The sequence below is a fragment of the Streptomyces cinerochromogenes genome, from assembly GCF_014648635.1.
Lineage (GTDB): Bacteria > Actinomycetota > Actinomycetes > Streptomycetales > Streptomycetaceae > Streptomyces > Streptomyces cinerochromogenes.
The window spans coordinates 1-114829 of record NZ_BMRM01000014.1 but is presented as its reverse complement, the minus strand read 5'-3'; the positions used below and the strand labels follow the sequence as shown (position 1 = coordinate 114829).

Sequence of the window (114829 nt, the reverse complement as noted above, 5' to 3'; positions counted from 1 at the left end):
ACCTCCGAGAACCGGGAACTGGCCCGTACCGTGGCGGAGGAAGCGGTCGTCCTGCTGGCCAACGACGGCACCCTGCCGTTGGCCCGGCCACGCAGCATCGCCCTGATCGGCCCCAACGCGACCGCTCCGACGGCCGTGCTGGGCTGCTACTCGTTCCCCCAGCACGTCGGCGTGCACCACCCGCAGACACCGCCCGGCATCGACCTGCCCACACTGGAGGACGCCCTCCGGCGGGAGTTCCCCGACGCGGAGGTCACCGTCGTCACGGGCACCGGTGTCGACGACGGCGACGTCTTCGGCATCGCCGAAGCCGTCGGCACCGCGCGCCAGGCCGACGTCGTCGTCGCGGCCCTCGGCGACCGCGCCGGCCTCTTCGGCCGGGGGACCAGCGGCGAGGGCTGCGACGCGGAGTCCCTGGCGCTGCCCGGCGCCCAGCAGCGACTGCTCGACGCGCTGCTCGACACGGGTACGCCCGTGGTGACGGTCCTGCTCGCCGGCCGGCCCTACGCCCTCGGCCGCGCCGCCGACGAGGCCGCCGCGATCGTGCAGTCCTTCTTCCCCGGAGCGGAGGGCACCACCGCCATCGCGGGCGTGCTGAGCGGCCGGATCAACCCGTCCGGACGGCTGCCCGTCAGCGTGCCCCGCGACGGCGGCGGCCAGCCCGCCACCTACCTCGGGGCGCGTCTCGCCCAGGCCAGCGACGTGTCCAGCATCGATCCCACGGCGGCCTTCCCGTTCGGGCACGGCCTGGCCTACACGTCCTTCGCCTGGGACGGCCTGACGGTCGACCGGCCGGAGGCGGACACCGGCGGCGAGTTCTCCCTCGCCTTCACCGTGCGCAACACGGGGGAGCGGGCCGGCACCGAAGTCGTCCAGCTCTACCTGCACGACCCGGTCGCCTCCGTCGTCCAGCCGGTGCAGCGTCTCGTCGGCTACGCCCGGGTCGCGCTCGCCGCGGGCGAGGCCCACCGGCTGCGGGTGACCGTGCCGGCCGACCTGGCCGCCTTCACCGGCCGCGACGGACGGCGGGTGGTCGAACCGGGCGAGCTGCACCTGCGTCTGGCGGCGTCCAGCACCGACACCCGCCTGACGGCGACGGTGACCCTGACCGGCCCCGAACGCCATGTGGACCACAACCGCCGGTTCCACGCGCGCTTCGAGCAGGAGACGCAGCCGGGGACACACTGACCCGCACCGCGCCGTGGCCCGCTCCTTCGCCGACGGGGACGGGCCACGGCGCGCGGCCGGCACCACCCGTGGTCAGCCGCGCCGCACGGTGACGCTCACCAGCCTGCCCGGGCCGGCCAGGACCCGGACCCGGCCTTCCGTGTCGCGTACGACGGTCGCGCCGCCGTCGCCCGTGATCCGCCACGTGCCGGCCGGAAGGGACACCGTGGTCACCCGGGGCCCGGCGGAAGCCGCGCGGTAGGACAGCCGGTACACGCCCGCCCCGGAGTCGTACCCGGCGAAGCGGACCGTGCCCGCCACGGCCTCCGCGTACGGTTCGGCGGTCAGCTCCTTGTGGGGGCGGAAGGCACCCGTGTCGTCCACCGCGCAGTACCCGCCGCCGTAGCACCACACGTAGCCCGCCCAGCCGGAGGCGTAGCGGCCCAGGGAGGCCATCGCGTCGCGGTAGAAGCGGTTCATGCGGGGCAGGGCGCTGTCCGGCGGCCCCCATTCGCCCACCACCACCGGGACCCCGTACCGCTTCGGGTACTCGGTGACGGCCCGCTCGTACGCCTCGATCCAGCCGGCCCCGGGATCGTAGTCGGCGCCCGCCTCCATGGCGGTGTCGTAGAAGTGCGGCGCGTACACGACCCGGGGATCCTCCACGCGCCCCAGGCCGGTGGGCACGCCCTCGCCCACGATCGGGGTCGGTTCGACGAACAGCCAGGCGTCCCGGTCGACCGGACGGACCGCGTCCGCGAGGCGGTTGTACATCGGCGTGAGCTGGTCGCGTTCGATGCGGCGCGCGGCCGTCGCCAGGTCCTCTCCGGGTCTTTGCTCACCCATCGGCTCGTTGACGAGGTCGTAGCCGAGCACGGCGGGATGGCGGGCGAAGCGGGCGGCCAGCGTCCGCCACATCGCGGCCTGGGCGCTCTGCAGGTCCGCGTCCTCGTAGAGATGGGTGAAGGCCCGCTGTACGGCGGGTTCGAAGTACTCGGCGAACCAGTCGTCCGGATGCGGGGTGAACGGCAGCCCGTCGGTCCTCGTCGCCCACTCGGGTATGCCGCGGTGGCCGAAGGCGGGGCCGAAGACGTCCTGGTGGGCGTCGATCACCACCTTCAGGTGGTACTTCCCGGCCCAGTCCAGGACGCGCTCGATCCTGCGGAGGTAGCCCCGGCTGTACTGCCCGGGTGCCGGCTCCAGGTCGTCCCAGAAGACCAGCAGCCGGGCGAAGTCGAAGCCCTGCGCCCGCATGTCGCGCAGGTGGCGTTCGGTGATGGCGGTCAGGGCCGCCTCGCCCCGGTGTGTCTTGTCCTCGATGTTCCAGCCGTGCAGGGTGAGCACCCGCCCCTGCCGGTCGGTGAGCGGCGGGATGTTCTGCCCGGCCTCCTCGGCGTGGGTGGTGGCGGGGGCCAGCAGGGCGGCGACGGCCGCCCCCGCCGTCAGGATCGCTCGCAGCACGGAAAACCTCCCGGACCGGTGGGGCAGGTGTTGCCGCGCATCCCACCAGCCACGGGGTGAACCTTCAAGAGCCTTGCCCGTAAAGGGACTTCACCGGTGTTCTCTTTCGGGTGCGGGCGCCTCAGCCCTTGTTGGAGCCCAGGGTCAGGCCGCTGACGAACTGGCGCTGGAGCGCGAAGTAGACGACCAGGGTCGGGATCGCCGTCAGCAGGGAGCCGGCGGCGACCAGGTTGGGGTCGGTGAAGTACTGGCCGGAGAGGTTGTTCAGCGCCGAGGTGATCGGCATGTTCTCGCCCGTCGAGATCAGCACGAGGGCCCAGAAGAAGTCGTTGTAGATCCAGATGGACAGCAGCGTCGCCAGGGCGGCCATCGCCGGCTTGCACAGCGGCAGCGTGATCTGCCAGTACAGCCGCCACACCGAGGCGCCGTCGACCAGCGCGGCCTCGGTCAGCTCGTGCGGCAGTGAGCGCATGTAGTTGCTCAGCACGAACGCGCAGAACCCGGACTGGAACGCCACATGGATGAGCACCAGGCCCAGCGCGGAGTCGTACAGCTTGCCGCTCGCGGTGATGCCCGGCAGGTTGGTGAGCAGGTACAGCCGGTACAGCGGGGTGATGATGACCTGCTGCGGGAGCAGGTTGCCGGCCGTGAACACCAGCAGCAGCGCGAGGTTGAGGCGGAAGTCGAACCGGCTGACGTAGAAGGCGACGCAGGAGGACAGGAACAGCGTCAGCAGCACCGCCGGGACCGCGATCACCAGCGTGTTGCCGAAGTAGTGCAGCATGTCCGACTGCTGGAAGGCGTGCGTGAAGTTGTCCAGGCTCAGCGTGTCCGGCCAGGACACATAGCCCTTGGCGCTGGTCTCGCTGTACGGGCGCAGGGCCGAGAAGACCGCCCAGAGCAGGGGTGCCAGCCAGGCCAGGGCGGTGCCGGCGAGGAAGACGTGCAGCAGGACCCGGGCCGGCCGGATCGGGGCACGCCGCTTCCCCGGCGCGCTCATCGTGCTCATGCGCGCCGCTCCTTCCGGAAGGTGGCGATCAGGTACGGGATGATCACGGCGAGGGAGATCACCAGCAGGACGACGGCGATGGCGGAGCCGTATCCGATGCGGCTGGACTCGCCGATGATGTTGTTGGTGACCAGGATCGACAGCAACTCGGTGCCCTGGGCGCCCTTGTTGAAGACGAAGACCAGGTCGAAGGCGCGCAGGGCCTCGATGATGGTGACGACCAGGACGACCGTGTTGGTCGGGCGCAGGGTCGGGAAGATGACGTTCCTGAACGTCTGCCACTCGTTCGCGCCGTCGAGGGCGGAGGCCTCGCGCAGCGAGGGGTCGACGCTCTTCAGACCGGCCAGGTAGAGGATCATCATGTAGCCGGTGTGCCGCCAGGACGCGGCGATCAGGACGGCCCACAGGTTGAGGTCGGGATCGCCGATCCAGTCGATGTAGTGGCCGGGCTCGTTGGCGCCGAGGATGCTGTTGATCAGGCCCGTGTCCGGGTTGTAGACCAGCTGCCAGACGAACCCGATGCACGCCATCGAGATGACGACGGGCAGGAAGAACGCGGTCTGGTAGACCCGGCTGAACCGGATCCGCTTGTCCAGCTGGACGGCGAGGAACAGGCCGAACGGCGTCGGGACCAGGATCAGTACGACGAACCAGACGACGTTGTGCTGGACGGCCGGCCAGAACTGCGGGTTGTCGGAGAAGAGCTGGTCGAAGTTGTCCAGCCCGACCCACTTGATCGAGTCGAACCCGATGCCGTCCCACGTGGTGAAGGCGAGGAGGATCGAGGCGAGGGCGGTGACCCAGACGAGGATCACGTGCAGGACCGTGGGCACGCCCGCCATCACGGCGAGGGTGAACCGGTCGCGGCGGGTCAGCAGGCGCCGGTGGCCCCCTGCGGCCCGCTTCTTCCCGGGCGCGGCCCCCGGAGCCGGCAGGGCCGCCGGCTCCGGGGTCTTCGTCGTCGTGTCGGTGGTCATCGGGCCGCTCACGAGGACGCGAAGATCTGCTTCTTCTGGCGTTCGACGGACGACAGCAGGCTGTCCACGCCCTTGGGGTTCTGGAGGAACTTCTGCAGGCCGGGCTGCATCACCGTGGAGGTGAAGTCGGGGCGGCTGTCGCGGTCCATGAACTGGGTGAGGCTCTTGGCGCCGCCGATCATGTCGAACGCCTTCTTCTGCAGCGGTGAGTAGGCGGAGGTGTCGGCCTTGCCGGAGGCGGCCACCACGCTCGGGTCGGTCTTCAGGTACAGCTCCTCGGCCGCCGGGCTCCCCAGGTACTCCAGCAGCTTGACGACGCCCGCGTGGTTCTTCGGGGACTTGCTCACCATGAAGCCGTCGGTGGGCGCCTCGACCGTGTCCTGGCCGTACGCGGGGTTGATCTCCGGGAAGGGGAAGAAGTCGAGGTCGTCGAGGTCCGCCTTGTCGGTGAACTGCTGGGCCACGAAGGAGCCGAGGAGGTACATGCCGGCCTTCTTCGCCACCAGGGTCTGCGCGGCGTCCTGCCAGGTACGGCCCATGAAGCCGTCCTGGTGGTAGGGGAGGATCTCGGCCCAGTGGTCGAAGACGTCCTTCACCTTGGCGTCGGTCCAGGACGCCTTGCCCGCCATCAACCGGACGTGGAAGTCGTAGCCGTTGAGACGGAAGTTGATCTGGTCGAAGGTGCCCATCGCCGGCCAGGCGTCCTTGTCGCCGAAGGCGATGGGGACCAGACCGTCCTTCTTCATCTGCTTGCACAGGGCGACGAAGTCGTCCCACGTGGCGGGGATCTCGTATCCGTGCTGCCGGAAGACGCTCTTGCGGTAGAAGACCGCCCAGGGGTACGTCGTCATCGGCACGAAGTAGTACCTGCCGTCCTCGCCCTTGCTGAGCTTCTTCATCGCCTCGGGGAAGTTGTCCCCGATCTTCGCCCACACGTCGTCGATGGGTGTGGCCAGCTTCTTCGCCGCGAAGAACTGCATGCGGTAACCGGCGAACCAGTTGAACACGTCGTCCGGGGTGCCCTGCAGATACGAGTTGATCTGCTCCTGGAACGTGTTGTGGTCCTTGGTGTTCACATCGACGGTGAGGCCCGACTGCTTCTTGAAGGCCGCGTAGACACTCTCGAACGCCTTCTTGGGCACCGCGTCCGAGGCGTTCGAACCGACGGTGACGGTCTTCGGGTCGGAGCCGGAGCCGCTGCCTCCGCAGGCGGACAGCAAGGGTGTGCCGACCCCGGCGAGGAGGGCCGCACCGCCCGCTCCGCGAAGCAGGGAGCGTCGGCTGGGACCGGGGACGGAAAGACCGGAAGGGGAGAGGCGCATGGCGGCTCCTGAGGAATACAGGGTTCGGCCAAGGGGGTGAGTTGATCACCGAAAGGTCTTCGAAACCGCTCAGAAACCAACTCGACCGAACATCGTGGGCGTAATAACAGCCCCAGTCCGCTCATGCGTCAATAGCTCCGGTCGCAACGGAGGGTCTCTTGCCTGAAACGTAATCGTCACCGCCGCCGGGCCGTTCCGGCGGGGACGGCGTCCACGGCGCCGCCGTGCGCGCTCGCCCGGTGCCGTTCGCCCCGGGGTGCGGTGTACTGGGCTCATGCCTCTCGGGTGAGGTCGGGCGTACACCTCTCGGGTGGCGGCCGGGCGTGAAGGGGGTGTCCCTGCTTTGTACTTACATTCTGACCATCGCGTGCAATGATGTCTTAACAAAGTATTGACAGTGGGCCCGACAGAGGCTTGTATCCCGTCCCAACGCACTCAGCGTCTCCCTTGCCCCGTCGCACGCACAGTGAGGTGCAGGAAAGATGGACCGCTCTTCTCGACCCCGCTCCCGCAGAACGGCCCCCCTCGTGGCCGTGGCCGCTGCGGCAGCCCTCACCCTGGCCGGCTGTTCCAGCAGTTCCGGCGGCAAGAAGGCCGAGGAGGAAGCGGCGAACGCCTCCGCGGGCAAGGCCGACACCCCGCGCATGACCGTCGCGCTCGTCACCCACCAGGCGCCCGGCGACACCTTCTGGGACACCGTCCGCAAGGGCGCGGAGGCCGCCGCCGCCAAGGACAACGTCAAGCTCGTCTACTCCGCCGACCCCAACGCGGGCAACCAGGCCAACTACGTGCAGAACGCGATCGACCAGAAGGTCGACGGCATCGCGGTCACCCTGGCCAAGCCCGACGCGATGAAGGGCGTGCTCGGCAAGGCCCGGCAGGCCGGCATACCCGTGGTCGGCCTCAACTCGGGACTGAGCGACTGGAAGAAGCTCGGCCTGCTGGAGTTCTTCGGACAGGACGAGAGCGTGGCGGGCGAGGCGTTCGGCAAGAAGCTGAACACCACCGGCGCCAAGAAGATCGTCTGCGTGATCCAGGAACAGGGCAACGTGGGCCTCACCCAGCGCTGCGACGGTGTGAAGAAGACCTTCACCGGCACCACCGAGACCCTGTACGTGAACGGCACCGACATGCCGTCCGTGAAGTCGACCATCACGGCCAAGCTGAAGCAGGACAAGGACGTCGACACGGTCGTCACGCTCGGCGCCCCCTTCGCCCTGACCGCCGTGCAGTCGCTGGGCGACGCGGGCAGCAAGGCCAAGGTGGCCACCTTCGACCTCAACAAAGAACTGGTCAAGGCGGTGCAGAACGGCACCATCGAGTTCGCCGTCGACCAGCAGCCCTACCTCCAGGGCTACCTGGCGGTCGACTCGCTGTGGCTCTACAAGAACAACGGCAACTACAGCGGCGGCGGGGAGGAGCCGGTGCTGACCGGCCCGGCCTTCGTCGACAAGTCCAACGTCGACAAGGTCGCCGAGTTCGCCGCGAAGGGCACCCGGTGATGAGCATGGCCCAGCAGGCTGAGCCGGCGGTGGGCAGGCCGCCGGCGTCAGGTCCGCAGCAGACCGACGGCCGCACCGCCCGGCGCTCGCCGGCCCTCAGGCTGCTGGCCCGGCCGGAGGTGGGGGTCTTCCTCGGTGCCGTCGCCGTCCTGGTCTTCTTCCTGATCACGGCTCCGCCGGTGCGCGACGGCAGCTCGATGGCGAACATCCTCTACCAGTCCTCGACCATCGGCATCATGGCCCTCCCGGTGGCCCTGCTGATGATCGGCGGCGAGTTCGACCTCTCGTCGGGCGTCGCCGTGATCTCCTCGGCGCTCACCGCGAGCATGCTCAGCTACCAGCTGACCCTGAACGTGTGGACCGGGGTGATCGTGGCCCTGGTCGTGTCCCTCGCGATCGGCGCCTTCAACGGCTGGATGGTGGTGAAGACCGGACTGCCCAGCTTCCTCGTCACCCTCGGCACCTTCCTGATCCTCCAGGGCGCCAACCTCGCCGTGACCAAGATGGTCACCGGCAACGTCGCCACCGACGACATCAGCGACATGGACGGCTTCGACCAGGCCAAGGCGATCTTCGCCTCCACCTTCGACGTCGGCGGGGTCCAGGTGAAGATCACCATCGTCTGGTGGCTGGTCTTCGCGGCCCTCGCCACCTGGGTGCTGCTGCGCACCAGGTACGGCAACTGGATCTTCGCCGTCGGCGGCAACAAGGACAGCGCCCGCGCGGTCGGCGTCCCGGTGAGGTTCACCAAGATCTCGCTGTTCATGCTGGTCGGCCTCGGCGCCTGGTTCGTCGGCATGCACAACCTGTTCTCGTTCAACACCGTGCAGTCCGGCGAGGGCGTCGGCCAGGAGCTGATCTACATCGCCGCGGCCGTCATCGGCGGCTGCCTGCTCACCGGCGGCTACGGCTCCGCGATCGGCCCGGTCTTCGGCGCCTTCATGTTCGGCATGGTGCAGCAGGGCATCGTCTACGCCGGCTGGAACCCCGACTGGTTCAAGGCATTCCTCGGCGTGATGCTCCTCGGCGCCGTCCTGATCAATCTGTGGGTCCAGCGCACGGCGACCCGGAGGTGAAGCGATGACCGACCCCACCACCCACGGCGCCGTCCTGAAGGACACCCCGCCCGCCGGCGACGGCCCCCTCGTCGAACTGCGCGGCGCCGGCAAGTCCTACGGCAACATCCGCGCCCTGCACGGCGTCGACCTGGAGGTCCACGCCGGCCAGGTCACCTGCGTGCTCGGCGACAACGGTGCCGGCAAGTCCACCCTCATCAAGATCATCTCGGGGCTGCACCAGCACACCGAGGGCGAGTTCCTCGTGGACGGCACCCCGGTGCGCTTCTCCACCCCGCGCGAGGCCCTCGACCGGGGCATCGCCACGGTCTACCAGGACCTCGCCACCGTCCCGCTGATGCCGGTGTGGCGGAACTTCTTCCTCGGCTCCGAGATGACCAGGGGCCCCTGGCCGCTGCGCCGCCTCGACATCGCCCGCATGAAGGAGACCGCCGACCAGGAACTGCGCAACATGGGCATCGTCCTGGACGACCTGGAGCAGCCCATCGGCACCCTCTCCGGCGGCCAGCGCCAGTGCGTGGCCATCGCCCGCGCCGTCTACTTCGGCGCCCGCGTCCTCATCCTGGACGAGCCGACCGCCGCCCTCGGCGTCAAGCAGTCCGGCGTGGTCCTGAAGTACATCGCCGCCGCCCGCGACCGCGGCCTCGGCGTCATCTTCATCACCCACAACCCCCACCACGCCTACATGGTCGGCGACCACTTCAGCGTCCTGCGCCTCGGCACCCTCGAACTGAGCGCCGGACGCAGCGAGATCGGCCTCGAAGAACTCACCAACCACATGGCCGGCGGCGCCGAACTCGCGGCCCTCAAGCACGAGCTGGCCCAGGTGCGCGGCGTCGACACCGAGGAACTGCCCGAGGAGGGCGACCTCACCGCACCCGTGGCGACCACCCCCGAAGGGACCTCCTGACCATGCCCCACGCCCTCGACCGCATCCGGGTCGGCTCCGCCCCCGACTCCTGGGGCGTCTGGTTCCCCGACGACCCGCAGCAGGTGCCCTGGGAACGCTTCCTGGACGAGGTCGCCGAGGCCGGCTACGACTGGATCGAACTGGGCCCGTACGGCTACCTGCCCACCGACCCCGCCCGGCTCACCGACGAGGTGGCCCGGCGGAACCTGAAGGTCTCGGCGGGCACGGTCTTCACCGGCCTGCACCGCGGCCCCGCCGTCTGGGAGGAGACCTGGGCGCACGTCAGCCAGGTCGCCGCGCTCACCCAGGCGATGGGCGCGAGGCACCTGGTGGTGATCCCGTCCTTCTGGCGGGACGACAAGACCGCCGAGATCCTGGAACCGCCCGAGCTGACCGCCGAGCAGTGGGCCCACCTGACCAAGGGCATGGAACGGCTCGGCCACGAGGTGAGGGAGAGCTACGGCCTGGACATCGTGGTGCACCCGCACGCCGACACCCACATCGACACCGAGGCGCACGTCGAGCGCTTCCTGGACTCGACCGACTCCGGGCTGGTCAACCTGTGCCTGGACACCGGGCACTACGCCTACTGCGGCGGGGACAGCGTCAAGCTGATCGAGACCTACGGCGAGCGCATCGGATACCTGCACCTCAAGCAGGTCGACCCGGACATCCTCGCCGACGTCGTCGCGGGCGGGGTGCCGTTCGGTCCCGCGGTGCGGCGAGGGGTGATGTGCGAACCGCCCTCCGGAGTCCCGGAACTCGGGCCGGTGCTCCAGGCGGCGCAGCGGCTGGGCGTGGAGCTGTTCGCGATCGTCGAGCAGGACATGTACCCCTGCGAGCCGGACAAGCCGCTGCCGATCGCCGTACGCACCCGGCGCTTCCTGCGGTCCTGCGGGGCCTGAGGGGCCGGCCGGCCGGACGGAACCGGGCCGCGGTGAGGACCGCGGCCCGGTTCCTGCGCTGTTGCTGGGGATTCGGTCACCGGGTGGCCGGGAACCAACGGGGGCACGCGGGCGTTCTGACAGACAACGGGGAACGCCCGCGCAGACGGGAGGACGAGATGACACACCGTACGGAAGCTCGCAGCACACCCCAGGAACCGACCGACGCCGCGGCCCTGCGCCGCGACCGCTTCGGCGCGCTGCCCGAGCGGATACGCCCCGAGGAGACGGTGGAGACGAGGCCCGCGACGGTGCCGGACCCGGCGCGGGACACCTACAACCCGGACGAGTGGCTGATCCGGTACTGCGGCTGACCGGCACACCGACCCGCGGCCGGCCGGCAAGCGGGCCTCGGCCGACCGGTGAGCGGGCCTCGGCCGGCCGGCCGGTACGCGTTCGGCGCCGGGCAGGTGCCCGGCGCCGTCCGGCCGGCTCAGCCCTGCCGGACCTCCGCCGGCGTCACCGGCCGGTGCTCGTGCAGGGACAGCGTGCAGGCCTCGGCGATCCAGCCGGCCTCCAGGGCGTCCTCGACGGTGCACGGGGAGGGCCGGGTGCCGGCCACGACCTCGGTGAACGCGGTCAGTTCGGCACGGTAGGCGTCGGTGAAGCGGTCCATGAAGAAGTCGTGCGGTGTGCCGGACGGGAAGCTCGCACCGGGCTCGACCGAGCGCAGCGGCAGTTTGTCGTCCAGACCGACGGCGATGGAGTCGGCGAAACCGTGCAGTTCCATGCGGACGTCGTAACCGCGCTTGTTGTGCCGTGAGTTGGACACCACCGCGATGGTGCCGTCGTCCAGGGTCAGGATCGCCCCGGTGGTGTCCGCGTCGCCCGCCGCCCTGATGTAGTCGGCGCCCCGGTTGCCGCCCACCGCGTACACCTCGGCGACCTCACGGCCCGTCACCCAGCGGATGATGTCGAAGTCGTGCACCGAGCAGTCGCGGAAGATACCGCCGGACGCGGCGATGTACGCGGCCGACGGCGGCGCCGGGTCCAGGGTCGTGCACCGGACGGTGTGCAGCGTGCCCAGCTCCCCGGCCTGTACGGCGGCCCGCGCGGCGGCGAAGCCCGCGTCGAAGCGCCGGTTGTAGCCGATCTGGATGGGCACGTCACTGCCCTGGACGGCCTTGAGGACCTCGACGCCCTCGCTCATCGTCCGGGCGACGGGCTTCTCGCAGAAGACCGGAACGCCGGCCTCGACGCCGGCCAGGATCAGGGCGGGGTGGGCGTCGGTGGCCGCCGCGACGACGAGGCCGTCCACACCGGCCGCGAGCAGGGCCTCCGGCGAGTCCGCGACCTCGGCCCCGAACCGCTCGGCGGCGGCCTTGGCCGCGTCCGCGAACGGGTCGGCGACGACGAGCGACTCGACGGCGTCGAGGCCGGAGAGGGTCTCGGCGTGGAAGGCGCCGATACGGCCGAGGCCGAGGATTCCGATACGCATTGCGGTGCTGCTCCTAGGGTGGGTGCGGAGTTCTGGTCGAGGCCGCCGAGCACGTTCTGGTCCCAGTCGATCACCGACCCCGTGACCACCCCGGACCGCTCGGACAGCAGGAAGACCACGAAGTCGGCGATTTCGTCCGGCTGGCCGAGCCTGCCCATCGGCAGCCGGGCCGCGGCCTGTTCCCGTCAGTCGTCGCCGGCGCCGTGGAAGGCGCGCCGGGTGGCGTCCTCGCCCTCCGTCGCGGTCCAGCCGATTCCGTGTGAGGCCCGCCAGGCCCGCCTCGGCGGCGATCGTGCCGGGCGCCTTGCGGGCCGTCATGTCGGCGACCGCCGCCTGCATCGCGAAGAACGGCCCCTTGAGGTTGACCGCGATGTGCGAGGACGATCTTGTCGTCGAGAAGTCCCATGATCCGCCTCAGCTCTCCCGGCGTTCCGTCGCCGTCCGCGGTTCCCACCGGAGGTTTCGGCCGGGGAAGCGGCGCGGCCCTGTCATTCTTGTCAGAACAAACCCCTCGAACAACCAGCAGCCAGCCATCAAAAACCCCTCACGCAGCGAGGAGCCGCTCCATGGGCCACCCGTTCCCGATCCGGGAGATCGCACGTCAGGCCGGTCTCAGCGAGGCCACCGTGGACCGGGTGCTGAACGGCAGGGGAGGGGTGCGCGAGAGCACCGCGCGGGAGGTGCACCGGGCCATCGCCGACCTCGACCGCCAGCGCACCCAGGTCCGGCTGGTCGGCCGTACCTTCATGGTCGACGTCGTGGCGCAGGCGCCCGAGCGGTTCACCACCGCCGTACGCGCCGCCCTGGAGGCCGAACTGCCCGCCCTGCACCCGGCCGTCGTCCGCTGCCGCTTCCACTTCCGCGAGACCGGCCCGGTGCGGGAACTGGTCGCCACGCTGGACCGGATCGCCCGGCGCGGCTCGCAGGGCGTGATCCTCAAGGCGCCGGACGTCCCGGAGGTCACCGCGGCCGTGGGCCGGCTCGCCGCCGCCGGCGTCCCGGTCGTCACCCTCGTCACCGACCTGCCCGCGAGCGGACGCGTCGGCTACGTCGGCATCGACAACCGGGCGGCCGGCGCGACCGCCGCCTACCTGATGGGCCAGTGGCTCGGCGACCGGCCCGGCAACGTCCTCACCAGCCTCAGCAGCGGCTTCTTCCGCAACGAGGAGGAGCGCGAGATGGGCTTCCGCAGCGTGATGCGCGCACGGCACCCGCAGCGCACGCTGGTGGAGATCGCCGAGGGCCAGGGCCTGGACGCCACGCAGTACGACCTGGTCCGCACCGCCCTGGAACGCGACCCGGAGATCCGCGCGGTGTACTCCATCGGCGGCGGCAACAACGCCACCCTGCGTGCCTTCGCCGACCTCGGCCGCGACTGCGCCGTGTTCGTCGCGCACGACCTGGACCACGACAACACCCGCCTGCTGCGCGAACACCGCCTGTCCGCCGTGCTCCACCACGACCTGCGGCACGATCTGCGCGAGGCCTGCCACGGGGTGATGCGCTTCCACGGGGCGCTGCCGCCCGCCGGGCCGCTGCTGCCGTCCGCGATCCAGGTGGTCACCCCGTACAACATGCCTCCAGGCTGACCCACCTGCCGGTCTCCGCCGACCGCGCCATCGCGTCGAGCACGGTCGCACTGTGGACGGCGTCCGCGAGCGTGGTGCCGTACGGCGTGCCCTCGGCGATGGAGCGGACGAAACGGTAGGCCTCGATCACCTTCAGGTCGTCGTAGCCCATCGCGTTGGCGGCGCCCGGCTGGAACGCGGCGAACTCGCCGGCGCCGGGGCCGACGTACACCGTGCTCACCGGCTGGTCCTGGTACGTCGTACCCCGGCTCACCTTCAGTTCGTTCATCCGGCGGAAGTCCCAGAACACCGCGCCCCGGGTGCCGTGCACCTCGAAGCCGTAGTTGTTCTGTTCGCCGACCGAGACCCGGCAGGCCTCCAGGACGCCGCGGGCGCCGGAGGCGAAGCGGAGCAGGCAGCTGACGTAGTCCTCGTTCTCGACCGGTCCCGGCTCGCCGCCACAGGCCAGGGCGTGACCGGCCGTGGCCCCGCTCGGACGGGCGCGTTCCGGGACGAAGACCGCCGTGTCGGCGGTGAGCGAGGCGATCTCGCCGAGCAGGAAGCGGGCCAGGTCGGTGCCGTGCGAGGCGAGGTCGCCGAGCACCCCGCTGCCGCCGCGCTCGCGCTCGTAACGCCAGGTCAGGGCGCCCTCCGGGTGGGCGGCGTAGTCGCTGAAGAGGCGGATGCGCACGTGCGTGACGGTGCCGATCCCACCGGAGGAGATCAGCTCGCGGGCGGCCTCCACGGCGGGCGCGTTGCGGTAGTTGAAGCCGACCGTGCCCTGGACGCCGGCCTTGGCGACCGCGTCGGCGACCGCGCGGGCGTCCCCGGCGGTCAGGCCCACCGGCTTCTCGATCCACAGGTGCTTGCCGGCCTCGGCCATCGCCACGCCGATCTCCCGGTGCAGGAAGTTCGGCGCGGTGACGCTCACGGCGTGGACGCGCGGGTCGGCGGCCACCTCGTGCCAGTCACGGGTCGCCGAGGCGAACCCGAACCGCTCGGCGGCCTCCTCGGCCCGCCCCGGCACCTCCTCGGCGACCGTGACCAGCCGGGGCCGCAGCGCGAGCTGCGGATAGTGGTGCGGGAGGCGGGCGTAGGCCTGGGTGTGGACCCGGCCCATCCAGCCGAAACCGATGACGGCGACACCGAGCGCATCCACCATGACAGCCCTCTCTCTGGCCTGCTTGGACCGGTCCATCTCCCTCGCGGGCCACCTTTGTTCGGACATGGCCTGGGTGTCAACCCTTTGACAGCGCGGCACGCCGCATGGAACGGTCCATGCCATGAGGTCCTGCTGTGAGGTCCTGCGGTGAGGTCCTGCCATGAGGCCGCTGCCGTGAGAGCGCCGACCATCCGTGACGTGGCCGAACGCGCCGGCGTGTCGAAGTCGCTCGTGTCCCTGGTGCTGCGCGGGTCCGGCCCGGTGCGGCCCGAGAAGCGGGAGGCGGTCCTGCGGGCCGTGCGCGAGCTGGGCTACCGGCCGAACGCGGCGGCCCGCAGCCTCAGCGAGCAGCGCACCCGCACGGTCGGCGTCCTCCTGGACGACCTGCGCAACCCCTGGTTCGTGGAACTGCTCGACGGGCTCAACGCCCCGCTGCACGCGGCCGGTCTGCACATGCTCCTCGCCGACGCCCGGCTGAACCGCCGGATGGGCCACGACCTCGCCGAACCCTTCCTGGACCTCGGCGTCGACGGCCTGGTGGTCGTCGGCACGGTCCCGGACGCGGGTGCGCTCGGCGTGCTCGCCCGGCGGATGCCGGTGGTGGTGGCGGGCGCACGCGAGGAGCAGCCGCCGGAGGTGGACGTCGTCGCCGGCGACGACGAACGGGGCGCCCGGCTCGCCACCGAGCACCTCCTCGGGCTCGGCCACCGCCGCATCGCGCACCTCGCCGGGCACGGCGCCGTCGGCGCACTGCGCCGGCGGGGCTACGAGGCGGCGATGCGGGCGCACGGCGCGCAACCGCTGGTCGAGCCCGGGGATCTGACCGAGGAGGGCGGCTACCGCGGAACCGTACGCCTGCTCAGCCGCCCCGAGCGGCCCACCGCGCTGCTCGCCGTCAACGACATGGCCGCGGTGGGCGCGCTGTCGGCCGCCGCGGAGCTGGGGCTGCGGGTGCCCCGGGACCTGTCGGTGACCGGGTACGACAACACCGGCATCTCCCGGCTCCGGCACGTCTGGCTGACCACCGTCGACACCTCGCCGCACGAGATGGGCCGGCGCGCCGCCCGCTGCCTGCTGGACCGCTTCGACACGCCGGCGGGCGAGGGGCGGGTGCGACTGGCCGTGCCGACGCTGGAGATCCGGGGGACGACGGGACCGCCCGGGGACGGCCTCACAGGTTGATCGCGTAGGCCTTGCGCAGGGTCTCGTGCACGGTCCACGTCGTACGGTCGCCCGCGCGCAGCACGGCCATGTCGCCGGGTCCCACCGTCAGCGTCGGCCCGTCCGCCACCTCGATCGTCGCCGACCCGCTGATCACCACGAACAGCTCGTCCGCCTCCGTGTCGGTGACCACGCCCGGGGTGATCTGCCAGATCCCGCGGATCTGCCGGCCGTCCGCCGACTCCCAGACCACCTTCCCGGTCACCTCCGGGTTCCCGGAGACGATCTGCTCCGGTTCCAGGGGCTCGGGTTCGAGGTCGGCGTCGGGGATGTGGAGCGCGAAGCTGTGCGTCATGCGGCCGACCCTAGTGGGCGTGCGAGCCGTCCCGCCGTGGACAGTGTGTGGGGCGTCGGGCCCGGTGGGAGGACACTCCGTCGGGCGCGGCGAGACGGACAGCCCCGAGGGGCGCGGGTGCACGGGGGGTGCGGGCGGAGTGGCGGGGGTGCGGGGCGCGGGTGATCGTGGGGAGATGGCTGACTCCACGGCGGCCGGTACGGCGCCGCCCCGGCAGCACGACGCCCGCGAGGCCGTCCTCTTCGGCGGGGTGTACGGCGCCGTCCTCGCCAGCTCGTTGGTCGCGGCGCTCACGCAGTACGGGCACACCTCCGCCGAGGTCCGCGGCTACGACGCCGCCTGGGTGCTGGTGACCGCGGGCGCCTCCGCCCTCGCCCACGGCTACGCCCACTACATCGCCGAGCGCACCCCGCACCGCCGCGGGGACGCCCTGCTCGCGATGCGCAACGAGTGGCCGCTCGTCACGGCCGTACTGCCCACGGTCTTCCTTCTCGCGGGCGCGCGCTGGGGATGGTGGCCCGCGAAGGGCGTCGAGTACGCCGCGTTCGTCCTCAACATCGTGATCCTCTTCGTGCTCGGCCTCGTCACCGCCCGGTGGTCGGCGCGGCGCTGGCCGGTCGCCGTCCTCGTGGGGCTCGGGGACGCGCTGCTCGGGTTGGTCGTGGTGGTGGCGAACGCGTTGATCAAGTAGCCGGGCGTGCTCAGCGGGCGGTGCGGACCCCGTCCAGGGCGATCGACAGGACCCGGTCGCGCTGGGCGTCGCTCTCGAACGCCGTCGCCGTGATCCCGGCGACCATCCGCAGCAGGTCGCCGAAGTCCATGTCGGCCCGGGCGGCGCCGGCCTGCTGGGCACGCTCCAGCAGCGGGCCGCCGGCCTCGTACATGGAGTCGCGGCAGGACTGGAAGATGTCCGACTCGCCGTCGAGGGCCTCGCGTACGGCGCGCTTGGTGACCATGTACCCGGCGAACCGGTTCAGCCAGGCCGTCAGCGCCTCCCACGGCTCCCGCCCGGTCAGCTCGACGGCGGCCTGGCACAGGGCGTTGACCTCGTCGGCGTAGACGCTCTCGAACAGGTCGCGGCGGGTCGGGAAGTTGCGGTACAGGGTGCCGATGCCGACGCCGGCACGGCGGGCGATGTCCTCCAGGGAGGCGTCCGAGCCGTGCTCCGCGAACGCCTCGCGGGCCGCGGTGAGCAGGGCGTCGTAGTTGCGGGCGGCGTCCTTACGGTGCGGCCGGCGAGCCGCCACGATCTCGCTGACGGGGAACGGCGTGGCCGTCACTGCTGCCTCCCTGGAGGGGAATCGACTGGAACCGGAGGTGCACCTCCGCTACAGTGGAGGGGTACCTCCACTTTAACAGTGCGGGGTCGGCTCCGCCGTGGCCGGACGCGGCCCGCCCAGCCGGCTCCCCACCGTCGCGGCACGGCCCGTACGACCGTGCCCCCCGGCTTTCCGATGCTCCGCATCCACGATCCGTCCTGACTCCGGAGAGGCTTCTCCATGCCCCGCGCGTCAACCCGCGTCACCTTCACGGTCCTCGCGACCGGTGCCGGCGTGTTCTCCATGCTGCAGTCGCTGATCGCACCGGCCCTGCCGACCGTCCAGCACGCCCTGCACACCTCCCAGTCCACCGCGACCTGGGTGATGACGGCCTATCTGCTGTCCGCCTCGGTCTTCACCCCGATCCTCGGCCGGGTCGGCGACCTCGTCGGCAAGAAGCGCACCCTCGTCGCCGTCCTGCTGGCCGTCCTCGCGGGCTGCCTCATCGCCGCGCTCGCCCCGGACATCGGCGTGCTCATCGTCGCCCGGGTCGTCCAGGGCGTCGGTGGCGCCCTGTTCCCGCTCTCCTTCGGCATCATCCGGGACGAGTTCGCCCCGGGCGAGGTCAGCGGGAGCATCAGCAACCTCTCCGCCGTGATCGCCGCCGGCGGCGGGGTCGGCATGGTGGCCGCCGGGCCGATCGTGTCCGCGCTCGACTACCGCTGGCTGTTCTGGATCCCGGTGGCCATCGTCGCCGCGACGGTGCTGATCGCCCTGCGCTACGTCCCCGAGTCGCCCAGGAGGGCCGACGGCAAGGTCGGTTGGGGCGGCGCGCTGCTGCTGTCCGGCTGGCTGGTGGCCCTGCTGCTGCCGCTGAGCCAGGCCGGGCAGTGGGGCTGGGGCTCGGCGAGGGTGCTCGGCCTGTTCGCCGCAGCCGTCGTCCTGTTCGCGGTGTGGCTGACGGCCGAGGCCCGCTCGCGCACCCCGCTCATCGACCTGCGCGTGCTGCGGCTGCCCGCGGTGTGGACGACCAACGCGGCGGCCCTGCTGTTCGGCGCCGGCATGTACTCGATCTGGTCCTTCCTGCCCGGTTTCGTCCAGACGCCGTCCGCGGCCGGCTACGGCTTCGGCGCCAGCGTCACCGCCTCCGGCCTGCTCATGCTGCCGATGCTGGTCGCGATGTTCCTCTCCGGCGTGCTGTCGGGCCGCTTGGAGCCGCGCGTCGGCGCCAAGGCGCTGCTCACCACGGGTGCAGCCCTCGGCGCGCTGGCCTGCGGCTTCCTCACGCTGTGGCATGACGCGCAGTGGCAGATAGCGGTCGTGGCCGGTCTCTTCGGCCTCGGTATCGGACTCGCCTTCGCCTCGATGGCCAACCTCATCGTGGGCAGCGTCCCGGTGGAGCAGACGGGCGCGGCGACCGGCATGAACGCCAACATCCGCACCATCGGCGGCTCGATCGGCGCCGCGCTCACCAGCGTCCTCGTCACCGGCCGGCTCCAGCCCTCGGGCCTGCCGTACGGCTCCGGCTACACGCACGGCTGGGCCCTGCTCGCCCTCCTCTGCCTCGCCGCGGCCGGCGCCGCCCTCCTGGTCCCCGTCCGCCGCACCCCCCACCCCGCCACCACGGCCCCCGCACCGGCCCCGACACGGGCACCCGCCCAGGTGCGGTAGTGTTGACCTGCGCGATCACGCGGAACACCCCGCGTGAGACCGCAACGGGACGTGGCGCAGCTTGGTAGCGCACTTGACTGGGGGTCAAGGGGTCGCAGGTTCAAATCCTGTCGTCCCGACGGGAGCTTGCTCCATCGTCGCAGGTGAGGGCCCTGCTTCACACTAGTGAGGCAGGGCCCTTGATCATTTCCAGGAGACCTGTGTCACATCTAGTCACAAACCCACCAAATGTCGCTCTGGGTAGCTAGATTTGCACTCGGCGTGCGGGCCCCCTAGAGTGCTTGCTCTAGCGGGCCACGCGAAACGCGCGGTAGCAGCTCTTCTGGTCCACGTCTACGTGGACGGGCCGTCTAAGCCGCTGATGATGGAGATGGAGAAGGAGACAGAAAGCATGACCGCCAGTCATATTCCCGGCTGGGCGGCCAGGTTCCTGTGTTCCTGACCGCTCCAGCCTTGATCACAAAAAGGTTGGAGTAGTAGCTGTGTCGGAACACAACAAAGGGCTGTGGCTTCTCGCGGCGGCACTTGCATCTCTGGCGATCGCCGTCGTGGCCGCGGTGATTTTCAGCGCCACGGGCAAGACGGCCCTTGAATCCTTGTTGTACGGAGGTGGGGCTTTTGCCGCTTCCATGCTGGTCTGTATCGGGGTGATCGGGGTGCTCTAGAGCATAAAAGGCGGCAAGCGCATGAGCGAGTTGGTCAATGTCACCCCAGCAACTCGCTCAGCTTGTCGGAGCCGACCTTGAGGCTCTGCGGGTCGGGATGGACGTACACACGCTTGGTGAAGGACAGGTCGCTGTGCCCGGCCCAGGCCGAGACCACCGTGTCGGGCACGCCGTTGTTCGCCATCCACGACAGGCACGCGTGGCGAGCGTCGTACAGGCGGACGCGACGGACGCTGGCCTCCTCCATCAGCCGGTGGGCAACGCGGCGGAGCTTGTCCGTCTTGAACGGGCGGCCCAGTTCATCAACCACGACATAGCCGCTGTGCTCGTAGGCATCACCTGCTGCGAGACGCTCCTTTTCCTGGAGCGCTCGAAACTCCACCAGCGCTCCGCGCACCGGACTCGGCAGCGGGAGGACCCGCCGACCGTTGTGTGTCTTCGGGTCCTTCTCAACAACGGTGTTACGCGTTCCTCGCGGCCTTTGTCGGTCATAGACGATGGTGCGGGTATTGCCAACCGCGATGGTGCCCGTGCCGGTCAGATCAACGTCCTCAGTCCACCGGGCACCACAGACCTCGGCAGGACGCTCGGCGATAAGCGTGAGGAGCATGACGCCGAAGAGGCGGTCGTGCTTGGTGGCCTCGATGAAGGCCTTGACCTCGGACTCGTTCCACGGGCGACGATCAACCTTTGCCTTTGTCTCTCTGCGCACAGCATCGCGAGGAATCCGCACGTACTCGGCGACATTGCGGGTCACCCACCCGCGGCGAACAGCAAGCGTGAGCGCGGAGCGCAACCGGCCCAGTGTCAGTCGGACCGAGCGGACAGAAAGCCCCGTACCCGGCTTTCCCCCGCGTTGGCGTCCCCGGGTCAGCATCCAATCGACAAACGCTTCAACATCCTCCTCGGTGAGCTGCTGCACTCCCTTGTCTCCAAGGAACAGCCGGACCGGACGGATGACATTGTCATAGTTGGAGGCCGTTGCCTGCTCGACGCCTCGTGTCGCAGTGGCGAGCCAAATATCCAACAGCTCATCAACCGTGAGCTTGCTCGGCACAACGAATGAACCAGTCGCCGTCTGATGACGGATGCGGGCGAGTTCGTTCAGCGCCTCTTTCTTCGTGTCGAACGTCCGGCGGATCTGCCGGCGACTGCCGTCAGGCTTCCGGGGACCATCAACGATGAAGCGGTACCGAATAGCACCTGACTTGAGTATCACCTTGGTAATCGCACTACTCATGGAGCAGCACCTTGATCTTTAGCAAATCCCCCCTCAGACTGAGATCTGCTTTGCCTCCCTTCGATTCACCGAAAACCGCTGACGTGGCATATATGGACGGGCTGTCCGAACAAACACCCTGCTGTGAGCTATATGAGGGTTGGTATCTACCGCCAGGACTGGCCTACGCCTGTTCTAGATACGCAATGAGTGAAGCGGTGATGACCCGGTACCGCTTCCCAAAAGCGACGACCCGAAAAGGGGCATTGCCCCGCTTGATCAACTCGTAAAGGTGGGACTTAGAGATACCCACAGCGGCGGCTGCATCGGCAACAGCAACGGTTGCGGCCCAGGAACGAATTTCAGAAAGCGTCGGATGGTGATCAGCGTCCAAGCGCTCATCCTCCTCGGCGAGAGAACCTCCGGGAGCGGAAGCGAGTGGAAGACGATGCTCCGCTCCCTACAAGGATATGCGCTCACCCCCTCGCCGCAGAAGAAGCCGAGCGAGGAAAGTCAAACCCCTCCTCACGCTCCCCTCGCCTACCGGCCGAGAAGCTGCTGGCGAATCAACGCCCACCATGAGCGAGTCGCATCACCTTGAGCCGGCCCAGTCTGATGCGCTGACTCCTTCGTGTAGTCACGGACGTGGAAGTCTCGTTCAACACCCGCCTCCACGGCCTCTATGAAACGCTCCTGCGCTTCTTGCGCACTCACGCCTGGTACGCGGTAGACCCGAATGATCGTGTACTGCATGGTCGATCACACCTCCTTTCTGCCGCGAGAGCTTCCTCGCGACCCGCACACCGCACACATGGGGCACTGGCGCGTCAACGACCGAAGCCACCGCAGTGGGGCCCGCAAAGCGGGAAGTCTTGACGCGGCTGTGGAAGCCATGTGCCACCCTGCGGAATCAGCGAGGAAGCAGAAGAACCGGAAATCCTCCCAGCACCATCGGTGCTCGTTCTGTATCCGGCGATACCGGATCAGTCAATCCGCGTGAGCGGTCTCCTGCTGGCCGGCGGAAGGAAGGTCTGGAAGGAATGCCGCCGCGCCAGCCACTGTGTCCCCCTTTGGGGGTGGCCTCGGAGCCTGCACACCCGAAGGGCTCATGGGTATCCATGTGTGCAGGTGGAGAGGACGGGGGGAGTCAGCCACGCGACCGACCGCAGGAAGGCCCCGATTCCATCCTCGCCGCGTGGCTGACTCCCCCCGTCTCGGAACCCTTCGATCCCGGCTCCAAGCTGGGCCTTTCCTTCCAGCTTCCTCGCCCGGCGGGCGTACCGCATGTACCGGATCAAGACGTACCGGCTGTTGTACCGGCCTGAACCGGTACGACACCCGGCCGGGTACAAAACGTACTCGTTCATGATTCGCCCACACTATCGAGCACCATCGGTACTCGAAATCTGGCCCCGAACCGTCGCATCGCACCCCGGTGCTCAGGACACCAGCGAGTACAAGTTGTATTCACAAACTAGCCTCGCGCCGTTTTTGGTACGACAAAGAAACCCCCTTAGATCCCCCTCGAAGGCTCCCTATTCCCCGTTCGCTTCGTTCTCTCGTTTCTCTTCGCATCCCTATCGACGCTGACGCGTCGCTTTTCAAAAAGGACATGCGTCAGCAACTCGTCGATGAGGTAACTCAGATCACCTGGGGTTGATCCCCAGCGTCCTAGTTCGATCCAGTATTTAATGGATCGACCACGTTGCTTCAGTCACTCGGTCACTCGCTCACGGCCAGCTAGTCCATCTTTAATCGCAAACCCCGGTTGAGCGGGGGAGACGGCGGCTGCTGTGTCTGCTCCAGTTATGAGTCTGGCAAATAGAAAGACGTCTGAATAGTCCCGCCGCTACGATGCCACGTGCCAACGATCGATACATCGATGCGTCGACGCATCGTTCGGGCGAACGACCGTTCGGGCGTTCGGGTGTAAGGAAGACTGCTACTTATTCACCGGGTGGTCCTTGAGGTAGTGGTCAATGGCGTCTCGAACCATGGCGGACATACTGCCAATCTTGCCAGCCATCTTTTCTGCATAAGCCAATCGGCGAAGATCATCCATCTGATCTTCGTAGACCTCGAAGGAGTTGCGGGTAACAATCCGGCGTGTAAATGACCGTTCGGGCGAACGACCGTTCGGGCGTTCGTGCGCATCGGAGGTTACAACAGGGACTGAATTCTTATCGGAGGACGCGGGCTTCTGGGAAAAGAAGACAGAGCCTTCGAGTTCGTTAGTGATCGTACTGGTGTCAAGCTTCTTGGTCATAGATTGAACAACTCGGCAATCAACTTGTTGTAGGCAAACGCCGCCGGCGACTTAGGGCTGAACGAAAAGATGTCACGCTTCTGGAAATGGGCATCTCGCAGGTCGGTGTTGCGTGGAATGACCGTATTGAGCACCGAGCTGGTATAGGTCTGGCGCAATATCTGCAGGGACGTCTTGCTGTTGACGGTCGGGTCGCTCATCGTGAAAAGAAAGCCCGCGAGCTCCAAAAACGGGTTGAAAAGCTCACGTACTTCCTTGATGGTCTTGCTGATCTGAACGATCGAGTCGAGTTCAAAATAGCCAGGGGCTACAACAACGAGGACCTTATCGGCCGCGGTAAACGCGTTGATTGTCAACCAAGAGAGAGTCGGCGGGCAATCGATAAAAACGTAATCGTAGCTGCCCTTGAGGGCATCGAGCTCGCGTTTGAGACGTTCCTCGCGATGATCGATCGCTGTAGTCAGTTCGACATCGGTAGTAGACAGGAGGATGTGCGAGGGTACGATCGCTAGATTCAAGACGTTGGTTTGATGAACCGGCAGGGGACTGCGGTTAAGGATTGTCGCGATGACTGTTTGGTTCTTCTCGATCCTGGGGTAATCGGGCAGCAGTACCTTGCTGCTATTGGCTTGTGAGTCAATGTCGATGAGGAGCACGCGCTTGCCCTTGTATGCAAGGCCTGCGGCGAGCGAGATGGCTGATGATGTTTTTCCGACCCCTCCTTTCTGAGAGGCAATTGCGATGACCATAGACAAGTTAAACCCACCAAAGTCCTGGACAGGTTCGCTTCGGTGGCATTTCTTAAACCTATTGACAGAATAGCGAAAAAACGAACATTCTGTCAATAAGGAATAATAGACATAGAAAAGAGGCCGGGTCCCCTCTATGGGGAGCACCAGCCTCTTTGCCAGCCTCAGTGTGGGATCAACACGGTCGGACGGCAGTCCCGAACAGGGTGCCGATGTGTCCTTGAGTGGGAGCATCGATCACCTTCACGCCCGCTCGCTGAAAGCCGGACTGCAACAGCAGGTTCCTCCACTTCCGCGGGGTGTAGCTGTACCGGTACGTGTAGACAGGCCGTCCAGCGAACCCGCCCTTGTACATCCCCTGCGGGCCGTAGGCGCCCGGGATGGCCGGCGGCTGGGAGAAGGCGAAGACGCCTCCCGGGTTCAGTCGGGACAGGACTCGGGGGAAGAGCTGCGTCGGATCGGCGAACCAGGCACAGCCGAAGATCGAGTAGATGGCGTCGTACGTCTCGTTGCTGGTTGTGAGGAACGTCAGCACCTCGCCCTGGTTGAAGACCGCCCCTGTGTCGGACCACCTATCGGTGATCTTCTTGACCATGACGGGGGAGAGGTCAAGCCCATGGGCTACCACGCCCCGCTGTGCCAGGAAAGCAACGGCCCGGCCGGTGCCGCAGCCGAGCTCCAGCGTTTTCTTCGGCTCGCCGAGGACCTCGGGTCCAGGGCCGTGGCCCTTGTACTGGGTCCAGTTGAACACCGGCTCGGCGGCGGGCTCAAAGGCCGATTCCGCGTAGGTGTCCCAGACCTCGGTCTCGATGGCGTAGTCATGGTGAGCAGACACAGGGCGTTCCTTGTCCTGGGTAACGGGGGAGCCCCCGCCCTCGGGGAGCTTCTCTGAGGGCAGGGGCGATGGTGCCAGGGGTCGGTGCGGTCAGTGGGAGTCGGGGACCTTGTCGTCGCACGGACCGCAGTCGGAGGCGTCGACCTCCCACAGTTCACGGTCGATGGCGAAGCCGTTCTGTCGGATGATCTCGGCCGTTCGCATCACGATGCCGTCGCGCCGGCGCTGGATCAGCGGTGCGTGGTGCTTGTACCGACCGCCGTTGTACCGCTCACAGATGGCGAAGTACACCGGGGTGTCGAGGATGATCTGGTGGACGCCCTGATCGACCTCGAAGCCCGGCCCCATGTCGTTGCCCGGCTTCTCCATGGCGGTGATCAGATAGGCGACGCCCTGGCCCAGAATGCGCTCCGCCAGGCTTCGCACGCGCACGGTGTCACGCATGAGGAGCTGCACCTCGCGCTCCCACAGGCCGATGCCAGGGTCGGGGATCAGGTGAGGATTGGCCTCTCCGATCTCGTCGAGGATCATCTTGGGATCCCGGACCTTCGTGGTCTGGGGAGCCTCAAGCAGTACGGTCATGGTGTGCCCTCTCTTCGTCGTGTCGTGAGGGTGCGGAACCCACCCGGCTGGCCGACTGCCTAGGAAGTACAGCCGGGTGGGAACTAACCCCGTTCGTCTCCGTCGGGGGAGGCAGAGACGAGACGGGAGCTTGTACGGGATGTGCATCCCGTTGTCGGTTGTAGTCGCGTACGAAGCTGCGCATATAGGTGCAGCAGCTGACGCAGGCATGGACGGGGGCTGCCATGCCATCTGCTTCAACCGGGCCTATGAAGACGACCATGTCGTAGTGGCGGCCGAGGGCGCACCAGCCCCAACTCAAAGGCCTTCGTGGTCGACTGGTCATGTCGGCTTCACGATCGCGTAGTCCTCGACGGGAAGTGCAGCTCTCACGGCGCGGCGATCCCGTGTCTGTTCGTGTAGGCGCAGAGCAGGGCCCTGGCGAACACCGCGGCATCGTGCATGTAGTTGAACGCCTCATGGGCCTGCGAACGGCTCGTCGGCCGGCTGCTCAAGGCCACGTGCCGGTCCACCATGCCAAGGAGCTGCAACACGTCCTGGTCCTCGTCCTCACCGAGGTACTGACCCCTGAGCAGGTTCAAGAACCCGGTCAGCTGGCCCACTCTCGTGTCGATGTCCGCGCGCTTGGAGGTGCCCAGGCTCATCCCAAGAGCGAGGTCAACGGTTGCGGAGATCGTCTTCACGTCGATGGGCAAGCACGAGGCTTCGGCCTCCGACATCGCCCGTTCGTCAGTCACGCTGCCCACCACGTATCTCCCCTCGGTGCCGCCTGGGCGGGTTGGGTTCGATGACGAACGTAGGGCGGCCGACTGCCAAGTCCCAAGCAGATTGCGCGAGTTTGCAGCAAGCCGATTGACGGGCCCGAACAGCCTCGCGACGATCGTGTCGTCGCGCAATCCGGCGCAAGGCAGCGGACGGGAGAGCAACCATGAAGCTACGGTTCCTTGGGAAGAACTCCACCCCGGGAGACAGTCCCACCCTGTACGCCAGCGACCAGGGCACCTACGTCATTCAAGGCTGGAAGGTGTATGCGAACGAACTCCTCATGCAGCTCGATGTGCCGGAAGAACAGACCGTCATCGAGGTACCGCCCGAGCTGTTCGAACACCTGACGAAGGATGGCCACCCGTCCGGTCACATCCGCACGTTCGCCGATCCGATCAAGCTCGTCACCGAGCAGGGAACATGCGTCCTGCAAGGCCCGCAGATGCACGACCTAGAAGCCCTGGGCCAGATGCGCATGCCCGAATATGAGACCTGCATCGAGGTCCCCAAGTCCTCGATCACGGCCCTCCTGGAGGAAGACAGCAGTGGATCTGATCACTCCGGCGCAGCGTGACGAGCTGTTCAACCAGTTCGAACGGGATGCCTTCCACCTAGAGTTGCGAGACGACTACGGCTCCCCCATCGAGGACACCCCGTACGTCCGATGGAAGCGGGGCGAGCCTGACGACTACGCCTGGCTCAACGACTGGACGACGCTGATGAAGCGCGTCACGAGAGAAGACAAGACAGTACGTCGCGTTCGTGTCGTCACCCAGCCGCACAGCCAATACGTCACGTGGGAACACTCGCTCACACACCTCAACATTGAGATGGGCGAGGACATCCGGTGGCTTCCGCGGCCCCTGCTGCCCGAGGGCATCACCTTCCCCCTGAACGGGAACGACTGGTGGCTCTACGACGACCGGCTCCTCGCTGTGGGGCACTTCGATCCCGAGGGACGAGTGCTGGGGTCAGAGATCGTGGAAGACCCCGACATCGTGGCCGAGTGCATCTATCTGCGCGACCTGCTCTGGAGTCTCGCCATCCCTCACGCCGAGTACAAGCCCTGACCCATCAGTGAGCAACCAAGCACAAGAAGCACGAGAGGCGCTGGGTGCCCGGCTCCGCGGGTTCCGCAAGGATGCGGGATTCACAAGCGGCCGGGCATTCGCGCTGGCCACCGGATGGCAGGAGTCCAAGGTTTCCCGGATCGAGAACGGGAAGCAGAACGCTTCCGAGGACGACATCCGGGTCTGGTGCACCAAGACCAACAGGCCTGAGCAGATCGACGACCTGATCGCCACAGTGCGCCACATCGACGAGCTGTGGCTTGAGTGGCGCCGGCAGCTGGCGACGGGGGCGGAGAAGCGGCAGCAGGCCGCGATGCCGATCTACGCCAAGACCAAGGTCTTTCGTATCTGGCACCCGACGCTCGTGTGGGGGACGCTGCAGACTGCGGAGTACGCCGCGGAGACCTTCAATCAGGTTCGCGATTACTACCAGATCCCCGATGACACTGAGGCCGCCACGGCCAAGCGGCTGGAACGGCAGCAGTACCTGTACCAAGGCGATCGCATCTTCAACGTGTTGCTTGCTGAACAGGCGCTGTACAGCAACTTCGGCGGCCCAGAGGTGATGAAGGGACAGCTCGACCGACTGCTGGCCGTCATGCGGCTCGCCCGACTAAGCCTGGGCATCGTGCCAAGATCTGCGCCCCTGCGCATCTGGCCCGGAAACTCGTTCTCCATGTTTGATGACAAGCTCGTCCTCGTTGAGACGTACTCAGCCGAGTTCTCGGTGACACAGCCCCGAGAGATCGAGCTGTACATGAAGGCCTTCGCCCTGTTGCAGCAGTCAGCGGTCTATGGGACCGCTGTCCGAGACCTCATCTTCACCGCGATCCATCACTTCGACCGCATGGCAACCGACTAGGAGGCGATCAGCTTGACCGAGCCCAACTGGCGAACGAGCAGCTACACGAAGTCTGACAGCTGTGTGGAAGTGGCCGACAGCAACCCGCAGCGGGTTATGATCAGGGACACGAAAGACCGGGGCAGGGGAGTCCTGGGCGTGCGGCCGGCTACCTGGACACACTTCGTTACGTTCACCAAAGACTTGCCACCTAACTGAGTGGAACACCCTTTTCTTGCATCGTGATACGAAAAAGGGCACCCAGTGGTATGTGTAAGGCCGCCGGCCTCGTTCTAACGAGTCGCTAGAACACATACATAGGTGCCCGAAAGGAAAGAAGAGAATCATCTGGTTCCATAATGAGGGCCGCACGGCGCTCACCAGATATACCCTCCTCAACTCTCAATCAAAACGGTGGCTCCGTCCACTCGTCCGCCGCGGTACGTAGTAGCAGAACCACCGTCTCGGCGGTCGTGTCTGGATCGTCGTTCCACGAACCTAGATCCGTGATTCCGCGATTCCAGGCCAGCCAGTCACAAAAATAGTTCCTGGTCTCGACGAGCTCCCCAAGCCCCACCGAGTCAACACGGAATGTTTCGAAGCGCTGCACCTTGCCCCAGATGGCACGCTCCATCGCGCCCTCAATAGAGACAGGCGCACACGTTACTGCATCATCAATGAGCTGCTCCCAGGTCACACCCTGCGACCGACGGAGCCGTGGGTAGGCAAAGGCCGAACCCTTATTGTGTCCATCGCGCTCGATGATGTCTGCTGACTTGCGCAAAATCTCGGCAGGTGTCATCACAAACCCCATTCCTGATTGAGTACAAAAGGACAGGGTTTGCTTATACACCAGGGCTATAAGCCGATTCAGTAAGGTAGATGACAAAAGACGATCCAGAACGCGTTCACCGCCGGCGCTGAGGCTAGAACAACGGGAACAGCTCAACTACAGGACTACCGAGGGTCGTTGAGCGCTTTGTCAGCCTCGACGACCCGTCGAGGAACTTCTATTGTGCGACATGGCACGGCAGAGGCCTTGAGCTCTATGGGCTATTCCCTTCCTTCCTTTGCCGTCATGCTGCCGCGGTCTCCCTGCGCGTCAAGGGCTTCGCAAGCCGCCTCCGTACCTCCGCCGGCCCTTGACCCGAGAGGAGAGCCCGCACGAGACCGTCAATTAAGGGAGGAAAGGAAAGTTTTGGTACATAAGGTACTTTGTGGATGATCGTTGATCTCTGGTCCTACGTAGCGCCACGAACAGGGCGCGCTGGGTAGCATCATGGGGTTGGGTCAGCGATGGAGCTGACAGGGGTAGATGAGGGGCGGGCAACGTGACGTCCATGCGAGCGCAGCGGATTCATCCAGCGGCGTACGGCGCTCTGACCGAGGCTCTGGCGACGGTCTACTGGTACAAGCAGGACTTGGCCAAGTTCCTGCGCCTTCGGTCGACTGGACACCCCGAGCTCATCGCCGGGCTTGACTTCGATGCCTACAAGCGGGTCTTCGCCGATGAGTTCGTTGATCGGCTCATGGCGGATGAGGACCGCTACCGCGACCTGACGCTCGCGATCATGCTTGAGATCGCGCAGATGACCGCGTTCCCGAGCCTGAAGCGACAGTCCGACGCTGAGAAGCTACTCGCTCAGGCCACCGAGGCGGTGGCAGACCTTAAGGTGTGGACCGAGCGCCTACAGGGGCTGTTGGCTGAAAAGGCGAAGGTTGAGGCCGAACAGGCACAACAAGAAGAGCGAGAGGCGCATAGGCGAGGGTTCTCTGAGAAGCTGTCAGAGCTGAAGGCGGAGTTTCTACGCCTGGAAACCGAGCCAAACAGGCAGCGAGCTGGTCGCGAGTTCGAAACCTTCCTCAATGGCCTCTTCAGGTTGTTCGACATGCAGCCGCGCCTAGGTTACGAGCTTGACTACGAGCAGATCGATGGCTCCTTCGCCTTCGACACTGATGATTACGTGCTTGAAGCCAAGTGGTGGAAGAAACCTGCCGAGGCCGGCCAGCTGCGAGAGTTTAATGACAAGGTGCGTCGCAAGGGGAAAAACGCTCTCGGGCTGTTTATTAGTGTGAAGGGCTTCACATCGGGGGCACGCGCCGCTTTTCGTGAGGGCACGTCGTTTCTCACCATGGATGGAACGGATCTCTTTTGCGTCCTGGACGATCGTGTGCGGCTGGATGACCTTCTCAGCCGAAAGAAGCGCCACGCGAACGAGACGGGAAACTGCTACTTTCCAGCGCATCTGATGCTCGATGAATAGACTCCTCGCGGCTACTCACCCAGTGAGATGTAGCGCCCCCTGAAGTAGCCCGGTCTGTGTCTCATAAGGAGCGCCGTAAGCTGGCTATCGACTTGCTTCGGCTGCCAGTGCGGGGGAACTCCGATGACGCCAGCGTCGGACTTTCCGCCAGCCAGCGGCTTGAAGTGCTTCACGTTCTGAGTGACGATGATTCTGCTGGCTGTGCGCGCCAGCTCATAAACCGAAGCATCTTTGATTCCGCCTTGACTCAGGTCGTGATCTACGTGCTTGACGTCGAAGTGTTCGTTGAGGCGAGGAAATACACCTCGGGGCGGCATGTTCTCGTCGAGCAGCAGCTTGTGTTTAAAGAATCTTCTGACCATGGAGTGTAGGCGTAATGAGATCGAGCGCCTCGCCGACCGCGCCCTTGAGTGTTGGGATGCTTGGAGTTGGGTACAGCTCGTGGATCTCCTCCAGCGAGTAGCCGTCTCTCAAGCGGTAGAGGATGACCTCAACGGGAATCCGTGTTCCCCGAATGACGAGGTCTCCGCCCATAATATCTGGATCAGAGTGCAAGTACTTCATATAGCTCCCTGTTTATACCAAATATGGACATAGCAAGTCAATCACCGCTATTGGTCGTTGGTGAGAAGCAGCCTTCAATGCCACGTTCAGCGGCGTAAGTTTGAGAGGTGGTCCCATCGGTCAAGGACGGCTCACGCCAGATGCGCCCAACGACCCCTGGCCTGCGCTTTCTGACTGGTTGTCAGTCCCGTGCCCTACTCTGTGGCTTAGTGATCGCAGACACCAGGCTGTGTGGATGCTTGGGCTGCGCAAGGCCACGGGGAGGGACCTTGACGAACGATCAGTTCGAGCTTGCCGTTCGTGCGTTCTGGGAGAAGCGCGCAGAGCAGGCTGCGAAGCAGGTTGCCGAGGGCAGGGAGGACGCTGGCACGAGGGGATCTGTCACCGGAGGCGCCCACCTTGATGCGCTGACGATGCTCTTCGTCAAGTACTTTACGGATGTCTTGAACTACCCCAAGGATTCGATCTACTTGGGCAAGCGCGCCGAACTGCCGGGGTACTACCGACCGACGAAGCAGTGGGACTTGGTGGTCAAGGTCGGTGAACAGCTCGTGGCGGCTATCGAGTTCAAGTCCCAGTCCGGTTCCTTCGGCAACAACTTCAACAACCGGACGGAAGAGGCCATCGGCAGTGCCGTCGATACGCGGCGTGCCATCGAGCAGGGGCTGATGGGCCCGGCCCGGCCGTGGCTGGGGTATGTCTTCGTACTGGAGGACATCGACGGATCCACCAAGCAGGCAAGTAGGGACTTCAAGCCGGCCTTCAAGGGGGACCCTGCCTTTGGGGGCCGGCCCTCGTATGCAGAGCGGTACCGGCTCCTCTGCAAGCGGCTTCTTGAGGACGAGCTGTATGACGCAGCGTGCTTCGTTCTGGCGCCCAAGGATGCAGAGCGCCCCATCAGCCAGCCCGACGATGCTCTGACCTTCTCCAGGTTCATCGAGTCGCTTACGGATCACGTGAAGCGCGAATCGGGGCTGTAGGGCCGTTTACAGATGGCGGAGGGTCGGCAGCCAGGGCTGGGCCTTCCGCCATCTGCGTCTGGTGTCAGGCAGGCAGGTGGTCGAGCCCGTAGACCCGAAGTGCCGCCGTGGTTGCTGCATCGATGTCACGGCGGTCGAAGGCCCGGATGAGCGCCTGTGCGTCAGTCTCGCTGATCGCCTCAGGCCGCGGAACCCGGATGCGTCGGAGGTACTGTGCCTGAAAGCGCAGGGTGCCGCCCCGCATCCTGACGGCGTATGCCTCGACGAAGGCCTGCGCGACGCGTGACAGCAGCAAGCCGCCAAGGACTCGAAGGTCCCAGGCGTCGGCTACCACGTAGTAGAGGTTGTGGTGGGGGTAGTGCCCGCCCTCATCCAGCACCGGATGAATCGTGAGCTTCATGTCTGGCAGCAGGAGCTTCGGCTTGGCCGTGAGTGAACTGTCGACCTTATCGATGGTCTTGTACCACTGAACGGGATTCTTCTTGGCGATGTACCGCCCCGCCAGGGCCTCGCGATGCCGCTCGAAGTAAGCCTTGAGCTTTGGGTACCTATCGAGATCGACGAGTTTGCCGTCCTCTTCCCACGGGTTCACGAGATACGTGCCATCCCACTTGAGTGTGCCAGTGCGGGCATCCCGCACCATGCTCATGGGAAGGGCCCGGCTCTGCTCGACCTGGTCTGGGTCCTGGGTCAGGAAGACGGCGTCCGCTCCGGTAGCCAGGCCGATCCCCACGCGGGCACCAGTGTCCTCCAGAGCTGGAAACCGCTCGTTGAGGTCTTCGAGCATCTCTAGACGGGCGGGGCTCCCCGCCGGCCACGACTCGCCTCCAGAGAACCAACTGGGCAGCCGCGAGACCTCATAACCTGCCGTGGTCTCAGCATGGTTATCGCTCGCCGCCCAAGTGACGAGCCTTTGCGCCTGTGTCGCGTCGAAGTGCTTGGTGGTTTGGGCCACCACGGCAGGGGTCTGTGGCCGCTTGCGGATGACCGTGATTGCCGGATACGCCGCCACGGACTCCTCGAACGCATCAACGTCGTGCATGATTGCCACGAACTCCACGCTGAACTGGTGCCCTACCAGACGACGAAGCTCGCGGCCATACTGGTTACGCATCCAGCGGTCAGCACAAATGAACCCAAGTGCCCCGCTCTGCGTCAGGGCCCCGAGCGCTCGCTCGTAGAACCCGACGTAGATGTCTGCTCGCCCCACCATCGTGGGGTGGTTCTGTCGGTACAACTTCATGCGTTGGTCGGGAACATCTTCGAGCCGAATGTACGGGGGATTACCTACCACGAAGTCCGCTGCCGCGGGCTCCTGCAGGAGATAGTCGCCTTGCCGAATCCAACCCTCGACTAGGGGTTCGACGTGGTCACGAGCCCAACCGTCGTTGACAAGTAGCTCGACGACCGCCTCACGGCTTGCCCGAACGTTGCGGCTGAGAAGATCAAGAGCACGAACCCCGTCGATGGGCAGCTCGACCTCGTGCTTCCGGCAGGCCGCACTCAGACGCCGGACGATGCCAAGAAGGAAGGCTCCCGAGCCGCAGGCCGGATCGCTTATCACCAGCTCTGCAAGGTCGCGGTCCGGTGTGTAGCCCACAAGATCAAGGATCATCTCGACAACCCAGTCCCTCGTGTAGACCTCGCCATGCTCAACGGCGGTGTCCGGGATCGAGGGGAGAGCGTCTGGGATGAATGCGGTGCTGTGGGTCACCGGGGGAGCCTATCGACAACGAGCCGCCCGAGATCCTATGGGGTAGCAAGATGGCCGGGGTTCGAGGCGAGACGGAGTGGTCAGCCAGCACTGCGTCAGATTCTCCGCTTTCGTGATGATGGCGTATATATAAGGCCTTTCTGTTGGTTTTGCCGTGAGATCGCTGGTCGCCGGCGGATGGCCGTGTGTGGGAGCTCGGTGATACCTGGCGCCCGCGCGGCTGCGCCCTCCGTGCGCGGTCGCTCGAAGTAGCGATGCAGGTAATGACTCTCCACCTCGGCCAGGTCGTGGGGGAACGCGTCGAGATCTGGCAGACGGGGAGTCTGCACCTTGTACACCTCGTCATCGGGGAGGCGGATGTACGCCTCTCCCACTCGGAGCTGCTGGATGGACTGGACGTGTCGCTCCCACTGCTCCTGGAGCGGGTAGTACGCAGGATGCGTCCGCTCCTCGGCGGCCTCGTCCGAGACGACGTGTTTGATGGCGTCGGGGTCAACGACCCCGAAGAGGCGGGCGGAATGCTCAGCGTCGGGTCGGCCAGCTTTGAGAATGACCTCCATGCCGACGTTCTGCAGGGCTCCTTTGAGGCGGTCTGATGCCTGGCTCCAGTTCTGGTGCGCCATGACGCAGAACAGCTTGTACTTGCGAGTCTCCGAGAGCATGCGGGTCAGGCTCTCCTCGCTCTGTGCCATGAACTGGGAGAACTCGTCCAGCATCAGGACGTGCGGCGTCCTGGCCGCTGTCGCTGCTCGGAGGTTGGCGCGGCTGAGTGCCGCGGTCTCCATCCCCACGGTGAATAGACACCCAAAGAGTCGGCGAGCGTCTGGGGAGGCGATGGCCAGGTTGACGATGAGGGAGGTGCCCGAGTCGATGAGCCGGCGGAAGTCTAGGACGTTGCGCTTGTGGCCCAAGGCATAGCGGAGGACAGGGGAGAGGGTGAGCAGGTCCGCGCGGTTGAGGGTGGACTCCTTCATCAGCGGGGCTTCCCGTCCCCACTGGTCCATGCGAAGCCTGAAGAAGCGGATCACCTGGGGATCACGGATGTAGGTATCAAGCAAATGGTGGCGGTAGGCCGTGTCGGTTAGAAGATCTGAAAGCCGAGTGAGGGGGAGGCCTGCCTCCCGGAGGGCCACCACCGAGTGCTTGAGGATGTTCTCAAAGGTCGGTGCTCCCTGCGCCAGCTCGGGCCAGGCACGACGTGCGGCCTCGGCGACGTGCTCGGCCATCGCATGGTCGTCGTACGGCTGGGCCAGGAAGTTGAAGGGGAGGTAGCGCTTCTCGGCAGTCGCCGCTGGCAGATCCAGGTAGATGAGGCGTTCTCGCTGCTCTTCGGTTCGCAGCTGCCCACGGTCCACCAGGTGGGCGAGCACCAGCTGGGCCAGGTCGCCATGCGGATCGATGAGAGTGACCGGTTGGCCGGCGAGATAGAGGGCGAGGAAGAGTGAGGCGAGGAAGTAGCTCTTACCGGAGCCTGTCTTGCCCAGAACGTGCATGTGGACGCGGGCGGCGTTGAGCGGCAGGTGGAGCGTCCGTCGGATGAACCACGTCCAGTAGGTGCCAAGGGGGATCTTGGGCTCACGGGCAGAGGCGCTCATACGATCTAATGGCCCACCCCCTCTTCGTCGTCCATCAACGCCCACGCGAACTCCTCGTCCTCAGCATGGGCAGCGGTGTTGTCATCTACCGGGCCAGCTGCGTCCTCGGGGACGACCTCCACAGGAGCGGGTACATCGAGCAAACCCACCGGCGACGCACTGCCGGCCGGGTACCAGAGATGGTCGAAGAACAGCTGGGAAGGCTCCGTCTCGACGGAGGAAGCGTCGGTGAAGACGAAGATATCTGCGAGTTCAGATCGGCCTACGTCCGACAGCTCCTCGTGGGTCCACTCAGACAGCTGGATGCGTCGCGCCACTGTGGGGACGGTAACGGCAACGGTCAGGTTGTCGGCCTGGAACGCCCCGCGATATGGACCCTCTGCCCAGGCAGACAGCGCAGCGACCTTGCGGCGCCAATGCTTCTGGCCCTCGGTGCTTCGGTCTACCTCCAGGGCGATGTAGAAGGACTCGTCCTGCACTGTCAGCTCGAACCACGCATCAGGGATGACAGCCACGCGTGGTGCCTCGGGACGTCCGAGCGGTCGGACGCGTACAGGACTGCGCTTGATCTGTCGCTCGGTGATCAGGCGAGGCATGGTGACGAGGTAGTCCCGGCACAACGCCTCGGCGGCCACAAGAACGTCGACCGCGGCAAGGGAGTGCTCCATGAACGGATTGTCCCGGGCCTTCTGCCGCTCCTCGGAAGGGCGGTAGTACGGGCTCGTCAGCGGGATGCCGCGTGAGGTGAGATACCGGCGGCCCTGATCGGCGAGCGTAAAGACGTGCGGGGCTGACCCGATACGAGGTGTCGGCAACTCGCGAAGCCGCAGGAGGTAATCGGCCTCGGCAAGCCGGCGGAGACGGCGCTGGACGTACCGGTTCTCATCGCGAGCGTCCGGATACAGCAGCCGGCCGACCTGGGCCGCCGTCATGTACACCATGCGGTTGACGGCTCGCAGGATCGCATCGTCGGCTTCGCCGATCACAATTGTTGCCATGGTGGGCTCGGGGAATAATCGATCCATCGGGCTATTGTGCCAAATGGGCGTTAGAAATCTTACGGGCCCTTGTATGGCTCCCGTAAGAGAACCGGCTACTGGTTCTTCTTCGGCGACCTCCGGCCGATCGTGGGCGGCTTGGGTGGTTGCTGGTGAGGCGCCTCTTTCCGCGCTGCCTCCTGGCGCTGGTTCGCTTTCCGAGCCTTTGCCTGAGCCAGATCGATGCTGGAAAAAGAAGACTTGACATGACCAGGCGGAGGTAGCGGAGGGTCAGAAACAAGAGAGAGCCGCTGTCTCTCATCAGTCGCGCGGCTTACTTGATCGCGTGGGGTTCCATAGCGCTCGCGGCTGCGCCTGCGCACTTCATCGACGTGAGCCTCGTCCACAACATCGCTGCTGCTCCCGCTGGCCTTCACGTCTTTCATGAACGCTGCCATATCCTTCTGAAATTCCTTGATCTTGAAGTAAGCCCCGATCTCAGGAGCCCAGCCCCCATATTGAGCAAGATTCAACCCTTCGGCCGCGTTAATCTTCTTGTTGAGTCGCAACGCCCAGGCGGACATGGTGTCCTCTTGTGATCCCGCAGGAGATAGCGTCGCAACTCTGAATTCATGCGGGACGCCTGACGGGTCTGGAACCTTACAGTGGGCAACGTGGCGTGGAAGTGCCACGAGCGTCGCTGCAATTTCCTCACGTCGGTCTGCCTGAGACTGACTAGGTTCCTCCACAAGGTCATACCAGGGATTCCCATAACGATCACGTTCAGGGCTTTCTCCCAAATAATCCCTATGGTGGTGGATAGTGCAGTGCTTGTTGTAAAACTCGTTTCTCCTGTCTCTCGCCTCCCACCATTGAGGATCAAGATCGTCACTGGCGAGACACGCACTGTAGGCGTTGTGTTCTTGGCGTGTGAGCTCATCGTAACGACGCTTATTCTCTTGCGTATCCCAAACTTCTTCATCCCACTCGGAGTATTTGGACTCTGTACGCTGACGCAGTCTCTGCTTGACGCGAGCTGGTGTTGTGCCGAGCTCATGCACAATCAATCGTGCATCACTACCGCCAACCTGAAAGACTATGAGTGTCTCGGCCTTCAAAGCCTCCTGATCTGGCGTCTGAGAAAGATCCTGCTGGGCTATGGTCATCCCCAGGCCATACTTGCGACTCTCGCGCAAGAGCCACTGGGTTGTAGGCGTGGCAAACCGGCCGTACTCATCGAGGTAGAGGTGAACTCTGGAGCGCTGGTTCTGTGGGACGCGACTACGTCGAAATAGCTCATTGGTCAGCACGGAGAGCAACACCATGCCGAGAAAAGAGATGCTGTCGCGACTCATCTCGGACAGGTTGAAGATGAGGGTCCCGCCCTCATTCATGACCTGACGGAGGGGGATGGTTGTCTTGGCCTGGCGGACCATCGGTCCTATGAGTCCGTCATCGAGAAACCGGGCGACCTTGTTGAGTACTGGCTCGCGCTTCTCTTGTTGTCTGCGGGGATCACTACGCTCGTACTCGTCCCAATAGTCAGGTAGTTCAGCTAGCACTCGAAGTGCAGCCTGGCGGAAAACTGGCTGCTTGTACAAAAGCGGTATCTCCGCCATGGTGTACCCGTTCGCGATCAGCACGCGCGCTGTATTCTCAAGTCCCTGGTAAATATACGGCCGGTATGGCGAGCCGGCGTCGTATCCCATGAGCTTGTTGAAAATGTCAACGACATGTCCAACCGCTACGTCTACAGCTGCTGAGTCGGCAGGATCCCAGCACTCATAGAGGTTGAGACCAAAGGGGCGCTGAGCGTTGGGTTCTATGAGAACGATCTTGTCTCTCGCAGCAGTTGATGTGAGGGCGATCAAGCGCTTAGACAGGTCACCGTGAGCATCGATCACGATTGTTGCGGTGCCATCCTTCATGTCGGCGAGCGCAAGATGCTCAATCAGTGTGGTCTTGCCATAGCCGGACTTCCCGAGGATGGCGACGTGAGAGGTGCGGTATGCGTACGGCAGGTAGACCGGAACGCGATCTTCGCCGGCATACCCCAGTAGCGCATCGGAGCCCATACAGCCGCTCCTTGCTGTGACGCCAAGCTGTCTTCACCCTCAGGCTACGCTGCCTAGATGATGAGAGTCACCTGGTCTCAGACTCGCCTTGATCGAGGGTCTCAGGAGGCTGCATACGCTGGCGTGCCTTGTCAGCCAGCGATGACGTCCGAGGGCTATCTGGTTCGACGAATTCGACCTGCCACCCATAGGGCTTGGTCGCAAGGGTGACCTCGTTTGCGAGATCCTCGCGGGAAAGCGTATTGGCTCCCAAGCCATCCTCAAGCACCATGACTACGGCTCGTGTCAGGTGGCTCGCTGCAAGGACGCGCTCACGTGCTGAAGGAATCAATCCCTTTGGTTCTGAAGATATTTCGCGGCATTTCTCCTGTTCGGCAAGAAGGCGCCTCGCTTCACTGAGTTGGGCGAGGAAGTGAATGACCTGTGGGTTCTTGAGGTCCTCAGCCGACACCCCTAAACGTGTTGCCTCCTGTTGGCAACGCTGGAGCCATTCCTGTTTCTCCTCTGGAAGGATCGGGAGGCCGATAAAGTCTGGGTGTTCGTAGAGATCATCAGGATCAAGACGAGAACTCCACCAGCGATGGTCACCAGTTGGAGGCGCCAAGAAATCCGCTGTTTGCGGATCATGCCAAGCACCGTCAGGTGGAGGGAAGACCTCGTCGGGAGGATTATGAATCCTACTGGGTTCGGCCATCTTTTTGATAGTGAGCCCATATGGACTGACTGCGTCATGAAGGGGATAGCCAAGCGAATATACAGAATGCTCCCACATCTGCTTTGGGAAACCCTCGTCGAGAATGGCTTGGCTAGTACGTAAGAGCGCTCTTGCAGTGCCATAACGCTCGCGAAGTGAGTGTTCCCCCATGTCTTGCTCAACGTAGGTAGATGAAGGATTCTCGAAGTTGAGCCTAAGGTCTTGCGTGTCTTTGATGACGGTAGCTAGGCTCTGCACGGCGGGCTCTGCACTGTAAGACTCAAGGGAAATGCCACGATCATGCGCGACTTTGCGGATCTGGTAATCCCGACGCAGCTCGTGATTACCGGGAGCGTAGCGCTCCGCTGGTTTAGCTTGTTCTGCGTGAACCGGTAATCCTTCTCCTTCTTCTGTCATAGCTTCCTGTTTTTCTCATACTAGACACTTGCTGTCAATATGGAAAATGGGGAGTGAGGGCGAAAAGCCAGCTGCGCAGGAAATCAGACCACCAGATGAAAAAGGAAAACTTAGCGGCGCTTAACGGCGGCGAGGTAGATCTCCTGCGCCGTCTTGGGGGTGCCGTCCCGGCCTGTGTACTCACGGGTGTGCGGGTAGCCCACCACTTCGATCTCGTTGCCCTTGTTGAGCTGACCGGAGTCGACGCGTTTCTGCAGCGCCGTCGCTCGATCACCGAAAGCCAGGACGTCGTGCCACTTGGTCTCACCATCCTCGGTATGGACGGCCAGGGAGAACTTGCCGACGAACTTGCCGCCGGCTGTCGTTCGAAAGGTGGGCGTTCGCCCCAGGCGGCCGGTGAGCTTCACGCGTTCCCGCTCTGCCTCGCTGCTGGCTTCCTGCTGCTCCTGGACCCGGATGCGCCGGGCCGTGGCAAGCGGATCGTCTCCATCGGCGGGAGCAGGCTGCGTCTGCGGAGTGGCCTCGGTCGAGGGATCTCCGGCGGGATCTCCCACGCGTTGGATCATCGGGCGCTCGTCTGGGAACGCGCCGGGCATGCGGATGGGTTTCTCAGGTGGCTTCGAGCTGCTGACCGCGGGCGCAGATTCCGGCTCCTCGGCCGGCGCCTTCACGGCCTCGGCACGCGTGATGATCTGCTCAGTGTCCTCAATGTCATCCGGCAGGCCGTCGATACTCGTCGGGCCGGCGTCCACCTGGTACCCCAGGGTCACACCGCCATCGGGATGCAGAGCGACCGTTGAGTGCTCGTGGTCTGAGTCCTTCTGCAGAAAGACGATGCCCTCGTCCTCAACCTTCGGCAGCATGCCGCCGAATAGCTCGATGCGAGCGCTCTTGGTCGTGATCCGGGAGACGCCGCTCTCGGGGAAGGTGTCGAGACTCAAAAAGTTCTTGTCTGTCTGCACCTGGAAGTGCTGTCCCTGCCCGTAGGCGGGGTCTGTTACCTCTTGGGCCTTTGTCCCTAACGCCTTCGCGACTGCTTCCCCGTCGAATGTTGGTCGTGCTCGTTCTGTCATGTGAGGACGGATTATACGAGGCAAGACAGAAGAAAGATGTAAGGCAACTTACGTTTATCCAATCTTGATCCTCTCTAGACAGTACAACGTAAAAGCCAACGCCCACAATGACAGCAAAGACAGCAACAGAAGAAAATGCTTCCCGCGGCGGATGAACATTCCCAATGAAGTCGTCTCCCGTACGAGGAGCGATGATGCGGCGAAAGTCACTGGTAGCAAGATGACAACCGCATCGCCAGAAGTCAGTTGGGCGGTGTAGTTCGCCCAACCGAAGATAACCAGCAGAGCTATGGCTGACCAGGTAATGAGGATCAATCCCCAACTCACAAACAAGTGGGGAAGGGCTTGGCAGAGTTGAATCTCAACCCAGAGCCTAGCGGGCCGAGGGGTGCTGCCGTAGCGTGAATAATACTCATGATCCTTATGCTGATCATCAGGAGGCCTCCGACCGAAGCGTGGTTGTGTGGGCAACCGTTTCCACGCATCATCCCTGGCGCATGAGCCCCATTTTACGATGCGCACGCTGCTATCTGGGACCCTGATCCGCAAGTGATTGGTGCGAGCATCCGCAAAAGCGACATGATGCCGAGCCCGAGGGAAGAAACGATCACGAACCCACCTTGGCCACCTCGCCCAATCCTTCATGGGCGAGCTGAAGTAAATAACTCGCTTCTCGGATACTTCCATGGTTAGCGGATCCCGCAGAGGAACCCGATGTATCACTATGACCTCTCGGCGCCTGCCATAAGTTGCGTAGGTGGAAAGAAGAGCAGTATTTGTATCTACGACTTGCGAGGTTGATGCAGGATCATGAACGCGATCGTTGGCCGTTTTCAACAGGTTCAGCAACTTGTTCAACGCGGGCAAAACGCGACCGCGATCGCCACTCACTTCGTTAACGAAGCGAGGAACGGCCAGCAACGGGTTCTGGGTCGGGCTGTCTGGGTAAGGAACTGCCCACCTATGTTTCGTAATGATCTTTCCTATGCCGCTCGCCCGATCTTGCCAAGCCTTAAAGTCATCATCGGGCACCCAGTTAATGATGTTTTCAATGTAAAGTCTTTCGGTGGGTATGTCGGAAAGCTTGCCAAATATTCGGTCGGATCTCCGAACTGCACGCCAGGGGCTCGAAATGAACTGGAACATGCTCGTGAGTAGCGTTTCTACATCTTTATCTATGTCGACGCCATAGGTAAACCCTGCGCGCTGCGCCAAGTGGATGATATATCGAGCTTGCAGCAGACTGTTGCGCTCCCGTGAAATCCGACTCACTGACTGTTTGCCAATCTGCAGTTTTAGATCGAAGGATGGGTCTCTAGAGAGATTCGCAACGGGGAGCAACAGCTCAGGGGTGTGAGGCTCGAACGAAAGTATCAGGCGCAAAGCGCGTCTTAGATCCTCGTCCGTCTTTGGGTCAATAGCAACCTCAATAAGAGGTCTCGTTTCTACGGTGCGCTCTCTGATGGACCATCGAGCGCTGTGCAGCTCGATCTGTTCTACTGCGCGGGTCCTCCAAGAGGCGGGGTGGTCCAAAAGGGCGAAGAGTAGAGATTCGATACAAGAAGAATAGTAAATCATGACTGTGCTCCGCTCGCGCCTTACGGAAACCACCTATTGACATCAAGATCGACTTCGTCTATAAATAGCCAAATGAGAGAGATTCTAGAAGCGACGAAAATGCGTTATGAATCGGTCAAGTATCACCGAAAGGAAAGAAGGGAGCTGGCCAAATCCGGAGTGGTTTTTGAAAAAGAGTCAATCTTGAAAAGGTGGAAAAAATGGCGCAGATGGAAGAAGACAGCAGGGGCTGGCCGTGATGGGCCGGCTGCACCTTAGTAAAACCCTCCGCGCATCCCTCATCGAGTACCTCCTCGCGCTCACGTGAAGAAGACTCTTATTCCAGTTGACCCCTGAGTTGGACGCGTGTCAAAGCGAGACCAATCCTTGCCGCGAGGCTTTGGTCGGTGGCCTGTATCGTGCTGGGAGCCAGGTCGGCCGCAGGCTTACCCGCCGTTCGGGCAGCAGCAGCTGTCCGACAAAGCCCGAACACGGGCGGCCTGGCGTAGGGCCCCAGCACGGGACAGGTGGGTAAAGCCTCGGGGCCAACCCACCAGGCGGTCTGCCGCTCCTACGCAACCACCAGCTCCGACCAGATGACCTTGCCGCCATCGTCCCGACGGGTTCCCCACCGCTCACTCATCGAGGCCACGAGGAAGAACCCGTACCCACGGGGGTCCGCAAGGCTTGGCCGACGCAGTATGGGCAGGGCCTCCACCTGATCCCCAACCTCGATGACCACCCTGCCCGGTTCCCTACGCAGACGGACCGTGATGTCCGTGCCTCCCGGCGCGCTGGCCGCGACAGCATTGGTGACGAGCTCGGACACAACCGTCTGCGCATCATCGACCAGGTTGAGCATTGACCAGCAGTCCAATACGTCGGTGACAAACCTGCGGGAAGCCGGGACGGCACTCGGTACAGACGGAAACACAACGTCAACAACGTGCAAGTGCTCATCTGCCATGACGACCCTCCTACGAGTCGAGCATGCGTGTGCCTCAAGCGTCACGCGAGTTACCGGGAAACGTCAACGACCGGTCTCCACGACGCCTCTTCGGAAACCTCGTAGCGGCGGCGATCGTCGGTTCGCGATGATGACGTGATGGCTGAACCTGACCCAAGCGACGGCTTGATCCGTCTCGAAAAGCTGATCACGAAGGACCTGCACACGTACCTTGACCCTACCAATCGCGCCTCTGTGATCGGCTGGGGACTCTTCTTCCAGGTAGAGCGCCAGATCCACGCGGTCCTGACGCTTCACGCTGCCGGCGCTTGCTCCGCCGCGATCCCGAACCAACGAACGGCGCTGGAGCACGCCGTCACGCTCCGGTGGTGTGTCGACCAAGGGGATCGAATCGGCGACATCTACAACCGCAAGCTCGGTAACGATCAGATCCAGCTCGCCAAAGCCCTGAAGGCGGACGGTACGAAGGATCGGTATGGGGATGCCTACAAGATCATGGCCGACACGGTACAGACGGTGAAGGAAACGATCTCCCCTGACCCCAACGAGCGGCTAGCGAAGATCGAACATCTCATGAAGGGGTACGGGCTCGCCAAGGAGTGGTCGTTCTACCAGGTCGAGTCCCGCTACGTGCACCCCACGCTTACGGGTGCACAGCTGTTCTTCAAGGACGACGGCGAAGCTTTCCACGTCAGCCAGGCTCCCATCCACCAGGAACCTGTGCCGTGCCTGCTGTTCAGTCTCTGGATCTTGCACGTCGCGATGCTGTCCTTCAACCAGATGCTGCGCGACAAGCCGTGGAGAGCCGAGCTTGAGCAGATCGCCAAGGAATACGACCTCACGATGACGCTGCCAAAGTGGCAAGGACCCGACGACTTGCACGCGAAGGGAGTCAGGTTGCCCAACTAGCGCCGTGTAGATCCACTAGGCGGGCGCTGCGCGCCTTCTTGATCAGACCTTCACCCACGCGAGACGCGCACCTCCTGGACCCTCTGGTGACGTTTGGGGAGCCCTCCTGTCACACGGCACGTGTCACCGATGTGTCACACACCTAGTCACAGCTCCCGGAGCACACTGCCCTGACCTGGACGTTTGCCAGACTGTGTGGACTGGACGGACGGTGCGGACTGCGCGTCGGTTTCTGGGGGTCAAGGGGTCGCAGGTTCAAATCCTGTCGTCCCGACGGGAGCAACGCTCCGAGGTCGCAGACAAGGGCCCTGCCTCACCGTGGTGAGGCAGGGCCCTTGTCCATTCTCCCTAGGGTCCGGGAACCGGCCGGGAACTGTTGCTTTGGTATCGGGGTGCGTACACTCCACTGCGACGTGTGATCATCGCGGTCGGAGGACGCGGCATGGGTGCACCTGGGACTCCCCGGCGTGAAGTGGTCACGGGGGTCCCGCGTGGCGGCCGTGCGGTCCGGGGAGGGCGTGCGGGGTCCGGACCCGGTCCCGTTGTCGACTCTCTCGGCCTGCGTCTCCTGATGCGGCGTCAACTCCGGCTCGGCCTGGTGGCCTTCGGTGTGCTCGTCGCCCTGCTCGGGCTGCTGCCCCTCGCCTTCGCGGCGTTGCCGGATCCGGCGGACTCGCCGGGCAGCGCACTGATCGTCTGGGCCGTGCTCGGTGTCGCCGCCTACCCGGCCCTCGTCGTCATCGGCCGGTGGTACGTCGTACGCGCCGAACGCAACGAACGGGACGCCGCGGACCGTACCGAAGGAGGCTGACGGTGGCCGGCGTTCGGCTGGACCGGTCGGGCCGCGCATCCGGGGCGGCCGGGTGAACCAGGCGTACGGCATCGTGGCCGTCTCCGCGGCGGTCGTCGCGACCCTGGTGATCGGCTCGACGGGACTGCGCATCTCCCGCACCACCTCCGACTTCTACGTCGCCTCCCGTACCGTCCCGCCGTACCTGAACGCCATGGCCATCAGCGGCGAGTACCTCTCCGCGGCCTCGTTCCTCGGCATCGCGGGGCTCGTCGCCGCCCAGGGCGTCGAGATGCTCTGGTTCCCCGTCGGCTACGCCGCCGGCTACCTCGTCCTGCTGGTGTTCGTCGCCGCCCCGCTGCGCCGCTCCGGGGCCTACACGCTGCCCGACTTCGCCGACTCACGGCTGGAGTCCCGGGCCGCCCGGCGTGTGGCCAGCGTGCTCGTCGTCGGTGTCGGCTGGCTGTACCTGCTGCCCCAGCTCCAGGGCGCGGGCCTCACCCTCGGGCTGGTCACCGGCGCGCCGCGCTGGCTCGGTGGGGTGCTCGTCGCCGTCGTCGTCACCCTGGCCGTGGCCGCCGGCGGCATGCGCAGCATCACCTTCGTCCAGGCCTTCCAGTACTGCCTGAAACTGACCGCGCTCCTGGTGCCCGCCGTCTTCCTGGTGCTCGCCTGGCACGGCGACCCGCGGCCCGCGGGCGCCCTCGACGAACCGCCCGCCTTCCGCCGGCACACCCGGGTCACCGTCGAGACCACCGTCCTGATCCGGATCGAGGCGCCGCTGCGGACGGTGGTGAGCGGTGCCGTGGACGGACGGGGGTACGACGACGGCCGGCTGGTGCTGGAGCCCGGTGTGCACGAGGTGCGCGGCGGGACGACGCTCCGGTTCGCGCCCGGCACCCCCGTGCCCGAGCGCGAGAGCGGGGACGGCCGGCGGGACGGGGCCTCCAGCTGGGCGGCGCCGCTGTCGGGCGGCCGGGACGATCACCCGCTGTACACGACGTACGGGCTGATCTTCGCCACCTTCCTCGGCACCATGGGGCTGCCCCACGTCCTCGTCCGCTTCTACACCAACCCCGACGGCCGCGCCGCCCGGCGCACCACCGTGATCGTGCTCGCCCTGGTCGGCGGCTTCTACCTGCTGCCGCCCCTGTACGGCCTGCTCGGCCGGATCTACGCCCCCGACCTGCTGCTCACCGGCACCACGGACGCCGCCGTGCTCGTCCTGCCCGAACGTCTGGTCGGCGGCCTCGGCGGCGATCTGCTCGGCGCCCTCGTCGCCGCCGGCGCCTGTGCCGCCTTCCTGTCCACCGCCTCCGGGCTCACCCTGTCCGTCGCGGGCGTCCTCAGCCAGGACGTGCTGCCCTCGCTCGGCGTCCGCCACTTCCGGCTGGCGACGCTCCTGGCGGTCGCCGTGCCCGTCACGGTGAGCGTGGCCGCCAGTAAACTCCCCGTCGCCAACGCCGTGGGACTCGCCTTCGCGGTGGCCGCCTCCTCCTTCTGCCCGCTGCTGCTCCTCGGCATCTGGTGGCGCGGCCTCACCGCGCCCGGCGCGATCGCGGGGCTGCTCACCGGTGGCGGCAGCGCCCTCGCCGCGGTCGCCCTGACCATCGCCGGACCCCTGACCGGGCCCCTCTCCGACGGCTGGGCGCACACCCTGCTCGCCTGGCCGGCCGTGTGGTCGGTACCGCTCGGCTTCCTGACCATGATCCTGGTCTCGCTCGCCACCCGGGACCGGATCCCGGCCGGCACCGAGGCCGTCATGGCCCGCCTCCACCTGCCCGAACGCCCCACCGGCCAGGACGCGCCCCCCACCCGCCGAGGAGTGACCACCCCATGACGATCCGCATGACGACCCGCCGCCGGCCCGCCGACACCGGGGGCCCCGCATGAACGGGCTCGCTCTTCCCGCGCCCGGAGCCCCCGCGTGAACGGGCTCGCCCTCCTCGCCGCCGGAGCCCCCGTGCTGTTCGCCGCCGGCCTCGGCGCCGGCCGTCTCCTGGCCCGCCGGACCCACCCGGACGGCACGGACCACGGCACCCCCGTGGAACGCGCCACCTTCCACACCCTGCACACCGCCTCCATGGCCGCGCCCCCGCTGCGCGCCGGACTCACCGAGGACGCGGCCCGCAAGGCGGTACGACGGCTCCGGCCGCTGTTCGCCACGGCCGCGCTCGGCCTCACCGCCGAGGACCGGCTGCTGGCCTGGGACGGACCGGGCCGGCACCACACGGACACCGCCCTGGACCGGGTCCGCCAGGTGCTGGCCACCGGCCGCCCCCAGACCTTCACCGTCGGCTGCCCGGACCCGGACTGCCCCGTACGCCGGGGCGCCGTCGCCCCGCTCACCGTCGACGGACGGGTGCTCGGCGCGCTCGTCGTGCTGGGCTCCGGGGGGTCGCAGTCCGTGGTCCGGGCCACCGAGGAGGTGGCGCGCTGGGTCTCCGTGCAGCTCGAACTCGCCGAACTCGACCGGACCCGCACGGGGCTGATCGAGGCGGAGATCCGGGCGCTGCGCGCGCAGATATCACCGCACTTCATCTACAACTCGCTGGCGGCGATCGCCTCGTTCGTGCGGACCGACCCCGAGCGGGCCCGGGAGCTCCTGCTGGAGTTCGCCGACTTCACCCGCTACTCCTTCCGCCGGCACGGTGAGTTCACCACGCTGGCCGAGGAGCTGCGCTCCGTGGAGCAGTTCCTGGAGCTGGTCCGTGCCCGGTTCGGGCAGCGGCTGCAGGTCACCCTGCAGATCGCCCCCGAGGTGCTGCCCGTGGCGGTGCCCTTCCTGTGCCTCCAGCCCCTGGTGGAGAACGCGGTCAAGCACGGGCTGGAGGAGAGCGTCGAGCGCAGCCGCATCGCGATCACCGCGCAGGACGAGGGGGCGACGGCCCGCATCGTCATCGAGGACAACGGGGTCGGCATGGAACCGGACCGGCTCCGCCGCATCCTGCGCGGCGAGGGCAGCCCCTCGGCCGGCATCGGGCTGCGCAACGTGGACGAGCGGCTGCGCCAGGTCTACGGCGACGAGCACGGGCTGGTCATCGAGACCGGTGTCGGCGCCGGCATGAAGATCACCATGCGCATCCCCAAGTACCGAGGGGGAGCGCAGCGGTCCTCACGTCACCGAGCCGCCCGCGGGTGACCCGCCTCCCCGTCCGCGGGGGCGCCGGCCGCGGTGTCCGGAACCTGCTTGCGCTGCCGCCGTGCCGCCATCACCGCGTAGACGATGACGCCCACGAACAGGAACAGCACGCCCTGGTAGACCGCCGCGTAGCCCGCGCCCGCCATCAGCCAGACGGAGAAGGCGGCGGCCACCGCGGTGATCACCGAGTCCCGTACCAGCCGCGCCCGGTCCACCGCCTCACCGCGGCCGGAGACCAGGTGGAAGATCTGGGCGGCGGTGGCCAGCAGGTACGGGACGGTCGCGGTGAACGTGGTGACCAGGACCAGGACCTCGAAGACCTTGCCCGAGCCGGAGGCGTAGTTGTAGACGGTGAGCAGCGAGGCGAGCACGACCGTCACGCCGACGCCGACCGTGGGCACGCCCCGCCGCCGGCGCGTGAAGGCGCTCGGGAACAGACCGTCGTGGGCCGCCGCGTACGGTGTCTGGGCGCTCAGCAGGGTCCAGCCGTTGAGGCAGCCGGTCATCGACACCAGGGCGGCGAGCGCCACCGCCGTACCGCCCCAGCTGCCCCCGAACATCGCGTTCACGGCGTCCGAGAACGGTGCGGTGGAGGTCACCAGACGGTCGTGCGCGACCGTGCCGAACACGGACAGCGTGCCCAGCAGGTAGACCAGCGCGGCGCCCGCGGTGCCGATCACGGTGGCGCGCCCCACGTTGCGGCGGGCGTTCTTCACCTCGCCCGCGCTGACGGCGGCGGACTCCACCCCCAGGTAGGAGAAGAGCAGCAGGGCGGCGGAGGCGGACACCGCGCCGACCGCGCCCTGACCGCTCGTGTTGAACGGCCCCAGCCGGTCCGGGTCGAAGAAGAACAGCCCGCCGACCGCGACGAGCAGCAGCGGCACGAACTTCAGCACCGTCGACACCAGCTGGACGGCGCCGACGTACCGGGTGCCCGCGAAGTTGGCGAGCGCGGGCAGCCACTGCAGGGCCAGCGCGGCCAGGCACGCCGTCCAGCGGTGTCCGTTCACCGGGACCAGCACGTCGAGGTAGCCGACGGCGGCCACGGCGAGCGCGGCGTTCGACACCCACGTGGTGATCCAGTACGACCAGGCCGCGAGGAATCCCGCGAAGTCGCCGAAGGCCTCGCGGGCGTAGACGTAGGGCCCGCCGGTGCGCGGGTCGCGCGCCGCGAGCCGGCCGAAGACCAGGGCGAGCGCGATGGCACCGACGGTCAGCACGCCGAAGGCGACCAGGCTGACCGTGCCGTACGGGGCGATGGAGGCGGGGAGCAGGAAGATGCCGCCGCCGATGATGTTGCCCATGACCAGCGCGGTGGCGACCGGCAGGCCGAACCGGCGGGCATGTCTGCCGGTGTCGCCGTGCGGGTCCTCGGCGGGGCTCGCGGAGGACGGGGCGGGGACCCCCGCGGGGGCCGGAGCCGACTGCGGGACGGTTCCGGTGCTGTGCATCGGTGGTGCGCCTCTCATGGAACTGGTTCCCGGGATCGCCGGGACCAGCCCATGGTCGGGGATGCGCCGATGTGGCTCAAAATCGCCGTTTTTTGTTCTGTAGGGGTCGCCTGATCACGGAAAATGCGTCGTGGCGCGGCCCTCGCGCCGCCAGATGTCCGGCGCCTGCCGCGGTCAGTCCGGTGCCGCCCAGAGGCTGCGCACATGCCCCAGGTGCCGGGTCATGACCGCGTGCACGGCCTTCTCGTCGCGCTCCAGCAGCGCGTCCAGCAGCTCCAGGTGCTCCTCGGCGGAGGCGAGCAGCCGGCCCGCCTCCACCAGCGCGGTCAGGCCGTAGAGACGGGAGCGTTTGCGCAGGTCGGCGACGACCTCGACCAGGTGGGCGTTGCCGGCCAGGGCGAGCAGCCCGAGGTGGAAGCGGGTGTCGGCCTCGACGTAGCCGATCAGGTCGCCGGCCGCGGCGGCGGCGACGATCTCCCGGGCCGCCGGGCGCAGCGCCTCCAGGGAGACGCGGTCGGCGGTGCGGGCCAGCTCCACCACGGTGGGGATCTCGATCAGCGCCCGGACGTGCGTGTACTCGTCCAGCTGCCGGTCGGAGACGACGGTGACCCGGAAGCCCTTGTTGGGCACGGTGTCGACCAGCCCCTCCTTGGCCAGGTCGAGCATGGCCTCCCGCACCGGCGTCGCCGAGACACCGAACCGGGTGGCCAGCGAGGGTGCCGAGTACACCTCGCCCGGCCGCAGCTCGCCCGCGATCAGCGCGGCGCGCAGGGCGTCCGCGACCCGCTCGCGGTAGCTGCTCCGCCGGCCGCCCAGCCGGGGGAGCGCGGGCAGCTCCGCGCCTCGCGCGCCCTGAGCCGTGTTCTGTGCCATGTCACGCATCACCGGGTGAGTGTAGAGGACCCTTAGAGCACGAAGCCCTCCGGGAACGGGTCGGTCGGGTCCAGCAGGTACTGTGCGGTGCCCGTGATCCACGCGCGCCCGGTGAAGCTGGGCAGCACGGCCGGCGCCCCGGCGACCTCGGCGGTCCCCAGTAGCCGGCCGGTGAACCGGGTGCCGATGAACGACTCGTTCACGAACTCGGTGTGCAGCGGCAGTTCACCGCGCGCGTGCAGCTGTGCCATCCGCGCGCTGGTGCCGGTGCCGCACGGGGAGCGGTCGAACCAGCCCGGGTGGATGACCATGGCGTGCCGGGAGTGCCGGGCCGTGGCACCGGGCGCGTACAGGTGGACGTGGTGGCAGCCGCGGATGGTCGGGTCCTCCGGGTGCACCGGCTCCGCCTGCTCGTTGATCGCCTCCATCAGGGACAGCCCGGCCGCCAGGATGTCGTCCTTGCGGGCCCGGTCGAAGGGCAGTCCGAAGGTGTCGAGCGGCAGGATCGCGTAGAAGTTGCCGCCGTAGGCCAGGTCGTAGGTGACGGTACGGCCGTCGGGCAGGGTGACCTCGCGGTCCAGGCCGGCCGCGAACGAGGGGACGTTCCGCAGGGTCACGCCGCGTGCGGCGCCGTTCTCCACCGCCACCTCGGCGACCACGAGCCCCGCGGGGGTGTCGAGCCGGATGACGGTCACCGGCTCGGTGACCTCCACCATGCCGGTCTCGACCAGCACGGTGGCCACCCCGATCGTGCCGTGCCCGCACATCGGCAGATAACCGGAGACCTCGATGTAGACCACGCCCCAGTCGCAGTCGGGGCGGGTGGGCGGCTGCAGGATCGCGCCGCTCATGGCGGAGTGGCCGCGCGGCTCGTTCATCAGCAACCGCTTGACGTCGTCGCGGTGTTCACGGAACCACAGCCGCCGTTCGTTCATGGTCGCCCCCGGGATGGCGCCGATCCCGCCGGTGATCACCCGGGTCGGCATGCCCTCGGTGTGCGAGTCGACGGCGTGCAGGACGAGCTTGCTGCGCATGGTCCGGCTCCCTTACGCGAGGCCCGCGGCGACGGCCTTCTCGGTGGCCGCGCGGACCGCGGCCTCCTGCTCGGGCAGCAGCGGCACCCGCGGCGGCCGCACCGGGCCGCCGTACCGCCCGACGACGTCCATGGACAGCTTGATCGCCTGCACGAACTCCACCTTCGAGTCCCAGCGCAGCAGTGGGTGCAGCTGCCGGTACAGGGGGAGCGCGGTGGTGAGGTCACCGGCCAGCGCGGCGCGGTACAGCTCCGCCGAGGCCCGCGGGAGCGCGTTCGGATAGCCGGCCACCCAGCCCTTGGCGCCGGCCACCGCCAGCTCCAGCAGTACGTCGTCGGCGCCGATCAACAGGTCCAGCTCCGGGGCGAGTTCGGCGATGCGGTAGGCGCGGCGGACGTCACCGGAGAACTCCTTGACGGCCTGCACGAGTCCCTCGCCGTGCAGCCGGGCGAGGAGTTCGGGCACCAGGTCGACCTTGGTGTCGATCGGGTTGTTGTACGCCACCACGGGCAGGCCCGCCTCCGCGACCTCCGCGTAGTGCGCGAGCACCGACCGCTCGTCGGCACGGTAGGCGTTGGGCGGCAGCAGCATCACCGCCGCACAGCCGGCCTCGCCCGCCTGCTCCGCCCAGCGGCGGGCCTCGGCCGAGCCGTAGGCGGCGACCCCCGGCATCACCCGCTCACCGCCGATCGCGGCCACGGCCGTCTCCACCACCCGGGCCCGCTCCTCAGGGGTGAGCACCTGGTACTCGCCGAGCGAGCCGTTCGGCACGACACCGTCGCAGCCGTTCGCGACGAGCCAGGCGCAGTGCTCGGCGTAGCGGTCGTGATCGACCGAGAGGTCGGAGCGCAGGGGGAGGGCGGTGGCGACGAGGATGCCGCGCCAGGGACGGTGCTGTGCCTCGGACATGGGTGATCCCTCATTCAGTAGCGTGTGACATATTACTGAGCGGTCAAGGGTGCCGGTCTCACTCCTTCTCCGGCAGGGCGGCCAGGACGCCCAGCGGTACCGGCCGGGCGAACGGCCGGCGTCCGGCGGTGAGCGGGCAGCCGGCCAGGCCCGCCACCGCGGGCCCGCACATCCGGCCCTGGCACCAGCCCATCCCGGCCCGGGTGAGCAGCTTCACCGTGCGCAGGTCCCCGGCGCCCAGCGTGCCGGCGGCATCCCGCACCTGTCCGGCGGTGACCTCCTCGCAGCGGCACACCACCGTGCCGTCCGGGACCCGGTCCGCCCAGCCCGCCGGCGGGGCGTACACGTCGTCCAGGGCCGTGGCGAACTCCCGCAGCCGGGTCCTGGCCCGGTCGGCGGCGGCCCAGCGGCCCGGGTCGGGGGTGGTGCCGTGCAGCCGGGCGGCGGCCGAGCGGCCGGCGATGTGGCCCTCGGCCAGCGCCAGCGCCGCGCCGCCGACACCGGTGGCCTCCCCGGCGGCCCAGACACCGGGGACGTCGGTGCGCTGCTCGGCGTCGACCCGTACGGCGGTGCCGGACAGGGTGCAGCCGAGGGTCTCGGCGAGGTCGGTGTGCGGCAGCATGCCGTGGCCGACGGCGAGGGTGTCGCAGGGGATGCGCCGGGCGCTGCCGGGCCGGAGCCGGCCGTCCCGGTCGAGCGCGGCCACCGTGACCGCCTCCAGCCGGCCGGTGCCGTGCGCCGCGACGACGGTGTGCCGGGCCAGGGTGCGCACACCGTGCCGGAGCAGCCGGGCCGCGTATCCGGCGCCCTCGGCGAGCTTTCCGGGCTGCGCGGCCAGGGCGGGCGCCCGGCGCAACAGCGCGGCCGGATCGGCGGACTCGACCAGCGCGGCGACCCGGGCGCCGGCCGCGGCGAGCCCGGTGGCCACCGGCAGCAGCAGCGGCCCGGTCCCGGCCACCACCACCGTCCGGCCGGGCAGCACCAGGCCGCCCTTGAGCATGGCCTGCGCGCCGCCCGCCGTGACGACCCCCGGCAGCGTCCAGCCCGGGAAGGGCAGCACCCGCTCGTACCCGCCGGTGGCGAGCAGCACGGCGTCGGCCCGGACGGTGACGCCCACCTCCTGCGCGGGGCCGCGCAGGGCGTGCACGGTGACCGGTCCGGCATCCGACTCCCGCTCCAGGCACCAGACGTGATGATCGGTCAGGTGGGTGATCCGGCCGGCCGCGCGGTGCCGGGCCAGCGCGTCCCGCAGCCGCTCCCAGGTGCGCCACTGGTGGTGCAGGGCCTGCGGCCGGCGTGCGCCGAGGGCCGGGGCGGGCTGCCGGTAGAACTGCCCGCCGGCCTGCTCGGCCGCGTCGACCAGGGTCACCCGGACGCCTCGTGCCGCTGCCGCCAGCGCCCCGGCGAGGCCCGCGGGGCCCGCGCCGACGACGGTGAGTCGCGGTGGTTCAGTCATCGCCGTGGCCCGTCCCTTCCTGTGTGCGGATCACGTCTCCCGGGCGCACCGGCACGAGGCAGGCCCGTTGGTTCGGGCGGCCGTTGACGGTCACCAGGCAGTCGAAGCAGACCCCGATCCCGCAGAACACCCCGCGCGGCTCGCCGGTGCCGCGCGTGCTGCGCCAGGCCGTCACGCCCGCCGCCCACAGCGCCGCCGCGACCGTCTGGCCCGGCAGCGCCGGCAGGGGCCGGCCGTCGAAGCTGACGGTGCAGGTCTCGCCCGGGCGGGCGCGGGCCGACTTCAGCGGATTCACCGGGCGTCGCCTCCATCGGTGTCGAACCGCTCCGGGCGGAACGGCGTGAGATCCAGCTCGGGTGCCTTCCCGGTGAGCGCCTGCGCGATCAACCGCCCGGTGCCGGGGGCGAGTCCGATGCCGGCGCCCTCGTGCCCGCAGGCGTGGAACAGGCCGGGCGCCCGCGGGTCGGGGCCGATCGCCGGCAGGTGGTCGGGCAGGTACGGCCGGAAGCCCGCGTACGTCCGCAGCGCGCGGACCCGCTCCAGGAACGGGAACAGGCCGACCGCCCCGGCCGCGAGCGCCCGTACCGCGTCCAGCGACAGCGAGCGGTCGAAGCCCACCCGTTCCCGCGTGGCACCGATCAGCACCGGGCCGGCGGCCGTGCCCTCCACCACCGGCGAACTGCGCAGGGCGGCCGAGTCGCTGGCCACGTCGGCCACGTAGTCCGCGGCGTACACCTTGTGCCGGACCATCCGCGGCAGCGGCTCGGTGACCAGCACGAACCCGCGCCGCGGCAGGACCGGCAGCCGGACGCCGGCGAGCGCGGCGAGGTCGCCGCCCCAGGTGCCGGCCGCGTTCACCACCGCCGGTGCGTGGATCTCGCCCCGGTCGGTGCGGACGCCGTACACCGTGCCGTCCGCCGTCCGCAGCACCCCGGTCACGGCCTGCCCGGGGTGCAGGGCGGCACCGGAGGCGCGGGCCAGGTGTGCGGCGGCCAGCGCGGGCATGACCTGGGCGTCCTGCGGGTAGTGCACACCGCCCGCCATCCCCGGCGCCAAACGCGGTTCCAGCTCGGCGAGTCGGCCGCCGTCGACGGGTACGGCCGTGACGCCGGCGTCGCGCTGGCCCGCCGCGAAGTCCCGCAGGGCGTCCAGGGCCGGGGCAGTGGAGGCGACCACGAGGCCGCCCTTGGGTTCGTACTCGATCGCGGCGCCGTGCTCCCGCGCCAGCTCGGCCCACAACCGGGCGGACAGCAGGGCCAGTTCGAGTTCCGGGCCCGGTTCCTTGTCGGAGACGAGCAGGTTTCCCTCGCCGGCGCCGGTGGTGCCGCCCGACACCGGGCCCCGGTCCACGAGGCGCACGTCGAGCCCGGCGCGCACGGCGTACCACGCACAGGCGGCGCCCACCATCCCGGCCCCGACGACCACGACATCGCAGGTCAGTCGCTTCGTCACGGCAGTACTATGTCACATGTTCCTCCAGGTGAGGAGTCCCCCGCGCCGACCCCGCGTCCCGGTCGGGTCCGCGTCCTGGTCGGCGCCGCGTCCCGGCCGGCCCCGCCCCCCCCGGTCGGCCCGGATCCCGGTCGGCTCGTGCTCCGGTCAAGCTTCCGGCGCGCACACCCTCTTGACGTCGTACCACCCCGGATCGACACTCCAGGGAGGGAATCCTAGTGAACAGGTAGGGAATCATGACGCGCCTCGCGACGGGCACCGGCCGTACGGGCCGGACGCCGTTGCGCGCCCCCCTGTTGACCTCCCGCCGCCACATCGACCTGCAGCGCGTCTGCAGCGCGATCAGCCGCCACCGCTGACCCGGGCCCCCACCCCCGCCGACCGGCCCAGTACGCGCCGGCGCGTCCGTCCGCACGCCCACCATCCGGGGAGACGCATGTCCATCACTCCGCTCGCCGCCGTCCCGTCCGCCCGCCGTACCGCCCCCGTCTTCCGGGGCCGGATCGGCCGGGACGCGCGCAGCGGCCACTACGCCGTGCCGCACCGCTACCGGCTCCATCTCTCCACCGCCTGCCCCGACGGGCTGCGCCTCGCCGTCGGCCACAGCCTGCTCGGCCTGGACGCCGACTGTCCGGTCACCCTCCTGCCCGCCGTCCCGGACTGTCCCGACGGCGGCCATTCGGCCCTGCGCCCGCTGTACGAGGCCGGCGCCCACCACTACACCGGACCGGCGCTCGGACCCGTGCTCAGCGACGACTGGTCCGGACGCATCGTCAGCACCCACACGCCCGACATCCTGCGCGACCTGGACCGGTTCCGGCCGGGCGGCGGCGCCCGCCTGTACCCCTCCGGGCTGGAGTCCGTGATCGAGGCCGTCGAGCGCATGTGCGCCGAGGGCATCGAGGAGGCCGCACAGCGCGCGGGACAGGCCGGTGCCGGCCCGGCCGAGCGGGCCGCCGCCCTCGACGTGCTGCTCGACACCCTCGGCCGGCTGGAGCGACGGCTGGACGGGGAGTCGTACCTCGCCGACGACCGGCTCACCGCCGCCGACATCGAGCTGTGGGTGACCCTCGTGCAGCTCGACACCGTCCACCGCTGCCACCTCGACGCCTCCGCGGTGCACCGCATCGCCGGCCACCGCGCCCTGTGGGCCTACGCCCGACGGCTGGCCGCGCACCCCGCGTTCGGCCGCCACCTCGACCTCGACGGCATCGCCCGCCGCCACCACGGCCGCTGCCAGGGCCTGGAGGCCGCCGGAGCCGCTGTCCAGATCCTGGACTGGATGGGCCACGCCGCGGAAACCCCGGACGCTTCCCGCAGGTGAGAGCGGGTCGCCGGTGTCCAGTGGGCGGACGGCCGTTGACAATCGCACGGGCAACTGCCTTACTTACGGCTCAAGAACGGTCATGAGCGTCAGCGCCAAGCCCTGGCTCGCTGACCGGCAACCCTCGCACCGCGGTGGGGTGCCCCAGGTGACGACCGGACCGGATGACGTTTCGGTAAGCGCGAGGCCCCCCGGGGCCCGGAACAGTGACAGGTGACGCCATGTACGCAGCTCCCAGGACGGCCGAGAGCCGCCCCCAGGGCTGCGTACCGTCGTACGCCGGTCTCCTCGTCGCCGACCGTGCCGTCGACCTGCTCCGCGTGAACAGCGCACTGTGTACCGCACCGGGCTCTGCCCGCTGTCAGGGCTGACGTCTCCTCCCAGCCCCCGCGTTCCCGCCGCACACCGTTCCCGGGTGTGCCGTTGTCCGCCCCAGCCCCCGGTCCCGTGCCCGTCCGTGCGCCGCCCCGTGCCGTAGTGCCGCCGTGGCCCACGCCCGCCCGTGCGCGGCTCCCGGGGGTGTCCGACTCCGCCGGAGCCTGCCATGAGTGAACCGCCGGGCGCCGCCGTCTCGCTGGCCGAGGCGCCGCCGACACCGACCGACATACCGTCAAAACCCGCGGCCGCACAGCGCGTTCAGCCGCTGCGCCGGCCCGGCCGGTGGATCGTCACCGCCGTCGTCCTCGTACTCGTCGCGCAGATCCTGCACGGACTGGTCACCAACCCCTTCTACCAGTGGGACCGCTTCCGCTACTGGTTCCTGCGCCCCACCGTCCTCGACGGCCTCCTCGTCACCCTCGAAGTCGCCGCGCTCAGCGCCGTCCTGGGACTCCTCGGCGGGATCCTGCTGGCCCTCGGCCGGCTCTCCGGCAGCCCGGTGCTGCGCGCGGTCAGCTGGACGTACACCTGGCTGTTCCGTTCCGTACCGCTGATCGTGGTGCTGATCTTCCTCTACAACTTCAGTGCCCTGTACAAGACCTTGAGCCTCGGCGTGCCCTTCGGTCCCGCCTTCGTCACCTTCGACGAGTCGAAGCTGGCCACCGACATGACGATCGCCGTCATCGGCCTCACCCTCAACGAGGCGGCGTACGCGGCCGAGGTGGTGCGCGGCGGCATCCTCTCCGTCGACCAGGGACAGCACGAGGCGGCCGCCGCGCTCGGCCTGCCCAAGGGCTACCAGTTCCGCCGGATCGTCTTCCCGCAGGCGCTGAGGTCCATCACCCCGAACTACGTCAACCAGCTGATCGGCCTCATCAAGAGCACGTCCCTGGTCTTCTACGTGTCCCTGCTCGACATCTTCGGCACCGTCCAGTCGATGAGCAGCACCTACCCCGGTGACGTCGTGCCGCTGCTGATGGTCGCCACCGTCTGGTACCTGATCCTCACCAGCGCCGTGTCCGTCGTCCAGTTCTACGTCGAGCGGTACCACGCCCGGGGCGCCACCCGCACCCTGCCGCCGACGCCCTTGCAGAAGGCGCGGGCCGGCCTCGCCTCACTGCGTGACCGGCTGCGCAGGGAGGCCGCCGTATGACCACCGCACCGACCCTCCCGGAGACCGCCCCCGCCGCGCTCGAAGTGCACGGCGTCCACAAGTGGTACGGCGCCCACCGCGTCCTCGACGGCATCGACCTGACCGTCCGCCCCGGCGAGGTCACGGTGATCCTCGGGCCGTCCGGCTCCGGCAAGTCGACGCTGCTCAGGATGATCAACCACCTGGAGAAGCCCGAGATCGGTCACGTCAGCGTCGGCGGCGAGCTGATCGGGGTGAAGCGGCACGGGGACCGGCTCAAGGAACTCAGTGAGCGTGCCATCCTCGCCCAGCGCGGCCGGATCGGCTTCGTCTTCCAGAACTTCAACCTCTTCCCGCACCTGACCGTCCTCGACAACGTCGCCGCCGCCCCCGTCGCCACGGGCCGGCTGACCAGGGCGGCGGCCGTGGCGCTGGCCCGCGAACTGCTCGACCGCGTGGGCCTCGGCGACAAGACCGGCGCCTATCCCCGGCAGTTGTCCGGCGGCCAGCAGCAGCGCGTCGCCATCGCCCGCGCCCTCGCCCTGCGGCCCGGGATCATCCTCTTCGACGAACCGACCTCGGCACTCGACCCGGAACTCGTCGGCGAGGTGCTGGCCGTCATCAAGGACCTGGCGACCAGCGGCACCACCCTGGTCATCGTCACCCACGAGATCGGCTTCGCCCGCGAGGTCGCCGACCGGGTCGTCTTCATCGACGGCGGCCGGATCGTCGAACAGGGCCCGCCCGGCGAGGTGCTGGACCACCCGCGGCACCAGCGGACCCGGGACTTCCTCGGCAAGGTGCTCTGACCGGCTCCGGCTCCGGGACCAGCACCGGCTCCGGCACCAGCACCGGCTCCGGAACTTGCCCTCACTCGAGGGCCCTCCACTACGCACCCCGCAACGACTCTCCGTCAACACCTCTGCGAACGACAAGGACAGCCATGCCCAGCCACCTCTCCCGACGCGGCCTCCTGCGCGGCCTCACCGCGGCCACCGCTGCCTTCTCCCTCGCCGGCGGCCTCACCGCCTGCGGTGGTGACAGCGAGGCCGCCGCCACGACCGACACCACGGGCACGGTGACCGTGGGGAGGCTGTCCAACGGAGCCGCCACCCAGACCGCACTGAAGGTCTCCGAAGTGAAGTCCATCAGAGCCCACCTGCCCGCCTCCGTCCGCAGCAGGGGCAAGCTCGTCATCGGCATCGGCGCCCTGCCCTCGGGATCCGCGCCGCTGACCTTCCTGGGCAGCGACCAGAAGACCCTCACCGGCTCCGAGCCCGACCTCGGCCGCCTGGTGGCCGCGGTGCTCGGCCTCGAACCCGAGATCAGGAACTCGACCTGGGAGAACCTCTTCGTCGGCATCGACAGCGGGAAGGTCGACGTCGCCTTCTCCAACGTCACCGTCACCGAGGAGCGCAAGAAGAAGTACGAGTTCGCCTCCTACCGCAAGGACAACCTGGCCTTCGAGGTGCTGAAGAAGAACCCCTGGAACTTCGACGGCCGCTACCAGAACCTCGCCGGCAAGACGGTCAGCGTGGGCGCCGGCACCAACCAGGAGAAGATCCTGCTGGAGTGGAAGGCGAGACTCGCCAAGGAGGGCAAGAAGCTCACCGTCAAGTACTTCCCGGACCAGAACTCCATCAACCTGGCCCTGAAGAGCGGCAAGATCGACGCCTACTTCGGCCCCAACCCCACGATCTCCTACCGTGTCCGGCAGACCGCCAGGACCCCCCAGCCGACCCGCAACGCGGGCACCTACTCCGGCGCCGGCGCCACGCTCCAGGGCCTGATCGCCGCCACCGCCAAGAAGGACAGCCACCTCGCCGAGCCGGTCGCCGAAGCCATCAACTACCTGATCGAGCACGGGCAGTACGGCAAGCTGCTGGCCGCCTACAACCTCTCCAACGAGTCCCTGGCGAAGTCGGAGGTCAACCCTCCCGGGCTGCCGCTGGACAACTCCTGATGCACCGTCACGTGCCCGGCGGCGGAGCAGGCCCGTTCCCGCCCGACGCCCCCGCCCTCGACAACGCCGTCTGGGCCGCCCTCGACGGGCCGCACGCCCACCTCGCGCAGCGGTTCGGGCGCGCGGCCCGCTACCGGCCGGAGATCTACGCCTTCGCGGCTGTCGCCGACCCGGCGGACCCCTCGGCCTGGGACGACCTGCACACGCTCGTCGGCCCGGGAACCACCGTACGGGTCAAGCCGGTCGAGCGGGTCCCCGACGGATGGGAGGCGCTCGGCGACGGCGAGGGTGTCCAGCTCGTCGACACCGCGCTGCGCGCCGAACCGGCCCCGGAGGCGGTGCGCCTGGGACCCGGGGACGTCCCCGAGATCCTCGACCTGGTCGCCCGCACCCGGCCCGGGCCGTTCCTCCGACGGACCGTCGAGATGGGCACCTACCTCGGCATCAGGCACCACGGCAGGCTCGTCGCCATGGCGGGGGAGAGACTGCGGCTGCCCGGCTGGACCGAGATCAGCGCGGTGTGCACCGACCCCGCGTACCGCGGCCGGGGGCTGGCGACCCGGCTGGTGCGCGCGGTCGCGGCGGGGATCCGGGAGCGCGGGGACACCCCGTTCCTGCACGCCGCCGCCGACAACACGTCCGCCATCCGGCTGTACGAGTCGATCGGGTTCACCCTGCGCCGCCGCTCCCGCATCGTGCAGGTGCGCAGTCCGGGAACAACCGGCGCCGGCCGGGCGTTGAGTGTCATGACGAGAACCGACAGGCGGTCGCAGGCAAGGCCCGCCGCGTCCGACGCAGGGAGGTGACGGCCGTGACCCGAGTGCCCCCGCAGGCACGCCCGCCGCGCCCCGTGCCCGCGTACCGCTCCGTCCGTCTGCACTCCCGGCCGCACATAGACCTCCAGCGCGTGTCCGCCGCGCTCTGTCGCCCCTGACGTCTCCCCGGTCCCTCTTCCTCCGGCCCGGGTCTCCTCCTGCCGCGCTCGCCCGTGGCCGACGCCGCCCGCCCCGGCCGCCGTCGGCACCGCGAGCCGGTGTTCACGTACGGACATCAAGGAAGGCACCGACGTGTCCTCGACCTCCCCCGCACCTCTGCACCTCGCCGTCGCCCTGGACGGCACCGGCTGGCACCCCGCGTCCTGGCGCGAGCCGGTCGCCCGCCCCCGCGACCTGTTCACCGCCGGCTACTGGACCGACCTGATCACCGAGGCCGAACGGGGCCTGCTCGACTTCGTCACCATCGAGGACGGCCTCGGCCCGCAGTCCTCCCTCCCCTTCGCGCCCGACGAGCGCACCGACCAGGTCCGCGGCCGGCTCGACGCGGTCCTCATCGCCTCCCGCGTCGCCCCGCTCACCCGCCGCATAGGCCTGGTGCCGACCGTGGTGACCACCCACACCGAGCCGTTCCACATCTCCAAGGCGATCGCCACCCTCGACTACGTCAGCGCCGGACGCGCGGGCCTGCGCGTGCGGACCACCTTCCGCCCCGACGAGGCCGCGCACTTCGGCCGGCGCACCGTCCCCCGGCTCGACGGCTTCGACGGCCCGGACGCGCAGGAGGCGATCACGGAGCTGTTCGACGAGGCCGCCGACCACGTCGAAGTGGTGCGCCGGCTCTGGGACAGCTGGGAGGACGACGCCGAGATCCGGGACGCGGCCACCGGCCGCTTCATCGACCGGGACAAGCTGCACTACATCGACTTCGAGGGCCGCTTCTTCAGCGTCAGGGGCCCCTCCATCACGCCCCGCCCGCCGCAGGGCCAGCCGCTCGTCACCGCCCTCGCCCACCAGACCGTCCCGTACCGGCTGGTCGCCCGCCAGGCCGACATCGGCTACGTCACCCCACGGGACGCGGACCACGCCCGGGCGATCGTCGCCGAGATCCGCGCCGAGCAGGAGGCGGCGGGCCGCGCCGGGGAGACCCTGCACGTCTTCGGTGACCTCGTCGTCCTCCTGGACGACAGCCAGGCCGAGGCGGAGGCCCGCCGGGACCGCCTCGACACGCTCGCGGGCGAGCCGTACACCAGCGACGCCCGGATCTTCACCGGCACGGCAGCCCAGCTCGCCGACCTGCTGGAGGAGCTGGCGGGCGGAGGGCTGAGCGGATTCCGGCTGCGGCCCGCGGTCGCCGGCCACGACCTGCCGCGGATCACCCGGGACCTGGTCCCCGAACTGCAGCGCCGCCGCCGCTTCCGGGACGTCTACGAGGCCGGCACCCTGCGCGGGCTCCTCGGCCTCACCCGCCCCGCCAACCGCTACGCAGCAGCCTGAGACGCCGGAGAGGACGACCGCACGCCATGAGCAAGCCGCTGAAGCAGATCCACCTCGCCGCCCACTTCCCCGGCGTCAACAACACCACCGTGTGGAGCGACCCGGCCGCCGGCAGCCACATCGAGTTCAGTTCCTTCGTCCACTTCGCGCAGACCGCCGAACGCGCCAAGTTCGACTTCCTGTTCCTCGCCGAGGGACTCAGGCTCCGCGAACAGGGCGGCCAGATCTACGACCTGGACGTCGTCGGCCGCCCCGACACCTTCACCGTGCTGGCCGCGCTGGCCGCCGTCACCGACCGGCTCGGCCTGACCGGCACCATCAACTCCACCTTCAACGAGCCGTACGAGGTGGCCCGCCAGTTCGCCAGCCTCGACCACCTCTCCGACGGCCGGTCCGCGTGGAACGTGGTCACCTCCTGGGACGCCTTCACCGGCGAGAACTTCCGGCGCGGCGGCTTCCTGCCGCAGGAGGAGCGCTACTCCCGCGCCAAGGAGTTCCTCGCCACCGCGCACGAGCTGTTCGACTCCTGGCGCGGCGACGAGATCCTCGCCGACCAGGCCACCGGCACCTTCCTCAGGGACGCCCGGGCCGGCGCCTTCGTGCACCAGGGGCAGCACTTCGACATCCACGGCCGGTTCAACGTCCCGCGCTCCCCGCAGGGCCGCCCGGTCGTCTTCCAGGCGGGCGACTCGGAGGAGGGCCGCGAGTTCGCCGCCTCCAGCGCCGACGCGATCTTCAGCCGGTACTCCACGCTGAAGGAGGGCCAGGCCTTCTACACGGACGTGAAGTCCCGCCTCGCCCGGTACGGCCGCCGCCCCGACCAGCTCCTGATCCTGCCCGCCGCGACCTTCGTCCTCGGCGACACCGACCAGGAGGCCGCCGAACTCGCCCGGGAGGTCCGCCGGCAGCAGGTCAGCGGCGCCACCGCCATCAAGCACCTGGAGTTCGTCTGGAACCGGGACCTGTCGGCGTACGACCCGGACGGCCCGCTGCCCGACGTCGACCCGGTGGTGAGCGAGGAGCACATATCCCGGGGCCGCGCCCAGGTGCGGATGTACCGGGACCCGGTCGCCATCGCCCGCGAGTGGCGGCAGCTCGCCGAGGCCAACAAGTGGTCCATCCGCGACCTGGTCATCAACACCGGCAACCGGCAGACCTTCGTCGGCTCCCCGGCCACCGTCGCGCAGACCATCAACGACTTCGTGCAGGCCGACGCCTCCGACGGCTTCATCCTCGTCCCGCACATCACCCCCGGCGGACTCGACCCGTTCGCCGACAAGGTCGTCCCGCTCCTCCAGGAACAGGGCGTCTTCCGCTCCGACTACGAGGGCACGACCCTCCGCGACCACCTGGGCCTGGCCCACCCCGACGCGGACACCGGAACCGGCACCTCGCCCGAGCGGGCGGCGTCCTGAACGACCGCGCCACCGCCCTGATCGTGCACCGGCCCCGCCCGGTCACCAGGGTTCCGGGCCCCTAGCAGGAGCGGCCCGTGAGCGATCGCCCCGGGGAGTCACCGAGAACGATGAGCATGCCGTCATCGTGCCCCGGGCGACCCGGGCGGCCGGGGCGGCCGGGGACGCGGTGAGAGTTCATGTGAGTGCAACGGTGGGGACTGGTCCGGGGCAGGGTCACCCGCCTACCGTGGAGAGGTGACCGCCCCGGCGTTGTCCCGCAGACTGCACGTGGACCTGGCGCGCACCGGCGCGTCGGTCTGTCGACACGCCTGACACCCCCCCCCATCACCCCGGGCCCGCGGGGAGTTCCGAGCTGCCGCTCCTCCCACCGGCCGCCCAGGGGTGTCCCGTCCGCACGGCGCCGTCCGCACGGCGTTCCAAGGAGATGGACATGACCACTGTCACCAGCCATGAGACGCACCTCGCCCTCCACCGCGCCGGACCGCGCTTCGGCGCGGAGGTGACCGGCGTCGACCTCACCCGCCCCGTCGACGAGGCCACCGCCGACGCGCTGCGCCTGGCCTTCCGCGACCACAAGGTGCTGGTCTTCCGGGACCAGCACCTGACGCCGGACCAGCACGTGGAGGCCGTACGGCTGTTCTCGGACGTCCTCGACCACCCCACCGCCGTACGGCACCCGGAGCACGCGCTGGTCTACCCGTACAACGTGCGGCAGACCGGCAAGGCCAGCACCTGGCACATCGGCGGCCTGTGGCGCAGCCCGGCCTTCGCCATCGAGTCGCTGACCTACGACGAGGTGCCCGAACTGGGCGGACACACCCTGTGGGCGGATCTGCAGGCCGCCTACGACGACCTGTCCGAGCCGTTCAAGGCGCTGCTGGCCGAAGTCAACGCCGTGTACGACGGCAACCCCGCGAACTACGCGCAGGGCAGCAAGAAGACGGGCATCGGGGAGACGACGGTCGAGCACCCCGTCGTCCTGGAACACCCCCTCACCGGGCGCAAGGGACTCTTCCTCAGCTCTTCCGCGCTCGGGCTCACCGGCGTCACCCCGCAGGAGGGCCGCGCCCTGCTCGACCACCTCCTGCGGCACGCCTCCTCACCGGACTACACGATCCGCTTCGGCTGGCGGCCCGGCGACTTCGTCCTCTGGGACAACCAGGCCACCTGGCACTACGCCGTGGACGACTACGGCGACGGCGCCCGCGTGTACCGCAAGGTCATCGGCGTGGAGCCGCTGCGCACCGCCGACTGAGCCGGTCCAGCAGCCGCCGGCCGTCCGCGCCGCTGAACCACTCGGCGTGCCCGACGTAGTACTCGTACGCCAGGCGGGCGTTCTCCGGCGAGCGCGTCACCCCGTGGAAGTAGTCCATCTCGGAGAGCGCGAACTCGGCGTGCACCAGCGGCAGCAGCTCCGGCAGGGCCGCCGACTCGGCCTTGGTGAGCGGCCGTACGGACCGGTAGCCGTCGAGGAGGGCGAACGCGTCCTCCTCCCGCACCGGGAAGCCCGGTTCCAGCCACTGCACCGCGTTGCGTTCGATCGCCGTGGCCAGGTCGTGCACGGCGGTCGTGCGGTCGCTCATGCCGAAGTCCAGGACGGTCGCGACCTCGCCGGCCGCGTCCCACAGCAGATTGGAGGCGTGCCAGTCGTTGTGGGTCCACAGCGGCTCCAGGTCCGGCAGGTGCGGCGCCAGCCGCGCGTGCAGGGGGAGCAGGACACGACGTGTGTCCGCACGCCACGGATACCCGGCCAGCGCCTTCGCGAGCGCGGGGCGTTCGGTGACGTACCGGCCCAGGCGGGGCAGCGGGTCCCCGGGCGCCGCGAAGACCGTGAACGAGGCGACGAGCGGCTGCACGCGGCGGCGCGGCGCGGTGAACCCCTCGGCCGCCAGGTGCAGCCGGGCGAGCGCCGCCCCGGCCGCCCGCGCGTGGCCCGGCGAGCGGAAGGGGGACCAGGACAGCGCGTCCCGGTACAGGTCGGTGCCGGTCCCGGCCGAGTGCACCTCGTACGTCCACTCGCCCCGCCGCACCGCGGCCAGCACCTCCACCACCGGCGCCCCGTGCTCGCGCAGATGGCGCAGGAACGCGTGCTCCTCCGCCAGCCCCCCGGCCGTCCGCACGGAGACATGGTGCCGTTTCACGAACAGCCGCCGTCCGCCCCGCTCCACCACGGCCGCCGCCGACAGCGGGCGCGGGCTGCGCCACACCACCCGGGCCGGGCCGACGATCCCGGTCACCTCGGCGTCGGTCAGCGGCGGCCAGTCCGGTACGACCGGGTCGGTGCCCAGGCCGTGGGCCAGATGCGTGCTCACCCCGCCGTCACCTCCGTCCTGCCGGTCGTCGCGTCCGCCGTGGCACCGCGCAGCGCGTCCAGGATCCGGCGCTCGACCGCGGTGAACTCCGGTGCGGCGACATCCCGCTCCTCGTGCGGCAGTCGCACGTCGATCCGGTCGACCACCGTGGCCGGGCGCGGGGACAGGACGTGCACGGTGTCCGCGAGGAGCACCGCCTCGCGGATGTCGTGAGTGACCAGGACGACGGTCCACCGGTGGCGCCGCCACATGCCGGCCAGCCACAGCTGCATCTCGGCCCGGGTGAGGGAGTCCAGCGCGCCGAACGGCTCGTCCAGCAGCAGCACCGGCCGCCCCAGCACCACGGTGCGCAGCAGCGCCGCCCGCTGCCGCATGCCGCCGCTGAGCTGGGCCGGGTAGGCCCGCTGGAACCCGTCCAGGCCGAACTCCGCGAACAGGGCGTCGGCCTGTGCCCGCGCCCGCTTCCTGCGCACGCCCTGGGCCTCCAGGCCGAGCGTCGTGTTGTCGAGTACCGTCCGCCACGGGAACAGCAGGTCCTTCTGCGGCATGTAGGCGACCTTCCCGGACGTCACGCCGGCCGGCTCGCCCTCGACCAGGACCCGGCCGCCGGTGGGCCGGTCCAGACCGGAGACGAGGTTGAACAAGGTGCTCTTGCCGCTGCCGCTCGGACCGATCACCGCCGCGAACTCACCCTCTCGCACGGAGAGTTCCAGATCCCGCAGAACGTCGAGCGAGCCGTAGGACTTCGAGACGCCCTCGATGCGCAGAGCGGTCACCGCTGCTCCTCCCCCGACACCCGCTGCCAGGGCAGCACCAGCCGCTGGAGCAGGTGGGTCGCCCCGAACAGCGCGATGCTCAAGCCGGCCGTGACCGCCACCGCCGCGAACACCAGGTCCGTGCGGAACGCGCTCTTCTGCGCCTGCATGTAGATCCCGAGCCCCGCCTCGGCACCCGCGTACTCGGCGAAGACCGCACCGATGACGGCGTAGGTGATGCTCACCCGCAGCCCGGCGAAGAAGTACGGCATCGCGCTCGGCACCCGCACCAGCCGGAACGCCCGCCACCGGCCCGCGCCGAGGGAGCGCAGCAGCCGCATCGCCTCACGGTCGGTGGCCGCGAATCCGGCGGCCAGGTTGGCGGCCAGCGGGAAGAACGTCGTCAACGTCACCACCAGCATCTTCGGCAGCAGCCCGAACCCGAACCAGATGATCAGCAGCGGGGCCACGGCCACGACCGGGATCGTCTGCGAGGCGACGAGCAGTGGATACAGGCCCCGCCGGGCGGCGGCGGAGAAGTCCAGGACCACCGCGATCAGCCAGGCCGCCGCGAAGGACAGCGCGAACCCGAGCAGGGTCTCCTCGAGGGTGGGCAGGGTCTGGTCCCACAGGTCCCGGCGGTTGGCCCAGCCCTGGGTCACGACCCGTGCGGGGGAGGGCAGGGTCGTCGGATCGACCCCCGCGACCGTGACGTACAGCTGCCATCCGGCGACGACGGCGGCGAGCACCAGCAGCGGCGGCCACAACGACCGCAGCGCGGACCTCACTTGGCGTCCGGGAGGTAGGCGTTGGTGAAGAACGACGTGGTGTCCGGCGCCTTCGTCAGCTTCCGGCCGTTGGCGTCGGTCAGCAGACCCGCCCGGTACTCGAAGTCGGCGAACGCCTTCCAGCGGGCCGCGCTCTGGGTGCCGATCGTGCCGTCGGCGCCCTTGTAGTACTCCTTCGCCAGCAACCGCTCGCTCTCCTTCACCAGCCTGGTGTTGGTGAGGACGCTCCTGTTGGCGGCGACGAGAAGGCCGGCCGCCCGGTCCGGATGGCCGGCGGCGTACCGGTAGCCCCTGTCGACGGCGGCGAGGAACGCCCGTGCCAGGGCGGGGTGCTGGTGCAGGAACCGGTCCGAGGACGCGACGAGGGTCGAGTAGATCGCGGGGAAGCCGTAGTCGGACAACCGGAAGTCCTTCAGCGGCTTGCCGACGAGTTTCGCCTCCAGGCCCTCCCAGGTCGGCATCGGCATCGCGAAGTCGGCCTTGCCCGCGTACAGCGCCGCGTACGCCGAGGTGTTGAGGGACACCTGCCGGAACCCGCCCTTGCCGCCCGCGTTCCTGATCACCCTCTCCAGCAGCGGTTTCTCGTAGGGCGCGCCGAAACCGGCGTACGTCTTGCCGTCCAGGTCCTTGGGGGAGCCGATGTCGGAGCGGTCGGCGCGCACGGCGACGGTGACGTTCGTCCTCTGCGTGACCGCGTAGACGGAGGTGATGTCCTGGCCGGCGGCGCGCGCGGTGGTGACGCCCTCCTGGTAGGAGATGCCGAAGTCGGCCTTGTGGTTGGCGACGAGGGTCTCGGGCGCGGTCGAGCCGTAGGGGACGATCTTCAGATCGATTCCGGCGTCCTTGAACCAGCCCTTCTGCTGGGCGACGTAGATGCCGGTGTGGTTGGTGTTCGGGGTCCAGTCCAGGGCGAGCGTGACGGTGGTGGTGCCCTCGTGGGCGGCGGCCGTGGAGCCGGCGGAGCAGCCGGTCGTGAGGGCCAGGAGCGCCGTGACGGCCAGTGCGGGCAGTGTGGTGCGGCGGGACATGCCGGGGGTTCCTTCGTGCGGTGGTGAGTCGGGCGGCGGTGTGGGCGGTCAGGCCCGACACAGCGCGCTGTCCACCCGCTTGAAGTCGACGGCGAGACGCCGGGTGAGCGCCCCCGCCTGATCGGGCGTGCGGCTCACGCGGGCACTCCCAGCAGGGAGTTGGTGAACGACGCCGACCAGTCCCGGTCGTGCGCGAGCGCGCCGTGCTCGGCCAGCCAGCGGGCGTACGGGCCCATACGGGTCTCGTCGATCACGCCCCAGCGGCCGTCCGAGTCGGTCCAGGTGGGCGCGATCAGACCCAGGGAACGGGCGATCAGGGGCCGGGGGAAGTACGGGATGACGGTCTCCAGCGACTCCAGGGTGCGGTCGGGCTCCTGGGCGGCGGCACCGTAGCCCCGGCCGGTGAGCGTCAGGAACTCCCTGACCAGGTCCGGCCGTTGGTGCAAGGTGCGCTCGCTCGTGCCGAGCAGGTAGCTGTGGTAGCGGGGAGCGCCGATCTCGTCCACCGGCCACGTCAGCCGTCGTTCCTCCGGCAGGTCGCCGCGCAACGCGTCCCAGGACCAGTAGGTGCCGAAGGTGGCGTCCGCCTCGCCCGCCTCGATGTCGTCGACCGTCAGTTCACGGGTGCCCGCGTCCACGGTGACGACCGCGTCCGGGTCACCGCCGTCGGCCGCGACCAGGTGGCGGACCATGGCCCGGCCGCGCGGGGTCGGGTTGTAGGCGATCCGGCGGCCGGCGAGGTCGCGGGGGCGGGTGATGCCGGTGGACGTGGTGGTCTGGATCGCCTCCAGGCCGCGGTGGTTGACCGCGGCGACCGCGACCAGCGGCTGCCCGAGCGAGGCCCGGCGGGCGAGCAGCCGGTTCGGCGGGAAGATCCCGAAGTCCACTTCGCCCCGGGCCAGGTACTCCAGGGTGTCCCCTCGGCCCGGGTCCTGTACCACCAGTTCGACGTCCAGCCCGGCGTCCGCGTACCAGCGGCGGGCGCGGGCGACGTACAGACCGGCGGAATTGGGCCAGGGGTGGAAATAGTCGAGCATGACCCGCAGGTGCGGCATGAGGGTACTCCGCGAGGTACGCAGGCGTGACGACGCCTGGGAGGAATCAGGAAGCGAGGAGGGAGGTCAGCGTGTACGGCGACAACAGGAGGGCGCCGGGGTGCTGACCACCGGAGGCGTCGACTCGACTGCTGCTGCGGACACGTGAACTCCTACGCGGGGCGCCGTGCGGCGCGGTTGGTGCGGTCGGCGTCCCCATGGGGATCACACGCCCGCCCTGTCGGCGGCGCGGATCCCAGACGCCCTCTCAGCCCGTTCGGGGAGGGGCTCCCGCGTAGATGGCCGAAACCATAACGGCAGCTGCCCGGCCCTGCGCAAGCCGCGTCCGGGATATGGGATCCGCCTGCCCGAGAAACGAGACGCCCAGCTCACGGGCGTACGATCGGCAGGCATGACCTCCCTGCTGCCCGGCCCCCTCGTCGACACCGCCTGGCTCGCGGACCACCTGGACGACCCCCGGCTGGTCGTCCTGGACGCCACCGCGGTGCTTCCCTCGCCCCGGTACGACGGCGACCACCGCTGCGCGAGCGGCCGCCCCGGCTGGGCCGAGCGCCACCTCCCCGGCTCCCGGCACGCCGACCTCACCGAGGACCTCGCAGACCCCGGCGCGCCCTACCACTTCGCCGTGCCGGCCCCGGACGCGCTGGCCGCCGCGCTCGCCCGGCTGGGCGTGGGGGAGGGCAGCGAGGTCGTCGCCTACGACACCGGCGGCGGGATTTGGGCCGCGCGGCTGTGGTGGATGCTGCGCGCGATCTCCGTACCGGCGGCCGTGCTCGACGGCGGTCTGCACGCCTGGGAGGCGGCCGGGCACCGGCTCGCCTCCGGCGACACCGCCGCGCCGCCCGCCGCGCCGCCCGCCGCGGTCCCGGTGACGCCGGTTCCGCGCCCCGAACTGTGGACCGGTGTCGAGGAGGTGGCCGCGATCAGCGCGGGTGACCGGCCCGGCACCCTCGTCTGCGCGCTCCCGCCCGGCGGGTACGACGGCTCGGCCCCCACCCGCTACAGCCGGCGCGGCCGCATCCCGGCCAGCCGCAGCCTGCCCGGCCGGAGCCTGCTGGACGACACCGGCCGCCTGCTGCCCCGCCCCGACCTGACCACCGTCGCGGACGCGGCCCTCACCGGCGCCGGCTCGCCCCTCGTCCTCTACTGCGGCGGCGGCATCTCGGCAGCGGGCACCGCCCTCGCCCTCACCGTCCTGGGCCGCGAGGACGTCTCCCTCTACGACGGCTCACTGGAGGAGTGGTCCAAGGACCCGGCCCGGCCACTGGAGCCGGGGCGCTGAGGGCTCGGGCACGGGCCCGGAGCCGACGGCGTGGGCGTGGACGTCACCTCCCCCGTAGGTGACGTCCACGCCCGTTCCCCCGGCGCCGGACTGTGGCTCCCCGCCGTCCGTGTGCTGTCACCAGCACATGACCGCTGTCTCCCCCGACCCCCACGTGGAGTACAGGCGGACCCGGACGACGTAGCGGCGGCCCTTGACGAGCCGGACCCGGACGGCGGCGGTGTCCGGCCTGCCGCCGTCGTCGTGGCCCGCGAGGAAGCGCGGCTCCCCGTCCCGCTCCTCGAAGACCACCAGCACGGTGTCGGCGTCGCCGAAGGCGCCCACGGTGTACGCGCGGGTCTCCGGCGGCTCGACGGCGAAGTCGGCCTGCCCGCCCGGCCCCAGACCGAGCGGAGCGGACCGGAACGGCACCAGCGCGGCCGGCCCGGAGGGCGCGGCGGGCGGGTACCAGCGGAGCACGAACTCCTTGTCCGCCGGGGAGGGGGTGCCGGACGGACGCAGCCCCCCGCGGTACTGCTCCGGCTCCAGCACCAGCCCCGGCCCGAACGGCAGCGTCATGACCGACTGCGGGTCCCACACCGAGCCCCCCGCCTCGCAGGCGTCCAGCGGGCGCAGCACGTTCGTGTACGTCGTCTCCCGGCTCCAGAAGTTCGGCGGGCCCGCCAGCTCGGTGTACACGGCCTCGTCGTCCCAGTGCAGCCCGGCGAACGGACTCTGGTGCTCGTGCACCATCCCGAGCGCGTGCCCGATCTGGTGCAGGACGGTCCCGCGCTCCCCGGGCGCGGTGACGTCCCAGCCGAGGTTCATGGTGCGCTCGCCCCGGCCGACCGACAACGCGTCCCGGCCCACCGCCGACCAGGACCCGGCACCCGCCTGGAACCCGATCCGCAGCTCCGCCTCGTGGCGGTCGCCGACCTCGGCGAAGGTGACGCCGATGCCGAGGTCCTGCCACTCGCGCAGGCACTCGCGGACCACGTCCCGCTGCTCCTCGCCGCCCGCCCACGGCACCCGGCGCAGCTCCCCGGTCCCGGGGACCGGGATGACCGAGGCGTCGTCGGGGGCGTCCAGGAAGCAGTAGTGCAGCACCGTGCCGTTGACCCACATCCGCCGCCCGGCGAGCAGCGCGCCCAGCCGCTCGGCGGTCAGCCCCGGTGCGAACGACGGGGCCGGCTGCCGCGGAAGCGAGCAGAGGCGTCGGGTCATGCGGCCAGAGTGCCGCCCGCCCCGCCCGCACGCCTGAGTCGGGGGCTACTCAAGTCGCCCTGTATCAAACCTGAGTACGCGCGCTCTGTCTGATGTGAGGACTTACGGACAGAACGCGAAGACCCTGGAGCTGCCGTGGCCGTTCACCGGCCGCGCGGACGAACTGGAGCTGGTGCGCGGCGCGCTGAGCGCCGGCCGGCCCGGCATCGTGGTGACCGGCCCGGCCGGCCGCGGCAAGACCCGGCTGATCACGGAGGCGGTCCGGGGCACGGACCACGCCCGGGTGACCGGCACGCCCGAGGCCCGCGATCTGCCCCTCGCGGCCTTCGCGCACCTGCTCCCAGACACCGTCTCGCTGCACCGCGCGGTCCGCGCGCTGTCCGGCGTACGGCTCCTCGTCGTGGACGACGCCCAGCTGCTGGACGAGACCTCCGCCGCCCTGGTCCACCAGCTGGCCGTGCAGGGCCGCACCCGCCTGATCGTGGCCGCGGCGGACGGTACGCCCGCGCCGGGCGCGGTGTCCCGGCTGTGGACCGGGGAGCTGCTGCCCCGCCTGGCCCTCGACCCGCTGTCCCGCGAGGACACCGCCCGCCTCCTCGCCGGGGCCGGCCTGGAACCGCTCACCGTGCGCCGGCTGCACGAGGCGTGCCGGGGCGATCTGCGACTGCTGCGCGACCTGGTGACCGCGCTCACCGGCTCCGGCCGGCTGACGCCCGTCCCGGGCACCGGCGAGCGGGCCTGGCGGGGCCCGCTGCCCGTCACCCCGGCCGTCCGCGAGCGGCTCGCCCCCGCCCTGGAGCGGACCGGGCCCGGCGAACGGGACGTCCTGGAACGCCTCGCCTTCGCCGAACCGCTGCCGCTGCCGGCGGACGAGCTGGACCTGGACGCCCTCGAACGCCTGGAGGCGGACGCCCTGATCGACGTCGACGAGCAAGGGGGCGTCACCCTCGCCCACCCCCTGCACGGGCCCGCGCTGCGTGCCGCGGCGGGCCGGCTGCGCGCCCGGCGGCTGGCCCGCGCGCCCTTCGCCCACGGCCCCGCGCTGGCCGACGAACAGCACCGCCTGGCCCGGCGGATGGACCGGCTCGACGTCCGGCCGGTACCCACACCGGTGGGGGACTGGCTGCTCGCGGAGGGCGGTCCGCTGCCGGCCCGGTACGCCGAGGTCCGCGCCCGCTTCGCACGCCTGCGCGGTGAGGTGCGGGAGGCGGCGGCCTGGGCACGGGAGGGGCTGCGGGAGGCACCGGGGGACACGGGCTGCCGGCGTGAACTGGAGTGGGCCGACGGGCGGCCGGGCGAAGGGGCCGACCCGGACGGCGTCCTCGCGCTCTACGAGGCCGTCCGCCTCGGCGAGCCCGGGCGGGCCGTGGGGCGGCTGCCGGCCGGGAGCGTGTTCGCGCGGCACGCGGACGCGCTCGCGCGCGCGGACGGGGCCGCGCTGGACCGGGCCGCGGAGGCGCTGGCGGAGCGGGGGTTCGCGCTGTACGCGGCGGAGGCGCACGCGCAGGCCGCACGGGCGCACCGGGATCCGCGGGCCGCGCGGCTCTCCCGCACCCGCGCCACCGCTCTGGCCCGCCGCTGCCAGGGTGCGCGTACGCAGGCGCTGGCCGGGCTGGTGCTCGGTGAACTCACCGTCCGCCAGCGGCAGATCGTGGAACTGGCGGCGGCGGGGCTGAGCAACCGGGAGATCGCCGAGAAGCTGACGCTGTCCGTGCGGACCGTGGGGAACCATCTCTACAGCGCCTACACCCGGCTGGGCACGGGGGACCGAGGGGCGCTGCCCTGGCTGGTGGACACGCCCGAGAGGGAGACGGCATAGAAGACACCCTCACGCCGCTCCGAAGGCCGCGAACGCCCACCCCGTCGCCTGGTGCACCGCGTCGCCCGGCAGGGCCGCGCGGGCGTCCCGGAGGGACTCGGCCAGGGACAGGCCCGCGCCGAGGCCCTTGTGCAGGGCCAGCATCAGCGGGACCACCGCCGCGTCGTTGACCGGTGCGCTGCTCGCCACCACCCCGGCCGTGCCCAGCGGCAGCAACGCGGTGACCACACCGAGGAGTTCGTCGGCGCCGACCGAGGCGAGACGGGCGGTGTCGCAGCTGGAGAGGATGATCCGGTACGGGCTGCGGGCCAGGCGCTCGAAGTCGTGGACGATCAGCGGGCCGTCGGCCATCCGGAGGGCCGAGAACAGCGGACTGTCGGCGCGGAACGTGCCGTGCGCCGCGAGGTGGGCGAGCCCCGCCCCGTCGAGTTCCGCCAGCACCCGCGGCACCTGGGCGGCCTCGCCCTCCAGGACCGTCGCCGCGCCGTACCGGTCCGCCAGTTCGGGGACCTCCGCGCCGCCCGTCGCCAGGCCGGGGCCGCGCACCAGCACCGGCGGGCCGTCCGGCGGCGCCGGGGTCTCGCGGGCGCGCAGCCAGCTGCCCGCCGACGGCGACACGCTGAGCACCCGCTCCCGCAGCGCGGGCAGCAGCGCCCACGGCACCCGGTGCAGCGACCCCGGCGGCACGATCACCACCTCACCCGAGCCGAGATGCGGCACCGCCCCGGCCAGCAGGAGTTCCTGCAGGCGCCGGCCCGCGGCCTCCACCAGCGGCAGCCGTGTCTCGGCCCCCGGGTGCGCGAGCCGCCGCAGCCCGGCCTGCACATGCTCGGCCTCGGCCACCGCCTCCGCCAGCGACCCGCCGGCGAACCGCCGTACCCGGCCCTGCCCGCACAGCAGGACGTGCACCCGGCCGTCCACCACGGCGAGTTCGACCAGCCGTCCGGCACCGAGCCGGTCCAGCAGCCGGCCCACGTCGAACCGGTCGCCCGCGTCGGCGGCGGCCCCGCCCATGTGGCGGGTGCGGGAGCGGATCTCCCGCTCCAGGCGCCGCTTCTCGCGCTCCAGCGCCGGCACCGGGCGGCCCCCCATCCGGGCGGCCTCCGCGCGGGCCGCGATCTCCCGGTAGGCGGTCAGCCCGCTCAGCAGGGCCGGATCCTCCGGCGGCCGGGTCGGGGGTGTGGACAGCACGGTCGCCCGCCACCGCTCGCTCCACTCCAGCAGCCGCCGCGGACTGCCCTGGGCGAGGGTCACCTCCTGGGCCAGCGCCGCCAGTTCGGCGCCCTGGGCGGTCACGTGGGCGCGCAGCTCGGAGGCGCCGAGCGTCATGCGGTGGTCGTCCAGCACGTCCAGGCCGCGCCGGCACGCCTCCAGCACACCGCGCCGGGAACCGGCCGCCCGCGCCCGCAGCGCCTGCGCCGCCCAGCCCGTCATCCGGGCGGGCGGCGGACCCCCGTGCCGACTGCGCGCGGCCACCGCCAGGTGCCGCTCCGCGTCCGCCGTCCAGCCCAGCGCCAGCGCGATCCGGCCCGCGACCAGCGAGGCCTGGGGTGCGGCGGGCGAGCCGAAGGACGCCAGCCGCTCGGCGACCGCCGCCGCGTCCGCGACCATCCGCCCCGACCGGCGCCCGGCCGCCACCCGCGCCTCCAGCAGCACCAGCCGGGCGTGCGTCTCCCACCACGTCCGGCGCTGCGCCGCGAACAGCCGTACGGCGACGGCGGCACGGGCTATGGCGGTGTGCGCGTCGCCCGCCGAGCGGGCCGCCCACGAGGCGGCGAGCAGCAGCTCGGCCTTGCGCGTGGACTGCCCGCCGATCCGGTCCAGCAGCGCGATCGCCGCGTCCGCCTCGACCAGCGCCTCCGGGGCGAGCCCGGCCGCCATCAGCACCTCGCAGCGCCGGATCGACAGGTTGTACGTCGGGGTGCCCAGCTTGGCGTAGCGCTCCTCGGCCTCGTCCAGCAGCCGCAGCGCCGCCGGGATGTCCCCGGACCGGAACGCGGCGAGACCCCGGCTCTCCACCGCGTCCGCCTTGTCGTGCTCCTGGCCGGTGGTGTCCCACAGCCGCTCCGCCGCCGTGAAGTCCGCGACGGCCCGCTCCACCGCGCCCAGCGCCAGGTGCACGGTGGCCCGCAGGGTCAGTGCCCGCGCGGTCCAGATGCCGTCGGCGGCCTGCCTGAGGACGGGAAGGGCCCGCCGTACGTCCTCCAGGGCCTCCCGGTGGTGCCCCAGCACCCACCACACGTACGCCCGCCGGTACAGCACCCGGGCCCGGGTGTGCCCGCCGCCGCGGGCGACGCCGCGCTCGAAGGACGCGAGCCCCTGCCGCGTGCGCCCCGCGTGCACCAGTGCGACCCCCAGCGTCGCCAGGACGTCGGCCTCGCGGTCGGCCGACTCGGCGCGCGCGGCCAGGTCCCGGGCCCGCCGCAGATGCCGGAGCGCGATCCGCAGGTCGCCGAAGTCCCGCTGCCAGATGCCCAGCACCTGGTGGGCCACGCTGGCGTGCAGCGGCGACGGACCGGCTCCCAGGACCTGTTCGGCGCGCGCCCGGGCCTCGCCGGGGTCGGCGAACACCAAGGGCAGCAGTTCGAGAACCGACTCGCTTCCCGCTGTCACGTCTCGCATGGTAGTGGCCTGCTGTATCAGACGGTGGTCCCGCGACTCTCACTGTCGGACACCGTCTTGAGGGGGAGGACACCACATGGCACCACAGCGATTCCACGAGCAGTTCCACCACATCCAGCGGTCCCTGCCGGACGTACCCCTGACCATGGGGCCGGACGACTCGGCCGGGTTCCTCTACGAGAAGGGTGTCGTCCTGGTCCGGGACGGCGAGGAGGCCCGGTTCGTCGAGGACACCGTGCGTACCCACTTCACCGAGACCCAGGGACTCGTCCCCGACCATGTGCGCCGCGTCGGCCCGCGGGCCGGCCGCACCGGCGTCACCCGGATCCGGGTCGGCGACCCGGCCGAGGGCGAGGACACCGTGCCGCACGCCCTGCGCGCGGTGCGGGAGGCCGAGGAGCGCCAGGGCCGCCGGCTCGCCGGCCGCAACCACGTGGTGCACATCGCGGTCAACGCCTGCCCGGGCGACGAGCCGGTGCCCGTGTCGCGCACCGAGCCCGCCAACCCGGCGGCAGCGGAGGGCAGTTACGACCCGGCCACCGCGGTCGGCGTCCTCGTGGTCGACACCGGTCTGGTGCACGACCACCGCTCCTACCCGCTGCTGTCCCACACCACCGGCGACGCCCAGCTGACCGAGACCGACGGCGACGGCGTGCTCCGCCAGTACGTCGGCCACGGCACGTTCATCGCCGGGATCCTCGCGGCCGTCGCACCCAACACCGACATCACCGTACGGGGCACGCTCAGCGACGCCGGGGCCGTGCTGGAGTCCGAGTTCGGCGGGCTGCTCTTCGAGGCCGTCGACCGGGACGGCTGGCCGGACATCCTCAGCCTCTCCGCGGGCACGCCCGGCACGGACCCCGACGGTCTGATCGGCCTGGACGCGTTCATGCGGGAACTGCGCGCGCAGCGCACCCTGCTGGTGGCCGCCGCCGGCAACAACGGCAGCGACACCCCGTTCTGGCCCGCCGCCTACGCCGCCCTGCCCGAGTACGCCGACTGCGTGCTCTCGGTCGGCGCCCTGCGCGCGGACGGGCAGTCCGGTGCCTGCTTCACCAACCACGGGCCCTGGGTGCGTGTCCACGCCCCCGGCGAGCGCCTCACCAGCGCCCTCACCGGCTTCACCACCCCCGTGCCGTACGTCTACCAGCACTCCACCTACGACTCCTGCCGCTTCGGCGTCGACGACTACCCCTGCACCTGCCGGTACCCGCGCCACACCGGCGTGCTGAGCGAGGGCCGGGAGAGCACGGGCGCCAAGCCGGACCAGGTGATGTTCGACGGCCTCGCGCAGTGGAGCGGCACCTCCTTCGCCACCCCGGTGGCCGCGGGACTCGTCGCCGCGCGGATGACGGCGTACCGGGAGAGCGACCCCAGGGCGGCCGGCGCCGCACTGCTGGCGGCCGCCGCGGACCGGGCCGAGGTGCGCGGGGCGCACGTACCGGCGCTCCGCCCGCCCACCTGGCGCCCCGTCCCGGCCGGGATCCCGGCGGTGCCCGCATGAGGGCCGGAACGCTCCGCTCCGCGGCGTACGATGACAGGCCGTACACAAGGGGTGGAGCCGTGGACCGAGCAGAGGTCGGCGCGTTGGTCCAGTCCGCCGTCGACGGGGACGCCGCGGCCTGGAAGGCGCTGGTGGAAGGGATGAGTCCGCTGGTGTGGTCGGTGGTGCGCGCACACCGGCTGTCGGACGCCGACGGGCACGAGGTCTTCCAGACCACCTGGTTCCGCTTCGCCCAGCACCTGGGCCGGATCCGGGAACCCGACAAGGCCGGTGCCTGGCTGGCCAGTACGGCCCGGCACGAGTGCCTGAAGGTCCTCAAGGGCCTGGCGCGGCTGACCCTGACCGACGATCCGCGGGTGCTGGACCGGGCCAGCGAGGACCGGACGCCCGAGGAGACGCTGATCGATTCGGAGGAGGAGGCGGACCGGGCGGAGCGGGTCCGCCGCCTCTGGCAGGAGCTGGACGGACTGGGCGAGCGCTGCCGGCAGTTGCTGCGCGTGCTGATGGCCTCGCCGCCGCCCAGCTACGGGGAGATCTCGGCCGCGCTCGGTATCGCGGTCGGCAGTATCGGCCCGCTGCGCCAGCGCTGTCTGCGCCGGCTGCGGGCCCGGATGAACGCGCGGGGTGCGGTGTGAACGGCGGCGACGGGATGCCCGAGGGACCGGAGGAGTTCGCGGACGCCGTGCTGGAGGAGGAGCTGCGCCAGGCCGCGGTCGTGCTGGACCCGGTCCCGGCCGAGCTGCTCCAGGTGGCCCTGGAGGCCTTCGCGTTGCACGACCTGGACGCCCGGCTCGCCGAGCTGACCTTCGACTCGCTCGTGGACGCGCTGCCGGTCAGGGGGGCCGTGGACGCGCCGCGCATGCTGACGTTCCGCGCGGGCGGGACGACCGTCGACGTGGAGGTCACCGAGGACGGCCTGATCGGCCAGCTGCTGCCACCGCGGCCGGCCCGCATCGAGGTCCTCGGCGGCCCCCAGGCCACCCGCCCGCTCACCGTCGATCCCCTCGGCCGCTTCACCAGCGACACCCCGCCGTCCGGCCCGTTCGCCCTGCGGCTGCGGACCGGCGCGGAGGTGATCGTCACGGAGTGGCTCAGGGCCTGACCGCGTCCACGAGCGCCGCCAGCGCGGTGGCGAGCCGGTCCAGGCCGGGACCGGCGGGGCCGCCCGGCTCCGTCATGTAGGTGTCCCGGCGGATCTCCACCATCAGGGCGCCTACCCGGGCGTCCGTGCCGTAGAAGTCCAGCGGGACGTACGTGCCGGCGAACGGGCTGTCCAGGCCGGTCCCGCCGCAGGCGGCGAACGCCCTGCGAGCCGACTCGGTCAGGTCCGGCGGGGTGTGGAAGGTGTCCGTGCCCAGGCACACCGGCGGACGCGGCCCGCTCCCGTGCAGCTCGTACGGGAGCGGTTCGGCCGGGTAGGAGTGGACGTCGATGATCACGGCCCGGCCGGTCGCGGCGAGCCGGTCGGCCACCGCCCGCGTCATGGCCGCCGCGTACGGCCGGAAGTACCGGGCGAGCAGGGGCTCGGGGTCGGTGTCCGCGGGGCGCAGCTCGGCCCGGTGCGTGGTCCGCGTGTACACCGCGCCCATGCCGGCGGCCGTCATCTCCTCCCGCTCGTCGGGGAACCGCTCCGGGTCCACCACCAGCCGCGAGAGCCGGTTCACGAACCGCCAGGGGCGGACCCCGGCGAGTGCGGCGGCCCGCTCGGCGATCTCCGCGGTGTGCGCGTCCGTGATGTGGTCCAGCTCCCGCTCCAGCGCGGTGTCGTCCAGCACGATGCCGGCCCGCACGTCGTCCGGTATCGCCCGCGCGGAATGCGGCACGTGCAGCAGCACCGGCGAGTCGGCGGCACCGGGGAGGAGTTCGAACGAGGGGGCGGCATGGGACACCGGCTGCTCCTGAGGTCCTGAGGTGTGGGCGGCGTGCGTGATCGAGGCGCGTGCGTGATCGAGACGCGTGCATGATCAAGGTGCCACACGGCACTGACAACGGCCCCCGCCCCGCATGCCTCCGCCCCGGCCGGGGGGTTCCCGACCGGGGCGGAGGGCACGTCACCTGGGCGGCTCAGGCGCCGCAGGCACTAGCTCAGGGACGCCAGCGCCTCGTTCCAGGTGGCCGACGGGCGCATGACCGAGTCCGCCTTGGCCTTGTCGACCTGGTAGTAGCCGCCGATGTCGGCCGGGGAGCCCTGGACCGCGTTCAGCTCCTCCACGATCTTCTGCTCGTTGGCCGCGAGGGTCTCGGCGAGCGGCGCGAACGCCTTCGCGAGGTCCGCGTCCTCGGTCTGCCCGGCCAGCTCCTGCGCCCAGTACAGGGACAGGTAGAAGTGGCTGCCGCGGTTGTCGATGCCGCCGACGCGCCGGGTCGGGGACTTGTCCTCGTTGAGGAAGGTCGCCGTGGCGCGGTCGAGGGCGTCGGCGAGGACCTTGGCGCGGGTGTTGCCGGTGGCCTCCGCGTACTGCTCGAAGGACGGGACGAGCGCGAAGAACTCACCGAGGGAGTCCCAGCGCAGGTAGTTCTCCTTGACCAGCTGCTGGACGTGCTTCGGCGCGGAGCCGCCGGCGCCCGTCTCGAACAGGCCGCCGCCCGCCATCAGCGGGACGACCGACAGCATCTTGGCGCTGGTGCCCAGCTCCAGGATGGGGAAGAGGTCGGTCAGGTAGTCGCGCAGGACGTTGCCGGTCACCGAGATGGTGTTCTCGCCGCGGCGGATGCGCTCCACCGACAGCTTGGTGGCCTCGACCGGGGACAGGATGCGGATGTCCAGGCCCTCGGTGTCGTGCTCCTGCAGGTACTGCTTGACCTTGGCGATCAGCTGCGCGTCGTGGGCGCGGTCCTCGTCCAGCCAGAACACCGCCGGGTCGCCGGTGGCGCGGGCGCGGGTGACGGCCAGCTTGACCCAGTCGCGGATCGGGGCGTCCTTGGTCTGGCAGGCGCGGAAGATGTCGCCCTGCGCGACCGGCTGCTCGATCAGCACGTTGCCGGCCTGGTCGGTCAGGCGGACCGTGCCGGCGGCCGGGATCTCGAAGGTCTTGTCGTGGGAGCCGTACTCCTCGGCCTTCTGCGCCATCAGGCCGACGTTCGGGACCGAGCCCATGGTCGACGGGTCGTAGGCGCCGTTGGCCCGGCAGTCCTCGATGACGGCCTGGTACACACCGGCGTAGGAGGAGTCCGGGATCACGGCGAGGGCGTCGTGCTCCTGGCCGTCCGCGCCCCACATGTGGCCGGAGGTGCGGATCATGGCCGGCATCGAGGCGTCGATGATGACGTCCGACGGCACGTGCAGGTTGGTGATGCCCTTGTCCGAGTCGACCATGGCCAGGTCCGGGCCCTCGGCGATCTCGGCGTCGAAGGAGGCCTTGATCTCGGCGCCCTCGGGCAGGCTCTCCAGGCCCTTCAGGATGCCGCCGAGGCCGTCGTTCGGGGTGAGGCCGGCCGCCTTGAGGGTCTCGCCGTACTTCGCGAACGTCTTCGGGAAGAAGGCGCGCACCACGTGACCGAAGATGATCGGGTCGGAGACCTTCATCATCGTGGCCTTCAGGTGCACGGAGAACAGCACGCCCTCCGCCTTGGCGCGGGCGACCTGCGCGGCCAGGAACGTGTTCAGCTCGGCGACGCGCAGGACGGAGGCGTCGACGACCTCGCCCGCCAGGACCGGTACGGACTCCTTCAGGACGGTGGTGGTGCCGTCCTCGCCGACCAGCTCGATCTTCAGCGCGCCGTTCTCGGAGACGACGACGGACTTCTCGGTGGAGCGGAAGTCGTTCTCGCCCATGGTCGCCACGTTGGTCTTGGACTCGGGGGTCCAGGCGCCCATGCGGTGCGGGTGGGTCTTGGCGTAGTTCTTGACCGAGGCGGGGGCGCGGCGGTCGGAGTTGCCCTCACGCAGGACCGGGTTGACGGCCGAGCCCTTGACCTTGTCGTAGCGGGCGCGGATCTCGCGCTCCTCGTCGGTCTTCGGGTCGTCCGGGTAGTCCGGCAGCGCGTAGCCCTTGCCCTGCAGCTCGGCGACGGCGGCCTTCAGCTGCGGGATGGACGCCGAGATGTTCGGCAGCTTGATGATGTTGGCGGCCGGGGTCTTGGCCAGCTCACCCAGCTCGGTCAGCGCGTCGGGGATGCGCTGGTCCTCGTTCAGGTACTCCGGGAAGACGGCGATGATGCGCCCGGCCAGCGAGATGTCGCGCGTCTCCACGGGCACACCGGCCTGCGAGGCGTACGCCTGGATCACCGGCAGGAACGAATGCGTCGCCAGGGCCGGGGCCTCGTCTGTGTAGGTGTAGATGATGGTCGAGTCAGTCACCGGGTGCTCCGCTCCACGTCTGTAACATTGCTCGACATCAAGATATCTCGTGATCGGGGTCGGCTCGACAGGGGTCCTGGCCGGAAAAAGCGCCGTCCGCCATCTCGCGCGCGATCCAGCGGCAGATCACCTCCACCACGTACAGGTGTTCGGGCCGGGTCAGCTCCCGCCCCTTGGGGATGCCGTGCCAGCGCTCCAGGCAGCCCCGGCAGCAGGTCGCGGTCGCGTGCTGGGCCACGAACACGGGATGGCCGCGGTACGGCGTCTGCCGGCCGTCCTTGTACGGCTCGGCCGGTGCCAGCCGCTTGGCGATCAGGTCGTACGCGTGCCACCGCAGGGTCGCCGGGCCCTTCAGGGCGGCGGTCGCCCGGTCCCGTCCGCGCAGGTGGAACTTCGCCCGGAACGGCTGTCGCGCGAGGGCGTCGAGCCGCTGGTCGAGGGCGCGGGGCCCGGCGGGGCCCCGGCCGGCGGGCCGCGGGTCGGACGGCTGCCCCGGAGAGCCGGGGGCGGGGGAGGAGGTCATGCTGCCTCGAGGGTAGCCCGTCCGGGCCGTCCGGTCAGGGTTCGACGTCCGCCCGGTGCCAGGGGCTGTGGCCCGTGCCCAGGTGCCAGGCCCGGAGGTCGTCGCCGTTGACGCAGACGATCCCGCACTGACGGGCGTACTCCAGAGCGGGCTCGGTGAAGTCGCTGGTGGTGACGACCGCCGCGACATCGGCCTCGTGGATGGTGAAGCAGGTTCCCCCGAAGCGCTGCACGTCCTGCGAGCCGACCTTGTTGCCGTCTCCGTAGTACTTGCACTGGATGACCACGCGCCGCCCGTCCGGGGCGACCGCGACCACGTCCGCGCCGAGGTCACCGGCTCCGCCCACCACTTCCACGTCGCGGCAGTCGGAGCGGACGCACAGCTCCGCCACGGCGTGCTCGAAACCGTCGGGGTCCAGCCCGGCGGGGTCTGCCGCGAGGAGCGGAGCCGCGTACCCCGCCACCGGTACGGTGCCCCCCGCGGGCTCGGGCGGCGGGCCGGCCGCCGGCGGCCGGGCAGCCGCTTCCTCCGCGGCGCGGAGACTGTCCGAGGCCCGGTCCGCGGCCTCCTCCAGGGCCCGGGCGGCCCGGCGCGCGTACCGCCAGGCGGAGAACCGGCGCCGCCCCGATCGGAACTGCAGCGCCGCGGCCGTGCCGAGGACCGCCAGCACACCGGCCCACAGCGGGCGGCGCTCGACCATGCTCGCCGCCGTACGCGCCACGAACGCCAGGACGCACAGGATGATCGCGAGCAGGACGAAGAACATCGTGGTGCTGCGCAGGTCGAAGCGCCGCCGGCGCTCCGCCCGACCGATCCGGCGCACGGGTATGGTCATGCTGGCTCCTCCTGACAGCGACGACGATCTCTGCTACGGATGCCCAAGATCGCCGACTGCTCCCACGAGGGGGCGGCGACGAGGCGCCGCCGCACGCCGCTCCTAGTCGGACCGGGCCGCCCCGCCGACGACGTCCTCCCCGCTGCGCTGCTGCGGGATCACCGCCGAGCCCGGCTGGAGCGAGACCGTGCGGGTGGGGGCCGGGATGCGGATGCCCTCCTCGCGGTAGCGGCGGTGGAGGCGCTTGATGAACTCGTGCTTGATCCGGTACTGGTCGCTGAACTCACCGACGCCGAGGATCACCGTGAAGCCGATCCGGGAGTCGCCGAAGGTGTGGAAGCGGATGGCCGGCTCGTGGTCGGGTACGGCGCCCGTGACGTCCGTCATGACCTCCGTGACCACCTCCGCGGTCACCCGCTCCACGTGCTCCAGGTCGGATTCGTAGCCCACCCCGACCTGCACCAGGACGGTCAGCTCCTGCTCGGGGCGCGTGTAGTTGGTCATGTTCGCCTTGGCGAGCTGGCCGTTGGGGATGACCACCAGGTTGTTGGAGAGCTGGCGGACCGTCGTCTGGCGCCAGTTGATGTCGACGACGTAGCCCTCCTCGCCGCTGCTCAGCCGGATGTAGTCGCCCGGCTGGACCGTCTTCGAGGCGAGGATGTGGATGCCCGCGAAGAGGTTGGCGAGCGTGTCCTGAAGGGCCAGGGCGACCGCCAGACCGCCCACGCCCAGGGCGGTGAGCAGGGGCGCTATCGAGATGCCGAGGGTCTGGAGGACGACCAGGAAGCCGATCGCCAGGACCAGGACCCGGGTGATGTTGACGAAGATGGTCGCCGAGCCCGCCACCCCCGAGCGGGACTGGGTGACCGAGCTGACCAGGCCGGCGATCACCCGGGCCGCGGAGAAGGTCACCACGACGATCAGCCAGACCTGGAGCGCCTGGTCGATGTGGTGCTGGATGGTCCAGGTGAACGGCAGCACGGCCGTCGCCGCCGCCGCGCCGCCCGCGATCGCCGCCCACGGGACGACCGAGCGCAGCGCGTCCACGATGACGTCGTCGCCGCTCCACCGGGTCCGCTTGGCGTGCTTCGCGAGCCAGCGCAGCAGGGTGCGCGACATGAAGGCGAGCACCAGGCCGGCCGCCAGCGCGATACCGGCGAGGACGAGGTCGTCCAGGGTCAGCGCGCGGTTCACCGGTCACCTCCGGGGCGCGCGGCCGCTGCGGAGAGCCGTTTGTGAAGTCTCGTCACGTTGTCACCTGCTCGAAGTCCGGGATGTGCGATCGCGCCGGCCGGGGGAGGGGAACTCCGCTGACCGGCGCGCTCGTTCATCCTGCCGTATCCGGCACTGCAGTTCGTACCGGGACCGGCGCTCCTCGGGCAGCCGTCAGACGATGCCCTCCGCGAGGTCCGCCTGGTCGCGGTCGCTGCCGTACGCCGCGGTGGTGGGGGTGCCGTACGAGCGGCGGGCGACGTACCACCAGACGCTGGCGAGGACCAGGACCACGGCGAGGGCGACGGAGGCGTAGTTCATCGAGCTGACGGTGACCGGCGACGCCTGGGGCAGGCAGAACAGGACGGTCACGCAGGCCACCCACACGACCGCGATCCAGCCGATCGGCCTGCTCCAGCGGCCCAGGTGCCACGGTCCCGGCCGGAAACGGTCGCCGGCGCGCAGCCGCAGGAACACCGGGATGGCGTAGGCCGGGGTGATACCGATGACGTTGATGGCGGTCACCGCGTTGTACGCCGTCGCCGAGTACAGCGACGGCAGCGCGAGGACGCAGGCCACGACGACGGACAGCCAGACGGCGGCGACCGGGGTCTGGGTGCGGCCGCTCACCTTGCGCCACAGGTGCGAGCCGGGCAGCGCGCCGTCCCGGCTGAACGCGAACACCATCCGGCTGGCCGCGGCGACCTCGGCGTTGCCGCAGAACAGCTGCGCGACGATGACGACGAGGAGCAGCGCGCTCGCGCCGTCCGTGCCCAGGCCGTCGAGGAGGATCTGGGCGGGCGGCACACCGGTGTCGGTGGTGCGCGTGGCGTCGTAGTCCTGGATGGCGAAGGTGAGGCCGGCCAGCAGGACGAAGCCGGCGAGCCAGGACGCCCAGATGGCGCGGACGATGCCGCGGGACGCGGCCACCGAGGCGTGCGAGGTCTCCTCCGACAGGTGGGCGGAGGCGTCGTAGCCGGAGAAGGTGTACTGCGCGAGCAGCAGGCCGATCGCGGCGACGTACAGCGGGTTGTCCCAGCCGGTCTCGTTGACGAACTTCGTGAACACGAAGGACGGCGACCGGTGGTGGTCGGGGAAGACCGCCAGCGCGCCGACGATCAGTGCGACGCCCGCCAGGTGCCACCAGACGCTGACCGAGTTGAGCAGGCTGACCAGGCGGACGCCGAACAGGTTCAGCACCGCGTGCAGCAGCAGGATGGCGCAGAAGATCAGCATGGTTCTGCCGGGCGTGGGGGTGAAGCCCCACTGGAGGTTGGCGAACGCGCCGGTGAACAGGGCGGCGCCGTAGTCGATGCCGGCGATCGCGCCGAGCAGGCCGAGCAGGTTCAGCCAGCCGGTGTACCAGCCCCAGCGCCGGCCGCCGAGCCGGTCCGCCATGTAGTACAGGGCGCCGGAGGTCGGGTAGGCGCTGGTGACCTCGGCGAGCGCGAGGCCGACGCACAGCACGAACAGGCCGACGCCGGCCCAGCCCCACAGCATCACGGCGGGGCCGCCGGTGTTCAGGCCGAAGCCGTACAGGGTCATGCAGCCGGACAGGATCGAGATCACCGAGAAGCTGATCGCGAAGTTGCCGAACCCGTCCATGCGGCGGGCCAGCACCGGCCGGTAGCCGAGCTCGCGCAGCCGCTGCTCCTCGTCCTGCTGCGGCAGACCGGGGGAGGGCGCTGGATCGGGGGTGCGGGACATGCGGAAACCTCCGGAATCGACAGGCTTGCGAAACGGGGAGCGCTCAACTGGGCGTGTGCTGGCGGGAAGCGGCGGGGAGGCAGCGGGGGAGCCGGCCGGGAGATCAGGGACGGGATCCCCCCGCGGCGGCCCGGCAGCGGTCCCGGGCCTGTACGAAGATCTCCACGGCACGCTCCCGGTCCGGCGTGCGGTACATCCAGGGCGGGGGCGTGAACCAGGGGCCGATCGCCTCGAACACCCGCGCCGCCTCCTGGAACTGCAGCGAGCCCCACAGCGCGTGGGCCAGATGGTTGAGGTCCGGCAGCGCGCGCTCGGCGGGCTCCGTCCGCTCGAACCAGGAGTGCAGCGCGCGCTGTGCCTCGCGGGCCGCCTCCTCCACCACCCAGTGCAGGTCCAGTGCCGCGTCGTGCCCGCTGTCCCGGCGGTACCGCTCGACCCGGACGTACAGCGGCAGCAGGTGCAGGGCGGAACCGGGCGGGGCCTGGCCGGCCGCCCACTGCGCGTACCCGGCGGCCTCCGCGAGCCGGCCCGAACCACCGCGCGCGTACAGGAACTGCAGCATCCGGTGGTGGGCCTCGCGGTTGAACGGGTCGCGCCGGCCGGCCTCGGCCAGCAGCCCCCAGGGGCCCGGCGGCAGCATCGGCTCCGGAGCGGCGACCCGGTGCTCGTCCCAGCGCTGCTCCGGATCGAGCTGGGCCAGCGCCAGCAGACACACCCAGGGCACCGGGTCGCGCGGGGCCGCCGCGGTGGCCGACTGGGCGGCGTCCCACGCCTCGATCCACAACTCGTGGGTACGGCGGTGCTGTTCCCGCCGGGCGCGCAGGGCCCGCTCCACGCCGACCCGGGCGTGCATCACCACCGCGTGGGCGCTGCCCGGCTCCTCGGCGAGCCAGGCCCGCACCACGTCGGTGCCGGCCGCGGCCGCCGCGAGCACCTGGGTGCGCTGGGTCCACTGCCACCACTGCGTGGTCTCCGCGAGCAGGGTGCGCATGGCCATCCAGCGGCCGGTGCGCAGATCCTGGAGGGCGGCGCGCAGGGCGTGGTCGGGGCCGGCGGGGTCGTAGGAGGGGCGGACTCCGTCTCTGGCCATCAGCCGCGAACCCCCGGCCACGGGCGCACGGGCGTGGTGGCGGGGTGACGTTGCAACAGCCCTCCCCTGGGCGGTGACGGAGATACCTCGTGTGGTCGGCGGTCACTATAGAGGTGCGCGTTGCGACGAGCCATTGTTGCCAAGTCAACTATCAACACGCCGAGTTGGCCAATCCGGGGAAGACCTTGACTCCGGGCCGGGGCGGCGGCAGGCTGACGCGGTGATCTTCGGGACGGGAGCGGAGGGCGTGTGATGACCGGGCCGGTGCTCGCCGTGGACCAGGGCACGTCCGGCACGAAGGCGCTCGTGGTCTGCCCGGAACGCGGCGTCCTCGGCAGCGGATTCGCCGAGGTGCACCCCCGTCACCTGCCCGGCGGCCTGGTCGAGGTGGACCCGGCCCAGTTGTACCACTCGGTGGTCGAGGCCGGCCGGCGTGCGCTCGCCGAGGCCGGTGAGGACGTCGTCGCGCTCGGCCTCGCCAACCAGGGCGAGACCGTCCTCGCCTGGGACCCGGCCACCGGCCGCCCGCTGACCGACGCCCTGGTCTGGCAGGACCGGCGGGCCGAGAGCGTCTGCGCCGAACTCACCGACCACGCCGACGAGTTGCGGCAGCTGACCGGGCTGCCCCTGGATCCCTACTTCGCCGCGCCCAAGATGGCCTGGATCCGCCGCCACCTCACCCGCGAGGGCGTCGTCACCACCTCCGACGCCTGGCTGGTCCACCGTCTCACCGGCGCCTTCGCCACCGACGCCGCCACCGCCGGCCGTACCCAGCTGCTCGACCTGGACCGCGCCGAGTGGTCCCCACGCGCCCTCGACCTCTACGGCCTGGCCGGCGAGGACCTGCCCGAGGTGACCGACACGGCCGGACCGGTCGGCACCACCCGGGCGTTCGGCCCCGAGATCCCCCTCACCGGACTGATCGTCGACCAGCAGGCCGCCCTGCTCGCCCAGCGCGTCACCGCCCCCGGCACCGCCAAGTGCACCTACGGCACCGGCGCGTTCCTCCTCGCGCACACCGGCGACCGCCCCCGGCGCGGCGGCTCCGGCCTGGTCAGCTGCGTGGCCTGGCGGCTCGACGGCACCACCAGCTACTGCCTGGACGGCCAGGTCTACACGGCCGCCTCCGCCGTCCGCTGGCTCACCGACCTCGGCGTCCTCTCCTCCGCCGCCGACCTCGACCCGGTCGGCGCCACCGCCCCCGACAGCGGCGGGGTCACCTTCGTCCCGGCCCTCGCCGGACTCGCCGCCCCCTGGTGGCGCGGCGACGTACGCGGCTCCCTCACCGGACTCGGCCTCGACACCACCGCCGGGCACCTGGTGCGCGCCCTGTGCGAGGGGATCGCCGCCCAGGTCGCCGAACTCGCCGAGGCCGCCGCCGGCGACCTGGGCGCACCCCCGGCCACGCTCCGCGTCGACGGCGGCCTCACCCGCTCCGCGCTCCTCATGCAGACCCAGGCCGACCTGCTGCAACGCCCCGTCGAGGTGTCCGCGCTGCCCGACGCCACCGCGCTCGGCGCCGCCACCCTCGCCCGCCTCGGCGCACAGCCCGGCCTGAGCGTCGAGGACGCCCTGCCCGACGGAAAGCCCGCCGCCGTGTACGAGCCCCGCATCCCGGCCGGCCAGGCCGCCGAGCGCCGCGCCCGGTTCCGGGCCGCCGTCGCGGCCCTCCTCGACTCGTGACGGTCACCGCGGCCGGCCCGCTGCCCCAGACGCCGTACGACGTGGCGATCGTCGGCGCCGGCGTCGTCGGCTGCGCCATCGCCCGCGAACTCGCCCGCCACCCCCGCCTGCGCATCGCCCTGGTCGAGGCCCAGGACGACGTCGGCCAGGGCACCTCCAAGGCCAACACCGCCATCCTGCACACCGGTTTCGACGCGACCCCCGGCACCCTGGAGGCCCGTCTGGTCCGCGAGGGGTACGCGCGGCTCGGCGCCTACGCGGCCGAGACCGGCATCCCCGTCGAACGGGTCGGCGCACTGCTGGTCGCCTGGGACGAGGAGCAGCTCGCCGCGCTGCCCCGGCTGGCCGAGAAGGCCCAGCGCAACGCGTACCCCGACACCGTCCTGCTGGGCCCCGGGGAGCTGTACGCCCGCGAACCGCACCTCGGCCCCGGCGCACTCGGCGCCCTGCACGTCCCCGGCGAGAGCATCATCTGCCCCTGGACCACCACCCTCGCCTACGCCACCCAGGCGGTCCGCGCCGGAGCCGACCTGCACCTGAACACGGCCGTACAGCACGTCCGCGCGGCGGACGGGCACCTGCTGACCACCAGCCGGGGCACCCTGCGCGCCCGCCACCTGGTCAACGCGGCCGGGCTGCACGCCGACACCCTCGACCGCGCGCTCGGCCACGAGGACTTCACCGTCACCCCGCGCCGCGGCCAGCTCCTGGTCCACGACAAGCTCGCCCGCCCCCTCGTCCGGCACATCCTCCTCCCCGTGCCGACCGCCCTCGGCAAGGGCGTCCTGGTCGCCCCCACCGTCTACGGCAACGTCCTGCTCGGCCCCACCGCCGAGGACCTCGACGACAAGCGGGCCACCGGCTCCACCGCCGACGGGACGGCCGCGCTCCGCGAGCAGGGCCGGCGCATCCTGCCCGCCCTGCTGGAGGAGGAGGTCACCGCGGTCTACGCCGGGCTGCGCGCGGCCACCGGGCAGGAGGACTACCGCATCACCGCCCACCCCGGACAGGCGTACGTCACCGTCGGCGGCATCCGCTCCACCGGCCTGACCGCGTCCCTGGCCATCGCCGCCCACGTCACCGGCCTGCTGGCCGACGGCGGTCTCGACCTCGGCCCGGTACGGGAGCCCGAGCCGGTGACCATGCCCAACCTCGGCGAGGCCTTCCCGCGTCCCTACCAGCGGGCCGACCTCATCGCCGCCGACCCCGAGTACGGCACCCTCGTCTGCCACTGCGAGCGCGTCTCCCGCGGCGAGATCCGCGACGCCCTCGCCAGTACCGTCCCGCCGCGCAGCCTCGACGGTCTGCGCCGCCGCACCCGCGCCCGGGCCGGCCGCTGCCAGGGCTTCTTCTGCGGGGCCGCGGTACGGGAGCTGTTCGAGCGGGGGGCGAGGCCATGACGGCCCCGCGCCCCGTGGACGTCCTCGTCGTCGGCGCCGGTCCCGCCGGGCTCGCCGCCGCGGCACGGCTGGCCGCCGCGGGCGCCGGACGCGTGGAGGTGCTGGAGCGGGAGACACGGCCCGGCGGAGTCGCCCGGCACTGCGCGCACGGCGGCTTCGGCACCTGGACGCACCCGCTGACCGGCCCCGGATACGCCCGCCTGCTCACCCGGGCCGCCGAGCGCGCCGGCGCCACCCTCCGGACCGGGGTGACGGCGCTGGACTGGGCGGCGGCGGGGCCCGTGCTCACCACCGTCGGACCCGGCGGCCCGGAGACGGTCGAGGCGCGGGCGGTCGTCCTCGCCACCGGCGCCCGCGAACGCCCCCGCGCCGCCCGCCTGGTGCCCGGCACCCGCCCCGCCGGCGTCTACACCACCGGCGAACTCCAGCAGGCCGTCCACCTGTTCGGGCAGCACATCGGCACCCGCGCCGTCGTCGTCGGCGCCTCGGACGTGTCCTACGCGGCGGCCGGCACCGTCCGCGCGGCCGGCGCGGAAGTCGTCGCCCTCGTCACCGAACACCCGCGCGCCCAGACCGGCCGCGCCCGCGCCCGGACGGCCCGGCTGGGCCACCGCCTCCCCCTGCTGACCGGCACCACCGTCACCGAACTCCTCGGCCACGGACGGCTGTCCGGCGTCCGCGTCCGCCACCGGGACGGCCGTACGACCGTACTGCCCTGCGACACCGTGGTGTTCACCGGCGACTTCGTACCCGACCACGAACTGGCCCGGCGCGGCGGCCTCACCCTCGATCCGGGCACCCGAGGCCCCGCCGTCGGCGCCGCCCTGCACACCTCCCGCCCCGGTGTCTTCGCCGCCGGCAACCTCCTGCACGCCGTCGAGCCCGCCGGCACCGCGGCCCGCGAGGGCGCCCGGGCGGCCGGCGCGGTGCTGGACTTCCTGGCCGGGACGCCCTGGCCCGACCCGGGCGTCCCCGTGGCCGTCGAGGCGCCGCTGCGCTGGATCGCCCCGAACCGCGTCACCCCGGCCGCCCCGCAGGCCCGTCACGTCCTGCGCACCCGGATCCCGCTGACCCGCCCGGTCCTGTACGTCCACCAGGACGGCCGCCTCCTCCACCGGGAGCGCCGCCCCACCGCCCTGCCCGACCGCACCCTGACCCTCGGCGCCCGCTGGCACGAGCGCGTCGACCCCCGGGGCGGGGAGGTGCGGGTGAGTGCCGGCTGAGCCGGGTGCCACCGCTGTGGGAGCGGCGGTTCACGAGTCCGTGAACGACCCGTGCCGTCCGGCACCCGACGCGAACCGGGCGGCGCCCTCCGCGCTCCCGGCCAGCACGCCCATGCCCCACCGGAGTTCGCCGCGCAGCGCCGTCTCCTCGTCCTGCCCCTCCTGGTCCAGGACCGACGCCCGGTCACTGCGCAGGCAGGCCTGCGGGAAGCCGGCGATCCGCGCCGCCAGCGCCTCGGCCTCGACGCGGGCCTGCCCGGCCGGGACCAGCCGGTTCACCAGACCCGTCGCGTACGCCTCGCGGGCCGGGACCGGACGCCCGGTGAGGATCATGTCCAGGGCCCGGCCGGTACCGATCAGCCGGGGCAGCCGTACCGTGCCGCCGTCGATCAGGGGCACGCCCCAGCGGCGGCAGAACACCCCGAACACCGCGTCCTCCTCGGCGACCCGCAGATCGCACCACAGGGCGAGTTCGAGACCGCCCGCGACCGCGTGCCCGGACACCGCCGCGATCACCGGCTTGGACAGCCGCATCCGCGTCGGCCCCATCGGCCCGTCGCCGTCCTCCGCCACCCGGTTGCCGCGCTCCGTGCCGATCGCCTTCAGGTCCGCGCCCGCGCAGAACGTGCCGCCCTCGCCCCACAGCACCGCCACCCGGGCGCCGTCGTCCGCCTCGAACGCCCGGAAAGCGGCGGCGAGTTCGGCGGCGGTCGGACCGTCCACCGCGTTCCGGGCCTCCGGCCGGGACAGGACGACCGTGGTGACGTACCCCTTGCGTTCTGTGCGGACCGGCACGGTGGGTGCTCCTTCTCCGGGGGCGGCTCGAAGGGCCACTGTGCCTCAGATGACCTTCAGCCGCACCAGCGCCCCCAGCGTCAGCGCCCCCGGCACCAGCGGCAGCCACACGGTGATGATCCGGTAGGCCAGCACCACCGCCGTGGCCACCGCCGCCGGGCCGCCCACCGCGACCAGCGCCACGACCAGCGCCGCCTCCACCGAACCCAGCCCGCCCGGCGTCGGCACCAGGGCCACCGCGACCGTCGCGGCGAGATACGCCAGCACGATGTGCGCGGGCGGCACCGGAAGCCGCAGCGCCTGCCCGACCGCGGCCAGCCCGGCCGCCTGCAGCGCGGGGAAGGCCAGCGAGCCGCCCCACAGCGCCAGCGCGCGGGCCGGCCGGGTGTGCACCGACCGTGCCTCGCCGACGGCTGACCGCACGAACCCGAGCACGCGCGTGCGGAACCGGCGTACGAGCGCGAGCGCGTCCCCCGCGACGACCAGCAGGACGGCGGCGCCCAGCAGCAGCGGGAGCGCCGAGCGCTCCGGCAGCAGGGTGCCGGGCCGCAGCGCGTCCGGGAACGCCAGCAGCAGCGCGGTCAGCAGCCCGAGCCGGCCCACGCACTCGGCCAGCAGGTACAGGGCGAGCGCGGCCGAGGAACGGGCCGGTGGCACCCCGCACACGGTCATGAAGCGCAGGTTCACGGCGCCCGCGCCCAGCCCGGTCGGCAGCAGGTGGTTGGCCGCGGCCGCCGCGAACTGGGTGGCCAGCAGCCGCCCCTTCGGCAGCGGCTCCAGCACCGCGCCCTGCCGGGTGACGGCGGCGGCGACCCAGGTCAGACAGGTGGCCCCGGCCGCCGCCAGCAGCCACGGCCAGGAGGCGGTCCGCAGGTGCCCGAAGCCCTCGGCGAGCACCGAGCGGTGCCGTACGGCGGCCACGGCGACGAGCACGAGCGGCAGCAGGCACAGCACCTGGCGGACGGGGAGGCGGCGGGGCGGGCGCCGGCGGGGGAGGGGGACGGCAGTCACATCCGCACAGGGTCTCCGGGGCGTCCCAACGACGGGTGAACCGTCGCGGACATTGACCTCAACGAACCTTGAGGTTCTACGGTCTCTTCCATGAGCATGGAGACCACCGCCTGGACGCAGCTGCACAGCGTGATGAACGCGCAGTCCGAGCGTCGCCCGTTCGCCCGCGCCACGCTGCGCCGCATCGCCGCGTTCGCCCGCCCGCACCGCGCCGGCATCGTCCGGTTCGTGCTGCTCGGGGTGGTGACCGCCCTGCTCGCCGTGGCGACCCCCGTACTCGCCGGCCGCGTCGTCGACGCGATCGTGGCGGGGCACGACTCCGGCACGGTGGTCCGGCTCTCCCTGCTCATCGCGCTCGTGGCGCTCGCGGAGGCGGGGCTCGGCATCCTCGGCCGCCGGCTGTCGGCGACGCTCGGGGAGGGACTCATCCTCGACCTCCGCACGGCCGTGTTCGATCATGTGCAGCGCATGCCCGTAGCGTTCTTCACACGTACCCGTACGGGAGCGCTGGTCAGCCGTCTCAACAACGACGTGATCGGCGCCCAGCGGGCGTTCGCCAACACCCTCTCCGGCGTCGTCAGCAACCTGGTCACCCTGCTGCTCACCCTCGCGGTGATGCTCACCCTCTCCTGGCAGATCACCCTGCTCGCACTCGTCCTCCTGCCGGTGTTCGTGCTGCCCGCCCGCCGCATGGGCAGCCGGATGGCCCGCATGCAGCGGGAGGCGGCCGCGCTGAACGCGGCCATGGGCACCCGGATGACCGAGCGGTTCTCCGCCCCCGGCGCCACCCTGGTCAAGCTGTTCGGCCGCCCGGAGGAGGAGTCCGCCGAGTTCGGGGCGCGGGCCGCCCAGGTCCGGGACATCGGAGTCCGCACGGCCACGGCCCAGTCCGTCTTCATCACCTCCCTCACCCTCGTCTCCGCCCTCGCCCTGGCCCTCGTCTACGGCCTCGGCGGCTGGTTCGCGCTGCACGGCACCCTGGAGCCCGGCGCGGTGGTCTCCCTCGCCCTGCTGCTGACCCGGCTGTACGCCCCGCTGACCGCGCTCGCCGGGGCCCGGGTCGAGGTGATGAGCGCGATCGTCAGCTTCGAGCGGGTCTTCGAGGTGCTCGACCTCCAGCCGCTCATCGTGGAGAAGCCCGACGCCCGCGAGGTGCCCGAGGGCCCGGTCGCCGTCGAGTTCGACGACGTCCGCTTCTCCTACCCCTCCGCCGACCAGGTCTCCCTCGCCTCCCTGGAGGAGGTCGCCGCGCTCGACACCCGCGGCGGCTCCGAGGTGCTGCACGGCATCTCCTTCCGCGCCGAACCCGGCCGGACCGTCGCCCTCGTCGGCTCCTCCGGCGCCGGCAAGTCCACCATCGCCCAGCTGCTGCCGCGCCTGTACGACGTCGACGCCGGCGCGGTCCGCATCGGCGGGGTCGACGTCCGGGACCTGACCGCCGCGTCCCTGCGGGCGACCCTCGGCATGGTCACCCAGGACGGCCACCTCTTCCACGACACCGTCCGCGCCAACCTGCTGCTGGCCCGGCCCGACGCGGGTGACGACGAGCTGTGGGACGCCCTCGGCCGCGCCCGCCTCGCCGACGTCGTACGGTCCCTGCCCGACGGCCTGGACACGGTCGTCGGCGAGCGCGGCTACCGGCTCTCCGGCGGCGAACGCCAGCGCATGACCATCGCCCGGCTGCTGCTGGCCCGCCAGCGCGTGGTCATCCTGGACGAGGCCACCGCCCACCTCGACAACACCTCCGAGGCGGCCGTCCAGGAGGCGCTCACCGAGGCCCTGGAGGGCCGCACCGCCGTGGTCATCGCCCACCGCCTGTCCACGGTCCGCGCCGCCGACCAGATCCTCGTCGTGGAGGCCGGCCGCATCGTGGAACGCGGCACCCACGAGGAACTGCTGGCGACGGAGGGCCGGTACGCGGAGCTGTACCGCACCCAGTTCGCGGGCCGGGACGAGACGGAGGGGGCGGGGGTGCCGGGGGTGTGAGGGCCGCAGGGGTGGCGGTGTGAGCGGGTGGCGGAAGGCGGGGGCGGGGCCTGCGGCGGTCAGGCCGGGCCGTCGCAGGCGGTCAGCAGGGCGTCGACGGCTCCTCGGAACTGTCGCAGGCGTTCAGCAGGGCGTCGACGGCCCCTCGGAACTCCTCGTCCTGGGTGAAGCCCCGCCAGCCGCCGGCGGAGCGGTAGCGGCCGTCGTGGGCCGGTACGGCGCGCAGGAGGCCGGCCGCGGCGCGGGCGGCGGGGCCGATCCGGGCCAGGTGGCGTACGGCCGGCAGCATGACCGGCAGGTACCTGCCCTCGGCAAGGCCCCGGACGGCCGAGGTGAGCGCCGGGACCGTGTGCTCGGTGTCGCCGGTCGCGGCCCACAGCGCGTGGGCTGCCTCGACACGGACCCAGGGCTCGCGGTCGGCGGTCAGCGCCCGGAGCCGGTCCGCCCAGGGAGCGGCGTGCGGGCCGAGGCCGGCCAGTCTGCGCAGGGTCTGCGGGGGGAGGTCTCCGGCGAGGGGGAGCCGCTCCAGGAGCGGGCCGGGCTCCCCGGTGACCTTCCAGTACGCCCAGGCCGCGAGGTCCGCGTCCGGGCCGGCGCCGGCCGAGCGGGCCGACAGCGGCTCCCCGGCACCGGCGGCCGCCGCACCGATGCCAACCAGGGCCGTCGCGGCGGACGTCCAGGTCCGGTCGTCGGCGAGGAGGGCGAGCAGCCGGGGGACCGCCGCGTCCGCCCGCGGCCCCCACTCCGCGAGCACCTGGCAGAGGCGCCGGAGCAGCAGGGGGTCCGTGGCCGGGTCCAACCGCGCGCAGAGCGCCGGCAGCAGCGCCCCGGCGTGGTCCGGAAGGCGTACCAGGACCTCGTCGAGCGCCGGGAGCATCGCGGGGTGCCAGTCGCCGGCGGGGAGGTGCACACCGGCCGTCGCGAATCCGGACGGTTCGCGGGACGGGGGGCCGGGCTGTTCGCCGGAGCGTGCGTCGGACGGGGTGCCGGGCTGTCCGCCGGCCAGCAGCCCGGTCAGTGCGGGCAGACAGCGCGGGTCGTTCGTCCGGGCCAGCGCCCACACGGCGGCCTCGCCGACGGAACCCTGGTGGCGGGCCGCCCGGGCGGCGTCCCCGAGCAGCGCGGCGACGGCGTCCGCGTGCGCCGCGGCGGCCGGACCGAGGCAGGCGAGCAGTTCCGCCGCCCGGTACCGGACCTCGGCGGCGGGGTCGTCCAGCCGGGCCGCGACGCGCGGCAGCAGCGCGGCGGCCGGGGAACGCCACCGGGCCAGCACCGCGCCCGCCTGGGCCAGCGCGCCGGTCCGCTGCTCGTCGTCGGGGTGGTCGGCGAGCAGACCGAGGACGAAGCCGGGGGCCGGTCCGGTGAGCAGTGCGGCGGTCCAGTGGTGGACACCCTGGACACCGGCCTCCACGGCGCTGGTGCGCTGCCACAGCGCGACGCCGGGATCCCGTACCGCTTCCAGCAGCAGGTCCAGCCGACGCCCGGGCAGCCCCGGGTCGGCCGGGGCCAGCGCGTGCACCGCGGCCAGCCGGAGCTGGGCCTCGGGGGCGTCGAGCAGGTCGCGCAGGAGACGGCGCACCTCGCCGGCGTGGGCTCCGGCCGGCTCGCGCAGGGCGGCCCGGCCGAGGGCGAGGACCAGGTCCAGGCGGGTCACCGGATCGTCCTCCACCCGCCAGCGCCGCAGCAGCGCGGGCAGCGTCGACTCCCCCGGGCTCGCGCCGGCTCCCACCACGTCCGCGGCGGCGCACCGGACCGACGGGTCGGGATCGTCGAGCAGAGCGAGCCCAGCGGGCAGTGCCGCGGCCCAGGCCGGGGGCCATCCGGGGTCCAGGGACCGGTCGGGGATCCGCCCGGCCTCGTGCGCCAGCACGGCCACCAGTTCGAGCAGGCCGCGCCGCACCGGCACGTCCGGCCTCGCGGCCAGGCGGAGCAGGAACGGCAGCGCGGCCGGGGCGGCGGAGCAGATCCAGCCGCCCTGGTGGAAGAGCAGGTTGAGCAGCTCGGACGACGCGTCCTCGGCGTCGCCCGCGTCCGGCCCCGCGCACCGCCGCAACAGCTCCGGTACATCCGCGGCGGACCCGTAGTGGTGCTGCAACGCGGCCCAGTCGACGGCGCCCAGGCCGCCCACGCGCTCCAGGGGGTCGGCGGGGTCGGGGACGTCCGGGACATGCGGGGCCGTGCGGGGCGGCGGGGGGTCGTGGGGCGGCCGGGTGGTGAGCCCGGTCTCCCCGTCCACGGCGGTGCCCTCTCCCTCGTGGTCCTCTGGCACCTGCACGGCGCCGGTCCCGTTCACGCCGTCCACGGCGTCGGCGTCCACAGTCTCCACACCCTCCCCGGCCCCCAGCTCCCGGCCCTGGCCCCGAGTTCCTCGCGAGCCCCCGGGCCCCGCGCACGCCCCCGCGCCCCGATGCCCCCACCCCCGCGCCCCTGACTCCCGCCCGACCCTACCGACCGGCGTCGACCGGCACCCCACCGGCACACCCGACCGGCACACCCGCCTCCCGCCCGCCCCCCGCGCCGCCTCTCCCACCCCGGTGACGCCCGCCCCACCCACACCAGGCGTACGGCCTCGGCAGCTACTGCTGCTTCAACGTCAACCCCGGTGTGACGGCCGCCCGCGCCATCGAGGCACCCGACCACCCGAACGTCCGCTTCACCAGCATGGTGACCGTCTCCCTCGGCGGCACCGGCACCATCGGTCACGTCGTCGACAACACCGGAGGGCCGTCGAACGCGGCGAGCAACGTCGCCGACCTGGTCCGCTACCCGTGAGCGAAGCGGATGACCTTCCGCACGTGTGAGCCCGGCACGACCTGGATACGCGGTCTGCACGGTTACACCGCCCGTCCGGAAGGTCGTCCCCGCCATGAGCAGCGCATCCCGGCCCGGCCATCACTCCGAGGTCACCCTCCGGGTCAACGGAAAACCCCATACCCTGCGCGTCGACCACCGGCGCGTCCTGCTGGACCTGCTCCGTGAGGACCTGGATCTCACGGGGTCCAAGAAGGGCTGCGACCACGGCCAGTGCGGTGCCTGCACCGTGCTGGTCGACGGGCGCCGCCTCAACAGCTGTCTGCTGCTCGCCGTGACCCTCGACGGCAGCGAGGTCACGACCGTCGAGGGCCTGGGCGGTGACGGCGACGAGCCGCACCCGCTCCAGCGGGCCTTCCTGGACCGTGACGCCTTCCAGTGCGGCTACTGCACCCCGGGCCAGCTGTGCTCCGCCGTGGGCATGCTCGCCGAGGCCGCCGCCGGGCACCTCTCCCACGTCACCGACCCGGCGGCCCCCGCCGAGGGGCCCGTACCGCTGGACCGGCGCGAGATCCGCGAGCGGATGAGCGCCAACCTGTGCCGCTGCGGCGCCTACCCGCGCATCGTCGAGGCGATCGAGGACGTGATCTGAGTGACCGGCTTCGGATACCTCAGGCCCGGCAGCGTCCAGGAGGCCGTCGAGGCCTACGCGGCCCACCCCGGCGCCCGCTACCTGGCCGGCGGCACCAACCTCGTGGACCTGCTGAAACTCGGCGTGGAGCGGCCCGCCCTCCTCATCGACATCGGCCGGCTGCCGCTGGACGGCGTCGAGGAGCTGCCCGACGGCTCCCTGCGGGTCGGTGCCACCGTCCGCAACAGCGACCTCGCCGCCGATCCACGGGTGCGCGAGCGCTGGCCGGCCCTGTCCCAGGCGCTCCTCGCGGGCGCGTCCGCGCAGCTGCGCAACGCCGCCACCACCGGCGGCAACCTGCTCCAGCGCACCCGCTGCCCCTACTTCCAGGACCTGGGAAAGCCCTGCAACAAACGCGAGCCGGGCAGCGGCTGCGGTGCCCGGGAGGGCGTCCACCGCGACCACGCCGTCCTCGGCCACTCCGAGCTGTGCATCGCCACCAACCCCTCGGACATGGCCGTCGCCCTCGCCGCCCTGGACGCCCAGGTCGAGCTGTACGGCACCGACGGCGCCCGGCGGCTGCCGGTGGCCGACTTCCACCGGCTGCCCGGCGAGCACCCGGAGCGGGACACCTGGATCCGCCCCGGTGAACTCATCACCGGGGTGCTGCTCCCGGCCGCCACCGCCGGTGTCCCCTCCGCCTACCGCAAGGCCCGGGACCGGGCGTCGTACGCCTTCGCGCTCGCCTCGGTGGCCGTCGTGCTGCGCGTCGCGGACGGTGTCGTCGACCAGGTCGGGGTCGCCTTCGGCGGGCTCGCCCACCGGCCCTGGCGGGCCCGGCACACCGAGCTGGCCCTGCTGGGCGCCCCCGCCACACCCGCCGCGTTCGAAGGGGCCGTCGACCTCGAACTCGCGCACGCCGAACCCCTGCGGGACAACGCCTACAAGGTGTTCCTCGCCCACAACCTCGCCCTCGACGTCCTGAACCGTCTCGCCCCGGCCCCCGCACCGGCCTGAGCCGTCACGGCCCCGGCCCGCAGCCGCCCGAGCCCGCAACCGCCCGAGCCGTCACAGCCCGAGCCGTCACAGCCCGAGCCGTCACAGGAGGAGCAGGAGGAACCCATGACCGGCACGACCGGCAGCCCCCTGGGCGCCCCCGCCGAGCGCCGCGAAGGACGGCAGAAGCTCACCGGCGCCGCCCGCTACGCCGCCGAGTACACCCTGCCCGGCCGCGCCCAGGCCTGGCCCGTGCCCGCCGCCGTCGCCCACGGCCGGGTCCGCGCCGTCGACACCTCGGCCGCCCTCGCCCTGCCCGGCGTCCTCGCCGTCCTCACCCCCTTCGACGCACCCCGGCTCGCCGAACCCGAGGACCGCACGCTCGCCGTGCTGCAGAACCCGCACGTGCCGCACCGCGGCTGGTGCGTCGCCCTGGCCGTCGCCGACACCCTGGAGACCGCCCGCGCCGCCGCCCGGGCCGTCCGGGTCACCTACGACACCTCCCCCCACGACGCCGGCCCCGTCGACGGCCACCCGGGCGGCTACGACCCGGAGGAGGCGGGCGGCCAGCCCGGCCGCGTCGAGCACGGGGACCCCGACGCCGCCTTCGCCTCCGCCGAGGTCCGCGTCGACGTCGTCTACCGGGTGCCGCCGCTGCACAACCACCCCATGGAGCCGCACGCGAGCACGGCACACTGGGACGGGGACCGGCTCACCGTGTACACCTCCAGCCAGGGCGGTACGGCCGTGCGGTCCGTCCTCGCCCAGCTGTTCCGGCTGCCGGAGGAGCGGATCACCGTCGTCGCCGAACACGTCGGCGGCGGCTTCGGCTCCAAGGGCACCCCGCGTCCCGACGTCGTCCTCGCCGCGCTGGCCGCCCGGCACACCGGCCGGCCCGTCACCCTGGCCTACCCCCGCCGGGACCTGCCGGCCGTCGTCGGCCACCGCGCCCCCACCGTGCAGCGGCTGCGGCTCGGTGCCCGGCCGGACGGCCGCCTCACCGCCGTACTGCACGAGGTCACCACCCAGACCTCCCGGGTCCGCGAGTTCGTGGAATACGCCGGCGTGGTCTCCCGCGTCATGTACGCCACCCCGAACCTGCGCAGCACCCACCACGTGGTGCCGCTGGACGTGCCCAGCCCGTCCTGGATGCGGGCCCCCGGTGAGGCACCCGGCATGTACGCCCTGGAGTCCGCCCTGGACGAACTCGCCGACGCGCTCGGCCTGGACCCGGTGGAGCTGCGGGTCCGCAACGAGCCCGAGCGGGAGCCGGCGAGCGGCAAACCGTTCAGCAGCCGGCACGTCGTGGAGTGCCTGCGCGAGGGCGCCCGCCGCTTCGGCTGGGCCGGCCGCGACCCGCGCCCCGGCGTCCGCCGCGAGGGCCCGCTGCTGCTCGGCACCGGCGTCGCCGCCGCCACCTACCCGGTGCAGACCGCCCCGTCCACCGCCACCGCAGAGGCCCGGCCCGACGGCACCTTCGTGGTCCGGCTCAACGCGGCCGACATCGGCACCGGAGCCCGTACCGTCCTCGCTCAGATCGCCGCCGACGCCCTCGGCGTGCCCCTGGACCGGGTGCGCACCGAGGTCGGCCACACCGACCTGCCGCCCGCCCCGCTGGCCGGCGGCTCCATGGGCACCGCCTCCTGGGGCTGGGCCGTGCACGAGGCGTGCGCCCGGCTCGCCGCGCACCCCGAGCAGGGGCCGGTGGTCCGCGCGGACACCACCGGGACGGCCGACGCCGACAGTCCCTACGCGCGGCACGCGTTCGGCGCGCACTTCGCCGAGGTCGCCGTCGACACCGTCACCGGCGAGATCCGGGTCCGCCGGCTGCTCGGGATCTTCGCCGCCGGACGGATCCTCAACGCCCGCACCGCACGCTCCCAGTTCACCGGCGCCATGATCATGGGCCTGGGCATGGCCCTCACCGAGCACAGCACCCTGGACCGGGCGTTCGGCGACTTCCCCGAGTCCGACCTCGCCTCCTACCACGTGCCCGTGCACGCCGACGTCCCGGCCGTCGAGGCCGACTGGATCGACGAGCACGACCCCCACCTCAACCCCATGGGCAGCAAGGGCATCGGCGAGATCGGCATCGTCGGCACGGCCGCCGCCCTCGGCAACGCCGTCCACCACGCCACCGGCATCCGCTTCCGCGAACTCCCCCTCACCCCCGACCGGATCCTCGCCGGCCTGCTGTCCGAGGGCTGACGGTGGACGGGCCCCGCTGGGAGTACGAGGGCTACCGGCCCGCCGAGGAACGCCTGCGGGAGTCGCTGTGCACCCTCGGCAACGGCTACTTCGCCACCCGCGGGGCACTGCCGGAGTGCACCGCGGACCAGGTCCACTACCCGGGCACCTACGCGGCCGGCTGCTACGACCGGCTCACCTCCGAGGTCGCCGGGCGCCGGGTCGAGAACGAGGACATGGTCAACCTGCCCAACTGGCTGTCGCTGCGCTTCCGGCCGGCCGGCGGCGACTGGCTCACGCCGGACACCACCCCCGTCAGCGAGCACCACCAGATGCTCCACCTCGATCCCGGTCTGCTGGAGCGCCGCACCCGCTACCCCCTCGGCGCCGACGCCCACCTCGTCGTCCGGCAGGAGCGCCTGGTCCACCTGGACGACCGCCATCTGGCCGCGCTGCGCACCGAGCTGACCGCCGAGGGCCGCACCGTCGCGCTGGACGTGGAGGCCGCCCTCGACGGGACCGTCACCAACTCCGGTGTCGCCCGCTACCGGGACCTGGACGGCCGGCACCTCAGCCACATCCAGGCCGGCACCGCCGCACCCGGCGTCGTCTGGCTGCGCTGCCGTACCCGCACCTCCGACATCGGCTTCGGACTGGCCGCCCGGCTGACCGCCGAGGGACCGGTCACCCACGACAACGAGGCCCACCGCGCCGTGCAGCGGGTGAGGCTGCGGCTGCCGCCCGGCCGGACCGTGACCGTCGACAAGACCATCGCCCTGCACGCCTCCCGCGACCCGGCGATCAGCGACCCGCTGCGCGCGGCCGTCGACCGGGCCGCCGCCGCACCCGGATTCGACGAACTGCGGGAGTCGCACCGCGCGGCCTGGGAGCAGCTGTGGCGGCGCACCGCACTCGACGTGCCCGGGGAGGCGGGCAGCATCCTGCGCCTGCACCTGTTCCACGTGCTGCAGACCCTCTCGCCGCACACCGCCGACCTGGACGTCGGCGTCCCCGCCCGCGGACTGCACGGCGAGGCCTACCGCGGGCACGTCTTCTGGGACGAACTCTTCGTCCTGCCCTACCTCAACCTCCACCTGCCGGAGGTCTCCCGCGCCCTGCTCCGCTACCGCCACCGCCGCCTGGACGCGGCCTGCCACGCGGCCCGGGAACTCGGCCGGTGCGGCGCGCTCTACCCGTGGCAGAGCGGCAGCGACGGCCGTGAGGAGACCCAGCAGGTGCACCTCAACCCGCGCTCCGGCCGCTGGCTGCCGGACCACTCCCGGCTCCAGCACCACGTCGGCTCGGCCGTGGCCTACAACGTCTGGCAGTACTGCGAGGCGACCGGCGACATCGACTTCCGGCACGGCGAGGGCGCCGAGATGCTCCTGCAGATCGCCCGCTTCTGGGGACAGTCGGCGGTGTGGGACGGACACCTCGGCCGGTACCGCATCCGGGGCGTCGTCGGCCCCGACGAGTACCACGACGCCTATCCCGGCGCGGAGCGGCCCGGCCTGGACGACAACGCGTACACCAACGTCACCGCCGCCTGGGTGCTCAGCCGCGCCCTGGAGCTGCTGCACGGCCTGCCCGAGCCGCGCCGCCGGGAACTCCTCGAACACACCGGCCTCGCCGACGACGAGCCGGCCCGCTGGGCCGAGGTCTCCCGCGCCCTGCACGTCCCCTTCCACGACGGGGTGATCAGCCAGTTCGACGGCTACGGCGACCTCGCCGAACTGGACTGGGACGGCTACCGCAAGCGGTACCGGGACATCCGGCGCCTGGACCGGATCCTGGAGGCCGAGGGCGACACCGTCAACCGCTACAAGGCCTCCAAACAGGCCGACGTCCTGATGCTCGGCTACCTCTTCTCGCCGCCCGAACTCCGCTCGCTCTTCCGGCAGCTGGGCCATCACCTGGACGAACACACCTGGCCGGCCACCGTGGACCACTACCTGCACCGCACCAGCCACGGCTCCACCCTCAGCGGCCTGGTCCACGGCTGGATCCTGGCCCGCGCCCGCCGCGCCGACGCCTGGAGCTTCGTCCAGGAGGCGCTGCGGGGCGACATCGCCGACCTGCAGGGCGGCACCACCGGCGAGGGCATCCACCTCGGCGCGATGGCCGGCACGCTCGACCTCGTCCAGCGCGGGCTGACCGGACTGGAGACCCGCGGCGGCGGCCTGTCCCTCGACCCCGTCCCGCTGCCCGAGCTGTCCTCCTACGGCTTCAGCATCCGCTACCACGGCCACTGGGGCGTGCGGCTGCGGCTGCGCAGCGGACTGCTGGAGATCGCCGTACCCGACTCCGACCAGTCGCCCATCGACGTCCGTCTGCGGGACTGGGTGCTCCCGGTGGTGCCGGGGGAGACCGCGCGGCTGGTCCTGCCGGACTGAGCCCCCGGGCGCCCGCGCGTACCCCGGGGGATCATGACCGGATCACAGCCCGGACACACCACCGTCCGTGATCTCGACGGCGCCCGCCCGCGGTACCACCATGGGAGAGCGGCCGAGGACGGAAGGAGCTGCCGGAGATGGGGGTGACCGACGTGCCCTTGCGCGTCCTGGCCGTGGACGACGAGGAACCCGCGCTGGCGGAACTGCTGTACCTGCTGGGGGAGGACTCCCGGGTCGGCACCGTCGTACCCGCCCCGGCGGCCACCGAGGCGCTGCGCCTGCTGAGCCGGGCCGTGGCGGACGGCCCGGACGGCACGGAGGGCTTCGACGTCGTCTTCCTCGACATCGACATGCCCGGCCTCAGCGGCCTCGAACTGGCCCGGTTGCTGGGCGGGTTCGCCGCCCCGCCGCTGATCGTGTTCGTCACCGCCCACGAGGACTTCGCCGTGCGCGCCTTCGACCTCAAGGCCGTGGACTACCTGCTCAAGCCACTGCGCAAGGAGCGCTTCGCCGAGGCGGTACGGCGGGTCGCCGAGCTGGTCCGGGCCGGTCAGGGGCCCCGCCCGGCCGCTCCCGCGGACCCCGGGCCCGCGGCACCGCCCTTCGGCGACCAGGTGCCGGTGGAACTGGGCGGGGTGACCCGGTTCGTGCCCCTCGCCGACATCACCTACGTCGAGGCGCAGGGCGACTACGCCCGGCTGCACACCGGCCACGGCAGCCATCTGGTGCGGATACCGCTGTCCACCCTGGAGGAGCAGTGGCGTCCGCGCGGCTTCGTGCGGATCCACCGCAGCCGGCTCGTCGCCCTCGGCCGGATCGAGGAACTCCGCGTGGACGGCGGCAACCTCACCGTCCGGATCGGGGACCGGGTCCTGGCCGTGAGCCGGCGCAACGCCCGGGAGCTGCGGGACCTGCTGGCCGGGCGCGCGGCGGGCCGGGTGCGCTGATCCGGCGCAGGGCTTCGGCCACGGTGGCCGAAGCCCGCCGTACCACCTCCGGCCGAGCCGCGTCCGGCCTCCGTGGTGTTGGTCACGTTCACAGAGGTGCCGACCTGGGCAGGGCTACTCCCCGGGACGCGCGGGTCGGCGAGCCGCCTTGCCACTCCCGCAGGGGTGGGACTTGTGTGGGGGAATGGTGTACGCCGAACGCGGCCGAACGCGCTCCGGGTCAGTGGTCGAGGAGCGTTAACGGCAGCGTCACAGCGATTCGTGGTACTTCATCGATTGAATACGTATCGTTGTGCGAAGGATCGGCGAGTAGGTGGCGAGAGCGTTATTTCTCGCCAGCCTTGTGACGTTCGTGCGCGACTGCGTTCATCACACGTGTAGGCAACACGGACAACTGGGTCACGGGCCAGGGGGGTTACTTGATGTCCTGCACCAATTCGGGCTGTTCCGGGCGGCGGATGTTTCGCCGGGCCGGGTTCCGCAGACGGTGCGTTCCCGGAGCGAGGCCGACCGGGCGCTGACGCACCGGCGGTGAGGTGCGTGATCGTGCTGGACGGCGGACGCGCGCGGACGCAAGACACCTTTCGGCAATTCCGGGCCGGGTTCCGGACTGCCGTACCAGGGGACAGGGCACCGCCGGCGGCCGGAAACGGCCGGACCGCATGCGCGACGGGGATGACGGGAGCAGCGTGTGCGCGGTCCGGGAGAAACGGTCGACGGGCAAGAGCGCGACTACCCCACGAGTTCAGAACGCCACCCGATTACACGTCAGAGGTTGTAGTGCCCCCGCGATATTCAGTCATATCCGAGCAAACTCTTCTGGAATCGTCTTCCGAGCCAGGCCGTTCTGTCGCACAATCAGCACTCTTCTGGCTCGACGGACGGCTCGGCAAAAGCATGGAGTTAGCCGCCGCCGCGTCGGAACCGGCCACGGGAGAACGTCCCGTCCGCGAGGCGCCGTTGGAGGCGCGCATCTGGTACGCGACGCTGCTGACACGAGTCCGCGGCCTCCGGCCGGCCGAACGTCTCCTCGCGGGCGAGGAGACCGTCGCCCGCGAACCGCACCGGCTGGAGGCCCAGGCGGCACGGCTGCTGTGCGAGGCGGAGATCCACCTCGCCGTGGGCAGACTCGGCGAGGCGACCGCGGCGGCCGAAGCCGGGCTCCGGCTGGCGTCCCAGGCCGGCAACCGCGGACTCCCACCACGCGGCCACGTCGTCCTGGCCGTGTGCTCCGTCCGCTCCCTGGACCTGACGACCGGCCTGCTGTACGCCAACCGGCTCCGGGACGCGGCCCTGCTCGGGCAGGAGAACCTCATGCCGGGACAGTGCGTCTGGGCCGCGGCGCAGGCCCTGGAGGCGCGCGACGGCATGGAGAGCGTGGCCCACCTGCTCAAGGGCATCCTCCACGACGACGTCCTCACCCGCGAGCTGCTCCTCTCCCAGCCCGCCGCGGCCCCCTGGCTGGTCCGGGCCGGACAGCGGCTCGGCGACACCGACCTCGCCGAACGCACCGTCCGCACCATGAGCCGGCTCGCCCTGACGAACCGCAGCTTCCGCAGCGTCCAGGCCGCGGCCGAGCACGCCTCCGGGCTGTACGCCCGCGACGCGGACGCCCTGGAGGCCGCCTCCGCACGGCACCTCGACCCCTGGGCCCGGGCCTCCGCCCTGGAGGACGCGAGCCGGGTCCGCTCCGTACGCGTCCCGGAACGCGACCGGGCGGTCGACCTGCTCCGGCGCGCCGCCGACGCCTACCTGAGCGCCGGGGCCTCCCGGGACCTCTCGCGGGTCCAGAGCCGGCTGCGCGAACTCGACGACCACGGCGGCCGGCCGGCCCGCGGCCGGACCCGGGTCAGCCGGCTCACCGACACCGAGTTCGCCGTGGCCGAGCTGGTCAGCCAGGGCCTCACCAACGGCCGGGTCGGCAGCCAGCTCTACATCTCCCCGCACACGGTGGCGTTCCACCTGAAGAAGATCTTCCGCAAGCTCGACGTGACGTCCCGCGTGGAACTGGCCCGCTCCTGGAGCCGGATCCTGGTGGAGGAACGCGCGGACCGGCCCGCCACCACGCCCGAACCCGACTTCCTCGTCCGCACCTCCATGGCCCGGCAGGCCGGGTAGCCACCGGCCGGCGCGGGACCGTCAGCGCAGGTGACGGCTCCGCGCCGCCCCCACCACCACCGCCCTACCAACCTGAGGGATGCCGTGGCAGCCCTCCCTCCACGTAGCCTCCGCAAGGGAAGCACCGCTCCTCACCGTGTCGTGCCGTACCGCCGGCGAGCGCCGGCCGGAAGGGACCGGGCGGGTTGCCGGAACAGCCATACCGATTGGCCAGGAGTCATGTCATGACCCATCTTCTGCACATCGACGCGAGCATCCGCTCCGGCGAATCCGTGACGCGGCAGCTCACCGCCGAGTTCGTCACCCAGTGGCGGCAGAACCACCCGGACGCCGGCTACACCTACCGCGACCTCGGCGCCGAACCGGTCCCGCACATCACGCACGAGGTGCGCGAGTGGCTCTTCGACCCCACCGGCGACCTGCACGGCGTCAGCCCCGAGGAGAAGGCGCTCACCGAGGCCCTGCACGCCGAGGTCCGCGAGGCGACCACGATCGTGTTCGGCATCCCGATGTACAACTACACGATCCCGTCGTCCGTCAAGACCTGGATCGACCGGCTGGTCACCCCCGCCCACATGCTGCCCCCGGGCGCCGAGTCCGGCGCGCTGAGCGGCAAGAACGTCATCATCGTCACCGCCCGCGGCGGTTCCTACGCCCCCGGCACCCCGCGTGAGGGCTGGGACTACCAGGAGCCCTACCTGAAGGCCGTGCTCGGCGCCATCGGCCTCGCCGACAACCTGACGTTCGTGCACGCCGAACTCACCTTCGCGGCCATCGTGCCCGCGATGGAGCAGCTGAAGCCGCTGGGCGAGAAGTCCCTGGCCGACGCCCGCGAGACCCTGCGCAAGCTGGCCCTCGAAGGAGCCTCATGACCGAGATGCTGTCCTACGAGGACGTCTGGTCGCGCACCCACCACTTCGACCCTCCCGCGATCTTCGACCGGCTGCGCGAGGAACGCCCGCTCGCCCGCATGACCTACCCGGACGGCCACATCGGCTGGTTCGCCACCAGCCACCGCGTCGTCCGCGAGGTCCTCAGCGACCCCCGCTTCAGCCACAGCCTGGAGATCGGGCACTTCCCCGTCACCAAGTACGGCGCCCCCGTACCGCAGTTCCCGGCGATGCCCGGCATGTTCATCCACATGGACCCGCCGGACCACACGAAGTTCCGCCGCATGCTGGCCCGCGAGTTCACCGTCCGGCGCGTCGCCGAACTCGCCCCGCACGTCGAGTCGGTGGCCGCCGGGCAGATCGAGGAGATGCGCGAGCACGGCGCGCCCGCCGACCTGCTCACCACCTTCGCCAAGCCGCTCGTCCTGCGGGTCCTGTCCGACCTGGTCGGCCTGCCGTGGGAGGAGCGCGAGCGGTACGCCGACGCGCCCGCCATCACCCACGACCCGGACGGCGACGCCGAGGAGTCGATGGCGGTCTTCCAGCAGGTCGGCGCGCTCATCGGGGAGACCATCGAGCGCAAGCGCAGGCAGCCCGGCGACGACATCATCAGCCGGCTCCTGGCCGCGGGCGAACTGACCGACGAGGAACTCGGCAACATCGTGGCCCTGCTGCTGTTCGCGGGTTACGAGACCACCGAGAGCGCTCTCAGTGTCGGCGTCATGGCGCTGCTGCACCACCCCGAGCAGCTCGCCGCCCTGCGCGCCGACCTGTCCCGCGTGGACGCGGCGGTGGAGGAGATCCTCCGCTACGTCACCGTCAACCAGTACGAGATCTTCCGCACCGCGCTGGACGACGTCGAGCTGGACGGCCAGCTGGTGAAGAAGGGCGAGACCGTCACGGTCTCCCTGCCGGCCGCCAACCGCGACCCGGCGAAGTACGGCTGCCCCGCCCACCTCGACCTCGACCGGGACACCGCCGGCCACCTGGCGTTCGGTCACGGCATCCACCAGTGCGTCGGCCAGAACCTGGCCCGCCTCGAACTCCGCACCGGTCTGCGCGCCCTGCTGCAGGCCTTCCCCGACCTGCGGGCGGCCACGCCGGCCGAGGAGATCCCGCTGCGTACCCGCGGCTCCGTCTTCGCACTGAAGAGCCTCCCGGTCGCCTGGTGAACCCGCCGGCCCGGCCCGCAGGACCCTCGGTCCTCCCGCAGTACGTCCCCCGCACGCCCCGGGGTACGTCCGTAGCACGTGTGCGTCCTCGGTGCGTCAGCACGTCCGCGGCACGTCCGCGGCACGTCCTCAGCACCTCCGTAGTGGGTCCGTAGTACGTCCGTACGTCCGCCCTTCCGACCACGTCCGGCGGTACGGCGGCCCTCCGCGCGAGCTCGTGCGGACCGGCCGCGACCGCCCCGCTCCGGCCCGGCCCTCCCGGCCGTCCGGAGCGGTGGGAACGGCCCCCGCCCCACCGGCGGAAACCGGCCGCCCCGCTTTTCCGGGCGCCTGTCCGCCGCACGCACCACCGCGGCGGAGGGATGTCTGCTCCCGTCGTTCCGGACGACGGCCGGCTGTCCACCGTCGTACAGCCGCTCGCGCCACGTCCGGAGACCGTCCCCGACCTGCTGCTCCCGGTACCCGCTGCCGCCCTGTGGAAGGAGTCCGAGGCGTGCGTCCCGACCTGGTCACACCGCTTGCGGTCACGCTGCACGAGCACGCCCTCCGCATCCCGGAGAAGGTCGCCTTCGCCGACGACCGGCGCGCGGTCACCTACGCGGAGCTGGAGGCGCGGACGCGGCGGCTCGCCGGACACCTCGTCCGCCTGGGGCTGCGCCGCGGCGACCGGGTGGCGCTCTGCCTCGGCAACTCCGTCGCCATGGTGGAGGGGTACCTCGCGGTCGTGCGCGCCGGCGGCGTCGGCGTGCCGGTGAACCCGCGGTCCGCGCCCGCCGAGCTGGAGTACCTCCTCGACGACAGCGGCGCGAGGTTCGTCCTCACCGCGGCGAGCAGTGCAGTGACGTTTCTTCAAGGGGTGTCGGCCACCGCCCCCGACACCACCGTCCTCGTGGCCGGCACCGCAGACGTGCCCCCGGGCACCCACGCCCTGGACGACCTCGCGGCCACCGACCCCGGCACACCCGCCCCCGACGACCTCGGCCTGGACGAGGTGGCGTGGATGTTCTACACATCCGGCACCACCGGCCGCCCCAAGGGCGTGCTGTCCACCCAGCGCAACTGCCTCTGGTCGGTCGCCGCCAGCTACGTACCCATCCCGGACCTGCGCCAGGACGACCGGGTGCTGTGGCCGCTGCCGCTCTTCCACAGCCTGTCCCACATCGCCTGCGTGCTCTCCGTGACCTCCGTCGGCGCCACCGCCCGCATCACGGACGGCAGTTCCGCCGACGACGTCCTCGACCTCCTCCGCACCGAGCGGGCCACCTTCCTCGCCGGCGTCCCCACCACCTACCACCACCTCGTCACCACCGCCCGTCGCACCGGCCTCGCCCTGCCGCACCTGCGCATCGGGCTCGTCGGCGGCGCCGTCACCGGCTCCGAGCTGCGCCGCTCCTTCGAGGAGACCTTCGGCGTCCCGCTGGTCGACGCCTACGGCTCCACCGAGACCTGCGGCGCGATCACCATGAACCCGCCGGACGGCGCCCGCGTCGACGGCTCCTGCGGACTGCCCGTACCGGGCGTCGACGTCCGCATCGTCGACCCCGACACCGGGGCCGACGTGCCCACCGGGCAGGAGGGCGAGGTCTGGGTCAGCGGCCCCAACGTCATGGTCGGCTACCACAACAGCCCCGAGGCGACCGAAGCCGCGCTGCGCGACGGCTGGTTCCGCACCGGCGACCTGGCCCGCCGCGACGAGGCCGGCTACTTCACCATCTGCGGACGCCTGAAGGACCTGATCATCCGCGGCGGCGAGAACATCCACCCCGACGAGGTCGAGGCGGTCCTGCGCACCGCCCCCACAGTCGCCGACGCCGGCGTCGCCGGAGCCCCCCACGACACCCTGGGCGAGGTACCCGTCGCCTGGCTGGTCCCCGGACCGGACGGCCTCGACCTCGCCGCCCTGCTCGACCACTGCCGCGCCCGGCTGTCCGCGTACAAGATCCCCGAGCGGATCCACGAGGTCACCGGCATCCCGCGCACCCCCTCCGGGAAGATCGTCCGACGGCTCCTCGCCGCCCTGCCGTACTGGCCCCGCCACACGGCCGACGGCCACCACGACGCCCTGCTGACCCCCGCGTGGCTCCCCGCTCCGGCCGGCACCGGCGACGGCACGGGCACCCCCGGCGGTGCCCGTCCGGCCGCCTGTGCCGTGGTCGGCGAGGACACCACCGGACTGGCCGATGCCCTGCGCGAAGCCGGCGTGCACGCGGAACTCCACGCCGACCCGGCGACCGCAGAGGGTACGACCCCCGGCCCGGCCCTCCTGCTGCCCCCGGCCCCCTCCGCCGACCCCCACGCCCCGGCCCGCCTCCTCGTCGCACAGGTGACCGGCGGAAACGCCCCCGAGTCGCTGGTGGTCCTCACCCGGCACGCCACACCCGCCGGCGACACCGCACCCGACCCCGTCGGCGCCGCGCTGTGGGCCGCCGTGCGGTCGCTCCAGGCGGACGGGCACCGGGGACTGACCGTCCTCGACCTCGACACCGACGACCCGGACGCCGAGACGCTGCTCGCCGCGATCACCTCCGGCGAACCCGAAGTCGTCGTCCGCGGCGACGCGTTGCTGGTACCCCGGCTGCTGCGCACCCCCCTGGACGGCCGACCCCGCCCCGCCGCCGCCCTCACCGGCCCCGGAACCGTCGTCGTCACCGGAACCGACACGCCCGCGGGCGCCGCGCTCGCCCACCACCTCGCCGACGTGCACCAGGCCACGGACCTGCTGCTCGTCCACGCGCCCGGCACGACCGACCGCACCGACCCGGACGCCTGGCCCGCCGCCACCCGCGTCCGCAGCGTCACCACCGACGCAACCGGCCTGGGCGACGCCCTGGACCGGGAGGTGAGCCTGGCGGTGCACACCGCCGACGACCCCGGCCTGGCCCGAGCGCTCGCCGAACTCATCGGTGACACGGCCGAGTTCGTCACCGTCACCGACGGCTCCGCGACGCTGGGCGCCCCCGGCGACCCGGACCGGGCGGTGCGCGGCGCCCTCACCGAGGCGGTCACGCACACCCGCCGACTGCGCGGACCGGCCGCCGCCCACCTCGTCTGGGCGGCGGACGACGACACCACCCGACTCGCCGATCTCCTCGCCGCGTTCGACGTCCTGCGCGCCGGCCGGGCCCCGGCCCTCTTCGCCCCGCGCCCGGCTCCGCCCGACCCCTCCCGGCCGGTCCCCGCGATCCTCCGCGCCCTGACCGAGCCGCCCGCCCCCCAGGCCCGCCCCGACGAGGCCGTCACCGCCGCCCTGCGCACGCGCCTGACCGGCCTGGACGAACGCGCCCAGCTGGACCTCCTCGACCACCTGGTCCGCACCCAGGCCGCCGCCGTCCTGCACGGCCCCGGCACGGCCCCCCTCCCGGCCGACCGTGCCTTCCGCGACCTCGGCCTGACCTCGGTCGCCGTCGTCGCCCTGCGCGACCGGCTGACCGAACACACCGGGCTGCGCCTGCCCACCACCGTCACCTTCGACCACCCGACCCCCCGGGAGCTGGCGGCCCACCTGCGCGCCGCCGTCCTCGGCCTGGACGACACCCCCGCGCCCGCCGGGCGACCGGCCGCCGACGCCGACCCGCAGGAACCCATCGCCATCGTCGGCATGGCCTGCCGCCTGCCCGGCGCCGTCGACACCCCCGACGACCTCTGGCAGTTGCTGTCCGCCGGCCGGGACGCCGTCTCCGACTTCCCGACCGACCGGGGCTGGGACCTCGACGGCCTGTTCGCCGACGACCCGGACCGTCCCGGCACCTCCTACGTCGACCAGGGCGGCTTCCTGCCGGACGCCGGACAGTTCGACGCCGGTTTCTTCGGCATCTCCCCGCGCGAGGCGCTGGCGATGGACCCGCAGCAGCGGCTCCTCCTCGAAACGTCCTGGGAGGCCCTGGAGCGGGCCGGCATCGACCCCCACGCCCTGAAGGGCACGGACGTCGGCGTGTTCGCCGGGGTCATGGGCCAGGGCTACGGCTCCGGGGGCGCGCTCCCCGCCGAACTCGAAGGCCTCGTCACCACCGGAACCGCGTCCAGCGTGGCCTCCGGCCGGGTCGCCTACGTCTACGGCCTCGAAGGCCCCGCCGTCACCGTCGACACCGCCTGCTCCTCCTCCCTCGTCGCCCTGCACCTGGCCGCCCAGGCCCTGCGGCGAGGGGAGTGCTCCATGGCCCTGGCCGGCGGCGCCACCGTCATGGCCACCCCGGGCACCTTCGTGGAGTTCTCCCGGCAGCGCGCGCTGGCCGCCGACGGCCGCTGCAAGTCGTACGCGGACGCCGCCGACGGCACCGGCTGGGCCGAGGGCGCGGGCATGCTGGTGCTGGAGCGCCTGTCCGAGGCCCGCCGCAACGGACACCGGGTGCTGGCGGTCGTCCGCGGCAGCGCGATCAACCAGGACGGCGCCTCCAACGGCCTGACCGCCCCGAGCGGACCCGCCCAGCAGCGCGTCATCCGCAAGGCCCTGACCGACGCCGGTCTGACACCGGCCGACGTCGACGCGGTGGAGGGCCACGGCACCGGAACGACCCTCGGTGACCCCATCGAGGCGCAGGCGCTCCTCGCCACCTACGGCCGCGACCGCGAACAGCCGCTCTGGCTGGGCTCGTTGAAGTCCAACATCGGCCATACGCAGGCCGCCGCCGGTGTGGCCGGCGTCATCAAGATGGTCCAGGCGATGCGGCACGGTGTCCTGCCCGCCACGCTGCACGTCGACACCCCCTCCTCCCAGGTCGACTGGTCCGCCGGCGCCGTCGAACTGCTCACGGAGCCCCGCCGGTGGCCGGAGACGGGGCGTCCGCGCCGGGCCGGCGTCTCCTCCTTCGGCGTGAGCGGCACCAACGCCCACGTGATCCTGGAGCAGGTGCCCGAGGAACCCGCCGTCACGCGTGAGCCGCACGAGGGTGTGGTGCCGCTGGTGGTGTCGGCGGCGTCGGAGGGTTCGCTGGCGGGCCAGGCCGAGCGGCTGGCCGTGTTCGCCGGTGACACCGGTGCGTCTGTGGCCGACCTCGCGGGTGCGCTGGTGCGGCGGCGGGCGGTGCTGTCGGAGCGGGCCGTGGTGGTCGCCGGGTCGCGGGAGGAAGCGGTGGCCGGGCTGGCGGCGCTGGCCAACGGTGAAAGCCATCCCGCTGTGGTGAGCGGTGGCGCGGGCGCATCCGGCCGGACCGTGCTCGTCTTCCCCGGTCAGGGGTCGCAGTGGCTGGGGATGGGCCGGGAACTGCTGGAGTCCTCGCCGGTGTTCGCCGAGCGGGTCGAGGAGTGTGCCCGGGCGCTGGA

General features: G+C 70.7%; 100 protein-coding genes, 1 tRNA gene, 2 pseudogenes and 1 riboswitch (1 of these 104 cut by a window edge). Of the genes and pseudogenes, 51 read left to right on the top strand and 52 right to left on the bottom strand.

Annotated features, from left to right (window positions below; all coding sequences use genetic code 11):
• On the top strand, positions 1 to 1188 hold the 3' portion of the coding sequence (locus IEZ20_RS25930; RefSeq protein WP_189302939.1) for a beta-xylosidase/alpha-l-arabinosidase. 1197 nt of this gene lie to the left of the window's left edge; the window shows 1188 of its 2385 coding nt (coding positions 1198-2385); its start codon lies beyond the left edge, outside the window; its stop codon occupies positions 1186 to 1188.
• A 72-nt stretch (positions 1189 to 1260) separates the two neighbouring features.
• Here IEZ20_RS25930 and IEZ20_RS25925 read toward each other — a convergent pair whose 3' ends face one another.
• The 4 genes from IEZ20_RS25925 to IEZ20_RS25910 form a co-directional block, all read right to left on the bottom strand.
• A complete protein-coding gene (locus tag IEZ20_RS25925; RefSeq protein ID WP_189302937.1) occupies positions 1261 to 2628 on the bottom strand; it encodes a cellulase family glycosylhydrolase in 1368 nt (455 codons plus the stop codon).
• A 121-nt stretch (positions 2629 to 2749) separates the two neighbouring features.
• Complete coding sequence (locus IEZ20_RS25920) at positions 2750 to 3637, bottom strand: carbohydrate ABC transporter permease (protein ID WP_189302935.1); 888 nt, start codon at positions 3635 to 3637, stop codon at positions 2750 to 2752.
• Positions 3634 to 4614, bottom strand: coding sequence for a carbohydrate ABC transporter permease (locus IEZ20_RS25915; RefSeq protein ID WP_189302933.1), 981 nt, complete (start codon positions 4612 to 4614; stop codon positions 3634 to 3636). Before IEZ20_RS25915 ends, IEZ20_RS25920 begins: the two co-directional genes overlap by 4 nt.
• Before the next feature lie 8 nt (positions 4615 to 4622).
• The gene (locus tag IEZ20_RS25910) at positions 4623 to 5936 is read right to left on the bottom strand and encodes an ABC transporter substrate-binding protein (protein WP_189302931.1); all 1314 of its coding nucleotides are present in this window, start codon (positions 5934 to 5936) and stop codon (positions 4623 to 4625) included.
• A 482-nt stretch (positions 5937 to 6418) separates the two neighbouring features.
• Here IEZ20_RS25910 and IEZ20_RS25905 point away from each other — a divergent pair, with 482 nt between their 5' ends.
• From IEZ20_RS25905 to IEZ20_RS25885, 5 genes are all read left to right on the top strand, one after another.
• Positions 6419 to 7438 (top strand): sugar ABC transporter substrate-binding protein, encoded by a 1020-nt coding sequence (locus IEZ20_RS25905; protein ID WP_189302929.1) that lies wholly within the window; start codon positions 6419 to 6421, stop codon positions 7436 to 7438.
• A complete protein-coding gene (locus IEZ20_RS25900) occupies positions 7438 to 8514 on the top strand; it encodes an ABC transporter permease (RefSeq protein ID WP_189302928.1) in 1077 nt (358 codons plus the stop codon). The genes IEZ20_RS25905 and IEZ20_RS25900 overlap by 1 nt, the downstream gene beginning before the upstream one ends.
• Before the next feature lie 4 nt (positions 8515 to 8518).
• On the top strand, positions 8519 to 9424 hold the full coding sequence (locus IEZ20_RS25895) for an ATP-binding cassette domain-containing protein (protein ID WP_189302926.1): 906 nt from the start codon (positions 8519 to 8521) through the stop codon (positions 9422 to 9424).
• Positions 9425 to 9426: 2 nt separating this feature from the next.
• On the top strand, positions 9427 to 10329 hold the full coding sequence (locus IEZ20_RS25890) for a sugar phosphate isomerase/epimerase family protein (RefSeq protein ID WP_189302924.1): 903 nt from the start codon (positions 9427 to 9429) through the stop codon (positions 10327 to 10329).
• A 158-nt stretch (positions 10330 to 10487) separates the two neighbouring features.
• Complete coding sequence (locus tag IEZ20_RS25885; RefSeq protein WP_189302922.1) at positions 10488 to 10682, top strand: hypothetical protein; 195 nt, start codon at positions 10488 to 10490, stop codon at positions 10680 to 10682.
• A gap of 119 nt (positions 10683 to 10801) precedes the next feature.
• Here IEZ20_RS25885 and IEZ20_RS25880 read toward each other — a convergent pair whose 3' ends face one another.
• A complete protein-coding gene (locus IEZ20_RS25880) occupies positions 10802 to 11806 on the bottom strand; it encodes a Gfo/Idh/MocA family protein (protein WP_189302920.1) in 1005 nt (334 codons plus the stop codon).
• Between the two features lie 35 nt (positions 11807 to 11841).
• Positions 11842 to 12181 (bottom strand): annotated as a pseudogene (locus IEZ20_RS25875) (SDR family oxidoreductase); the annotation flags it as partial.
• A gap of 191 nt (positions 12182 to 12372) precedes the next feature.
• Between IEZ20_RS25875 and IEZ20_RS25870 the strand changes: the two are divergent.
• Positions 12373 to 13395, top strand: coding sequence for a LacI family DNA-binding transcriptional regulator (locus IEZ20_RS25870; protein ID WP_189302918.1), 1023 nt, complete (start codon positions 12373 to 12375; stop codon positions 13393 to 13395).
• Here IEZ20_RS25870 and IEZ20_RS25865 read toward each other — a convergent pair.
• Complete coding sequence (locus IEZ20_RS25865) at positions 13367 to 14536, bottom strand: Gfo/Idh/MocA family protein (RefSeq protein ID WP_189302916.1); 1170 nt, start codon at positions 14534 to 14536, stop codon at positions 13367 to 13369. The two genes, IEZ20_RS25870 and IEZ20_RS25865, sit on opposite strands and share 29 nt — an antisense overlap.
• 174 nt (positions 14537 to 14710) lie before the next feature.
• Here IEZ20_RS25865 and IEZ20_RS25860 point away from each other — a divergent pair, with 174 nt between their 5' ends.
• The gene (locus tag IEZ20_RS25860; RefSeq protein ID WP_189302914.1) at positions 14711 to 15718 is read left to right on the top strand and encodes a LacI family DNA-binding transcriptional regulator; all 1008 of its coding nucleotides are present in this window, start codon (positions 14711 to 14713) and stop codon (positions 15716 to 15718) included.
• Here the strand turns inward: IEZ20_RS25860 and IEZ20_RS25855 are convergent.
• Positions 15708 to 16052: a cupin domain-containing protein gene (locus tag IEZ20_RS25855; RefSeq protein ID WP_189302912.1), complete on the bottom strand. Its 345-nt coding sequence runs from the start codon at positions 16050 to 16052 to the stop codon at positions 15708 to 15710. The genes IEZ20_RS25860 and IEZ20_RS25855 overlap by 11 nt on opposite strands.
• A 175-nt stretch (positions 16053 to 16227) precedes the next feature.
• Between IEZ20_RS25855 and IEZ20_RS25850 the strand changes: the two genes are divergently transcribed.
• The gene (locus IEZ20_RS25850; protein ID WP_189302910.1) at positions 16228 to 16743 is read left to right on the top strand and encodes a hypothetical protein; all 516 of its coding nucleotides are present in this window, start codon (positions 16228 to 16230) and stop codon (positions 16741 to 16743) included.
• Between the two features lie 10 nt (positions 16744 to 16753).
• On the opposite strand, the gene IEZ20_RS25845 is transcribed toward IEZ20_RS25850, so the two are convergent.
• On the bottom strand, positions 16754 to 17332 hold the full coding sequence (locus IEZ20_RS25845) for a TetR/AcrR family transcriptional regulator (protein ID WP_189302908.1): 579 nt from the start codon (positions 17330 to 17332) through the stop codon (positions 16754 to 16756).
• A gap of 219 nt (positions 17333 to 17551) precedes the next feature.
• Between IEZ20_RS25845 and IEZ20_RS25840 the strand changes: the two genes are divergently transcribed.
• The 3 genes from IEZ20_RS25840 (at position 17552) to IEZ20_RS25830 (ending at position 19647) form a co-directional block, all read left to right on the top strand.
• Positions 17552 to 18982: an MFS transporter gene (locus IEZ20_RS25840; protein WP_189302906.1), complete on the top strand. Its 1431-nt coding sequence runs from the start codon at positions 17552 to 17554 to the stop codon at positions 18980 to 18982.
• Between the two features lie 45 nt (positions 18983 to 19027).
• Positions 19028 to 19101 (top strand) — tRNA-Pro (locus tag IEZ20_RS25835).
• Positions 19102 to 19464: 363 nt separating this feature from the next.
• Positions 19465 to 19647: a hypothetical protein gene (locus IEZ20_RS25830; protein WP_189302904.1), complete on the top strand. Its 183-nt coding sequence runs from the start codon at positions 19465 to 19467 to the stop codon at positions 19645 to 19647.
• A 40-nt stretch (positions 19648 to 19687) separates the two neighbouring features.
• On the opposite strand, the gene IEZ20_RS25825 is transcribed toward IEZ20_RS25830, so the two are convergent.
• The 8 genes from IEZ20_RS25825 to IEZ20_RS25790 form a co-directional block, all read right to left on the bottom strand.
• On the bottom strand, positions 19688 to 20887 hold the full coding sequence (locus IEZ20_RS25825; protein ID WP_189302902.1) for a site-specific integrase: 1200 nt from the start codon (positions 20885 to 20887) through the stop codon (positions 19688 to 19690).
• Positions 20888 to 21050: 163 nt separating this feature from the next.
• Positions 21051 to 21260 (bottom strand): helix-turn-helix domain-containing protein, encoded by a 210-nt coding sequence (locus tag IEZ20_RS40470; protein ID WP_189302900.1) that lies wholly within the window; start codon positions 21258 to 21260, stop codon positions 21051 to 21053.
• A gap of 146 nt (positions 21261 to 21406) precedes the next feature.
• Complete coding sequence (locus IEZ20_RS25815) at positions 21407 to 21619, bottom strand: hypothetical protein (protein WP_189302898.1); 213 nt, start codon at positions 21617 to 21619, stop codon at positions 21407 to 21409.
• Positions 21620 to 22808: 1189 nt separating this feature from the next.
• Positions 22809 to 23132, bottom strand: a complete 324-nt coding sequence (locus IEZ20_RS25810) for a hypothetical protein (protein ID WP_189302896.1) — start codon at positions 23130 to 23132, stop codon at positions 22809 to 22811.
• Positions 23129 to 23881: a ParA family protein gene (locus tag IEZ20_RS25805; RefSeq protein WP_189302894.1), complete on the bottom strand. Its 753-nt coding sequence runs from the start codon at positions 23879 to 23881 to the stop codon at positions 23129 to 23131. Before IEZ20_RS25805 ends, IEZ20_RS25810 begins: the two co-directional genes overlap by 4 nt.
• Before the next feature lie 175 nt (positions 23882 to 24056).
• Positions 24057 to 24716: a class I SAM-dependent DNA methyltransferase gene (locus IEZ20_RS25800; protein ID WP_189302892.1), complete on the bottom strand. Its 660-nt coding sequence runs from the start codon at positions 24714 to 24716 to the stop codon at positions 24057 to 24059.
• 90 nt (positions 24717 to 24806) lie between these two features.
• A complete protein-coding gene (locus IEZ20_RS25795) occupies positions 24807 to 25298 on the bottom strand; it encodes a hypothetical protein (RefSeq protein ID WP_189302890.1) in 492 nt (163 codons plus the stop codon).
• Between the two features lie 368 nt (positions 25299 to 25666).
• On the bottom strand, positions 25667 to 26044 hold the full coding sequence (locus tag IEZ20_RS25790; RefSeq protein ID WP_189302877.1) for a hypothetical protein: 378 nt from the start codon (positions 26042 to 26044) through the stop codon (positions 25667 to 25669).
• A gap of 182 nt (positions 26045 to 26226) precedes the next feature.
• Here IEZ20_RS25790 and IEZ20_RS25785 point away from each other — a divergent pair, with 182 nt between their 5' ends.
• Genes IEZ20_RS25785 through IEZ20_RS25770 form a run of 4 tightly spaced genes read left to right on the top strand, consistent with a single transcriptional unit; the run spans position 26227 to position 28193 of the window.
• On the top strand, positions 26227 to 26637 hold the full coding sequence (locus tag IEZ20_RS25785; RefSeq protein WP_189302875.1) for a hypothetical protein: 411 nt from the start codon (positions 26227 to 26229) through the stop codon (positions 26635 to 26637).
• A complete protein-coding gene (locus IEZ20_RS25780; RefSeq protein WP_189302873.1) occupies positions 26609 to 27133 on the top strand; it encodes a DUF6879 family protein in 525 nt (174 codons plus the stop codon). The genes IEZ20_RS25785 and IEZ20_RS25780 overlap by 29 nt, the downstream gene beginning before the upstream one ends.
• Positions 27134 to 27140: 7 nt before the next feature.
• Positions 27141 to 27995 carry a helix-turn-helix domain-containing protein gene (locus tag IEZ20_RS25775; RefSeq protein WP_189302871.1) on the top strand — a complete coding sequence of 285 codons (855 nt, stop codon included), beginning with the start codon at positions 27141 to 27143 and terminating at the stop codon, positions 27993 to 27995.
• 12 nt (positions 27996 to 28007) lie between these two features.
• A complete protein-coding gene (locus IEZ20_RS25770; protein ID WP_308434693.1) occupies positions 28008 to 28193 on the top strand; it encodes a DUF397 domain-containing protein in 186 nt (61 codons plus the stop codon).
• Between the two features lie 187 nt (positions 28194 to 28380).
• Here the strand turns inward: IEZ20_RS25770 and IEZ20_RS25765 are convergent, their stop codons facing one another.
• Positions 28381 to 28776, bottom strand: coding sequence for a DUF6197 family protein (locus tag IEZ20_RS25765; protein ID WP_189302869.1), 396 nt, complete (start codon positions 28774 to 28776; stop codon positions 28381 to 28383).
• A 538-nt stretch (positions 28777 to 29314) separates the two neighbouring features.
• On the opposite strand from IEZ20_RS25765, the gene IEZ20_RS25760 reads away from it, so the two are divergent.
• A complete protein-coding gene (locus tag IEZ20_RS25760) occupies positions 29315 to 30238 on the top strand; it encodes a restriction endonuclease (protein WP_189303212.1) in 924 nt (307 codons plus the stop codon).
• A gap of 11 nt (positions 30239 to 30249) precedes the next feature.
• On the opposite strand, the gene IEZ20_RS25755 is transcribed toward IEZ20_RS25760, so the two are convergent.
• Positions 30250 to 30600, bottom strand: coding sequence for a DUF5615 family PIN-like protein (locus IEZ20_RS25755; protein ID WP_189302867.1), 351 nt, complete (start codon positions 30598 to 30600; stop codon positions 30250 to 30252).
• Positions 30581 to 30802 carry a DUF433 domain-containing protein gene (locus IEZ20_RS25750; protein ID WP_189302865.1) on the bottom strand — a complete coding sequence of 74 codons (222 nt, stop codon included), beginning with the start codon at positions 30800 to 30802 and terminating at the stop codon, positions 30581 to 30583. Before IEZ20_RS25750 ends, IEZ20_RS25755 begins: the two co-directional genes overlap by 20 nt.
• Before the next feature lie 269 nt (positions 30803 to 31071).
• Here IEZ20_RS25750 and IEZ20_RS25745 point away from each other — a divergent pair, with 269 nt between their 5' ends.
• Positions 31072 to 31782, top strand: coding sequence for a PaeR7I family type II restriction endonuclease (locus IEZ20_RS25745; protein WP_189302863.1), 711 nt, complete (start codon positions 31072 to 31074; stop codon positions 31780 to 31782).
• Between the two features lie 64 nt (positions 31783 to 31846).
• Here IEZ20_RS25745 and IEZ20_RS25740 read toward each other — a convergent pair whose 3' ends face one another.
• The 8 genes from IEZ20_RS25740 to IEZ20_RS25705 form a co-directional block, all read right to left on the bottom strand.
• Positions 31847 to 33496: an Eco57I restriction-modification methylase domain-containing protein gene (locus IEZ20_RS25740; protein WP_229896272.1), complete on the bottom strand. Its 1650-nt coding sequence runs from the start codon at positions 33494 to 33496 to the stop codon at positions 31847 to 31849.
• Positions 33497 to 33591: 95 nt separating this feature from the next.
• Positions 33592 to 35091 (bottom strand): type IV secretory system conjugative DNA transfer family protein, encoded by a 1500-nt coding sequence (locus IEZ20_RS25735; protein ID WP_189302861.1) that lies wholly within the window; start codon positions 35089 to 35091, stop codon positions 33592 to 33594.
• Positions 35092 to 35096: 5 nt separating this feature from the next.
• Positions 35097 to 36116, bottom strand: a complete 1020-nt coding sequence (locus IEZ20_RS25730; protein WP_189302859.1) for a replication-relaxation family protein — start codon at positions 36114 to 36116, stop codon at positions 35097 to 35099.
• Between the two features lie 68 nt (positions 36117 to 36184).
• On the bottom strand, positions 36185 to 38143 hold the full coding sequence (locus tag IEZ20_RS25725; protein ID WP_189302857.1) for a type IV secretory system conjugative DNA transfer family protein: 1959 nt from the start codon (positions 38141 to 38143) through the stop codon (positions 36185 to 36187).
• Between the two features lie 67 nt (positions 38144 to 38210).
• Positions 38211 to 39254: a hypothetical protein gene (locus IEZ20_RS25720; RefSeq protein ID WP_189302854.1), complete on the bottom strand. Its 1044-nt coding sequence runs from the start codon at positions 39252 to 39254 to the stop codon at positions 38211 to 38213.
• Between the two features lie 110 nt (positions 39255 to 39364).
• Positions 39365 to 40216: a single-stranded DNA-binding protein gene (locus tag IEZ20_RS25715; RefSeq protein ID WP_189302852.1), complete on the bottom strand. Its 852-nt coding sequence runs from the start codon at positions 40214 to 40216 to the stop codon at positions 39365 to 39367.
• A 165-nt stretch (positions 40217 to 40381) separates the two neighbouring features.
• Complete coding sequence (locus IEZ20_RS25710) at positions 40382 to 41905, bottom strand: hypothetical protein (protein ID WP_189302850.1); 1524 nt, start codon at positions 41903 to 41905, stop codon at positions 40382 to 40384.
• 550 nt (positions 41906 to 42455) lie between these two features.
• Positions 42456 to 42851 carry an ATP-binding protein gene (locus tag IEZ20_RS25705; RefSeq protein WP_189302847.1) on the bottom strand — a complete coding sequence of 132 codons (396 nt, stop codon included), beginning with the start codon at positions 42849 to 42851 and terminating at the stop codon, positions 42456 to 42458.
• Positions 42852 to 42989: 138 nt separating this feature from the next.
• On the opposite strand from IEZ20_RS25705, the gene IEZ20_RS25700 reads away from it, so the two are divergent.
• From IEZ20_RS25700 to IEZ20_RS25685, 4 genes are all read left to right on the top strand, one after another.
• The gene (locus IEZ20_RS25700; protein ID WP_189302845.1) at positions 42990 to 43760 is read left to right on the top strand and encodes a DUF5677 domain-containing protein; all 771 of its coding nucleotides are present in this window, start codon (positions 42990 to 42992) and stop codon (positions 43758 to 43760) included.
• A gap of 571 nt (positions 43761 to 44331) precedes the next feature.
• Positions 44332 to 44571: a hypothetical protein gene (locus IEZ20_RS25695; protein WP_308434691.1), complete on the top strand. Its 240-nt coding sequence runs from the start codon at positions 44332 to 44334 to the stop codon at positions 44569 to 44571.
• Positions 44572 to 44623: 52 nt separating this feature from the next.
• The gene (locus IEZ20_RS25690) at positions 44624 to 46390 is read left to right on the top strand and encodes a sodium/solute symporter (RefSeq protein ID WP_189302841.1); all 1767 of its coding nucleotides are present in this window, start codon (positions 44624 to 44626) and stop codon (positions 46388 to 46390) included.
• Between the two features lie 87 nt (positions 46391 to 46477).
• The gene (locus IEZ20_RS25685) at positions 46478 to 47692 is read left to right on the top strand and encodes a GAF domain-containing sensor histidine kinase (protein WP_189302839.1); all 1215 of its coding nucleotides are present in this window, start codon (positions 46478 to 46480) and stop codon (positions 47690 to 47692) included.
• Here the strand turns inward: IEZ20_RS25685 and IEZ20_RS25680 are convergent.
• The 7 genes from IEZ20_RS25680 to IEZ20_RS25650 all read right to left on the bottom strand — a co-directional run bounded on the left by IEZ20_RS25680 (position 47671) and on the right by IEZ20_RS25650 (position 54867).
• Positions 47671 to 49143 (bottom strand): amino acid permease, encoded by a 1473-nt coding sequence (locus IEZ20_RS25680; RefSeq protein ID WP_229896271.1) that lies wholly within the window; start codon positions 49141 to 49143, stop codon positions 47671 to 47673. The genes IEZ20_RS25685 and IEZ20_RS25680 overlap by 22 nt on opposite strands.
• A 174-nt stretch (positions 49144 to 49317) precedes the next feature.
• On the bottom strand, positions 49318 to 50025 hold the full coding sequence (locus tag IEZ20_RS25675; protein ID WP_229896270.1) for a GntR family transcriptional regulator: 708 nt from the start codon (positions 50023 to 50025) through the stop codon (positions 49318 to 49320).
• A 23-nt stretch (positions 50026 to 50048) separates the two neighbouring features.
• Positions 50049 to 51050 carry a proline racemase family protein gene (locus tag IEZ20_RS25670; RefSeq protein WP_189302837.1) on the bottom strand — a complete coding sequence of 334 codons (1002 nt, stop codon included), beginning with the start codon at positions 51048 to 51050 and terminating at the stop codon, positions 50049 to 50051.
• A gap of 12 nt (positions 51051 to 51062) precedes the next feature.
• A complete protein-coding gene (locus IEZ20_RS25665) occupies positions 51063 to 51959 on the bottom strand; it encodes a dihydrodipicolinate synthase family protein (protein ID WP_189302835.1) in 897 nt (298 codons plus the stop codon).
• A 58-nt stretch (positions 51960 to 52017) separates the two neighbouring features.
• Positions 52018 to 53415 (bottom strand): FAD/NAD(P)-dependent oxidoreductase, encoded by a 1398-nt coding sequence (locus tag IEZ20_RS25660; RefSeq protein WP_189302833.1) that lies wholly within the window; start codon positions 53413 to 53415, stop codon positions 52018 to 52020.
• Complete coding sequence (locus IEZ20_RS25655; protein ID WP_189302830.1) at positions 53408 to 53710, bottom strand: (2Fe-2S)-binding protein; 303 nt, start codon at positions 53708 to 53710, stop codon at positions 53408 to 53410. Before IEZ20_RS25655 ends, IEZ20_RS25660 begins: the two co-directional genes overlap by 8 nt.
• On the bottom strand, positions 53707 to 54867 hold the full coding sequence (locus tag IEZ20_RS25650) for an NAD(P)/FAD-dependent oxidoreductase (RefSeq protein WP_189302828.1): 1161 nt from the start codon (positions 54865 to 54867) through the stop codon (positions 53707 to 53709). Before IEZ20_RS25650 ends, IEZ20_RS25655 begins: the two co-directional genes overlap by 4 nt.
• 236 nt (positions 54868 to 55103) lie before the next feature.
• On the opposite strand from IEZ20_RS25650, the gene IEZ20_RS40465 reads away from it, so the two are divergent.
• The 10 genes from IEZ20_RS40465 (at position 55104) to IEZ20_RS25610 (ending at position 64607) form a co-directional block, all read left to right on the top strand.
• Positions 55104 to 55226, top strand: coding sequence for a putative leader peptide (locus IEZ20_RS40465; RefSeq protein ID WP_256464654.1), 123 nt, complete (start codon positions 55104 to 55106; stop codon positions 55224 to 55226).
• Positions 55227 to 55303: 77 nt separating this feature from the next.
• Entirely contained in the window at positions 55304 to 56191 is an 888-nt protein-coding gene (locus IEZ20_RS25645; RefSeq protein ID WP_189302826.1) for a glutathione S-transferase C-terminal domain-containing protein, read from the top strand.
• 78 nt (positions 56192 to 56269) lie between these two features.
• Positions 56270 to 56379: riboswitch (SAM riboswitch) on the top strand.
• A gap of 356 nt (positions 56380 to 56735) precedes the next feature.
• On the top strand, positions 56736 to 57722 hold the full coding sequence (locus IEZ20_RS25640; RefSeq protein WP_189302823.1) for an amino acid ABC transporter permease: 987 nt from the start codon (positions 56736 to 56738) through the stop codon (positions 57720 to 57722).
• Positions 57719 to 58510 (top strand): amino acid ABC transporter ATP-binding protein, encoded by a 792-nt coding sequence (locus IEZ20_RS25635; protein WP_189302821.1) that lies wholly within the window; start codon positions 57719 to 57721, stop codon positions 58508 to 58510. The genes IEZ20_RS25640 and IEZ20_RS25635 overlap by 4 nt, the downstream gene beginning before the upstream one ends.
• 134 nt (positions 58511 to 58644) lie before the next feature.
• Complete coding sequence (locus IEZ20_RS25630) at positions 58645 to 59664, top strand: ABC transporter substrate-binding protein (protein WP_189302819.1); 1020 nt, start codon at positions 58645 to 58647, stop codon at positions 59662 to 59664.
• Positions 59664 to 60470 carry a GNAT family N-acetyltransferase gene (locus tag IEZ20_RS25625; protein ID WP_189302817.1) on the top strand — a complete coding sequence of 269 codons (807 nt, stop codon included), beginning with the start codon at positions 59664 to 59666 and terminating at the stop codon, positions 60468 to 60470. Before IEZ20_RS25630 ends, IEZ20_RS25625 begins: the two co-directional genes overlap by 1 nt.
• Positions 60467 to 60598, top strand: a complete 132-nt coding sequence (locus IEZ20_RS40750) for a putative leader peptide (protein WP_373303965.1) — start codon at positions 60467 to 60469, stop codon at positions 60596 to 60598. Before IEZ20_RS25625 ends, IEZ20_RS40750 begins: the two co-directional genes overlap by 4 nt.
• Before the next feature lie 133 nt (positions 60599 to 60731).
• Positions 60732 to 61934 (top strand): LLM class flavin-dependent oxidoreductase, encoded by a 1203-nt coding sequence (locus IEZ20_RS25620; RefSeq protein WP_189302815.1) that lies wholly within the window; start codon positions 60732 to 60734, stop codon positions 61932 to 61934.
• Between the two features lie 26 nt (positions 61935 to 61960).
• The gene (locus IEZ20_RS25615; RefSeq protein WP_189302813.1) at positions 61961 to 63349 is read left to right on the top strand and encodes an NtaA/DmoA family FMN-dependent monooxygenase; all 1389 of its coding nucleotides are present in this window, start codon (positions 61961 to 61963) and stop codon (positions 63347 to 63349) included.
• A gap of 433 nt (positions 63350 to 63782) precedes the next feature.
• Entirely contained in the window at positions 63783 to 64607 is an 825-nt protein-coding gene (locus IEZ20_RS25610; RefSeq protein ID WP_229896269.1) for a TauD/TfdA dioxygenase family protein, read from the top strand.
• On the opposite strand, the gene IEZ20_RS25605 is transcribed toward IEZ20_RS25610, so the two are convergent.
• The 5 genes from IEZ20_RS25605 to IEZ20_RS25585 form a co-directional block, all read right to left on the bottom strand.
• Positions 64573 to 65664: a phosphotransferase enzyme family protein gene (locus IEZ20_RS25605; RefSeq protein ID WP_189302809.1), complete on the bottom strand. Its 1092-nt coding sequence runs from the start codon at positions 65662 to 65664 to the stop codon at positions 64573 to 64575. The genes IEZ20_RS25610 and IEZ20_RS25605 overlap by 35 nt on opposite strands.
• Positions 65661 to 66440 carry an ABC transporter ATP-binding protein gene (locus IEZ20_RS25600; protein WP_189302807.1) on the bottom strand — a complete coding sequence of 260 codons (780 nt, stop codon included), beginning with the start codon at positions 66438 to 66440 and terminating at the stop codon, positions 65661 to 65663. Before IEZ20_RS25600 ends, IEZ20_RS25605 begins: the two co-directional genes overlap by 4 nt.
• Complete coding sequence (locus IEZ20_RS25595; protein WP_189302805.1) at positions 66437 to 67207, bottom strand: ABC transporter permease; 771 nt, start codon at positions 67205 to 67207, stop codon at positions 66437 to 66439. Before IEZ20_RS25595 ends, IEZ20_RS25600 begins: the two co-directional genes overlap by 4 nt.
• A complete protein-coding gene (locus IEZ20_RS25590) occupies positions 67204 to 68235 on the bottom strand; it encodes an ABC transporter substrate-binding protein (RefSeq protein WP_189302803.1) in 1032 nt (343 codons plus the stop codon). Before IEZ20_RS25590 ends, IEZ20_RS25595 begins: the two co-directional genes overlap by 4 nt.
• A gap of 134 nt (positions 68236 to 68369) precedes the next feature.
• Positions 68370 to 69290 (bottom strand): ABC transporter substrate-binding protein, encoded by a 921-nt coding sequence (locus IEZ20_RS25585; protein ID WP_189302801.1) that lies wholly within the window; start codon positions 69288 to 69290, stop codon positions 68370 to 68372.
• 391 nt (positions 69291 to 69681) lie between these two features.
• Between IEZ20_RS25585 and IEZ20_RS25580 the strand changes: the two genes are divergently transcribed.
• The gene (locus IEZ20_RS25580; RefSeq protein ID WP_189302799.1) at positions 69682 to 70572 is read left to right on the top strand and encodes a sulfurtransferase; all 891 of its coding nucleotides are present in this window, start codon (positions 69682 to 69684) and stop codon (positions 70570 to 70572) included.
• A gap of 117 nt (positions 70573 to 70689) precedes the next feature.
• Here IEZ20_RS25580 and absR1 read toward each other — a convergent pair whose 3' ends face one another.
• Positions 70690 to 71775 (bottom strand): beta-glucuronidase AbsR1, encoded by a 1086-nt coding sequence (absR1, locus tag IEZ20_RS25575; RefSeq protein WP_189302797.1) that lies wholly within the window; start codon positions 71773 to 71775, stop codon positions 70690 to 70692.
• A gap of 94 nt (positions 71776 to 71869) precedes the next feature.
• Here absR1 and IEZ20_RS25570 point away from each other — a divergent pair, with 94 nt between their 5' ends.
• Complete coding sequence (locus IEZ20_RS25570; protein WP_189302796.1) at positions 71870 to 73594, top strand: LuxR family transcriptional regulator AbsR2; 1725 nt, start codon at positions 71870 to 71872, stop codon at positions 73592 to 73594.
• Between the two features lie 9 nt (positions 73595 to 73603).
• Here IEZ20_RS25570 and IEZ20_RS25565 read toward each other — a convergent pair whose 3' ends face one another.
• On the bottom strand, positions 73604 to 76207 hold the full coding sequence (locus IEZ20_RS25565; protein WP_189302794.1) for a CHAT domain-containing protein: 2604 nt from the start codon (positions 76205 to 76207) through the stop codon (positions 73604 to 73606).
• A gap of 85 nt (positions 76208 to 76292) precedes the next feature.
• On the opposite strand from IEZ20_RS25565, the gene IEZ20_RS25560 reads away from it, so the two are divergent.
• Genes IEZ20_RS25560 through IEZ20_RS25550 form a run of 3 tightly spaced genes read left to right on the top strand, consistent with a single transcriptional unit; the run spans position 76293 to position 78822 of the window.
• Complete coding sequence (locus IEZ20_RS25560; RefSeq protein WP_189302792.1) at positions 76293 to 77720, top strand: S8/S53 family peptidase; 1428 nt, start codon at positions 76293 to 76295, stop codon at positions 77718 to 77720.
• Positions 77717 to 78355 carry an RNA polymerase sigma factor gene (locus IEZ20_RS25555; protein WP_189302790.1) on the top strand — a complete coding sequence of 213 codons (639 nt, stop codon included), beginning with the start codon at positions 77717 to 77719 and terminating at the stop codon, positions 78353 to 78355. The genes IEZ20_RS25560 and IEZ20_RS25555 overlap by 4 nt, the downstream gene beginning before the upstream one ends.
• A 14-nt stretch (positions 78356 to 78369) precedes the next feature.
• The gene (locus IEZ20_RS25550) at positions 78370 to 78822 is read left to right on the top strand and encodes a hypothetical protein (RefSeq protein ID WP_189302788.1); all 453 of its coding nucleotides are present in this window, start codon (positions 78370 to 78372) and stop codon (positions 78820 to 78822) included.
• On the opposite strand, the gene IEZ20_RS25545 is transcribed toward IEZ20_RS25550, so the two are convergent.
• The 7 genes from IEZ20_RS25545 to IEZ20_RS25515 form a co-directional block, all read right to left on the bottom strand.
• The gene (locus tag IEZ20_RS25545; RefSeq protein ID WP_189302786.1) at positions 78812 to 79609 is read right to left on the bottom strand and encodes an N-formylglutamate amidohydrolase; all 798 of its coding nucleotides are present in this window, start codon (positions 79607 to 79609) and stop codon (positions 78812 to 78814) included. The two genes, IEZ20_RS25550 and IEZ20_RS25545, sit on opposite strands and share 11 nt — an antisense overlap.
• A 191-nt stretch (positions 79610 to 79800) precedes the next feature.
• Positions 79801 to 82020 carry an NADP-dependent isocitrate dehydrogenase gene (locus IEZ20_RS25540; RefSeq protein ID WP_189302784.1) on the bottom strand — a complete coding sequence of 740 codons (2220 nt, stop codon included), beginning with the start codon at positions 82018 to 82020 and terminating at the stop codon, positions 79801 to 79803.
• 37 nt (positions 82021 to 82057) lie between these two features.
• A complete protein-coding gene (locus tag IEZ20_RS25535) occupies positions 82058 to 82543 on the bottom strand; it encodes a DUF4186 domain-containing protein (RefSeq protein ID WP_229896268.1) in 486 nt (161 codons plus the stop codon).
• Between the two features lie 34 nt (positions 82544 to 82577).
• Positions 82578 to 83378, bottom strand: coding sequence for a restriction endonuclease (locus tag IEZ20_RS25530; protein WP_189302781.1), 801 nt, complete (start codon positions 83376 to 83378; stop codon positions 82578 to 82580).
• A 102-nt stretch (positions 83379 to 83480) separates the two neighbouring features.
• On the bottom strand, positions 83481 to 84572 hold the full coding sequence (locus IEZ20_RS25525) for a mechanosensitive ion channel family protein (protein WP_189302779.1): 1092 nt from the start codon (positions 84570 to 84572) through the stop codon (positions 83481 to 83483).
• Between the two features lie 192 nt (positions 84573 to 84764).
• Positions 84765 to 86297: an amino acid permease gene (locus IEZ20_RS25520; protein ID WP_189302777.1), complete on the bottom strand. Its 1533-nt coding sequence runs from the start codon at positions 86295 to 86297 to the stop codon at positions 84765 to 84767.
• 103 nt (positions 86298 to 86400) lie between these two features.
• Positions 86401 to 87387, bottom strand: coding sequence for a hypothetical protein (locus IEZ20_RS25515; protein WP_189302775.1), 987 nt, complete (start codon positions 87385 to 87387; stop codon positions 86401 to 86403).
• A 252-nt stretch (positions 87388 to 87639) separates the two neighbouring features.
• Here IEZ20_RS25515 and IEZ20_RS25510 point away from each other — a divergent pair, with 252 nt between their 5' ends.
• Genes IEZ20_RS25510 through IEZ20_RS25500 form a run of 3 tightly spaced genes read left to right on the top strand, consistent with a single transcriptional unit; the run spans position 87640 to position 91693 of the window.
• Complete coding sequence (locus IEZ20_RS25510; RefSeq protein ID WP_189302773.1) at positions 87640 to 89070, top strand: FGGY family carbohydrate kinase; 1431 nt, start codon at positions 87640 to 87642, stop codon at positions 89068 to 89070.
• Positions 89067 to 90470: an FAD-dependent oxidoreductase gene (locus IEZ20_RS25505; protein WP_189302771.1), complete on the top strand. Its 1404-nt coding sequence runs from the start codon at positions 89067 to 89069 to the stop codon at positions 90468 to 90470. The genes IEZ20_RS25510 and IEZ20_RS25505 overlap by 4 nt, the downstream gene beginning before the upstream one ends.
• On the top strand, positions 90467 to 91693 hold the full coding sequence (locus IEZ20_RS25500; RefSeq protein WP_189302769.1) for an NAD(P)/FAD-dependent oxidoreductase: 1227 nt from the start codon (positions 90467 to 90469) through the stop codon (positions 91691 to 91693). The genes IEZ20_RS25505 and IEZ20_RS25500 overlap by 4 nt, the downstream gene beginning before the upstream one ends.
• 30 nt (positions 91694 to 91723) lie before the next feature.
• Here the strand turns inward: IEZ20_RS25500 and IEZ20_RS25495 are convergent, their stop codons facing one another.
• Positions 91724 to 92488 (bottom strand): crotonase/enoyl-CoA hydratase family protein, encoded by a 765-nt coding sequence (locus IEZ20_RS25495; RefSeq protein WP_189302767.1) that lies wholly within the window; start codon positions 92486 to 92488, stop codon positions 91724 to 91726.
• A gap of 45 nt (positions 92489 to 92533) precedes the next feature.
• Positions 92534 to 93499, bottom strand: a complete 966-nt coding sequence (locus IEZ20_RS25490; protein WP_189302764.1) for a lysylphosphatidylglycerol synthase transmembrane domain-containing protein — start codon at positions 93497 to 93499, stop codon at positions 92534 to 92536.
• A 96-nt stretch (positions 93500 to 93595) separates the two neighbouring features.
• Here IEZ20_RS25490 and IEZ20_RS25485 point away from each other — a divergent pair, with 96 nt between their 5' ends.
• Positions 93596 to 95485 carry an ABC transporter ATP-binding protein gene (locus IEZ20_RS25485; RefSeq protein ID WP_189303206.1) on the top strand — a complete coding sequence of 630 codons (1890 nt, stop codon included), beginning with the start codon at positions 93596 to 93598 and terminating at the stop codon, positions 95483 to 95485.
• An 82-nt stretch (positions 95486 to 95567) separates the two neighbouring features.
• On the opposite strand, the gene IEZ20_RS25480 is transcribed toward IEZ20_RS25485, so the two are convergent.
• A complete protein-coding gene (locus tag IEZ20_RS25480; protein ID WP_229896267.1) occupies positions 95568 to 97811 on the bottom strand; it encodes a HEAT repeat domain-containing protein in 2244 nt (747 codons plus the stop codon).
• Positions 97812 to 98038: 227 nt separating this feature from the next.
• Here IEZ20_RS25480 and IEZ20_RS25475 point away from each other — a divergent pair.
• From IEZ20_RS25475 to IEZ20_RS25430, 10 genes and pseudogenes are all read left to right on the top strand, one after another.
• A pseudogene (locus IEZ20_RS25475) lies at positions 98039 to 98257 on the top strand (coagulation factor 5/8 type domain-containing protein); the annotation flags it as partial.
• A 94-nt stretch (positions 98258 to 98351) separates the two neighbouring features.
• On the top strand, positions 98352 to 98888 hold the full coding sequence (locus tag IEZ20_RS25470; RefSeq protein ID WP_189302762.1) for a 2Fe-2S iron-sulfur cluster-binding protein: 537 nt from the start codon (positions 98352 to 98354) through the stop codon (positions 98886 to 98888).
• On the top strand, positions 98889 to 99884 hold the full coding sequence (locus IEZ20_RS25465) for an FAD binding domain-containing protein (RefSeq protein ID WP_189302760.1): 996 nt from the start codon (positions 98889 to 98891) through the stop codon (positions 99882 to 99884). It abuts the gene before it with no gap.
• 105 nt (positions 99885 to 99989) lie between these two features.
• Positions 99990 to 102071, top strand: a complete 2082-nt coding sequence (locus tag IEZ20_RS25460; RefSeq protein ID WP_189302758.1) for a xanthine dehydrogenase family protein molybdopterin-binding subunit — start codon at positions 99990 to 99992, stop codon at positions 102069 to 102071.
• 2 nt (positions 102072 to 102073) lie between these two features.
• On the top strand, positions 102074 to 104443 hold the full coding sequence (locus IEZ20_RS25455) for a glycoside hydrolase family 65 protein (RefSeq protein ID WP_189302756.1): 2370 nt from the start codon (positions 102074 to 102076) through the stop codon (positions 104441 to 104443).
• A gap of 137 nt (positions 104444 to 104580) precedes the next feature.
• Positions 104581 to 105390 (top strand): LytR/AlgR family response regulator transcription factor, encoded by an 810-nt coding sequence (locus IEZ20_RS25450; RefSeq protein ID WP_189302755.1) that lies wholly within the window; start codon positions 104581 to 104583, stop codon positions 105388 to 105390.
• Between the two features lie 897 nt (positions 105391 to 106287).
• On the top strand, positions 106288 to 107508 hold the full coding sequence (locus IEZ20_RS25445) for a helix-turn-helix transcriptional regulator (RefSeq protein ID WP_189302753.1): 1221 nt from the start codon (positions 106288 to 106290) through the stop codon (positions 107506 to 107508).
• Positions 107509 to 107732: 224 nt separating this feature from the next.
• Complete coding sequence (locus tag IEZ20_RS25440) at positions 107733 to 108380, top strand: FMN-dependent NADH-azoreductase (protein ID WP_189302750.1); 648 nt, start codon at positions 107733 to 107735, stop codon at positions 108378 to 108380.
• Positions 108377 to 109570, top strand: coding sequence for a cytochrome P450 (locus IEZ20_RS40460; protein WP_189302748.1), 1194 nt, complete (start codon positions 108377 to 108379; stop codon positions 109568 to 109570). Before IEZ20_RS25440 ends, IEZ20_RS40460 begins: the two co-directional genes overlap by 4 nt.
• 493 nt (positions 109571 to 110063) lie before the next feature.
• On the top strand, positions 110064 to 114829 hold a 4766-nt coding region (locus IEZ20_RS25430), incomplete at its 3' end, for a type I polyketide synthase (protein ID WP_189302746.1).

Bases quoted from the DNA above. Each gene is read 5' to 3' on its own strand.
- IEZ20_RS25920 (WP_189302935.1), bottom strand. From the start codon at position 3,637: ATGAGCACGATGAGCGCGCCGGGGAAGCGGCGTGCCCCGATCCGGCCG.
- IEZ20_RS25915 (WP_189302933.1), bottom strand. From the start codon at position 4,614: ATGACCACCGACACGACGACGAAGACCCCGGAGCCGGCGGCCCTGCCG.
- IEZ20_RS25910 (WP_189302931.1), bottom strand. From the start codon at position 5,936: ATGCGCCTCTCCCCTTCCGGTCTTTCCGTCCCCGGTCCCAGCCGACGC.
- IEZ20_RS25905 (WP_189302929.1), top strand. From the start codon at position 6,419: ATGGACCGCTCTTCTCGACCCCGCTCCCGCAGAACGGCCCCCCTCGTG.
- IEZ20_RS25900 (WP_189302928.1), top strand. From the start codon at position 7,438: ATGAGCATGGCCCAGCAGGCTGAGCCGGCGGTGGGCAGGCCGCCGGCG.
- IEZ20_RS25895 (WP_189302926.1), top strand. From the start codon at position 8,519: ATGACCGACCCCACCACCCACGGCGCCGTCCTGAAGGACACCCCGCCC.
- IEZ20_RS25890 (WP_189302924.1), top strand. From the start codon at position 9,427: ATGCCCCACGCCCTCGACCGCATCCGGGTCGGCTCCGCCCCCGACTCC.
- IEZ20_RS25885 (WP_189302922.1), top strand. From the start codon at position 10,488: ATGACACACCGTACGGAAGCTCGCAGCACACCCCAGGAACCGACCGAC.
- IEZ20_RS25880 (WP_189302920.1), bottom strand. From the start codon at position 11,806: ATGCGTATCGGAATCCTCGGCCTCGGCCGTATCGGCGCCTTCCACGCC.
- IEZ20_RS25870 (WP_189302918.1), top strand. From the start codon at position 12,373: ATGGGCCACCCGTTCCCGATCCGGGAGATCGCACGTCAGGCCGGTCTC.
- IEZ20_RS25865 (WP_189302916.1), bottom strand. From the start codon at position 14,536: ATGGTGGATGCGCTCGGTGTCGCCGTCATCGGTTTCGGCTGGATGGGC.
- IEZ20_RS25855 (WP_189302912.1), bottom strand. From the start codon at position 16,052: ATGACGCACAGCTTCGCGCTCCACATCCCCGACGCCGACCTCGAACCC.
- IEZ20_RS25850 (WP_189302910.1), top strand. From the start codon at position 16,228: ATGGCTGACTCCACGGCGGCCGGTACGGCGCCGCCCCGGCAGCACGAC.
- IEZ20_RS25840 (WP_189302906.1), top strand. From the start codon at position 17,552: ATGCCCCGCGCGTCAACCCGCGTCACCTTCACGGTCCTCGCGACCGGT.
- IEZ20_RS25825 (WP_189302902.1), bottom strand. From the start codon at position 20,887: ATGAGTAGTGCGATTACCAAGGTGATACTCAAGTCAGGTGCTATTCGG.
- IEZ20_RS25815 (WP_189302898.1), bottom strand. From the start codon at position 21,619: ATGCAGTACACGATCATTCGGGTCTACCGCGTACCAGGCGTGAGTGCG.
- IEZ20_RS25810 (WP_189302896.1), bottom strand. From the start codon at position 23,132: ATGACCAAGAAGCTTGACACCAGTACGATCACTAACGAACTCGAAGGC.
- IEZ20_RS25805 (WP_189302894.1), bottom strand. From the start codon at position 23,881: ATGGTCATCGCAATTGCCTCTCAGAAAGGAGGGGTCGGAAAAACATCA.
- IEZ20_RS25795 (WP_189302890.1), bottom strand. From the start codon at position 25,298: ATGACCGTACTGCTTGAGGCTCCCCAGACCACGAAGGTCCGGGATCCC.
- IEZ20_RS25785 (WP_189302875.1), top strand. From the start codon at position 26,227: ATGAAGCTACGGTTCCTTGGGAAGAACTCCACCCCGGGAGACAGTCCC.
- IEZ20_RS25765 (WP_189302869.1), bottom strand. From the start codon at position 28,776: ATGACACCTGCCGAGATTTTGCGCAAGTCAGCAGACATCATCGAGCGC.
- IEZ20_RS25760 (WP_189303212.1), top strand. From the start codon at position 29,315: ATGCGAGCGCAGCGGATTCATCCAGCGGCGTACGGCGCTCTGACCGAG.
- IEZ20_RS25755 (WP_189302867.1), bottom strand. From the start codon at position 30,600: ATGGTCAGAAGATTCTTTAAACACAAGCTGCTGCTCGACGAGAACATG.
- IEZ20_RS25750 (WP_189302865.1), bottom strand. From the start codon at position 30,802: ATGAAGTACTTGCACTCTGATCCAGATATTATGGGCGGAGACCTCGTC.
- IEZ20_RS25735 (WP_189302861.1), bottom strand. From the start codon at position 35,091: ATGAGCGCCTCTGCCCGTGAGCCCAAGATCCCCCTTGGCACCTACTGG.
- IEZ20_RS25730 (WP_189302859.1), bottom strand. From the start codon at position 36,116: ATGGATCGATTATTCCCCGAGCCCACCATGGCAACAATTGTGATCGGC.
- IEZ20_RS25725 (WP_189302857.1), bottom strand. From the start codon at position 38,143: ATGGGCTCCGATGCGCTACTGGGGTATGCCGGCGAAGATCGCGTTCCG.
- IEZ20_RS25720 (WP_189302854.1), bottom strand. From the start codon at position 39,254: ATGACAGAAGAAGGAGAAGGATTACCGGTTCACGCAGAACAAGCTAAA.
- IEZ20_RS25710 (WP_189302850.1), bottom strand. From the start codon at position 41,905: ATGATTTACTATTCTTCTTGTATCGAATCTCTACTCTTCGCCCTTTTG.
- IEZ20_RS25705 (WP_189302847.1), bottom strand. From the start codon at position 42,851: ATGGCAGATGAGCACTTGCACGTTGTTGACGTTGTGTTTCCGTCTGTA.
- IEZ20_RS25700 (WP_189302845.1), top strand. From the start codon at position 42,990: ATGGCTGAACCTGACCCAAGCGACGGCTTGATCCGTCTCGAAAAGCTG.
- IEZ20_RS25695 (WP_308434691.1), top strand. From the start codon at position 44,332: ATGCGGCGTCAACTCCGGCTCGGCCTGGTGGCCTTCGGTGTGCTCGTC.
- IEZ20_RS25680 (WP_229896271.1), bottom strand. From the start codon at position 49,143: ATGCACAGCACCGGAACCGTCCCGCAGTCGGCTCCGGCCCCCGCGGGG.
- IEZ20_RS25675 (WP_229896270.1), bottom strand. From the start codon at position 50,025: ATGCGTGACATGGCACAGAACACGGCTCAGGGCGCGCGAGGCGCGGAG.
- IEZ20_RS25670 (WP_189302837.1), bottom strand. From the start codon at position 51,050: ATGCGCAGCAAGCTCGTCCTGCACGCCGTCGACTCGCACACCGAGGGC.
- IEZ20_RS25665 (WP_189302835.1), bottom strand. From the start codon at position 51,959: ATGTCCGAGGCACAGCACCGTCCCTGGCGCGGCATCCTCGTCGCCACC.
- IEZ20_RS25660 (WP_189302833.1), bottom strand. From the start codon at position 53,415: ATGACTGAACCACCGCGACTCACCGTCGTCGGCGCGGGCCCCGCGGGC.
- IEZ20_RS40465 (WP_256464654.1), top strand. From the start codon at position 55,104: ATGACGCGCCTCGCGACGGGCACCGGCCGTACGGGCCGGACGCCGTTG.
- IEZ20_RS25645 (WP_189302826.1), top strand. From the start codon at position 55,304: ATGTCCATCACTCCGCTCGCCGCCGTCCCGTCCGCCCGCCGTACCGCC.
- IEZ20_RS25640 (WP_189302823.1), top strand. From the start codon at position 56,736: ATGAGTGAACCGCCGGGCGCCGCCGTCTCGCTGGCCGAGGCGCCGCCG.
- IEZ20_RS25635 (WP_189302821.1), top strand. From the start codon at position 57,719: ATGACCACCGCACCGACCCTCCCGGAGACCGCCCCCGCCGCGCTCGAA.
- IEZ20_RS25630 (WP_189302819.1), top strand. From the start codon at position 58,645: ATGCCCAGCCACCTCTCCCGACGCGGCCTCCTGCGCGGCCTCACCGCG.
- IEZ20_RS25625 (WP_189302817.1), top strand. From the start codon at position 59,664: ATGCACCGTCACGTGCCCGGCGGCGGAGCAGGCCCGTTCCCGCCCGAC.
- IEZ20_RS25615 (WP_189302813.1), top strand. From the start codon at position 61,961: ATGAGCAAGCCGCTGAAGCAGATCCACCTCGCCGCCCACTTCCCCGGC.
- IEZ20_RS25610 (WP_229896269.1), top strand. From the start codon at position 63,783: ATGACCACTGTCACCAGCCATGAGACGCACCTCGCCCTCCACCGCGCC.
- IEZ20_RS25590 (WP_189302803.1), bottom strand. From the start codon at position 68,235: ATGTCCCGCCGCACCACACTGCCCGCACTGGCCGTCACGGCGCTCCTG.
- IEZ20_RS25585 (WP_189302801.1), bottom strand. From the start codon at position 69,290: ATGCCGCACCTGCGGGTCATGCTCGACTATTTCCACCCCTGGCCCAAT.
- IEZ20_RS25580 (WP_189302799.1), top strand. From the start codon at position 69,682: ATGACCTCCCTGCTGCCCGGCCCCCTCGTCGACACCGCCTGGCTCGCG.
- absR1 (WP_189302797.1), bottom strand. From the start codon at position 71,775: ATGACCCGACGCCTCTGCTCGCTTCCGCGGCAGCCGGCCCCGTCGTTC.
- IEZ20_RS25560 (WP_189302792.1), top strand. From the start codon at position 76,293: ATGGCACCACAGCGATTCCACGAGCAGTTCCACCACATCCAGCGGTCC.
- IEZ20_RS25555 (WP_189302790.1), top strand. From the start codon at position 77,717: ATGAGGGCCGGAACGCTCCGCTCCGCGGCGTACGATGACAGGCCGTAC.
- IEZ20_RS25550 (WP_189302788.1), top strand. From the start codon at position 78,370: ATGCCCGAGGGACCGGAGGAGTTCGCGGACGCCGTGCTGGAGGAGGAG.
- IEZ20_RS25535 (WP_229896268.1), bottom strand. From the start codon at position 82,543: ATGACCTCCTCCCCCGCCCCCGGCTCTCCGGGGCAGCCGTCCGACCCG.
- IEZ20_RS25530 (WP_189302781.1), bottom strand. From the start codon at position 83,378: ATGACCATACCCGTGCGCCGGATCGGTCGGGCGGAGCGCCGGCGGCGC.
- IEZ20_RS25520 (WP_189302777.1), bottom strand. From the start codon at position 86,297: ATGTCCCGCACCCCCGATCCAGCGCCCTCCCCCGGTCTGCCGCAGCAG.
- IEZ20_RS25515 (WP_189302775.1), bottom strand. From the start codon at position 87,387: ATGGCCAGAGACGGAGTCCGCCCCTCCTACGACCCCGCCGGCCCCGAC.
- IEZ20_RS25510 (WP_189302773.1), top strand. From the start codon at position 87,640: ATGACCGGGCCGGTGCTCGCCGTGGACCAGGGCACGTCCGGCACGAAG.
- IEZ20_RS25500 (WP_189302769.1), top strand. From the start codon at position 90,467: ATGACGGCCCCGCGCCCCGTGGACGTCCTCGTCGTCGGCGCCGGTCCC.
- IEZ20_RS25485 (WP_189303206.1), top strand. From the start codon at position 93,596: ATGGAGACCACCGCCTGGACGCAGCTGCACAGCGTGATGAACGCGCAG.
- IEZ20_RS25470 (WP_189302762.1), top strand. From the start codon at position 98,352: ATGAGCAGCGCATCCCGGCCCGGCCATCACTCCGAGGTCACCCTCCGG.
- IEZ20_RS25460 (WP_189302758.1), top strand. From the start codon at position 99,990: ATGACCGGCACGACCGGCAGCCCCCTGGGCGCCCCCGCCGAGCGCCGC.
- IEZ20_RS25450 (WP_189302755.1), top strand. From the start codon at position 104,581: ATGGGGGTGACCGACGTGCCCTTGCGCGTCCTGGCCGTGGACGACGAG.
- IEZ20_RS25445 (WP_189302753.1), top strand. From the start codon at position 106,288: ATGGAGTTAGCCGCCGCCGCGTCGGAACCGGCCACGGGAGAACGTCCC.
- IEZ20_RS25440 (WP_189302750.1), top strand. From the start codon at position 107,733: ATGACCCATCTTCTGCACATCGACGCGAGCATCCGCTCCGGCGAATCC.
- IEZ20_RS40460 (WP_189302748.1), top strand. From the start codon at position 108,377: ATGACCGAGATGCTGTCCTACGAGGACGTCTGGTCGCGCACCCACCAC.